At 70.1% G+C, this 107,794-nt stretch carries 87 protein-coding genes, 2 tRNA genes and 1 pseudogene (1 of these 90 running past the window's edge); 44 read left to right on the top strand and 46 right to left on the bottom strand.

Annotated elements, in window-relative coordinates:
* Nucleotides 1-530: cellulose-binding domain-containing protein (locus FYW99_RS24605; RefSeq protein WP_190394794.1), on the bottom strand; the 530-nt coding region annotated here is incomplete at its 3' end.
* A gap of 385 nt (nucleotides 531-915) precedes the next feature.
* The gene (locus tag FYW99_RS24600) at nucleotides 916-2,163 is read right to left on the bottom strand and encodes an MFS transporter (protein ID WP_223839483.1); all 1,248 of its coding nucleotides are present in this window, start codon (nucleotides 2,161-2,163) and stop codon (nucleotides 916-918) included.
* A gap of 419 nt (nucleotides 2,164-2,582) precedes the next feature.
* Between FYW99_RS24600 and FYW99_RS24595 the strand changes: the two genes are divergently transcribed.
* Nucleotides 2,583-3,281, top strand: a complete 699-nt coding sequence (locus FYW99_RS24595; RefSeq protein WP_150254403.1) for a lytic polysaccharide monooxygenase auxiliary activity family 9 protein — start codon at nucleotides 2,583-2,585, stop codon at nucleotides 3,279-3,281.
* Between the two features lie 149 nt (nucleotides 3,282-3,430).
* On the opposite strand, the gene FYW99_RS24590 is transcribed toward FYW99_RS24595, so the two are convergent.
* Together FYW99_RS24590 and FYW99_RS24585 are read right to left on the bottom strand one after the other, a co-directional pair.
* Nucleotides 3,431-4,075 (bottom strand): response regulator transcription factor, encoded by a 645-nt coding sequence (locus FYW99_RS24590; RefSeq protein ID WP_150254402.1) that lies wholly within the window; start codon nucleotides 4,073-4,075, stop codon nucleotides 3,431-3,433.
* On the bottom strand, nucleotides 4,066-5,232 hold the full coding sequence (locus FYW99_RS24585) for a sensor histidine kinase (RefSeq protein WP_150254401.1): 1,167 nt from the start codon (nucleotides 5,230-5,232) through the stop codon (nucleotides 4,066-4,068). The genes FYW99_RS24590 and FYW99_RS24585 overlap by 10 nt, the downstream gene beginning before the upstream one ends.
* Nucleotides 5,233-5,609: 377 nt before the next feature.
* On the opposite strand from FYW99_RS24585, the gene FYW99_RS31930 reads away from it, so the two are divergent.
* Nucleotides 5,610-5,774, top strand: coding sequence for a hypothetical protein (locus tag FYW99_RS31930; protein WP_190394793.1), 165 nt, complete (start codon nucleotides 5,610-5,612; stop codon nucleotides 5,772-5,774).
* A 15-nt stretch (nucleotides 5,775-5,789) separates the two neighbouring features.
* The gene (locus tag FYW99_RS24580; RefSeq protein ID WP_190394792.1) at nucleotides 5,790-6,065 is read left to right on the top strand and encodes a TetR family transcriptional regulator C-terminal domain-containing protein; all 276 of its coding nucleotides are present in this window, start codon (nucleotides 5,790-5,792) and stop codon (nucleotides 6,063-6,065) included.
* Nucleotides 6,066-6,164: 99 nt separating this feature from the next.
* On the opposite strand, the gene FYW99_RS24575 is transcribed toward FYW99_RS24580, so the two are convergent.
* The 3 genes from FYW99_RS24575 to FYW99_RS24565 form a co-directional block, all read right to left on the bottom strand.
* Nucleotides 6,165-6,488 (bottom strand): hypothetical protein, encoded by a 324-nt coding sequence (locus FYW99_RS24575; RefSeq protein ID WP_394350376.1) that lies wholly within the window; start codon nucleotides 6,486-6,488, stop codon nucleotides 6,165-6,167.
* A gap of 302 nt (nucleotides 6,489-6,790) precedes the next feature.
* Complete coding sequence (locus FYW99_RS24570) at nucleotides 6,791-7,297, bottom strand: SDR family NAD(P)-dependent oxidoreductase (RefSeq protein ID WP_150254398.1); 507 nt, start codon at nucleotides 7,295-7,297, stop codon at nucleotides 6,791-6,793.
* Between the two features lie 8 nt (nucleotides 7,298-7,305).
* Entirely contained in the window at nucleotides 7,306-7,638 is a 333-nt protein-coding gene (locus FYW99_RS24565; protein ID WP_190394791.1) for an SDR family NAD(P)-dependent oxidoreductase, read from the bottom strand.
* 92 nt (nucleotides 7,639-7,730) lie between these two features.
* Between FYW99_RS24565 and FYW99_RS24560 the strand changes: the two genes are divergently transcribed.
* A complete protein-coding gene (locus FYW99_RS24560) occupies nucleotides 7,731-8,318 on the top strand; it encodes a TetR/AcrR family transcriptional regulator (protein ID WP_150254396.1) in 588 nt (195 codons plus the stop codon).
* A 179-nt stretch (nucleotides 8,319-8,497) separates the two neighbouring features.
* A complete protein-coding gene (locus FYW99_RS24555; protein ID WP_150254395.1) occupies nucleotides 8,498-9,466 on the top strand; it encodes a helix-turn-helix transcriptional regulator in 969 nt (322 codons plus the stop codon).
* A 55-nt stretch (nucleotides 9,467-9,521) separates the two neighbouring features.
* On the opposite strand, the gene FYW99_RS24550 is transcribed toward FYW99_RS24555, so the two are convergent.
* Both FYW99_RS24550 and FYW99_RS24545 read right to left on the bottom strand, forming a co-directional pair.
* Entirely contained in the window at nucleotides 9,522-10,316 is a 795-nt protein-coding gene (locus tag FYW99_RS24550; RefSeq protein ID WP_150254394.1) for an SDR family NAD(P)-dependent oxidoreductase, read from the bottom strand.
* Between the two features lie 225 nt (nucleotides 10,317-10,541).
* Nucleotides 10,542-11,462 (bottom strand): carbohydrate kinase family protein, encoded by a 921-nt coding sequence (locus tag FYW99_RS24545; RefSeq protein ID WP_150254393.1) that lies wholly within the window; start codon nucleotides 11,460-11,462, stop codon nucleotides 10,542-10,544.
* A 362-nt stretch (nucleotides 11,463-11,824) separates the two neighbouring features.
* Here FYW99_RS24545 and FYW99_RS24540 point away from each other — a divergent pair, with 362 nt between their 5' ends.
* Both FYW99_RS24540 and FYW99_RS32875 read left to right on the top strand, forming a co-directional pair.
* Complete coding sequence (locus FYW99_RS24540) at nucleotides 11,825-12,592, top strand: ABC transporter ATP-binding protein (RefSeq protein WP_150254392.1); 768 nt, start codon at nucleotides 11,825-11,827, stop codon at nucleotides 12,590-12,592.
* Between the two features lie 175 nt (nucleotides 12,593-12,767).
* Entirely contained in the window at nucleotides 12,768-15,281 is a 2,514-nt protein-coding gene (locus FYW99_RS32875) for an ABC transporter permease (RefSeq protein WP_263364092.1), read from the top strand.
* Between the two features lie 289 nt (nucleotides 15,282-15,570).
* On the opposite strand, the gene FYW99_RS24530 is transcribed toward FYW99_RS32875, so the two are convergent.
* Together FYW99_RS24530 and FYW99_RS24525 are read right to left on the bottom strand one after the other, a co-directional pair.
* Nucleotides 15,571-18,006, bottom strand: a complete 2,436-nt coding sequence (locus tag FYW99_RS24530) for a GH92 family glycosyl hydrolase (RefSeq protein ID WP_150254390.1) — start codon at nucleotides 18,004-18,006, stop codon at nucleotides 15,571-15,573.
* 266 nt (nucleotides 18,007-18,272) lie between these two features.
* The gene (locus tag FYW99_RS24525; protein WP_150254389.1) at nucleotides 18,273-19,919 is read right to left on the bottom strand and encodes a glycoside hydrolase family 10-like protein; all 1,647 of its coding nucleotides are present in this window, start codon (nucleotides 19,917-19,919) and stop codon (nucleotides 18,273-18,275) included.
* Nucleotides 19,920-20,412: 493 nt separating this feature from the next.
* On the opposite strand from FYW99_RS24525, the gene FYW99_RS24520 reads away from it, so the two are divergent.
* The 8 genes from FYW99_RS24520 (at nucleotide 20,413) to FYW99_RS24485 (ending at nucleotide 36,271) form a co-directional block, all read left to right on the top strand.
* Entirely contained in the window at nucleotides 20,413-23,904 is a 3,492-nt protein-coding gene (locus tag FYW99_RS24520; RefSeq protein ID WP_150254388.1) for a LamG-like jellyroll fold domain-containing protein, read from the top strand.
* A gap of 78 nt (nucleotides 23,905-23,982) precedes the next feature.
* Complete coding sequence (locus FYW99_RS24515; RefSeq protein ID WP_150254387.1) at nucleotides 23,983-30,501, top strand: RHS repeat domain-containing protein; 6,519 nt, start codon at nucleotides 23,983-23,985, stop codon at nucleotides 30,499-30,501.
* 718 nt (nucleotides 30,502-31,219) lie between these two features.
* Nucleotides 31,220-31,723 (top strand): hypothetical protein, encoded by a 504-nt coding sequence (locus tag FYW99_RS24510; protein WP_150254386.1) that lies wholly within the window; start codon nucleotides 31,220-31,222, stop codon nucleotides 31,721-31,723.
* Between the two features lie 364 nt (nucleotides 31,724-32,087).
* On the top strand, nucleotides 32,088-33,254 hold the full coding sequence (locus FYW99_RS24505) for an RHS repeat-associated core domain-containing protein (RefSeq protein ID WP_150254385.1): 1,167 nt from the start codon (nucleotides 32,088-32,090) through the stop codon (nucleotides 33,252-33,254).
* Between the two features lie 14 nt (nucleotides 33,255-33,268).
* A complete protein-coding gene (locus tag FYW99_RS24500) occupies nucleotides 33,269-33,802 on the top strand; it encodes a hypothetical protein (RefSeq protein ID WP_150254384.1) in 534 nt (177 codons plus the stop codon).
* 13 nt (nucleotides 33,803-33,815) lie between these two features.
* Nucleotides 33,816-35,000, top strand: a complete 1,185-nt coding sequence (locus FYW99_RS24495; RefSeq protein WP_150254383.1) for an RHS repeat-associated core domain-containing protein — start codon at nucleotides 33,816-33,818, stop codon at nucleotides 34,998-35,000.
* A 12-nt stretch (nucleotides 35,001-35,012) separates the two neighbouring features.
* On the top strand, nucleotides 35,013-35,492 hold the full coding sequence (locus FYW99_RS24490) for a hypothetical protein (RefSeq protein ID WP_150254382.1): 480 nt from the start codon (nucleotides 35,013-35,015) through the stop codon (nucleotides 35,490-35,492).
* Nucleotides 35,493-35,719: 227 nt separating this feature from the next.
* Nucleotides 35,720-36,271 (top strand): hypothetical protein, encoded by a 552-nt coding sequence (locus FYW99_RS24485; RefSeq protein WP_190394790.1) that lies wholly within the window; start codon nucleotides 35,720-35,722, stop codon nucleotides 36,269-36,271.
* Between the two features lie 370 nt (nucleotides 36,272-36,641).
* Here FYW99_RS24485 and FYW99_RS24480 read toward each other — a convergent pair whose 3' ends face one another.
* Nucleotides 36,642-36,887 (bottom strand): DUF397 domain-containing protein, encoded by a 246-nt coding sequence (locus FYW99_RS24480; RefSeq protein WP_150254380.1) that lies wholly within the window; start codon nucleotides 36,885-36,887, stop codon nucleotides 36,642-36,644.
* The gene (locus tag FYW99_RS24475; RefSeq protein WP_150254379.1) at nucleotides 36,884-37,741 is read right to left on the bottom strand and encodes a helix-turn-helix domain-containing protein; all 858 of its coding nucleotides are present in this window, start codon (nucleotides 37,739-37,741) and stop codon (nucleotides 36,884-36,886) included. The genes FYW99_RS24480 and FYW99_RS24475 overlap by 4 nt, the downstream gene beginning before the upstream one ends.
* Nucleotides 37,742-37,949: 208 nt before the next feature.
* On the opposite strand from FYW99_RS24475, the gene FYW99_RS24470 reads away from it, so the two are divergent.
* The 3 genes from FYW99_RS24470 to FYW99_RS24460 all read left to right on the top strand — a co-directional run bounded on the left by FYW99_RS24470 (nucleotide 37,950) and on the right by FYW99_RS24460 (nucleotide 41,624).
* Entirely contained in the window at nucleotides 37,950-38,513 is a 564-nt protein-coding gene (locus tag FYW99_RS24470) for an ATP-binding protein (protein WP_150254378.1), read from the top strand.
* 103 nt (nucleotides 38,514-38,616) lie between these two features.
* Entirely contained in the window at nucleotides 38,617-39,015 is a 399-nt protein-coding gene (locus tag FYW99_RS24465; protein WP_150254377.1) for a hypothetical protein, read from the top strand.
* Between the two features lie 371 nt (nucleotides 39,016-39,386).
* A complete protein-coding gene (locus tag FYW99_RS24460) occupies nucleotides 39,387-41,624 on the top strand; it encodes a rhamnogalacturonan lyase (RefSeq protein WP_190394789.1) in 2,238 nt (745 codons plus the stop codon).
* Nucleotides 41,625-41,740: 116 nt separating this feature from the next.
* Here FYW99_RS24460 and FYW99_RS24455 read toward each other — a convergent pair whose 3' ends face one another.
* A complete protein-coding gene (locus FYW99_RS24455; RefSeq protein WP_150254375.1) occupies nucleotides 41,741-42,547 on the bottom strand; it encodes an IclR family transcriptional regulator in 807 nt (268 codons plus the stop codon).
* Nucleotides 42,548-42,657: 110 nt separating this feature from the next.
* On the bottom strand, nucleotides 42,658-44,268 hold the full coding sequence (locus FYW99_RS24450; RefSeq protein ID WP_190394788.1) for a long-chain-fatty-acid--CoA ligase: 1,611 nt from the start codon (nucleotides 44,266-44,268) through the stop codon (nucleotides 42,658-42,660).
* A 227-nt stretch (nucleotides 44,269-44,495) separates the two neighbouring features.
* Here FYW99_RS24450 and FYW99_RS24445 point away from each other — a divergent pair, with 227 nt between their 5' ends.
* The 5 genes from FYW99_RS24445 (at nucleotide 44,496) to FYW99_RS24425 (ending at nucleotide 49,129) form a co-directional block, all read left to right on the top strand.
* A complete protein-coding gene (locus tag FYW99_RS24445; RefSeq protein ID WP_150254373.1) occupies nucleotides 44,496-45,368 on the top strand; it encodes an isocitrate lyase/PEP mutase family protein in 873 nt (290 codons plus the stop codon).
* 2 nt (nucleotides 45,369-45,370) lie between these two features.
* Nucleotides 45,371-46,639, top strand: a complete 1,269-nt coding sequence (locus tag FYW99_RS24440) for a 3-isopropylmalate dehydratase large subunit (RefSeq protein WP_190394787.1) — start codon at nucleotides 45,371-45,373, stop codon at nucleotides 46,637-46,639.
* Nucleotides 46,636-47,169 (top strand): LeuD/DmdB family oxidoreductase small subunit, encoded by a 534-nt coding sequence (locus FYW99_RS24435; protein ID WP_150254372.1) that lies wholly within the window; start codon nucleotides 46,636-46,638, stop codon nucleotides 47,167-47,169. The genes FYW99_RS24440 and FYW99_RS24435 overlap by 4 nt, the downstream gene beginning before the upstream one ends.
* A gap of 142 nt (nucleotides 47,170-47,311) precedes the next feature.
* Nucleotides 47,312-48,646: an MFS transporter gene (locus tag FYW99_RS24430; RefSeq protein WP_223839481.1), complete on the top strand. Its 1,335-nt coding sequence runs from the start codon at nucleotides 47,312-47,314 to the stop codon at nucleotides 48,644-48,646.
* Nucleotides 48,647-48,781: 135 nt separating this feature from the next.
* Nucleotides 48,782-49,129 (top strand): DoxX family protein, encoded by a 348-nt coding sequence (locus FYW99_RS24425; RefSeq protein ID WP_150254371.1) that lies wholly within the window; start codon nucleotides 48,782-48,784, stop codon nucleotides 49,127-49,129.
* Nucleotides 49,130-49,271: 142 nt separating this feature from the next.
* Here FYW99_RS24425 and FYW99_RS24420 read toward each other — a convergent pair whose 3' ends face one another.
* Nucleotides 49,272-49,943: a TetR/AcrR family transcriptional regulator gene (locus FYW99_RS24420; RefSeq protein ID WP_150254410.1), complete on the bottom strand. Its 672-nt coding sequence runs from the start codon at nucleotides 49,941-49,943 to the stop codon at nucleotides 49,272-49,274.
* A gap of 214 nt (nucleotides 49,944-50,157) precedes the next feature.
* On the opposite strand from FYW99_RS24420, the gene FYW99_RS24415 reads away from it, so the two are divergent.
* The 4 genes from FYW99_RS24415 (at nucleotide 50,158) to FYW99_RS24400 (ending at nucleotide 53,181) form a co-directional block, all read left to right on the top strand.
* On the top strand, nucleotides 50,158-50,922 hold the full coding sequence (locus FYW99_RS24415) for an SDR family NAD(P)-dependent oxidoreductase (RefSeq protein ID WP_150254370.1): 765 nt from the start codon (nucleotides 50,158-50,160) through the stop codon (nucleotides 50,920-50,922).
* 155 nt (nucleotides 50,923-51,077) lie between these two features.
* Nucleotides 51,078-52,298, top strand: coding sequence for a cytochrome P450 (locus tag FYW99_RS24410; RefSeq protein ID WP_150254369.1), 1,221 nt, complete (start codon nucleotides 51,078-51,080; stop codon nucleotides 52,296-52,298).
* Complete coding sequence (locus tag FYW99_RS24405; RefSeq protein WP_150254368.1) at nucleotides 52,292-52,984, top strand: TetR/AcrR family transcriptional regulator; 693 nt, start codon at nucleotides 52,292-52,294, stop codon at nucleotides 52,982-52,984. Before FYW99_RS24410 ends, FYW99_RS24405 begins: the two co-directional genes overlap by 7 nt.
* Nucleotides 52,981-53,181 (top strand): ferredoxin, encoded by a 201-nt coding sequence (locus FYW99_RS24400; RefSeq protein WP_150254367.1) that lies wholly within the window; start codon nucleotides 52,981-52,983, stop codon nucleotides 53,179-53,181. Before FYW99_RS24405 ends, FYW99_RS24400 begins: the two co-directional genes overlap by 4 nt.
* 182 nt (nucleotides 53,182-53,363) lie before the next feature.
* Here FYW99_RS24400 and FYW99_RS24395 read toward each other — a convergent pair whose 3' ends face one another.
* Together FYW99_RS24395 and FYW99_RS24390 are read right to left on the bottom strand one after the other, a co-directional pair.
* Nucleotides 53,364-54,863 (bottom strand): SulP family inorganic anion transporter, encoded by a 1,500-nt coding sequence (locus FYW99_RS24395; RefSeq protein WP_150254366.1) that lies wholly within the window; start codon nucleotides 54,861-54,863, stop codon nucleotides 53,364-53,366.
* Nucleotides 54,864-55,375: 512 nt separating this feature from the next.
* A complete protein-coding gene (locus tag FYW99_RS24390; RefSeq protein ID WP_150254365.1) occupies nucleotides 55,376-55,783 on the bottom strand; it encodes a MerR family transcriptional regulator in 408 nt (135 codons plus the stop codon).
* A gap of 205 nt (nucleotides 55,784-55,988) precedes the next feature.
* Here FYW99_RS24390 and FYW99_RS24385 point away from each other — a divergent pair, with 205 nt between their 5' ends.
* On the top strand, nucleotides 55,989-57,068 hold the full coding sequence (locus FYW99_RS24385) for an RNA ligase (ATP) (RefSeq protein ID WP_150254364.1): 1,080 nt from the start codon (nucleotides 55,989-55,991) through the stop codon (nucleotides 57,066-57,068).
* 126 nt (nucleotides 57,069-57,194) lie between these two features.
* Here FYW99_RS24385 and FYW99_RS24380 read toward each other — a convergent pair whose 3' ends face one another.
* Nucleotides 57,195-57,935: a class I SAM-dependent DNA methyltransferase gene (locus tag FYW99_RS24380; RefSeq protein ID WP_150254363.1), complete on the bottom strand. Its 741-nt coding sequence runs from the start codon at nucleotides 57,933-57,935 to the stop codon at nucleotides 57,195-57,197.
* A gap of 367 nt (nucleotides 57,936-58,302) precedes the next feature.
* Between FYW99_RS24380 and argG the strand changes: the two genes are divergently transcribed.
* A complete protein-coding gene (gene argG / locus FYW99_RS24375) occupies nucleotides 58,303-59,751 on the top strand; it encodes an argininosuccinate synthase (RefSeq protein WP_150254362.1) in 1,449 nt (482 codons plus the stop codon).
* A gap of 283 nt (nucleotides 59,752-60,034) precedes the next feature.
* On the opposite strand, the gene FYW99_RS24370 is transcribed toward argG, so the two are convergent.
* From FYW99_RS24370 to FYW99_RS24315, 12 genes are all read right to left on the bottom strand, one after another.
* A complete protein-coding gene (locus tag FYW99_RS24370; protein WP_150254361.1) occupies nucleotides 60,035-60,670 on the bottom strand; it encodes a histidine phosphatase family protein in 636 nt (211 codons plus the stop codon).
* Complete coding sequence (locus FYW99_RS24365) at nucleotides 60,667-61,821, bottom strand: ABC transporter ATP-binding protein (protein WP_150254360.1); 1,155 nt, start codon at nucleotides 61,819-61,821, stop codon at nucleotides 60,667-60,669. Before FYW99_RS24365 ends, FYW99_RS24370 begins: the two co-directional genes overlap by 4 nt.
* Entirely contained in the window at nucleotides 61,818-63,596 is a 1,779-nt protein-coding gene (locus FYW99_RS24360; protein ID WP_150254359.1) for an ABC transporter permease, read from the bottom strand. Before FYW99_RS24360 ends, FYW99_RS24365 begins: the two co-directional genes overlap by 4 nt.
* A 40-nt stretch (nucleotides 63,597-63,636) precedes the next feature.
* Complete coding sequence (locus tag FYW99_RS24355) at nucleotides 63,637-64,803, bottom strand: type 2 periplasmic-binding domain-containing protein (protein ID WP_150254358.1); 1,167 nt, start codon at nucleotides 64,801-64,803, stop codon at nucleotides 63,637-63,639.
* 86 nt (nucleotides 64,804-64,889) lie between these two features.
* Entirely contained in the window at nucleotides 64,890-65,723 is an 834-nt protein-coding gene (locus tag FYW99_RS24350) for a MurR/RpiR family transcriptional regulator (protein WP_223839479.1), read from the bottom strand.
* Between the two features lie 324 nt (nucleotides 65,724-66,047).
* Nucleotides 66,048-67,025 (bottom strand): PfkB family carbohydrate kinase, encoded by a 978-nt coding sequence (locus tag FYW99_RS24345; RefSeq protein WP_150254356.1) that lies wholly within the window; start codon nucleotides 67,023-67,025, stop codon nucleotides 66,048-66,050.
* A 105-nt stretch (nucleotides 67,026-67,130) separates the two neighbouring features.
* Nucleotides 67,131-68,294 (bottom strand): oxygenase MpaB family protein, encoded by a 1,164-nt coding sequence (locus FYW99_RS24340; RefSeq protein ID WP_150254355.1) that lies wholly within the window; start codon nucleotides 68,292-68,294, stop codon nucleotides 67,131-67,133.
* Between the two features lie 16 nt (nucleotides 68,295-68,310).
* Nucleotides 68,311-69,363, bottom strand: coding sequence for a polyprenyl synthetase family protein (locus FYW99_RS24335; protein WP_150254354.1), 1,053 nt, complete (start codon nucleotides 69,361-69,363; stop codon nucleotides 68,311-68,313).
* Entirely contained in the window at nucleotides 69,356-69,649 is a 294-nt protein-coding gene (locus FYW99_RS24330) for a hypothetical protein (protein ID WP_150254353.1), read from the bottom strand. The genes FYW99_RS24335 and FYW99_RS24330 overlap by 8 nt, the downstream gene beginning before the upstream one ends.
* A gap of 627 nt (nucleotides 69,650-70,276) precedes the next feature.
* Nucleotides 70,277-72,586, bottom strand: coding sequence for an FtsX-like permease family protein (locus FYW99_RS24325; protein WP_150254352.1), 2,310 nt, complete (start codon nucleotides 72,584-72,586; stop codon nucleotides 70,277-70,279).
* Entirely contained in the window at nucleotides 72,583-73,299 is a 717-nt protein-coding gene (locus tag FYW99_RS24320) for an ABC transporter ATP-binding protein (RefSeq protein WP_150254351.1), read from the bottom strand. Before FYW99_RS24320 ends, FYW99_RS24325 begins: the two co-directional genes overlap by 4 nt.
* The gene (locus FYW99_RS24315) at nucleotides 73,296-73,820 is read right to left on the bottom strand and encodes a PadR family transcriptional regulator (RefSeq protein WP_150254350.1); all 525 of its coding nucleotides are present in this window, start codon (nucleotides 73,818-73,820) and stop codon (nucleotides 73,296-73,298) included. Before FYW99_RS24315 ends, FYW99_RS24320 begins: the two co-directional genes overlap by 4 nt.
* 1,292 nt (nucleotides 73,821-75,112) lie before the next feature.
* On the opposite strand from FYW99_RS24315, the gene FYW99_RS24305 reads away from it, so the two are divergent.
* Nucleotides 75,113-76,936, top strand: coding sequence for a calcineurin-like phosphoesterase C-terminal domain-containing protein (locus FYW99_RS24305; RefSeq protein ID WP_150254409.1), 1,824 nt, complete (start codon nucleotides 75,113-75,115; stop codon nucleotides 76,934-76,936).
* Between the two features lie 200 nt (nucleotides 76,937-77,136).
* Here FYW99_RS24305 and FYW99_RS24300 read toward each other — a convergent pair whose 3' ends face one another.
* The 7 genes from FYW99_RS24300 to FYW99_RS24270 all read right to left on the bottom strand — a co-directional run bounded on the left by FYW99_RS24300 (nucleotide 77,137) and on the right by FYW99_RS24270 (nucleotide 82,499).
* On the bottom strand, nucleotides 77,137-78,138 hold the full coding sequence (locus FYW99_RS24300) for an L-histidine N(alpha)-methyltransferase (protein WP_150254349.1): 1,002 nt from the start codon (nucleotides 78,136-78,138) through the stop codon (nucleotides 77,137-77,139).
* Complete coding sequence (locus tag FYW99_RS24295) at nucleotides 78,135-79,136, bottom strand: iron-containing redox enzyme family protein (protein WP_150254348.1); 1,002 nt, start codon at nucleotides 79,134-79,136, stop codon at nucleotides 78,135-78,137. Before FYW99_RS24295 ends, FYW99_RS24300 begins: the two co-directional genes overlap by 4 nt.
* Nucleotides 79,133-79,348: a CDGSH iron-sulfur domain-containing protein gene (locus FYW99_RS24290; protein ID WP_150254347.1), complete on the bottom strand. Its 216-nt coding sequence runs from the start codon at nucleotides 79,346-79,348 to the stop codon at nucleotides 79,133-79,135. Before FYW99_RS24290 ends, FYW99_RS24295 begins: the two co-directional genes overlap by 4 nt.
* Entirely contained in the window at nucleotides 79,341-79,985 is a 645-nt protein-coding gene (locus FYW99_RS24285) for a HemK2/MTQ2 family protein methyltransferase (RefSeq protein WP_150254408.1), read from the bottom strand. Before FYW99_RS24285 ends, FYW99_RS24290 begins: the two co-directional genes overlap by 8 nt.
* Nucleotides 79,986-80,350: 365 nt before the next feature.
* A complete protein-coding gene (locus tag FYW99_RS24280) occupies nucleotides 80,351-81,250 on the bottom strand; it encodes a Vgb family protein (protein ID WP_223839477.1) in 900 nt (299 codons plus the stop codon).
* A gap of 14 nt (nucleotides 81,251-81,264) precedes the next feature.
* Nucleotides 81,265-82,155 carry an alpha/beta fold hydrolase gene (locus tag FYW99_RS24275; RefSeq protein ID WP_150254345.1) on the bottom strand — a complete coding sequence of 297 codons (891 nt, stop codon included), beginning with the start codon at nucleotides 82,153-82,155 and terminating at the stop codon, nucleotides 81,265-81,267.
* 263 nt (nucleotides 82,156-82,418) lie between these two features.
* Nucleotides 82,419-82,499, bottom strand: a tRNA-Arg gene (locus tag FYW99_RS24270).
* Between the two features lie 270 nt (nucleotides 82,500-82,769).
* On the opposite strand from FYW99_RS24270, the gene FYW99_RS24265 reads away from it, so the two are divergent.
* Together FYW99_RS24265 and FYW99_RS24260 are read left to right on the top strand one after the other, a co-directional pair.
* Entirely contained in the window at nucleotides 82,770-83,183 is a 414-nt protein-coding gene (locus FYW99_RS24265) for a hypothetical protein (protein ID WP_150254344.1), read from the top strand.
* A gap of 324 nt (nucleotides 83,184-83,507) precedes the next feature.
* Nucleotides 83,508-84,164 carry an SMI1/KNR4 family protein gene (locus FYW99_RS24260; protein ID WP_150254343.1) on the top strand — a complete coding sequence of 219 codons (657 nt, stop codon included), beginning with the start codon at nucleotides 83,508-83,510 and terminating at the stop codon, nucleotides 84,162-84,164.
* A gap of 185 nt (nucleotides 84,165-84,349) precedes the next feature.
* Here FYW99_RS24260 and FYW99_RS24255 read toward each other — a convergent pair whose 3' ends face one another.
* Both FYW99_RS24255 and FYW99_RS24250 read right to left on the bottom strand, forming a co-directional pair.
* Nucleotides 84,350-84,532 (bottom strand): DUF397 domain-containing protein, encoded by a 183-nt coding sequence (locus FYW99_RS24255; protein WP_150254342.1) that lies wholly within the window; start codon nucleotides 84,530-84,532, stop codon nucleotides 84,350-84,352.
* Entirely contained in the window at nucleotides 84,495-85,334 is an 840-nt protein-coding gene (locus tag FYW99_RS24250) for a helix-turn-helix domain-containing protein (RefSeq protein WP_150254341.1), read from the bottom strand. Before FYW99_RS24250 ends, FYW99_RS24255 begins: the two co-directional genes overlap by 38 nt.
* Nucleotides 85,335-85,806: 472 nt before the next feature.
* On the opposite strand from FYW99_RS24250, the gene FYW99_RS24245 reads away from it, so the two are divergent.
* The 4 genes from FYW99_RS24245 to FYW99_RS24230 all read left to right on the top strand — a co-directional run bounded on the left by FYW99_RS24245 (nucleotide 85,807) and on the right by FYW99_RS24230 (nucleotide 91,858).
* Nucleotides 85,807-86,436: a hypothetical protein gene (locus tag FYW99_RS24245; protein WP_223839475.1), complete on the top strand. Its 630-nt coding sequence runs from the start codon at nucleotides 85,807-85,809 to the stop codon at nucleotides 86,434-86,436.
* 2,647 nt (nucleotides 86,437-89,083) lie between these two features.
* Nucleotides 89,084-90,562 carry a tyrosine-type recombinase/integrase gene (locus FYW99_RS24240; protein WP_150254339.1) on the top strand — a complete coding sequence of 493 codons (1,479 nt, stop codon included), beginning with the start codon at nucleotides 89,084-89,086 and terminating at the stop codon, nucleotides 90,560-90,562.
* A 367-nt stretch (nucleotides 90,563-90,929) separates the two neighbouring features.
* Nucleotides 90,930-91,484 carry a hypothetical protein gene (locus FYW99_RS24235; RefSeq protein ID WP_150254338.1) on the top strand — a complete coding sequence of 185 codons (555 nt, stop codon included), beginning with the start codon at nucleotides 90,930-90,932 and terminating at the stop codon, nucleotides 91,482-91,484.
* 14 nt (nucleotides 91,485-91,498) lie between these two features.
* On the top strand, nucleotides 91,499-91,858 hold the full coding sequence (locus FYW99_RS24230; RefSeq protein WP_150254337.1) for a hypothetical protein: 360 nt from the start codon (nucleotides 91,499-91,501) through the stop codon (nucleotides 91,856-91,858).
* Between the two features lie 738 nt (nucleotides 91,859-92,596).
* Here the strand turns inward: FYW99_RS24230 and FYW99_RS32520 are convergent.
* Nucleotides 92,597-92,968, bottom strand: a complete 372-nt coding sequence (locus FYW99_RS32520) for a hypothetical protein (RefSeq protein ID WP_223839473.1) — start codon at nucleotides 92,966-92,968, stop codon at nucleotides 92,597-92,599.
* Between the two features lie 93 nt (nucleotides 92,969-93,061).
* Entirely contained in the window at nucleotides 93,062-93,376 is a 315-nt protein-coding gene (locus FYW99_RS32515; protein ID WP_223839464.1) for a hypothetical protein, read from the bottom strand.
* A 416-nt stretch (nucleotides 93,377-93,792) separates the two neighbouring features.
* Between FYW99_RS32515 and FYW99_RS24220 the strand changes: the two genes are divergently transcribed.
* From FYW99_RS24220 to FYW99_RS24205, 4 genes and pseudogenes are all read left to right on the top strand, one after another.
* The gene (locus FYW99_RS24220; RefSeq protein ID WP_150254336.1) at nucleotides 93,793-94,926 is read left to right on the top strand and encodes a sensor histidine kinase; all 1,134 of its coding nucleotides are present in this window, start codon (nucleotides 93,793-93,795) and stop codon (nucleotides 94,924-94,926) included.
* Nucleotides 94,923-95,612 (top strand): response regulator transcription factor, encoded by a 690-nt coding sequence (locus FYW99_RS24215; protein ID WP_150254335.1) that lies wholly within the window; start codon nucleotides 94,923-94,925, stop codon nucleotides 95,610-95,612. Before FYW99_RS24220 ends, FYW99_RS24215 begins: the two co-directional genes overlap by 4 nt.
* Before the next feature lie 130 nt (nucleotides 95,613-95,742).
* A complete protein-coding gene (locus tag FYW99_RS24210; RefSeq protein ID WP_150254334.1) occupies nucleotides 95,743-96,600 on the top strand; it encodes a CPBP family intramembrane glutamic endopeptidase in 858 nt (285 codons plus the stop codon).
* A gap of 267 nt (nucleotides 96,601-96,867) precedes the next feature.
* Nucleotides 96,868-98,259 (top strand): annotated as a pseudogene (locus FYW99_RS24205) (tyrosine-type recombinase/integrase).
* Nucleotides 98,260-98,271: 12 nt separating this feature from the next.
* On the opposite strand, the gene FYW99_RS24200 reads toward FYW99_RS24205, so the two are convergent.
* A tRNA-Arg gene (locus tag FYW99_RS24200) sits at nucleotides 98,272-98,347 on the bottom strand.
* A gap of 543 nt (nucleotides 98,348-98,890) precedes the next feature.
* On the opposite strand from FYW99_RS24200, the gene FYW99_RS24195 reads away from it, so the two are divergent.
* A complete protein-coding gene (locus tag FYW99_RS24195) occupies nucleotides 98,891-99,778 on the top strand; it encodes a cobalamin biosynthesis protein (RefSeq protein ID WP_150254333.1) in 888 nt (295 codons plus the stop codon).
* A gap of 302 nt (nucleotides 99,779-100,080) precedes the next feature.
* Here FYW99_RS24195 and FYW99_RS24190 read toward each other — a convergent pair whose 3' ends face one another.
* Nucleotides 100,081-100,599 (bottom strand): hypothetical protein, encoded by a 519-nt coding sequence (locus FYW99_RS24190; RefSeq protein ID WP_150254332.1) that lies wholly within the window; start codon nucleotides 100,597-100,599, stop codon nucleotides 100,081-100,083.
* Nucleotides 100,600-101,026: 427 nt separating this feature from the next.
* Between FYW99_RS24190 and FYW99_RS24185 the strand changes: the two genes are divergently transcribed.
* The 3 genes from FYW99_RS24185 (at nucleotide 101,027) to FYW99_RS24175 (ending at nucleotide 105,689) form a co-directional block, all read left to right on the top strand.
* Nucleotides 101,027-103,954, top strand: a complete 2,928-nt coding sequence (locus FYW99_RS24185; RefSeq protein WP_150254331.1) for a penicillin acylase family protein — start codon at nucleotides 101,027-101,029, stop codon at nucleotides 103,952-103,954.
* Between the two features lie 164 nt (nucleotides 103,955-104,118).
* A complete protein-coding gene (locus FYW99_RS24180; RefSeq protein WP_150254330.1) occupies nucleotides 104,119-104,559 on the top strand; it encodes an NfeD family protein in 441 nt (146 codons plus the stop codon).
* A 44-nt stretch (nucleotides 104,560-104,603) separates the two neighbouring features.
* Nucleotides 104,604-105,689, top strand: coding sequence for an SPFH domain-containing protein (locus FYW99_RS24175; protein ID WP_150254329.1), 1,086 nt, complete (start codon nucleotides 104,604-104,606; stop codon nucleotides 105,687-105,689).
* A gap of 219 nt (nucleotides 105,690-105,908) precedes the next feature.
* Here the strand turns inward: FYW99_RS24175 and FYW99_RS24170 are convergent, their stop codons facing one another.
* Both FYW99_RS24170 and FYW99_RS24165 read right to left on the bottom strand, forming a co-directional pair.
* Complete coding sequence (locus tag FYW99_RS24170; RefSeq protein ID WP_150254328.1) at nucleotides 105,909-106,874, bottom strand: quinone oxidoreductase family protein; 966 nt, start codon at nucleotides 106,872-106,874, stop codon at nucleotides 105,909-105,911.
* Between the two features lie 78 nt (nucleotides 106,875-106,952).
* Nucleotides 106,953-107,794 carry the 3' end of a serine/threonine-protein kinase gene (locus tag FYW99_RS24165; RefSeq protein ID WP_150254327.1) on the bottom strand. The gene runs 1,459 nt beyond the window's last position, so the window shows 842 of its 2,301 coding nt (coding positions 1,460-2,301); its start codon lies off the right edge, out of view; it ends in the stop codon at nucleotides 106,953-106,955.

Genomic DNA, 107,794 nt, shown 5'->3' with positions numbered 1-107,794 from the left:
GCGCCCACGTAGGGGTTGTCCACCCGCTCGCCCGTGCCGGGGTCCGGGTCCGGATCGGGGTCGGGGTCGGGGTCGGGGTCGGGTCCGGGGTCGACCAGGCCCTCACAGGCCACACCGTTGAGTTCGAAGGCCGTGGGTGCCGCGTTGCTTCCGGTGTAGCTTCCCTGGAAGCCGAAGGTGGCGGTGCCGTTGGTGGAGAGTGAGGCGTTGTGCCCGGCGTTGGTGACCGAGACGCTCTGGCCGCTCTGGGAGACGGTGCCGTTCCAGGAGTTGGTGATCTGCTGGTTTCCGGCGAAGTCCCATTCCAGGGTCCAGCCGTTGACCGCGTCGCCGAGGTTGGTGATCTCCACGCTCGCGGTGAAGCCGGAGCCCCAGTCGTTGAGTTGGTAGTCGACCTCGCAACCGGCCGCGGCGCTGGCGGGTACGGAGGAGGCGACCGCCAGGGTGCTGCCGAGCACCAGGGCGGAGGTCGCGGCCAGGCCGCGTCGTGTCCACGAACGTAGGTTCATGGCACGGGGGGGTGTGCTCATCTCTTCTTTCCTTATGGAAGCGAGTTGCCAGAAGGAGCCTTCGGGAGTGCCGGGCCGAGGAGTTCGGGCCCGGCAGACGGGGGATGCGGGAATTCCCTGCGTTTATGGAGGTGAGCGCGGCATTCGCGTGCCTTAGATCCGGGGTAAAGCTGAGCGAAAAGGGACCGGAAGGTTGGGAGCGCTCCCAGTCGGGGTGAGCGGGGGTGTAGGGGGATGGATGTGAACAGTGTGTGCGAAGGCGTCACCGGTTTCCGTAGCTGAGTGTTACGGCTCCGGAACGCTTTCCTGAACGGTAGCCCGACAATGGTGATATGTAAACACCATATGACCGGAGTATTTCTGGTACGCGGTTCACAGAAGGGAAATGCGCAGGTGGTGACCTGCTTCACAACCGGTCAGTAATAACCAGTGGTCGCCATGCGGTCACGGCGAGCAGACCCACCGCGGCGGTCGCGACCCAGAACGGGACCAGCAGCCCCGCGTGCTCGGCGAGGAGGCCGCCCGCCACCGCGCCGAGGGCGGCTCCGCCCAGGTCGGCGAGCCGGTACACGCCCCCCACCCGGCCCAGCAGCCGGTCGGGGGTGAGCCGCTGGCGCACCGTCGTGGCGGCCGTGCCCCACACCACCGTGTGCACCCCGAACAGCACCATGACCGCACCCGCCACCAGGCCGGTCGAGGTCAGTGTCAGGGCCAGGTAGGTCGCCGCCTCCACCACCAGGCCCCACCGCAGCAGGAACGCCCGTCCCAGGCGGGCCTCCAGCCACCCGTACGCCTGCGACCCCAGGACGCCGCCCACCGCGCCCGCGGTGACGAACAGCCCGAACCCGGCCTCGGACAGCCCCAGGTGCTCGCGGGCGTAGAGCACCCAGACCGCGAACGCGCCCACCCCGGCCAGGTTCATCACCAGGATGCAGCCGCACAGCGTGCGCAGGCCCGGCGCTCCCCACACGAAGGCCAGCCCCCGGGCGACATCGGCGCGCAGCGTCGTCCGCGGCTCCGCCGGTCCGGGCCGCGCGGGCAGGTCCGGCCGCACCGGACGGATCCGCAGCACGAGCAGCACCGACATCAGGTAGGCCAGCGCGTCGAACCCGAACGGCAGTGCGGTCAGCGCCGCGAACATCAGCGCGCCCAGGGGCGGGCCCGCCAGCTGGTTGTTGAGCGAGAAGGTCAGTGCCAGCCGGGCGTTGGCCCGGCCCAGCGCGTCGCGGTGGACCACCGACGGCAGCAGTGAGCCGTACGCGGTGTCGGCCAGAGTCTCGCCCACGCCCAGCACGAACACCGACGTGTAGACCGGCCACAGGGCGGTACTGCCGGACAGGACCACGGCGGTGAGCAGCGCCAGGACCGTGCCGCGGGCCAGGTTGGCCGCGGCGAGCACGGCACGCCGCGGCAGGCGGTCGACGAGCGCGCCCGAGGTCAGGGAGAACAGCAGGTGGGGCAGCATCTGGAGCGCCGCCGCGGCGGAGACCGCCAGCGGGGAGGGGGAGAGGGAGGCGACGAGGAGCGGGCCCGCGGAGACCAGGGCCCCGTCGCCGAGGTTGGTCAGGGCCGAGGCGCCCCACAGGCGGGCGAAGTCGGGGCCGAGGGACGTGCGGGAAGGACGTGCGCCACGGGCACGACGGAACAGGGACACGGTGGGTCTCCCGGGAGGGCATGACGAAAGCGCCGTTCGGCGCGGGGACGAGAGGGCCGGAAGCCGTCCGTCCCGCCTCGACGGGAGTGAGCCGTGAACCCGCTGGTGCCGGGGAGGCGGCGCCCTGCGCCCGGTGCTGTCACCGCTTTCGGCGCTGTCCGCGGTCTCCCCGGAACCGCGTCACCCGGGGTGCGGTTCCCGTGCCGGAGCGGGGCGGGCGGTCGGGTGGGCGGCGGTGGCGCGCATCGGTGTCCTTCCTGGAGGGCGGTCGGGGGACACCGGGGACGGTAGCCGCCCGCTCCGGAGGTGCGCCAGGGATTTTTCCCGCGCTCTGTTTCGACTCGGCTCCAAGGGGTAACATGCGGTGTGGGAGCGCTCCCGTCGATCGGCTGGCCAAGCCGAGAACGATGGAGAACGCAATGGAAAGCACGACCCCCCAAGCCACCGAGACCACCGAGACCACCGGGGCCACCCCCCGGACCTGGGCCGCACGCGCGCTCGTCCTGGCCTCCGTGCCCCTGGTCGCACTGACCACGATGGCCGCCCCCGCCTCCGCGCACGGCTCGATCGTGGACCCCGCCAGCCGCAACTACGGTTGCTGGGAGCGCTGGGGCAGCGACCACCTCAACCCGGACATGGCGCAGGAAGACCCCATGTGCTGGCAGGCGTGGCAGGACAACCCCAACGCCATGTGGAACTGGAACGGCCTGTACCGCAACAACGTGGGCGGCAACCACCAGGGCCAGATCCCCGACGGGACCCTGTGCAGCGGTGGCAACACCGAGGGTGGCCGCTACGACTCGATGGACGCGGTCGGCCCGTGGCAGACCACCGACGTCGGCGACGACTTCACCCTCCACCTGTACGACCAGGCCCAGCACGGCGCGGACTACTTCCGCGTCTACGTCACCGAGCAGGGGTTCGACCCGGCCACCCAGGCCCTGGGCTGGGACGACCTCGAACTGGTCGAGGAGACCGGTCCCTACGCGCCCGCGCTGGACAGCTACATCGACGTCAGCACCTCGGGCAGGTCCGGCCACCACATCGTGTTCACGATCTGGCAGGCCTCCCACATGGACCAGGTCTACTACCTGTGCAGTGACGTGAACTTCACCTGATCCCCACGACCAACCGACCGGCCGTCCGGAACCCCTCCTCCGGACCGGGTCCGCCGGGACCTCCACCCCCGGCGGACCCGCGGCCGACGGCCGCGCGGTGGACACCGCTCACCGCCGCGCGGCGCCCCCGTGCCCCGCCCCGCCCGCGCTCAGGCTTCCATGTAGCGCAGCACCGCCAGCACGCGTCGGCTGTACCCCTTGGTGTCACCCAGCTCCAGCTTGTCGAAGATGGCGTTGGCGTGCTTCTCCACCGCGCTCTGCGACACGAACAGCCGCGCCGCGATCGCCGAGTTGATGTGCCCCTGCGCCATCAGGGCCATGACGTCGCGTTCACGCTCGGTCAGGCGCCCCAGCGGGTCCCTGCGACTGCTGCCCGCGAGCAGCTGGCGCACCACCTCCGGGTCGAAGGCCGCGCCTCCCGACCCCACCCTGACCAGGGCTTCGAGGAACTCGTCGACCTCCACCACCCGGTCCTTGAGCAGGTAGCCCACCCCGGTGGTGTTCTCACCGAACAGCCGGGTGGCGTACCGCTTCTCCACGTACTGGGACAGCACCAGCACACCCACCCCGGGCTGTTCCCGGCGGATCCGCAGCGCGGCGCGCAACCCCTCGTCGGTGTGCGTGGGCGGCATGCGCACGTCCACCACGGCCACGTCGGGCGCCTCCCCGCGGACGGCCGCCAGCAGGGCGTCGGCGTCCCCGACCGAGGCGAGCACCTGGTGCCCCTCATCCTCCAGGAGCCGCACCAGCCCCTCGCGCAGCAGTGCCGAGTCCTCGGCCAGCATCACCCGCACGGCAGCTCCGCCCTGACCGTCGTCGGCCCGCCCGCGGGGCTGTCCACCGACAGCCGGCCGTCGAGCGCCTCGACCCGGCTGGCCAGACCGGCCAGCCCCGTTCCCGCGGGGTCGGCCCCGCCCACCCCGTCGTCCCGTATCCGCACCACCACGGACCTCGCTCCCCCCTCGCCCCGCGCGCCGACCAGCACGCTGACCCGTTCGGCGCGCGCGTGCTTGACCGCGTTGGTCACCGACTCGGCGACCACGAAGTAGGCCGCCGTCTCCACGGTCGGCGGGCACGCGCCCTCCAGTCCGTACTCCAGGTCGATCGGCAGGTTCGACCGGCCGACCAGGTCGTGCAGCGCGGCCCGCAGTCCCGACCCGGCGAGCGCGGCCGGGTAGACCCGCCAGGCGACCTCCTTCAGGTCGCGCAGGGCGTCGCGGGACTCCTCGTAGGCCTGCTCGACCAGTGCGCGCCCCCGCTCCGAACCCGGGTCGCGGCGGGCCCGGCCCAGTGCCATCCCCAGCAGCACCAGGCGCTGCTGGACGCCGTCGTGCAGGTCGCGCTCGATGCGTCGGCGCTCCTCGTCGACGGCGGCGACCACCCCCGCGCGGGTCGCGACCAGGACCCCGATCCGCTCCTCCATGAGGTCCTGTCGGCTGGGGCCGAGGAACCGCCGGGCCAGCCAGCGTTCCGTTCCCACCAGGCCCACAGTCCCCTGCGCGCTCAGGTACATCAGGGCCAGGCCGATCGGCACGATCGCGGGGTCGTTGCCGTCGAGCACCTCCAGCGGTGACAGCGCCAGGTAGAGCCCGGCGGCGAAGAAGGCCAGCACCAGCCCGCCGAAGAGCCCCACCGGGCAGCGCACCGCGAGGTAGGCGAGCGGTCGGGCCGTCCCCGGGCGCACGGTGACGTCGACGCCGAACAGGGCGGACAGGCGGCCGCGCTCCAGGGAGACCAGCGGCCGGGCGGCCCCGTCCAGCGCCCGGCGCAGGGACGCGCGCGAGGCGGGACGGAGCAGGAGGGGCAGCGTGGGAACGGCGGCCACGAGGACCGCCGCGAGGAAGAGGGCCTCGGCCAGCGCGGTCACCGCTCCGGCGGCGGCGCCCGTCACGGCCCGGCCCCATGTGCGCGCCACCGCTGTCGCCGGATGCGCGTCCCCGTGCGTCGTCACGCCCGTCCTCTCCTCCGCTCCGATCGCCGCCGCCTCCGGCTGTCCGTGCCCGGCGCCCGCCCTCGGCTGTCCACGCGCGGACTCGTGCCCTCGGAGGCCCGTGCCTTCGGGGAATTCTGTGCCCTCGGGAAACCCTGTGCCCCAGGAAGACGGGGGAGGCCGTCGCGGTCGGCGTCAGCGTCGACACTAGCCACCCGCCAGGCGCGGGAGTACTGCGGAACACCGCATTCCGGGGTGGGGAGCCGCCTTCCGAACCGGGCGGAGTCCCCCGTGGGATCCGGAGCCGCCGCTCCCCGGCGCCGTGGTCGTGGGGACCGGCCGCCCCCGTGTTCCGGGCGCCCTCCTCGCCGCGCCTGAGCACGGCCCCGGATCTACCCGTGCGCGATGGAGAAACAGGTCGCGAGCACGAAGACGCAGCCCAGCGCCCCGAGTGGGACATGGCCGGGGTGCGGGATGCCCTCGCCGGACCGCCCGACCACCCGGAGCCCCGCGCCGTCGTCCGCACGGTCCTGGCCGTGCTGCTCGGCGGTGCTCCGGAGTAACTGGAGGCGCAGCGGGTGAGTGTCGCCTTCCAGGCGCGGGCGCTGGTCGAGCCGCGGTTGGCCGAGTCGCTGCTGCGGGGTTACACGGGCGTCCAGGCGCTCCTGGAGGACGTCGTCCGCCGGGGAGCCGCCAACGGCGCGGCGGCGGAGGGCACCGACCCCGAGACGGCGGCGACCGCGGTCCTCGCACCCGTGGACGGGCTCAGGGCGCAGACCCTGCTCGGGCACGGGACGCGGGAACGGGCACTGGCCGTCCTGGACGACCACCTGGACCGGCTGTTCCCCGGCTGACGGGACGCGACGGCTTCGCGGCGCGCGACTGGCCCGCCCGGGGCACGGGTGCTCCGGGCGGGCCGTACCCTCCCGGCCGGGGGCCGGGACGGCGGTAGGTCAGTTGTTGCCGAAGAAGTGGTCGGCGGCTGCGCCGCCCGGGTCCTCCGCGATACCGCTCACGGTGTCGGCCTGCTCCTGGAAGCCGCTGACCGCCTCGGTGGCGCTGTCCTGGAAACCGCCCACGGCCTCCTCGCCGTAGGCCTGGGCGCCCTCGGCGAAACCGCCGACGGCTTCCTCGCCGTAGGACTGCGCGGCCTCACCGGCGCCGCCCAGGGTCTCACCGATCCCGCCCACGGCCTCGCCGACTCCGCCCACGGCCTCGGACACTCCCTGGGCTGCTTCCTCGGCTGCTCCGCCGAAGAGATTGCTCAACCAGTCCATCACGTCGCGCACATCCTTATCTCAGGTCCGTGGGGGCCCATTCCGTCTATGTCTACCCGGTCTGGGTAAACTCTCAGTAAGGGGCGGGCGCGCAGAGTGATCTGGGAGAGTCGCAACGCGCCTCCTGTGCCGTTCCTTGTCCCGGGAACCGCTGGTCAGCGGACGAGGTATCCGCCCCATACCTCGGGAAACGACTCCACAAGAACACCGGCGGTGTCCACGATCACACCACCAGTGTCTTTCTGCCACCTCGGTGGCCGTGCGTAAAGCCGCGTTCCGGACCGCCGGAACACCCGGCCAGCTCAGGAACCGCGCCGCCCGGGGACCGCCGACAACAGGTCCACCGTGTGGGAGTGCAGCCGGTCGGCCGCCCCCGGGGCGAAGTCCGCTCCGGTCAGCCCCAACTCCGTGCCGCGCCGGAAGGCGGTGACAGCGGCCTCCGGGGGCGCGTCCAGGAACCGGGCGAGCGGCACGGCGGCCCTGCCCGCCGGGGTCGCGAACACCCGAGCCAGCGCCCTGGTCAGGACGCGCTGCGGCAGCGGCAGGGGGTCGGCCATCCCCGTGCGCACGAAACCCGGGTTGTAGAGCACGTACCGGACGCGCGCCCCGGGGTGGCGGACCGGGAAGTCCACGCCGAGCAGGTCGTTGCAGCGCGAGGACTGCATGGCGGCGCGCACGCCCGTGTAACCCTCGCGCAACTGGACGTCCTCCCAGCGGATCTTTCCGGGGAACCCGCCGGGACCGGCGATGTTGACGATGGCGGGGGAGTCCCCGCGTTCCAGGAGGTCCGCCAGTCCGTGCCCGAGCACGAAGCGGCTCAGGTAGGCCAGGGCGAAGTGGCCTCCAGCCCGTCCGCGGTCTCCTCCCTCCGGGGGCGGAACCGCTGGGCGCCCAGGACCAGGCCGTCCAGGCCGTCCGTCCTGGCGAGGACCTCCTCGACCACGCGGTCCGTGCCCGAGACGGTGCTCAGGTCCGCGCGCAGGAACTCGGCGCGCTCCCCAGCCCCGGCCGCCCGCGCCTCGGCCAGGAAGTCCTCCCCCTTGGCCCGTCCGCTGGCCACGGCGAGGACCCGGTCCCCGCGCCTCAGCAGGAGCGTTCCCAGCGCCCGGCCCATGCCGTCGGTGCCGCCGGTGATCACGTAGGTGCGCATCCGTCCGCCCATCCGCTCAAGTCATCAAGTGGTGACAAACACTAGGCGCATCCCCCCACTAAGTCAACGACTGATGACTTATGCTGACTTCCATGACCCCGACCAGACGCCGCGACAAGGCGGCCACCCGCGCGTCCCTGCTGGACGCCGCACGACTGCGCTTCGCCCGGCACGGCTACGACGGCACGGGGGTGAGGGACATCGCCGCCGACGCGGGCGTGGACCCCGCCCTCGTCTTCCGCTACTTCGGCTCCAAGAAGGAGCTGTACGCGCAGGCGGTGCGGCCGGAGGTCCCGCGTGGGGCGGAGGACCGCACCGACGGCTCCGTCGCCGACCTGGCCGACACGCTGCTCCAGGAGGTCGTCTTCGCCGACTGGGACGCCTACGGCGGAGAGCACCCGCTCCTGGTGATGCTGCGCTCCTCCGGCCGCAGCGACGTCCGTGAGCAGCTGCGCTCCCAGGTCTGCGACGGCTACCTGAACCGGTTCGCCGAGCGCCTTCCGGGCGACTCCCCCGAACTGCGGGCCGAGATGCTCGGCGCGCTCCTGCTCGGCCTGGGCGTCATGCGCTCCGTCGTGGGATCCCCGGCCCTGAACTCGGCCGCTCCCGAGCGCACGCGCGAGCTGTTCGCGCGCATGGTCGCCCCGCTGACGGGGGAGGACCCCGCCACACGGACCTGAGGGGCCCAACCCCGCGTTGACGGCCTGACCCTCCAGCTCCTCCCGGCTCCACGCATCCGAGAATGGAGCGCGCGGGCCGGGCCGGGGCCGACCGCCCGAGCGCCTCGGCGCCTTCCGCAGCGCCGCACCAGGGGGATCGCGGTCGGAATCCGGCCACAACCCCGACGAGAATGGGGCGTATGGCCGACACGAGTGCGCGGATGCTGCGCCTGCTCTCCCTGCTCCAGACCGGCAGGGCCTGGCCCGGCACGGACCTGGCCGAGGCCTTGGAGGTCAGCCCGCGGTCGCTGCGCCGCGACATCGACCGGCTGCGCGAACTGGGCTACGCGGTGGAGAGCCTCCGCGGCCCCGGAGGCCACTACCGGCTGGTCGCGGGCCGCGCGGTGCCGCCCCTGCTGCTGGAGGACGACGAGGTCGTGGCCGCCGCCCTGGGCCTGCGGATCGTCGCCGCCGGGCTCGGCGGGGTGGAGGGCGTGGAGGAGAGCGCGGAGCGCGCCCTGGCCCGGCTCGGCCGGGTGCTGCCCTCGCGCCTGGCACGCAGGGCGGGCGCCCTGTCCGCGGCGGTCGAACCGGAGCGGCGGGTGTGGCCGGGCGTGCGGACACGGGTCCTCACCGACCTGGGCGAGGCCGTCGCGGACGGGCACTGGGTCCGGATGCTCCACCGCGGCGGCGACGGCGGTGAACTCCGCCGCAAGGTGGACCCGTACCGGCTGGTCCTGTCCGGGCGGCGCTGGTACCTGTTCGCCTGGGACCGCGAGCGCGACGACTGGCGGACCTTCCGGCTCGACCGGATCACCGGGGTCACCCCCACGAGGGCGCCCTTCACCCGCCGGGAACTGCCCGGGGAACCGCTGGCCGACCACTTGGAGCGGGGCTTCGGGTCAGGGGACGCCCGGCACACGGTGTCGGTCCTGTTCGGCGCCTCGGCGGGCGAGGTGGCGGCGCGGATCTCCCGGATCGACGGTGACCTGGAGGCGGTCGGCCCCGACCGGGCGCGCTACACCGCCCGCGTGGACTCCCACGAGTGGCTCGCGGTCGTCCTCGCCCTCACCGGCCTGCCCTTCACGGTCGAGGGTCCGCCGGAGTTCGCGCGCCACACGGCGGCGCTCGCCGACCGGCTCCACCGGTCCGTGGACGGGACCGGTTGAGAGCGGCGCCGCGCCCGGACGCCGGGAACGGGCGCCCGGCGTCCGGCCGCGTTCGTCAGGGGAGGATGGAGTCGACGTACCCGCCGTCCACGCGCACGGCGGCCCCCGTGGTGGCCGAGGCCAGCGGCGAACTCAGGTAGGCGACCATGTTGGCGATCTCCTCGGGTTCGATCAGCCGTTGCAGGAGCGACTGCGGCCGGTGCAGGCGCATGAACTCCCGCTGCGCCTCCTCCCAGGGCAGGTTCCGGTCGACGAGCTGGTAGACGAAGTCCTCCACACCGCCGGTGCGGGTGGGTCCGGCGATCACCGAGTTGACGGTCACCCCCGTGCCCGCGGCCTCCTTGGCGAACCCCCGCGAGACCGCCAGCAGCGCCGTCTTGGACACGCCGTAGTGGATCATCTCGGCCGGGATCACCACCGCCGAGTCGCTGGCGATGTTGAGCACCCGGCCCCACCCGCGCTCCGTCATCCCGGGCAGGAACTCCCTGGTCAGGCGTATGGCGGAGAGAACGTTGACCTCGAAGTAGCGACGCCACTCCTCGTCGGGGATGTCGAGCGCGTCCTGCGCGCCGAAGACCCCGAGGTTGTTGACGAGCACGTCGATCCGGGGGAGCAGCTCCCGGAGCCGCCCGACGCCCTCCTCGGTGGTCACGTCGGCGACCGCGGCCACCGGTTCGGCCCCGGGCACCCGCTCCGTGATCGCCTCCACCGCGCGGGCGACCTTCTCCTCGCCGCGCCCGTTGACCGCCACCGTCGCCCCGGCGCGCGCCAGCGCCGTGGCGATCGCCAGGCCGATGCCCTGGGTCGAGCCGGTCACCAGGGCCGTACGTGTACGCAGATCGATGTCCATGACGTCACGTTACGCGCCGCGCCGCGCCGTGCCCGCCGCCCGACGCGACCCGGTGACCGGGGTCGTGCGGGGCGGCCGGGGCGACCGCGAGACGCGCGTGGATCCTGCGCGCGCCCGTTCGGAGGGCGGGCGCCGGGCGGGGACCGGCCCCGCCGCCGGTGCTGTGGCCGTCAAGGCCCACGGGCCCGCCCCGCACGCCCCACCGGCAGCACTTCCGGCCGCCCCTCAGGCGAGCTCGTACTCGGCGTCCTCGGACAGACGGCGCAGCGTGGGCAGGTCGATCAGTTCGGTGTGCGTTCCCGCGCTGCCGCAGGTGAAGGCCCCCGCCACCGCACCGGCCAGGACGCACCGCTCCACGGGCTCCCCGCCGAGCCAGGCGTGCAGGAAGGCGGCCACGAACGCGTCCCCCGCGCCGTTGCCGTCCACCACCGGTCGGTCCGGCCGCACCGCGGGAAAGCCGCGCGGCGCGTCCCAGCCCCGCTCCAGGACGTGGCAGCCCCGTTCACCGTCGGTGGCGACGGCGACCCGGGCCCGCCCCCGGCCGACCACGTCGCGCAGCACGTCCCCGACCCCGTCGCGGACGCTCGCCGCGCTCATGAACACCACGTCCGAACGCAGCGCGTAGTGCAGGTGGTGGGGGTTCGTCCCGTCCCAGTCGTGCAGGTCCGTGGACGTGGTGAGACCGTGGCGCTCCAGGTCCCCGTACATGTCCCGGTTGTGGCCGGTGATCGACAGGTGCGCGTGCCGGGCCCGTCGCACGAAGGGCAGGTAGAACTCCGGGGGCAGCCGCAGGTCGCCCGGGTGGCGCCCGTCGTAGAAGGAGAAGCGGCGCCCGCTCCGGTCCACGAGGTTGACGCCCCGGGGCGTGCCGTGCGGCGAGACGGTGTGGCTGAAGTCCAGCCCCCGCTCGGCGTAGGAGTCGAGCCCCATCCGGCCCTGGGCGTCGTCTCCCAGGTAGTCGATGAACTTGGTGGCCAGCCCCAGCGTGTGGCATCCCAGCGCCACCCCGTTGCCGGTGTGCCCCACGTAGTCGACCACCGGCGGGACGAACACCGAGTCCCCGCCGGGCAGGGTCAGCTCGTCCACCCGGACGATCGTGTCGACGCCCGAGCCCCCCACCACCAGCACGTCGTATCCGTCCGTCACGGACCCCCCTCATCTCTGTCCGCCTCCTGGAGACAGGCGGCCCCGGCAGAGCATAGGGACGCCCGGACACCGCGACCAGGGGACGCGGCCGTCGAGAGGGAGCGGGGCCGCGTGCCCCGCCCGCGGACCCTGCCCGCCGGTGCCGCCGGACCCGTCGGTGAGATCCGCGTCCGCACCGCTGACGAGGCCCGCCCGCGCAGCCCGTCCCCGTGCCCCGGTCGGTCTCCGGGGGTGGGGGCAGCCCCACCATCGAACCTCCGTCCAGGCCCCGTGACGCGGACCGGCCCCCGTGTTTGGCTCTTGCACGGGGGCGGGACACCGTGCCGACACCCCTCCACAGGACGAGACGAGCGGAGTTCGCCATGGGCGGATACGTCCGGGACCGGCCCGGAGCCGACGCCACCCCCCACGCGTTGCGGGCGTCCGGTCTGACCAGGACCCACAGGCGGGGAGGTGTTCCCGTGCACGCGCTGGCGGGGGTGGACGCCGCCTTTCCCAGGGGAGGCTTCACTGCGGTCATGGGCCCCTCCGGCTCGGGCAAGAGCACCCTGCTGCACTGCCTGGCGGGGCTGGAGCGCCCCGACGCGGGCACCGTGACGGTGGAGGGCCAGCCGATCACCGGACTCGCCGAACCGGCCCTGACCCGGCTGCGCGCGCGGGCGTTCGGATTCGTCTTCCAGTCGTTCAACCTCCTCCCGTCGCTGACCGCGGGGGAGAACATCACCATCGGCCAGCGCCTGTCCGGCCTTCCCCGGGACGAGGCGTGGCACGACCACCTCGTGGACTCGCTCGGCCTGGCCGACCGCCTCGGCCACCGGCCCTCCGAACTTTCCGGGGGCCAGCAGCAGCGCGTCGCCGTCGCCCGCGCCCTGGTGCACCGGCCGAGCGTGCTCCTGGCCGACGAACCCACCGGCAACCTCGACTCCCGCTCCGGGGCCGGTGTCCTGGACGCGCTGCGCCGGGCCGCCTCCGACCACGGGCAGACCGTCGTCATGGTCACCCACGACCCGGTCGCCGCCGCCCGCGCCGACCGCGTGCTCATGCTGCGCGACGGCCTCGTCCAGGGGGAGCTGGCCGACCCCACCGCGGACTCCGTCCTGGCCTGGATCCGGCGTCTGGAGGAACGGTGAACCACCCGAGGCACCACGGCGTGACCGTGGCGCTGCCCGCTGCGGTACCCGCGGGGCCGTGTACGGGCGCACCTGCGACGGCGCCCACCGCGTCACCCGGGGCGCTGACCGGTCGACCGCCGCATCCCCGCCACCACGAGGCGGCCCCGGGCGATGGGGGAGGCGGTGCCGCGTGATGCGGATGGTTCTGCGCGGCGCCGCCGACCGGGCGCGCCAGCTGGCCCTGGCGGTCCTGACCGTGGCCCTGGGCGCCGGGCTGGCCACGGCCGTCCTCGCCCTCCAGGACTCGGCCGAGCGGGTGGCCGCCGAGGGCGCCGGGGCGTCCTGGAGGCTGTCGCGGGCGCCGGTCGTGGTGACGGCCGTCCCCGGGGAGGCCGCGGCGGGGATCACCGCCTCCCCACTGGGGGAACCGCCTCGGCTGGACCCGGAGACCGTGGCGGAACTGGAGGGCCTCCCCGGCGTGCGCCGGACGGCGGCCGAGGCGCCCTTCTCCGCCTACGTGGTCACCGCCGACCGCACGCTCGGCGGCCACTCCGACCGCTCCTTCGGCCACTCCTGGGCGCTCGCCGAGGCCGAGGGGCTCACGCCCGCGACCGGACGGGCCCCCGAGAGCGGGGGCGAGGTGGTCCTCGACACCCGTACCGCCGCCGACGCAGGGCTCGGGCCCGGCGACCGCGCGCGGGTCCTGACCTCCGACGGGCTCGCCGACGCGCTGGTCACCGGAACCGTCGAGCGCGGCGGTGCCCCGGACCGGGCCCTGTTCTTCTCGCCCGCCGAGGCCGCGCGGCGGGGCGGCGACCCGGTTCTGGCCGCGCTCTGGCCGCAGGAGGGCACCGGCCCCGACCGGCTGGCCGGGGCGGTCGAGGAGGCCGCGCCCGGCACCCGGGCGCTCACCGGGGACGAACGCTCCACGGCGCTCGCGCTGGACGGGCAGAACCGGGACCTGGCCTCGGGCATGGGCCGGTTCCTGGGCACCATGGCCGCGCTGGCGCTGGCGGTGGCCGCGGTGACGGTCGCCAGCCTGCTCTCCCTGACCGTGCGCGACCGCGCCCGGGAGTTCGCCCTCCTGCGCCTGGCCGGGGCCCGGCCGGGGCTGGTGCGCCGACTCGTCGTCGGGGAGGCCCTGGTCCTGGGGTGCGTGGCCGCCGCGCTGTCCTGCGTCGTGGGTACGGTGCTGGCACTACTCCTGACCAGGCTCTTCACGACACTGGGGACGCTGCCGGACGGGTTCGAACCGGTCCTGGGCTGGCCCGCTCTCGCGGCGGGCGCGGCGCTGGCCCTGGCCGTGCCGCTGGCGGCCTCCTGGCGCCCCGCCCTCACCGCGGGCCGGATCGCGCCCGTGGAGGCGATGCGCGCGGCGCAGGTCGAACCCGCTCCCTTCTCCCGGGCCCGGCTGGTGCTCGGCGCCGTGGTCCTGTGCGGTGCCGCGGCCCTGTTCGCGACGGCCTGGGGCCTGGCCGGAACCGTGGTGGCGGTGACCGCAGCGGTCTCGGCCGCGCTGCTCCTCGTCGCCGCCGCGGTCCTGCTCTCTCCGGCGCTGGTCCACGCGGCTCTGCTCCTGCTGCGCCCGCTCACCCGCAGGAGGGCCGCCTCCCTGGCCGCCGACCGGGAGGCGCGCGCCGACGTCCGCCGGGTGGCGGGCGTCATGGCGCCCCTGCTGGTGACGACGGCGGTCGCGTGCCTGCTGCTCTTCCAGGAGACGACCACCACCGAGGCCCGTCTGCGCGCCTACGGGGAGCGCCTGGCCGCCGACCTGGTGGTGTCCGGGGCACTGGGCGTGGGCCTGCCCGCGTCCGCGGCGGAGGCCGCCGAGGACGTGCCCGGGGTCGCCACCGCCGGGGGCTACCGCCAGACGGTCACCTCCGCGGGCGGGCCGTACCTGACCACCCACCTGGTCGAACCCGGGACTGTGCCGCGGGTCTACGACCTGGCGGTGGAGGGCGGCGCGTGGGAGGACTTCGGCCCCGGCGGCGTCGCCGTGCGCGCCGACACCGCCCGGGGCCAAGGGTGGCGGGCGGGGCAGACCGTGGAGCTGCTCGGCCCCGACGGCACCGGGTTCACGGCCCGGGTGTCGGTCCTGTACCGGGCGGGGCTCGACTTCCCCGACGTCCTGCTGCCCGAGGCGGCCGTCGCGCCCCGGATGCTCGACACCCTGTACAACGGCCTGTACGTGGCGCTCGACCCCTCGGCCGACGCCCGGGAGACGGCCTCCCTGCTGGAGGAGGCGATCGACGCCGGGCCCGAACTCCGGGTCGCCGACCGCGCCGAGCACATCGCGACCCAGGCCCGGATCGGCCAGGAGGACGCGTGGATCACCCACCTCATGGTGGTCCTGGTGGCGGGCTTCGCCGGGGTGAGCGCGGTCAACGCCCTCGTGGTCTCCGTCTCGGCCCGCGCGCGGAGCTTCGCCCTGCTGCGCCTGGTGGGGGCCTCGCGGGCCCAGATCGCGGGCATGGTCGCGGGGGAGGCCCTGGCGGTGTCGTTGGCGGGGGTGGCGCTGGGCACCGCCACGGCGCTGGCGGGGGTGGCCGCCGCGGGCCACGCCCTCACCGGCGGCGGGGTGGTGCTCGCCGTCCCCCTGGACCAGTACCTGCCGCTGGCCGGTGCCGTCGTGGCCATCGGGCTGCTCGCGAGCCTGGTCCCGGCCGTCGCGGCCCTGCGCGCCCGCCCGCTGCACGCCGCCGGGTGAGCGGCCGCGGGGTCCGGCGCTCGCCGGGCCCCGCGACGGCCACGGGCGGTTCCCACGACCGTTCCGGAAACCGGTCGCGTGCGGGGCGGGGCGGGCGCCGCGCTCGCTCGGAATCCGATCACGGGCAGGCATCGCCCCCGTCCGGAGACGCGGGCGTGTGCGAGTCGGGACGGACACCACACCCGTCCGGAGACCCGGTCGTGTGCGGGCCAGGGCGGGCGCCGCCCCCGTCCGGAGACCCGGTCGCGGGCGGGCGCCGCACCCGAGAGCGCGGCGCCCGCCCGCGTCCTCAGTGGTCGACCGGCAGGTCCTCCGCAGCGGTCGCCCACGCGGTGTTGGGCTCGCTGACCAGCACGTGCGTGACGCGTCCGCCCTCGCTGAGGAAGGACTCCGGCAGCCAGGAGCGCGTGTGCTCCCGCCCGTCCAGGCGCACCGAACCGATGTAGGGCGTGTCCGGCCCGGCGTTCGGTGCGACGACGGTGATCGGCTCGCGTCCGCCCGGCGCGATCCTGGCGTAGGAGAACACCGGGGCCGACAACAGCAGCTCGCCGCGCCCCGGCGCCTGCGGGAACAGCCCCAGGGCCGAGAACACGTACCAGGCCGACATCGTGCCCAGGTCGTCGTTGCCGGGCAGGCCGCCCGGCCCCGTCCCGTACTGGGTGTCCACGATCTCGCGCACCGTCTCCTGGGTCTTCCACGGCTGCCCGAGCGCGTTGTACATCCACGGGGCGTGGATGCCCGGCTCGTTGGTGGGGTCGTAGCGCAGCGGGTCGCCGCCGCCCACCGACCACGCGCCGTCGGGGGTGCGGAAGAACCCGTCGAGGCGTCCGGCAGCGGTCTCCCGGCCGCCCATCGCCTCGGCCAGGCCGCCGACGTCGTGCGGCACCATCCACGTGTAGGTCGCGCTGGTGCCCTGCGCGAACCCGGTGTCGCGCCCCGGGTCGAAGGGGGTCACCCAGGACCCGTCGGCGTTACGCGCCTGCGCGTAGCCCGCCTCCGGCGTGGCCTCGGGGTTGTGGACGTTGCGCCAGTACCCGCCGCGCTCGGCGAACATCGCGGCGTCGTCCCCGCGCCCCAGGCGCTCCGCCCACTGGGCGAGCGCGTTGTCGGCCACGGAGGCCTCCAGCGTCTCCGCGGCCCCGCCCCAGCAGTGGCACTCGTCCTGCGGCGCGTAGTGGAGTTCGAGGTAGCGCTCCAGGTTCGGGCGCTGGCCCTCGCACTGGCCCGGGCATCCGGCGTCGGACAGCCCGTCGGGGTGCGGCTCGGTGGCCTGGGTCCGCAGGGACGCGTAGGCGGTCTCGGCGTCGAACCCGTCCACGCCCATCGCGGCGAACGTCGCCAGCGTCGCGGCGGAGGGATCGCCCGTCATCACGTGCGTGGGTCCGTTGACGTGCACCCAGCGGTCCCACACGCCGCCGTTCTGCTCGGAGAAGTTGAGCAGGGACTGGGCGAAGTCCCCGGCCACCTCGGGCTCCAGCAGCGCGAGCAGCTGGACCTGCGCGCGGTACTGGTCCCAGCCGGAGAAGTTCGTGTACTGGGCGCCCTGTCCGTCCGCCACGCGGTGCGCCTCTCCGTCCATGCCCGGGTAGCGGCCGTCGACGTCGCTCACCAGGTTGGGCTGGAGCAGGGAGTGGTAGAGCGCCGTGTAGAAGGCGGTGCGCTGGTCATCGGTGCCGCCGCCGATCCGGATCGTGCGCAGGCGCCGGTTCCAGGCCTCGCGCGCCGACGCGGCCACCGCGTCCACGCTCTGCCCGGGGGCGATCTCGGCGTCGAGGTTGGCCTCGGCGTTCTCCGCGCTGACGTAGGAGATGCCCACGCGCACGCCCACGTCGGAGCCCTCGGGGAAGGAGACGTAGCCGCCCGAGCCCCGGCCCCGCCGCTGGTCGCGGTCGTAGCCCTCACCGCCCGAGGCGGTGGTGGCGCCCGGGTTCAGCTCGTCGTCCTCCCACGTGCCCACCTCGGTGAAGGGGGTGTCGAAGTGGGCTGTGAAGTGCAGCCGGTAGTAGGAGTTGCGGTTGTTCTCGCCGCCGTTGGCGCGCTGTCCGCAGAAGGCGCCGGTGAGCACCGAACCGCTCACCGTGCGGGCCTCCTCGTCGATGCGGACGTCGGCGTCCTCGCTGCCGTTGAGCGAGTTGGAGGTGCGGAAGAGCAGGCTGGCGGGGGAGCCCTCGGGGAAGTCGAACTCCCCGGCACCGGCCCGGTCGGTGACGCTGAGGTCCGTGCGCACGCCGTTGTCCAGGGTCACGGTGTAGCGGCCGGGGGATGCGGACTCGTCGGCGTGGTCGAAGTCGCTCGCGTACACCTCGTCGCGGGTGTCGGCGCTGGGCGACGAGTCCACGGGCACCGTGACCGGCATGATCGGCACGTCCCCGGCGGCCCCGGGGTGGCACCCGGCGCCGTTGACGTGGGTGAGGGCGAAGCCCCGGACCCGCGTGACGTCGTAGGAGTAGCCGTTGGCCGCGCCGGTGTCGGTCTGGTCCCCGCGGGTGGTGGTCGGGCTCCAGGAGATCATCCCGAACGGCCGGACCGCGCCGGGGTAGGTGTTGCCGCCGTTGGTGGAGCCGATGAACGGGTCCACGTGGTCCACGGGGGAGGCCACGGCCGGGGCCGTCTCGGCCGGAAGCGGCGACGCGGAGGCCGCCGGGGCGGGGGAGAGCAGGGCGGCGCCGACGGCGAGGGCGAGCAGCGGGGACAGGAGTCGGGGGGAGCGTGGAGGGAGGGTCATCCTCTGCGGTCCTTAGCGGGGGAGCGAACGGTCCCGGCGAGTCTGGCCCAGCGGTGCGCGCCGTGGCCAGGTCCGGGCGGGGGAGTTGGCGCGTTCTTCGCCGGTCCGTCGCCGTGGTGTCACGGACCGACCACGGTGCGGACCAGGGCGGGGACGCGGGTCCGGGGCGCCGTCCGTCGTCCGGGCGGGGGACGGACGCGGACGTGGAGGGGGAAACGGCCGCGGGGCCCGGCGCATGCGCCGGGCCCCGCTCGCTCCGTCCGACGTCAGGGCACGTGCCGCGGGTTGCTCGGCGTGCTCTCGTGGTGCAGCCGGTCCAGGGCGGTCACGTAGTAGGTCACGTCACCGCCGCCGGGCGCGGTGAAGACCGTCTCGCCCCCGCCCTCGGCCGCGCGCACCGTGCCGACCATGGCGCGCGGGTCCTGCACGGCGCACGGGACTTCCTGCCGTCCGGGTGCGCCGTCCAGTGCGTAGACCGCGTAGTAGGTAGGCCTGCCGCCGCGACCGGGGCGGATGGTCAGCTCGGTGCCGCCGTCGGACCGTGCGGCTGCGGTGACCACGGGCTGCTCGGGAGCGGCCCCGCCCAGATCCTCCTTGAGCGGGATCAGGGCGGGGTGGGCGTAGTGCTGTTCGACCACGACGTCCATGGCGTCCCTGGCGTTGGTGCGCAGCGAGTTCGCGCTGAAGTAGACGTCCCCGTCCACGCCCGGGTACTCGCGGTTGAGGTCCAGGTGCCGGGAGAGTTCGTCCGGGTCGGACCAGGCGCCCGCGTTGCCGACCTTGTAGGCGGCCTGGCCGATGTAGAGGTGTACGCCGGTGCCCTCGGTGACCTGCTCCCACCAGGGGACGAGCACCGCGTAGTCGGCCACGGGCAGGCCGATCTCCCAGTAGACCTGCGGGTTGATGTAGTCCACCCAGCCCTCGCGCACCCACCTGCGGCTGTCGGCGTAGATCTGGCTGTAGGACTCGAAGCCGCCGGTGTCGGAGCCGTTCGGGTCGCTGGTGTCGTTGCGCCAGATCCCGAACGGGCTGATGCCGAACTTCACGTGCGGCTTGGCGGCGTGCACCGCCTCGTCCATCTCCGCCACCATGCGGTTGACGTTGTCGCGCCGCCAGTTCCCGATGTCGCCGAACCCGCCGCCGTACTCGGCGAACGTGTCCTGGTCGGGCACCGTCTCGCCCGCCACCGGGTAGGGGTAGAAGTAGTCGTCGAAGTGGACGCCGTCCAGGTCGTAGTTCTCGACCGCGTGCATCATCGCCTCGATGACGAACGCGCGCACCTCGGGGATGCCCGGGTCGTAGTAGAGCTTGCCGCCGTAGGCGAACACCCAGTCCGGGTTGACCCGCGCCGGGTGGTCGGCCACCAGGCGCGAGGGGTCGTCGTGCATGGCCACCCGGTAGGGGTTGAACCAGCCGTGGAACTCCAGGTTGCGCTCGTGGGCCTCCTCGACCGCGAACGCCAGCGGGTCGTACCCGGGGTCGGCGCCCTGCGTGCCGGTGAGCCACTCCGACCAGGGCTCGTGCGGGGACGGCCAGAACGCGTCGGCGGTCGGCCGGATCTGCACGAACACGGCGTTGAGCCCGTCCGCCTTGGCCCGGTCGTACAGGTCGATCAGCTCGGCCCGCTGGGCCTCGGGCGAGAGGCCCTGCTCGCTGGGCCAGTCGATGTTGACCACCGAGGCGATCCACTCGGCGCGCATCTGCCGCTTGGGCGGCGCCTGCGGATCGACCGCGCACGGCTCGGCGGAGGTGGTCGTCGCCGGGACGGCGGTCACCGCCGTCGCCGTGTGCGGCGCATGGAGCAGTGACGCGGTGAGCACCGCCGCGAGGGCGGCGCCCAGGGCGCCGACGCGGGGGATCAGGGCCGCGCCCCCGGCGGCCGGGAGCGCGGAACGGCTCGGGTCCGGGTTCACCAACGTGGGCTCCTTCCGGCTGCTGTCGTGCGGACAGGGGCAGCCGGAAGGGATGCGCTCCGGTGCGGTCACCGCGCGCGGCGTCCGGGTCTGCCCTAGGAGAAAACCTCCATGATGTGGCGGGCAGATGCAAGGCTCCTACGTCAGGTTGATACGCATGTGTCGCGGGAGCCGCGTGCGGACGCCTCGCCCGGAAACCGGTGAAGCGTCCGTCGGCGCAGGCTGAGCTGCCTGGTGGCGTACCTGTCAACCCTCCCGCGACGGCAGGAGGGCGAGAAAGGGTGTTGCTCCTTGCTCCGTGGCCGGACACGGCCACGGAGGTTCGAAGCCACTTTGTGTTCCTGGCCAGGGATCGGCTGTGGTGTGTGGGAAAACTACTATGTGTTACTTGTGTCGATATAGGTGTAACTAGTAGCTTTCTGTCCGGTTTGAATTAGCTGTGACTGAGTCCCTTTGGGGACTGTGCTCCACCACAACAAGACAGGCATCCCCCATGCTCTCCCCCTTGACCCGGGTGGCGGCGGTGACCACCGCTGCCACGCTGGCCCTGTCATTGCTGACCGCGCTTCCAGCGGCGGCCGATGAGGACACCTCCGCCCCTCCCACCAGTGAAGACGTGCAGGGCGGAGGCGAGGAGTTCGACGCGCTGGCGTTGGCCGCCGAGACCGGGGAACGGGTGGAGATCCCGTCCCTGACGGATGAGAAGACCCAGCACTTCGCCAACCCCGACGGCACGTTGACCGCCGAGATCTCCCCTCTCCCGGTCCGTGTGCGTTCCGAGGACGGGTGGGTGGATGTGGACACCACCCTGGTGGCCGCCGAGGACGGGCTCGTCCGGCCCCGGGCCACCAACACCGAACTGGCCTTCTCCGGCGGCGGCGACGCCCCGATGGTCACCCTCGGGCTGGGCACCAACAGCGTCACCCTGGACTGGGAGGGCGAGCTACCCACACCCACGTTGGACGGCGCCCAGGCCACCTACACCGACATCCTGCCCGACGTGGACCTGGTGTTGACCGCCGGGGTGGAGGGCTTCACCCAGGTCCTCGTCGTCCACACCCCTGAGGCCGCCGCCTCCCCAGAGCTTGCCGAGCTGGAACTGGCCCTGGACACCACCGGGGTCACCATGACCGAGGACGAGCACGGCAACCTCGACGCTCTGGGCGACGAGAGCGGGCAGAGTGTCTTCTCCGCCCAAGCCCCCGTCATGTGGGACTCCACAGGCCAGGAGCAGACGACCGAGGTCGAGGACCCGACCGTCGCACCCTTGACCACATCCCAGGTCGAACCGGTGGAGACCACGGTGGAGGTCGACGCCCTGCGCCTGGTCCCCGACCAGGCCATGCTCACCGACGAAACCACTGAGTACCCGGTCTATATCGACCCCTCGGTCACCGCCAGCCGCCCCAACTGGACCTTCGTTGACAAGGCCTTTCCCACCACCAGCTACTTCAACGACCCGGACGAGCCGAGCGTGGGCGTGGGTCGTATCGAGTGGGACCGTGTCTACACCCGCCGGGCGTTCTTCCAGTTCAGCGTGCCGGGCCGCATCAAGCAGGACACCACCACCATCCACTCGGCCACGATGCGCACCGAGGTGGACTGGGCCTACAGTTGCAACAGCAACTCCTACGTGCAGTTGCATCGCACCGACAGGTTCAACAGCAACACCACCTGGAACAACCAGCCCACCGTCCGCGACCACCTGGACACCCAGAACGTCACCGGAGGCTGGGCCACCTGCCCGTCCACCAGCGGTGTGGAGTTCGACGCCACCGACGCCTACCAGTGGGGCGCGGACAACGACGAGTCCTACGTCTACCTGCGGTTGAAGGAACGCGACGAGTCGGGCACCACCGCTTGGCGGCGCTTCGACGTCACCGACGACCCACCGGTGCTGGTGGTGGACTACAACAACAAGCCCTCCCAGGTGTCCACTGGCTCCATGTCCGACTCCCTGGGCGGGGTGTGCTCCACCGACAAGGACGACCCCCGCCTGATCAACGACACCACCACCACGTTCCGTGCCAAGATCCGCGACTACGACGCGCGCGCCGCCTGGGGCGGCCAGAAGCTCAAGCTGCGTGTGGAGTGGCGGATCAACGGCACCGAGCCGCGCGAGTACGCCGACTCCAGCTACGCCAACGTCGGGTACTGGCCCAATGGCTCCGAGCGGTCTGTGACCGCGACAGCACTGCCCGAGGGTGAGCTATTGGGGTATCGGGCGATCGCCCACGACCAGACCGAGTGGGGGTACCCGTGGTCGGACTGGTGCTGGATCAAGGTCGACACCTCCAAGCCCGAGGTCGGCCCCGAGGTGACCTCCACCGACTATCCGGTGGGGGACACCGCGCACGGCAGCCTGGGACGCACGGGCGAGTTCACCTTCGCCAACAACGGGGTGGAGAGCGCCACCTCCTACCACTACAGCCTCAACGACGCCTCCTGCTCCACCGAGGTCGAGCTGGCTTCCGCCGGGGCGAGCACCACGGTGCCCATTACCCCGCGCAACGTCGGTACGAACCTGCTCCACGCCCGCACGGTCGACGCGTTCGGCAACTCCTCCGAGTGTGCCCTGGTGTACACCTTCACGGTGGCACCGCCCTCGGACCCGGTGTCCTACTTCCCGCTGAACGAGGGGCAGGGCACCACGGCCACCGATGTGATGGACGCCGACCGTGCCGCCACGGCCTCCGGTGATCTGGAGTGGACGCGCGGCCGGGTCGGTGCACCCGACGGCCAGTCCTACCGGCTGGAGGGCACGGCGGTGGCTCCGACGGGAGATGCCCACCTGCGAACGGCGGAGCCGGTGGTGGACACCAGCGACGGTTTCTCGGTGTCGGCCTGGGTACGCCTGGATGAGGCCACGGCCAATCACACGGCGGTGTCCCAGGATGGTGACCGGCACAGCGGTTTCTACCTCGGTTACGACCACAACGCCGATGGCAAATGGGTGTTCAAGCAGGCTCCCTTCGATGGGGACGAGACCAGCATCGCCAACCGTGCGCATTCGATCGAACCCGCCGATGCGGGTGTGTGGACTCACCTGTTGGGAACCCATGACCCGGAAACCGGTGAGCTCGTCCTCTACGTCGACGGTGTGCGCCAGAGCGAGGCCATCCAGGAGTCGCCGTGGAACGCGCAAGGCCCCCTGGTGATCGGTGGCGCCAAGTACAGGGGACAGTTCCACGACGCGTGGCCCGGCGCGATTGACGACGTGCGGGTGTGGGACCGGGTGGTCATCGACGAACCTCTGGTCGAAGACCCCGAGGCACACTCTGAGGTGTGGGAGCTGGCCAACCATCCGGCCGCTCTGGAGGGCCGCTGGAAGCTGGACGAGACCGAGGGCACTGTGGTCACCGACTCCTCCGACCACGGTCTGGACGGCACCCTGCACGCCGACCCGCTCACCGCGTGGAACCACGCCATGAACGACGTCACCTTCGCCCCGGGGGTGACCTTCAACGGAGCGGGTGAACACATCCGGGCCGACTCGGCGATCCGCACCGACCGGTCCTGGAGCGTGGCCGCCTGGGTGCGCCTGGACGAGGCCTCGGGCAACGGCACGATGGTCTCCCAAGCGGGCGAGTACCAGTCCGGGTTTCTGCTGGGACACCAGTCCGGGTTCGACGACAAGTGGGTCCTGGAGACCACCGCCTCGGACGTGGCCGGATCGGACGCTGGACCGTGGTCGCGCGCGATCTCCGACCAGGCGGCCGAGTTCGGCCGGTGGACGCACCTGGCCGCCACCTACGACCACACCAGGCAGGAACTGATCCTGTTCGTGGACGGTGTACGCCAGGATGCCACGGGTACCTGGGACAGCTCCTGGCACGCGGCTCACGACGTGATCATCGGGCGGGCCTGGCGCATGGGTGAGGACGACCTGTTCGCCGGTCAGGTCAGCGACGTGCACATGTACCAGGGCGTGCTCACCGAAACCGACCTGGACCACGTCATGTGGGGGTACCTCCCCGTGGCCTGACCCCGCACCGAATCCCCTGCTTCCCCCTGACAAACACGATCTGCCCGGCGACCCTTCGCCGGGCAGGGAGGGTTCGCCGTGTCTGACATCCCCCAGGCCCCCGCTTCCCGGCGCGGGCGCAAACCCCTGGTCTCCTTCACAGCCCTGGTCCTGGTCGCGGGTCTGGCCTCGGCCATGCCCGCCTCGGCCCTGGCCTACAACATCCGTCCCGATGTGGCCGAAGCCGAGTCGGTGGACGGCCAGACCGCCGTCCAGGCCGCCATCGAGGCCGACAGTACGGTCGCCGACGCCGCCGTCACCGCGCTGGACCCAGCCGAGTGGCCGAAGGAGGGAACAGCCTCCTTCGGCCTCGGTGAGGCGGAAGCGCGCTCCTTCGGCGCTCCGACCGAGGACGAGAACGGCGTGGTGCGGCTCGACGCGGTCGGGGGCGAGGACTTCGAGGAATGGACCTCCCCCCTTCCCGAACACGAGAAGGAGGCCGCGGCGGAGGAGGCGGACGGCGCCCGCAACGAGCGGCGGCTCCCCTCCGAGCCCGAGGTGGACGGCGACACCCCGGCCACGGGGGAGACGTCTGGTCCCGAAGCGGAAGAGCCGCGGGATGAGAACCGTCCCAGCCCTCAGCCGGAAGAGCCGAGGCCGAGCGACGGGGGGACCGAGGCGGGCGAGGACGAGCCCTCAGAGGAGGCACCCCAACCCGAGCCGACCGAGGAAACCGAAGAGCCCGAGAACGTCGAGGTGGCCGGACCGGAGCCGGTGACCGCCGCCGAGGTGGAGGTCCTGGACCGGGAGGAGGCGTCCTCTCTGGGGCTCTCCGGTTTGGCGCTGCGGGTGACGCGCACCGACGGCTCCGACGCGGTCGGACCCGTGCGGGTGGAGGTCGACTACGCGGACTTCGCCACCGCCTACGGCGCCGACTACGGATCACGCCTGTCCCTGGTCGCCCTGTCCGAGTGCGAGGAGGGTGCGGAAGACACGTGCCTGGCCTCCCATGACCTGGACTCGGCCAACGACACCGAGGCCCAGACCCTCTCCGCGGTGGTTCCGGCCACCTCGTCGGGTGTCCTGGTCACCGCGGCGGCTGACGGTGCCAGTGAGGAGGGCACCGGTGACTACACCGCCACCTCGCTGAGCCCCTCCTCCACCTGGAACGTCGGACCCCAGACCGGCGACTTCTCCTGGAACTACCCCATGGCCGCCCCGAACACGGCCGGCGGCCTCCAGCCCGACATCAGCCTGTCCTACTCCTCGCAGTCCGTGGACGGACGCGTGTCGGACACCAACAACCAGACCTCCTGGATCGGCGAGGGCTTCGACTACCACCCCGGCTACATCGAACGCCGCTACATCACCTGCCAGGACGACGACACCGAAACCCCCGACCAGTGCTGGTCGCACCACAACGCCACCCTCAACCTGGGCGGCCGCTCCACCGAGTTGGTCTACGACGACGGTGAGTGGACCCCCCGCAACGACGACGGCTCCAAGGTCGAGCGGCTGACCGGTACCACCAACGGCGACAACGACGGCGAGCACTGGAAAGTCACCACCACCGACGGCACCCAGTACTTCTTCGGCCTCAACCGCCTGCCCGGCCACTCCTCCGGCGACGAGGAGACCGACTCGGCCTGGACGGTGCCGGTCTACGGCAACGACTCCGGCGAGCCCTGCCACAAGTCCTCCGACGAGGACGCCTGGTGCCAGCAGGCCTGGCGGTGGAACCTGGACTACGTGGTGGACGTGCAGGGCAACGCCCTGTCCCACTACTACGAGGCGGAGACCAACAACTACGGCCGCCACTTCGAGTCCGAGGCCACCCCCTACGACCGCGGCGGCTACCTCAAACGCACCGAGTACGGCCTGCGCGACGACGACCCCCACGCCACCGCCCCGGCACGGGTGACCTACTCCGTGTCCGAGCGCTGCCTGCCCGAGGACGGCTTCGACTGCGCCGAGGACGAGCGCACCGAGGACAACGCCGAGCACTGGCCCGACACCCCCCTGGACCAGGAGTGCGAGAGCGACTGCGCGGGGCAGCACTCGCCCACCTTCTGGACCACCAAGAAGCTCGACACCATCACCACCCAGGTCCATGACGGAGACGAGTACACCACCGTCGACACCTGGAAGCTCAAGCACACGTTCCCCGAGCCGGGTGACGGCACCGACCCGGCTCTGTGGCTGGACTCCATCACCCACACCGGACACGTCGGCGGGACTGAGGCCTACCCGTCCATCACCTTCGGCGGAACACCGATGCCCAACCGCGTCGACTCCACCACCGACGGCCTGGCACCCATGAACAAGTGGCGCGTCACCGCCGTGTACACCGAGACCGGTGGTCAGGTCGACGTCTCCTACGCCGCTCCCGCCTGCGTCGAGGGCGACACCCCCAAGCCGCACGAGAACACCAAGGCGTGCTTCCCGGTGATCCGCTCCCACAAGGCCGGTGCGGACGACATCACCGACTGGTTCGCCAAGTACCCGGTCAGCCAGCTCACGGAGATCGACCTGGTCGGCGGACAGCCCGACCAGATCACCAGCTACGACTACGTGGGCGACGGCGCCTGGCGGTACATGGACGACGACGGGTTCGTCGAGGAGGACAAGCGCACCTGGTCGCAGTGGCGCGGCTACGAGCGGGTCATCGTGCGCACCGGCCACCCCGACGAGGTGCGCACCGAGACCGAGTATCTCTTCTACCAGGGCATGGACGGCGACCACCTGCCCGACGGAACACGTTCGGCGGAGGTCACCGACTCCACCGGCACCAGCGTGACCGACGACCCGGTGTTCAACGGCCAGACCCGCGAGACGATCGTCCGCGACGGGGTGGACGGCGAGGTGGTCTCCAGGACCGTCACCACCCCGTGGAAGCGCGAGACCGCCACCAGCTCCCACTCCTGGGACGAGCGCGGCGCGCACATGACCAACACCAAGCGCACGGACGTCTACACCGCGCTGGCCGATGACTCGTTCCGCCAGACCAGCACGGTCAACACCTTCGACTCCTACGGCATGGTCGACAGCGTCCACGACCAGGGCGACGTGGCCGACGCGGGCGACGACCGGTGCACCTCCACGGCCTACGCCCGCAACACCGACAAGCACCTGCTGAGCCTGGTCTCCCACACCCGCACTGTCGCCGCCGACTGCGAGGGCGCCCCGTCCGCGGACGAGATCGTCAGCGACATCCGCACCCTCTACGACGGCCAAGGCTTCGGTGAGACCCCCACCCAGGGACGCCCGACCGAGACCCAGCGGGCCACCGACTACGGCGACGAGGGCGCCGTCTACCAGACGGTCACCACCTCGGAGTTCGACGAGTACGGCCGCGCTGTCTCCACCACCGACGCCGAGGGCAACACGACCACCACCGAGTACACCGCCGCCCACCCCGGCGGGCACGACGTGAAGGTGGAGACCACCAACGCCCTGGGGCACGTCACTGTCGAGGAGCTCGACGCCCGCTCGCAGCCCGTGGCCGAGATCGACGCAGACGGCAACCGCACCGAACTGGCCTACGACCCCCTGGGCCGGTTGACCGATGTGTGGCTGGCCGACCGCAAGCGCTCACTCGGGGCCAGTCCGTCCGCGCGGTTCGAGTACCACGTGCGCAAGGACGCGCCCACCACGGTCGTCAGCCACAGCCTCAACGCCGACGGCGACTACACCACCAGTTACCAGATTCTCGACGGCTTCCTGCGCCAACGCCAGAGTCAAGCTCCCGCTCCCGGCGGCGGACGTGTCATCACCGACACCTTCCTGGACTCGCGCGGCAACACCGTGATCGAGCGCGAGCCATACCACAACGAGGAGGACCCGGTCGGGGAGCTGTTCGTGGTCAACAACCACGACGAGGTCCCCCGCTGGACCCGCACCGTCTACGACGGCGCCGACCGGGCCACCGACGTCATCCAGATGTCCCGGGGCGTGGAGCAGTGGCGCACCACCACCGAACACCATGGCGACCGGGCCCTGGTCACCACGCCAGAGGGCGGCACCGGCACCACGTCCATCACCGATGCCCGCGGCAACGTGGTGGAGCTGCGCAAGCACCATGGCGAGGAGCCCGTCGGCGACTACGACTCCACTCTGTACACCTACACCGCACGCGGTGAGCTGGAGACCGTCACCGACCCGGGCGGCAACACCTGGAACTACACCTACGACCTGCTGGGCCGGAAGGTCTCCGAGTCCGACCCCGACACGGGGACGTCCACGTTCGGCTATGACGACCTCGACCGCCTGGAGTCGAGCACCGACGCGCGCGGCCGGACCCTGCACACCACCTACGACGCCCTGGGACGCAAGACCCACCTGCGCGAGGGCTCCGCGACCGGTTCCCTGCGGGCGTCCTGGACCTATGACACCGTGATGACGGGCGCACTGTCCTCAGCCACCCGGCACTCCGGCGGCGAGGCTTACACCACCAAGGTCCTGGGATACGACGAGCTGGGGCGCCCGAGGGCACAGCAGGTGGTCGTCCCGGCCTCCGAGGGGGCGCTGGGCGGTACGTACCTGTTCCGCACCCTGTACAACCCCGACGGCAGCGTCAGCTCCACAGCACTGCCACCGGCTGGTGACCTGCCCGGTGAGCCGGTTGTGTACGACTATGACGATCTGGGCAACGTCACCACTCTGACCGGTAACGACCGCATCATCACCGAGACCGTCTACTCCAAGGTTGGCAACCTGGTCCAACGCGAATTTCACCGCGGGGTCCTGGGTTCGGACCGCACCTGGCAGACCTTCGACTTCGACGAGAAGACCAACCGCCTGGACATGGCCAGCGTCGTGCCCCAGATCGGTGAGGGTTCGCTGTCCACGCAGACCTACGCCTACGACGACATCGGCAACCTGCTGCGGATCAACGACGAACCCACCGATCCGCAGCAAGCCAGCGACGTCCAGTGCTTTGACTACGACCACCTGCGCCGACTGAACCAGGTGTGGACACCCGACGCCACCGGCGAGACTGCCTGCGCGGCCGAGCCGGACGCGGACAACCTGGGTGGGGCCGCTCCGTACTGGCACTCCTACACCTACGACGCGACCGGTAACCGAGTCGAGGAGATCCAGTACGCGCCGGGCGGCGGACAGACGACGCGCTCGTACTCGTCCCCCGAGGAGGGGCAGGGCCCGGCCCACGCGGTCGCCGCGGTCGAGGAGCAGGGCGTCGGTGGGACCACCGAGCACTCCTACGACTACGACGCGTCCGGGAACATGGTCCGCCGCACCACAGGCGAGCGCGACCAGGTCCTGGAGTGGGGCCCCGAGGGCGAGCTGGCCAGTGTCACCGAGGGTGTGGACAGGACCGAGTACGTCTACGACGCCGGGGGTGAGCGGTTGCTGCGGCGTGCGCACGGGGCCACCACCCTGTACCTTCCGGGCATGGAGGTGACCTGGGACCCCGCCGCAGGGACCGAGGAGGCCACGCGCTACTTCGAGCACGCGGGCGAGACGGTCGCGGTGCGGGAGAACGACGGGGATCTGCACTGGGTGTTCTCAGACCACCACGGCACGGGTGAGATGGCGGTGGACGCGGTCTGGGGAGAGGTCGTTCAGCGGCGGATGACCGTGTTCGGTGAGAACCGTGAGGCCGCGGGGGACTGGCCGGGTGAGCGTGGGTTCGTGGACGGCACGGTGGATGAGTCCACGGGTCTGACCCAGCTCGGAGCGCGTGCCTATGATGCGGCGCTGGGTAGGTTCGTCTCGGTGGACCCGTTGCTGAACCTGGCAGACGCTCAGTCGATGAACGGGTATGCCTACGCTAACAATAGTCCGGCCACTTATTGGGACGGTAATGGTCTCGCTGCCTGGGACATTCAGCAGATGAAGGCCAGGGAGAATTATCTGCGCAACACCGGCTACTATGATTCTCCGGCGCCGAAGAAGAAATCGAAGAACAGTTCATCGGTTTCGATCACGGTCAGCATCACTGTGTATCCGGGTGGTGGAGTACGCACCAACTGGACTCGCATGAACTACGGGCCGAACGTAACGTCCCCCTATCTGATGTCCACCCCCACTTACAAGGCGCCGGCAAATTACTGGAACGGTCCTGTAAAAAGCCCTAAGGAAGAAGCCATTGAGGATGCCACATGGCTTTCGCGGGCTGGAGATGCTGTCGGCGGTTGGTTCTCAGACAGGTACACCACTGATGATGGTATGAACTGGTGGAATATTGCTGGTGATGCAGCGTTTGCGATGAGTTTTGTTCCAGGGCTGCAGTGGGCCGGGTTTCTTCTTGGTGCCGGTGTCGGAGCCGCCAAGTTGCTTAGTTCAAGTCAAAGCAACCTAGATGGCATTTGGGATATTGCAGGGGCCTTGCCATTTGGGATTGGCAGGGGTGCGAGGTTCTTGGCTAGATCATCTATCAGGAGCAATGCTTCGGATTTCTTTTCCTACAAATCGTCAAAAAAGAAGCCGAATAGCCAGGCGGTGAGAAATCGATTTAATGGCCTCAGGGGAGATATATCTTCGATCAGGTACTACGATAGTCTGGTGCAGGATACTGCGGGAATGATCGGAGGCGCACATGATTTTGTTACGGGAGCTAGGGCTGTCGAGGATCCAGGGTGGAGTTGGGCTGCCTAGCGAGTTCACCGGAAACGTTTGGCGGCTCCGTAACCCGTGTGAGGGTGGGGTGTGACAGCATTTCCCACCTTTGCCGGAAGGGACCCGGTGGTCAAACTCGTCCGAGCCCGCCGACTCGCCTCGCCCAAAGGTCAAAAACACTAGCGCATTGCCCACCGAGGCAGCCCCAAAACGGCAACCGTCCACCTACTGGCGCACTCATGGCATCACCTACTTCCACGGTTGCTAATCGGTGGGCGATGATATGCTGTGAGACGCCAACCCCTGCCACAAGGCGAGATGAGCAGGTTGACCGCGCTCAAGTCGATCTGGACTGCATACGCCGACGGCGTTCTGGCCTACGTGATTAATGGCCAACGTGTCCGTTTACAAGGCCCCACAGCTTTGTGCATGGGAACGCTGGCACAAGATCGAGTTGCGCTTCACTCCCACCTAAGCCTCTTGGGCCAACCTGATCGAGGCGTATTCCGGAGCGTTGCGCTAGGTCACCATCGCCAACGGTCCAGGCAAAGCAGTTGCATGCCTGTCTGAGGTGGCGCAATGCCAAGGCCAGCGACTCGGACGTGCTCGCCCCGAAACAGCGCAAGCGTGCCCTGGTACGCAAGCGAAAGGGTGCTCGATAAAAAGGCCCACCAGTGGAACTTGCATCCTGGTTACCGCCCCTGCGAAGGTTTCCGGTAAAATCGCTGGCGTGTTGGTGCTGAATTGATTTGATGTGATGGGAAATGAAAACTTGAGGAAGATTTTCTTTGAATATGGAATCTGGCGTCTTTCGGAGATTATTTACGTAAGGCTGTTTCCTGGCCTTGGTGGACTGGGTGCTCTCATAGTAAGGTTGCGTAGACGTGCTCGGGAGGAGGGGGTTTCTGTTCGGGAAGCGAAGGAGATTTTCTTCTTGGACATGGTGTTGACTTCGCTTTATGTGATGCCATTAGCACTACTTACAGAAGCGTTTTATCAGTTTTTTCAACTGACTTCTATATCAAATTTTGACAGAGATTATTATTATGCCTGGTGCTTCCTTTTTGCTGCCCCTGCTATAGGCGTGACCATCGTCAGGGGTGTTGAGTCGGCAAAGGCTGTTGTGGTTGGTTTCATGAAGGGAAACAGCGAAGTCATTTTCGCCTTGGGGAGAAATTCATATGCTGCAATTCATTTAGCTGCAACATCTGTCGTTTTGTATGGTTTTTTCCTGAATATGTTTCGAGCATTCGGGTATTGAAGTGATCTCGGTGGGATGGGGTCGCGGGGAGCGCGACAAAGAAGACGAGAAACACATGCAAGGATGGGTTTCCGTCCCCCTGGTGCAGACATGAAGCCCCAGGTGGGAGGCGAGGTGTCGAATCTTCGCAGGCCACGGTGAAAGTTTTCGCGTGATTCCCTGTGCTGTCGCCTTTAACGTGCCCCGAGAAATCTTTTTCCGCCTGTCCGCGCTCCTGGCCTCCGAACGCCGGGGGGACAGTTACTGCGAAGTGTGCACGGGTCCACCACCCTTTATCTTGCGGGCATAGCTGCGACCTGGGTGTTCGGCCGCAGGAGTCGAGGAGGCCACGCGCTACTTCGAGCACGCGGGCGAGACGGTCGCGGTGCGGGAGAACGACGGGGATCTGCACTGGGTGTTCTCAGACCACCACGGCACGGGTGAGATGGCGGTGGACGCGGTCTGGGGAGAGGTCGTTCAGCGGCGGATGACCGTGTTCGGTGAGAACCGTGAGGCCGCGGGGGACTGGCCGGGTGAGCGTGGGTTCGTGGACGGCACGGTGGATGAGTCCACGGGTCTGACCCAGCTCGGAGCGCGTGCCTATGATGCGGCGCTGGGTAGGTTCGTCTCGGTGGACCCGTTGCTGAACCTGGCAGACGCTCAGTCGATGAACGGGTATGCCTACGCTAACAATAGTCCGGCCACTTATTGGGACGGTAATGGTCTCGCTGCCTGGGACATTCAGCAGATGAAGGCCAGGGAGAATTATCTGCGCAACACCGGCTACTATGATTCTCCGGCGCCGAAGAAGAAATCGAAGAACAGTTCATCGGTTTCGATCACGGTCAGCATCACTGTGTATCCGGGTGGTGGAGTACGCACCAACTGGACTCGCATGAACTACGGGCCGAACGTAACGTCCCCCTATCTGATGTCCACCCCCACTTACAAGGCGCCGGCAAATTACTGGAACGGTCCTGTAAAAAGCCCTAAGGAAGAAGCCATTGAGGATGCCACATGGCTTTCCCAGGCCGGAGACTGGGTGAGCGGGGCGTGGAATAGCGCGGCAGACTGGACGACGGACAACTGGGGGACTATTTCGCAAGTCGCGAGTTGGGCTGCATTCGGGGCCTGTGTGTTCGTTTCTGCGGGCGCCTGTCTCGCGGCTGGTGGTGCGGTCCTTGCAGCAAATGTTTGGATGGACCATCAGATCGACGGTTCTGTCAATGTGAAGGAGCATGCGTGGAGTGCTCTGATGCTTGGCATGGGCAGAGGTGCTGCTCTCGGTGTCGGTAGGTTGGCTGCTGGTACGTGGCGAGGTGCTCTGAGCTCAATGCGATCGAGGCCTACCGTGCGGACCGGTACTCAAAGGTGGGATTACAACCCCAGGTCGGGCAACCCCCAGCGTAGAGAGGGGATCTTCCAAGGCTGGGACATGAACTCAGGCCCTGTTGACTGGGGCGCTTCATCCGCCAATTACGCAGTCAATATCGCCAGCGGTTCCACGTTCGGCGGTCCCGTGCCGTACAGCAATCCCTTTGCTGGCCGTTAGTTGATTGGTGAGGTATGGTCATTCGCAACAGGGGCATGCAAATTATTTCGTGCATTCTTGCATTCCTGGTATGGGTGCTGCCTGTGCTCTGGATGGGGTCTGGCGAGTTTCAGCTCAACGATGCTTTTTTTGCCTCTACCGTGATGGGCATGTCGATATGGTTGAGTGTAAAGATTGGCTTCTGGAGGAGCATTGAAATTGGTGATGGTTTTCTGATTGTTCGGGATTACCTGACTAAGACTTCGGTTCCGATGGCTCAGATTCGTGACATCGTAGCGCCAGGTGGCGCTTTGGTCATAGAGTTGAAGAACGGTGATTCCCTCAAGCCTGCGGCGTTTGAGGGGTCGCTTCTCACGGCTTTGTTTGGTAGTCCGAGTGCCAATCGTGCTGTGCGCATTCTCAACCAGGGTGTTAGCGAGAGCGCTGTTGGTGACGTGGCGGGGGATGCTGGAAATAAAATGAGTCCTCACCTGAACCTCCTCGCCTTTCCGGTGATATGGGTGCTTGTATTTTTCAGCTACCTTGGTTTGAGCTTTCTTGCTCCTTGAGGAATCAGGCGAGGTGACATGGGACCCGGCCGCGGGCACCGAGGAGGCCACGCGCTACTTCGAGCACGCGGGTGAGACGGTCGCGGTGAGGGAGAACGACGGGGACCTGCACTGGGTGTTCTCCGACCATGTCGGGACGGGTCAGATGACGGTGGACGCGGTCTGGGGCGAGGTCGTTCAGCGGCGGATGACCGTGTTCGATGAGAACCGTGAGGCCGCGGGGGAGTGGCCGGGTGAGCGGGGGTTCGTGGACGGCACGGTGGATGAGTCCACGGGGCTGACCCAGCTGGGTGCGCGAGCGTATGACGCGGCGCTGGGCCGGTTCATCTCGGTGGACCCCTTGATGGAATTGACCGATGCTCAGAAGATGAACGGGTACGTCTACTCGAACAACAACCCAGTCTCGTTCACTGACCCGAATGGCCTCAATTGGAAGGATCTCCTGTCCAACGGGTGGCACCCGTCGATGGGCGGCGCTCTGACGGAGAAATGGAAGAAGCAGGGGAACTGGCACGGCCCGCCTCGCCGACCCAAGACCCCTACTGGATGGCACCCGTCGATGGGCGGCGGTTACGCGGAGCAGTGGCGCCGCACTACTGGGTTCCAGACTGTGTCTAGGGCTCCAGTGAGCAGACCCGCACCTGTCAGTTACACCAACTCTCTGGAGACCGAAGCGCAGAACGATGCCAGTTGGCTTTCACAGGCCGGAGGCTGGTTCTCCAACCGATACACGACTGATGATGGCATGAACTGGGGGAATATCCTTGGATATGCCGGTTTGGTCCTAGGCGTTGCTGGTATGTTTGCTTGTCCTGTATGTGGTGCTCTTGGTGTGGCGGGTGCTGCCCTTTCGGTTGGAGGCGGTCTATGGAACTTCCAACAAGGGAATGTGGGAGCTGGCATGTGGGGAGTCGCAGGAGGGATTCCTGTGGTTGGTGCCGCAGGCGTCCGGGTTGCGACTGCAGTGCGGGGAGCGAACGCGCAGAGAAAATGGTGGTCCAGTATCACCACTAGCAACGGTGTCATCAGAAAGAGGCCTAAAGTGCACAAGTGGGCCAATAGAACTCTCGATGCTGCCGAGTCTTCTATTTCCAGCTTTGCAAGTAATGCAACTGACGTGCTGGGAAATATTGGGACCCACATAACGATCGGTGGAGTGGCTTACAATGAAGCCAGGGCCTTCCGTAGGAGAGATTAGGATCCTTCTGAAGTGATGCGTGTTGCAGATGCGGCGTTCGTTCGACTTATTGGCGTCAGGCGCGTCGTTCCCTTGCTGGTTGGCTTTGCCTCTAGTGGGTTGAGAGAATTTTTTTCCGAAGTAGAAGCAGCAAGACTTTCGGGAAGAGATGGTGATCTGGACCTAGAGGAGAATCGAAATCTGTGTGTATTGGATGGTGTCCTCGCGGTAGGTTACGCCATCATCCTAAGCCTTCTTGGTATGGGTTTTTATTATGTGGCTTTCGATCTCTTAGGGATTCCGGGGGGAGAAGAGTACTCTAATCTGCTGGTCCTTGGCGTGATTCTCTTTCTGGTCACAGCGGCAGTGGAGACTATCGATTTTATAAGGGTTTCTCTAATTTTCCGGATATTTGGTGCCTCGCGCAGGCTCCGGCTGATGGGTCCTCTTGCCTATCTGGGCTCCTTCGTTCTTGTCTTCGGCCTCATTTTCTGCTTCTATTTTGTTTGGTAGGATTTTCTGGGGTGGAGTGTCAGTTCGCCTTTTGATAAAAATGATCACCCTTTAGGTGATGGTTCGTCTGTGGGGTGCGCTCCGGGTGGCGCTGCTGCAATGAGTGCGTTGCCTTTACGCCACAAACGCCACTCAGCTTTAGTCTCTGGTGTGGATGGTTATCCGAACTAACCTCGTAGGACGAGCGGATTTGGGAGGTTCGTTTGGGTCTTGATATGAATGGAAGAGTGGTGTTCAAGAGATGGTCGTCTTTCGTAGTCTCTTGGCTCCTTTTCCTCTTTTTTGGCCTCGGGATTTTTGCAATCGGCGCAGTGTGGCCGGGGGTTCAAGGGCTTACATTTGAGAGTGTAATCACCCTCCTGATTCTTCTCCCATTAAGTTCTCTGCTTGTTTGGTTTGTTTTCAATCTTGGCGTGTTCCCTGGAATTGAAGTCAAGAAGGATAGGGTTGTTGTGAAGGAGTTCTTGGGAGAGGTTGAAATCTCACTTGGGGGTGTTTCTGGAGTAGAGTACGTCGGAGGCGTGCAGGTCAGGCTGAAGAGCGGAAAGGGGATCAAATGCACCGCTTTCCCTGATTCCCTGTACTCGCTCTTGATTGGATACAGAAACTTCAGGGGTGTTGCCGCCTCTGTGGAAAAATTGGTGAATGAAAGGGTTGGGGAGGGTGGCGGGGAAAGTGAAATGTGGGCGTTTGAGAGAACCTGCTGGAATGCGAAGGCTCTTCTTTCTATCTCGGCTTTCTACTTTTTTGCCTTCCTCGTGGCTTACCTAATATCCTAGGAGGACGAGCACGCCACGCTCGGTTCTTCTTTGTTGGCTGTGTGTTTGAGATTGGCTCGCCCTGAAGATGCGGCCGGAGACGCCCGTACTGGGGCGGGGCAAGCGGGGTAGGGGATCGGCAACCGTGCTCAGTCCTTCGGGAGTGGCTGAGAGTGGAGGGAGTGCCGTGTTCGTCTTCTTCAGCAACCGTCTGGGCTGTGTCATGTCGCTGGTGGTCTCGGTAGCGCTGACCGCCCTGCTTCTGTTCATCCTCAACTCCCTGGGGTGAGACGGGAGACGGACGAGGCGGCCGGGACACCTGCTCCCTGGGAACAGCGACGCCCGGCCGTGGTCCTCGGGGGAGGCGGCCGGGCGTGGGTGGTTCCAGGGATCAGCGAGAGAGGGCGGTTCTCAGGAAGCCGCTCCACTCGGTGGCGGGAAAGGGGAGGTGTCCGGCGCCGGGGTGCTTGGAGTCGCGGACGGCAGCGCCGCAGGGGAGACCGGTTACCTCGACGCAGTCTTCACTGGCGCCTCTGTGCGTGCTCTTCCGGAAGCCCGTGGGGATGTGGGCCACCTCGACGCAGTTCTGGTTCCGGCCACTGTAGCTGCTCTTACGGAACTCAAGTTGTTGACTCATGTCTGTTTCTCCAGTGACTTGACGGTACTGCTGATGAACTTGGCTGATTGAGATGTAGACAGAGCTATGCCCTGAAGGTTCCCAAATACGACGTTATATTCCTCGATCTCTTCGGGACGCTCCAAGAAGAGGCTGGTGGTGGCGGTTTCCACATAGATGATCGGTGTGTCTTTGGGTTCTGGGAAGTCGAGGATCGTGAAAGAACCCTCCATGCCCAGGTGCTCGCCCGCTTCGTAGGGCAGTACCTGCACGTCGATGTTGTGCCGTATGGCAAGGTGTCCCAGGTGTTCGAGTTGCTCGTGCATCACCTCACGACCGCCAACTAGGCGATGGAGGGCGGCTTCGTCGAGCACAGCGGTCATGCGTGGCGGTTTGACCCTGTTGAGAATGTGCTGGCGATTGATGCGTGCCTCGACTGGTCGGGCAATCTCATCCTCGGTAATCGCTCGTCCGCCTCGGAAGACCGCAGCCGCGTACTGCGGAGTCTGAAACAGGCCGGGGATCAGCTGAGTTTCGAACGTGCGGATTGTGGCGGCCTCAGCTTCCCAGTCGGGGAGTGCACGCTCACCGAAGACGTCCTTGTACTGCGACCACCAGCCGCTTTGCTTGGCCTGTTGAGCCAGCTCATGTATCCCGTCGCGTGTCTCCGCGTCCACCTCGTAGAAGTCAGCGAGGGCGTCCAGGTCGGTGCGGCGCAGACGTCGTGCCTCGGCTGTCTCCATGCGGCCGAGGGTGGCCCGAGGTACACCCGATCCCTTCGCGGCGGCTTCGAGGGTGAGTTTGGCTTCTACACGCAGACTTCGGAGCACGTGACCGAGGCGACGACGCCGGATGTTCGGACTCTGCTGGCTCATGGGGGCATCCTATCGGGGCAAAATGGGAGTCTTGCTAGAACCGCTTGACTTACGAGATTCCCATTCTAAGCTAGGGGGTGACCGGTCGATCACGGATCGTGTTTCGGTCTGAACGCTACGCCCTGCCCGTTCCGCGCATCACGGCATCCGTGAGACTCCTCCAACGGGCACCACGAAACCCCTGCTCACGCCAAGGAGTGTGTTCGTCATGCCCACGAAAGCCCCCGCCCCGATGCCCATGCCCGCGTTGGGTGAGGCCACGGTCCCGCTGGCCAGCTTCATTCGGCCGGTCCACCGCCACTACTTCACCCGGCAGCCCGAACGCCCCAACTACCGCACGCGACGTTACGACTTCGCCGGAACCCCGGCGGTGATGCCGCTGGTCCGCGCGTTCCTGGACACCTGCGCCGCCGCCCAGGACACCGACTACCGCTACCTCTTCACGCTGCTCGGCAGCGAACTCGCCAACAACTCGATCCACCACAGCCTCTCCGGCCGACCCGGCGGCAGCTACACCCTCCTCGTCCACCGCCACCGCACCGGTCTGCACCTGGCCTGCCGCGACCGGGGCGGCCTGCGCGACAGGGACTCCCGCTTGGAACCCCAGCAGAACGGCCTGGACCTGGACGCCGAATCGGGTCGGGGCCTGGCCATGGTCAACGCCTTCGCCACCGCCTGGGGCGACAACGGCAACGCCCACTACCGCACGGTGTGGTTCTCACTGGCTTACGACCTCACCGGAAGCCGCTGGAACACCCACACCGACCTCTGACATGTCGACGACATGAGACGGGCCCAGGAAAGCGTTGCAGCGCTTCTCCCGGGCCCTGAACCCCCAGAAACCAACCCAGACATAGGCAAGAAAAGAGGATCTGATGCAGAACCCTATCCCCTCGCCCCGCCGTTCGGACGACGTTCGACCGATGCCTCGGCCCATCCCGCCGCTCCCGCGCCGCACCCCGCTCGTCGGCCCGGTCTGCCTGGACTGCGAGCACCCCTCCTGCCGCGTCCGCCGCGCCCAGCGCCTGCCCCGCCTGGGCGGTCACCGCTCCGAGTTCTCCCGCGAACACGCCCAGGCCGCCGTGATCCAGGCCCGCCACCGCCACCTGATCGTCTACTACGGCGAGGCCACGCAGTCCTTCTGGGCGGTCACCCCCAGCGGACTCCTCGAAGCCGCGAGTGTGGACGCCCTCCTCCTGGCCCTGTGGCCGCACGCGGCTCCGCTCATGCCGCCCGCCCTGGCCGCCGAGGCCGCCACTCCCGTACCGGCCTGACCGGTGACCCGACCGTTGCGGTGCCATCGGAGCGCACAACAGGGATGATCTTGCTCCCAGGGGCACGGTCGGCGCCGAGAGTGGCACCAGGAGCAAGATCATCGAAGGGGAGCGTCTCACGCGCCACACCAGCAGCGCTTCCGGGCAGTCCGGCACCGCGCACGGGCCGGGGCCGCCACCAGCGGCCCCGGCACACCCGTGTTCTCCTCCCGCCCGTCGCTCCCGCCTTTCTCGCTCTGGGGGCCTTGGTCGGAAAGCGCTTGCCTTGTAACGTGGGTCACCCCGCTGTACAAGGAGGCGTGCCCATGGGGATCCCCCCGCGTTCCGTCCGAAGAACGAGTCCGCTGTTCGCAGGCGTATGTGCCCTGGTGATGGCCGGAAGTTCCACCGCCCTGGCCGAGCCCGGAGGAGACTCCGGCATCCAGTTGGAACGGCTGGATCGCGGCCTGGTCGCCGTCGACACCCCGGAAGGCGTTTTCCTGAGCTGGCGCCTGCTGGCCTCCGAGGTCGGCGGGCACACCGACTCCGGGCTCCGGGGCCCGCAGTTCCGGGTGTACCGGGACGGCCGGGTCGTCGGGATGGTGCGCGACAGCACCAACTTCCTGGACGGGGAGGGCGGCGCGGACTCCGAGTACCGGGTCGTCCCCGTCCCCCGGGGAAGGCCCGGCGTCGGCCCCGAGGGCGAGGCCGCCGTGTGGGCCGAGGGGCACCACGACCTGCCGCTCCAGCCGCCCGAGGGCGGCACCACTCCGGCGGGGGAGGAGTACGGCTACACCGCCAACGACGTCAGCGTCGGCGACGTGGACGGCGACGGGCGGTACGAGTTCGTCGTCAAGTGGGACCCCACCAACTCCAAGGACGTCTCGCAGCGGGGCTACACCGGCCCGACCTACGTGGACACCTACACCCTGGACGGCGAGCTGCTGCACCGGATCGACCTGGGCGTCAACATCCGGTCGGGCGCGCACTACACGCAGTTCGTCGTCTACGACCTCGACGGCGACGGCCGCTCGGAGATCATGCTCAAGACGGCTCCGGGCACGCGGACACTGACCTTCGGCGAGGGCGGTGAGGCGGTCGAGGACCACATCACCCTGCCGGAGGCGGACGTCGAGGCCGGGGTCGAGCACGGCGACGACTACCGGATGAGCGCCGGGGACTACCGCGAGCACGTCGTGGAGGTGTTCCTGGGCTGGCACGAGCACCCCGAGGTCGTGGCCGGGAACTGGCCCGCCACCCTGGAGGAGGCCTTCGGTGAGGAGCCCCGGTACGACTACCCCCTGAGCGAGGCGGACGCCGGGGCGCTCGCGGACTTCTTCCTCGACGAGTACGCGCCCTCGCGCAGCGCGCGCAACGAGCTGCGCGAGTTCGAGGGCTTCGTCGTGCACGGCCCCGAGTACCTGACGGTGTTCGACGGCGGGACCGGCGCGGAACTGGACACCGTCCGCTACGAGCCGGGTCGGGGCGACGACGGCCTCCTGTGGGGCGACTACGCGATGTCGCGCATCGAGCCGGGCAACCGGGTGGACCGGCTGCTGTCCGGCGTGGCCTACCTGGACGGCCGGACCCCGTCGGCGGTGTTCGCCCGGGGCTACTACACGCGCGCGGCCGTGGCCGCCTACGACTTCGACGGGCAGGACATCAGCACGCGCTGGATCGCGGACAGCGGGCACGTGCCCATGGACAACCCGTTCAACGCCTCCCCGCACGGCGGCGACGGCTCCGATCCCGACATGGGCGCGCTGGCCGGTCAGGGCTTCCACTCCTTCGGCGTGGCCGACGTGGACGCCGACGGACGCCAGGAGATCGTCTACGGCTCCGCGACCCTGGACGACGACGGGTCGCTGCTGTACTCCTCACACGCCGAGGGTCCGCCCGGGAGCGCCATCGAGGGCCAGATGACCAAGCTCGGGCACGGCGACGCGATGCACGTGGGCGATCTCGACCCCGAGCGCGAGGGCCTGGAGGTCTGGACCGTGCACGAGGGCGGCAGGTACGCGCCGTACGGGTTCGCGATGCGCGACGCCGCCACCGGCGAGGTGCTGTTCGGCGGGTACACGGGCACCGACACCGGCCGGGGCATGGTCGGTGACATCGACCCCGACGTCCCCGGCCTGGAGGCCTGGTCCTCGATGCCGCCCGGCGGTGAGGCCGAGGCGGGCCTGTGGAGCGCCAGCGGCGAGTTCCTGGGCGAGGAGACCCCGGGTACGAACATGAGCATCCGCTGGTCCGCCGACATGACCACGCAGACCATCGAGGGCACTCAGCCCCCCAGGGTCGAGGACTGGCGGCGCGGCACGCTGCTCACCGCCGGGGGCACGCTCACCAACAACGGCACGAAGGGCAACCCCGCCCTGGTCGCGGACGTGCTCGGCGACTGGCGCGAGGAACTGGTCCTGCGCACGGAGGACAGCGGCGCGCTGCGGATCCTCACCAGCACCGAGGTGAGCGGACACCGGCTGCACACCCTCATGCACGACCCGCAGTACCGGGTGGACGTGGCCCGGCAGCAGACCGGCTACAACCAGCCCGCGTACCCGTCCTTCCACCTGGGCGCGGACACCGACTGGGCCCGGGTGGAGGTTCCCGACGCCCTCTACCCGGAGTAGCGCACGGTCTCCCCGGCCCCCTTTCCCGGTGATCTTGCTACCAGCGTCACTATGGGCGTCGACAGCGGCGCTGGTAGCAAGATCATCCCCGAGGGGCGGCCCGCGGGCTGGGCCGTCTACCCGGAGTGGGGAAAGCCGCCCCGGGCGCCCAGCTGGACCGACAGCTCGGCCGCCGCCTCGCGGACGGCCGCGATGAGGCCGACCAGGCCCGACCCCCGGAAGTGCGTGGCGGGTCCGCCCAGGCTCACCGTGGCGGCGAGCTCCCCGGAGGAGTCGAAGACGGGGGCCGCCACGGCGCCCACGTCGTCCAGGAAGTCCTCGTCGCTGACGGTGTAGCCCTCGGACGCGATCCGTTCCAGGTGCGTCCGCAGGGAGTGCTCGTCGGTCAGGGTGTGCGCGGTGAAGCTCCGCAGCGGCCGGGCCAACCACCGTTCCCGCAGCTCGGTGGAGAAGGCCAGCATCGTCATCGGCCCCGCCGCGGCGTGGAAGGGTAGCACGCTGCCGACGGCGATCTCCTTGATCGTCAGCGGCCCCGAGCCCTCGACGAGGTCGATGCAGACCGCGCCGTCCTCCGAGGGCACCATCAGGTAGGCCGTGTGGCCCGAACGCGCGGCCAGGCCGCGCATCAGGGGAGCGGCCTCGTCGCGCAGGTTGAGCTCCGCGAGCGCGGTCGATCCCACGGTGAACAGCCGCATGTTGACCTTGTAGGCGCCGTCCGCGCGCTGGCTGACCCAGCCGACCTGGACCAGCGTGGCCAGCAGGCGGTGCACCGTGGTCTTGTTCAGCCCGGTCTCCTCGGCCAGGTCGCCGAGGGTGAGGGCGTGCCGCTCATGGGTGAAGCACTCCAGGAGCCGACAGGCGCGGAGCACCGAGTTGACCACGCTCTTGGGTCCAACGGCCGATTCACCGTCGATCGTCGCCACCGAAGGGGACCTCCTCGCACGTTCGGCCGTCGGTGCCAGGGTAGCGGCCGGACCGCGGCCCTTCCGACGCCGTGGATCCGGCTCCGGCGGGCGCGGCCCCGCCGTCCGCCTCAGCTCTCACGGCCGTACACCGCGCGCATCCTCTTCTTGTCGAACTTGCCCACGCTGGTCTTGGGGACCTCCTCCACCAGCACGAACCGGTCGGGGAGCTGCCAGCGCGCGAACCCCTCCCCCAGGAAGCCCCGCAGCTCGTCCGGGGGGATCTCCCCGCCGTCCGTGCTGGACAGGACCGCGACGGGCCGCTCGCCCCAGGTCTGGTCGGGGACCGCGATGACGGCCGCCTCCCGCACCCGGGGGTGGGCGGTCAACCTGTTCTCCAGGTCCACCGAGGAGATCCACTCCCCGCCGGACTTGACCATGTCCTTGGCGCGGTCGACCAGGGTCACGTACCCCCGCGCGTCGACGGTGACCATGTCCCCGGTGCGCAGCCAGCGGCGCCCGTCGGGGGAGGAGTCGAAGGAGGCGCCGTCGTCCTTCTCCGGGGCGTGGTACCGGTCGACGACGAAGGGTCCGCTGATCTCCAACTCCCCCACGGAGGAGCCGTCCCAGGGGACCTCGCGTCCCCCGGCCATGGACCGGACCGCCAGGCCGGGCAGGGGGCGGCCCTGCGTGCGGCGGGCCGCCGCACGCGCCGCCTCGTCGGAAACGCACGGTTCCACGGCGACCAGTCCGACCGGTGAGCACTCGGTCATGCCCCACGCGTGGACGGGGCGGATCCCGAGGCCGGTGAGCGCGTCGAGCAGGCTCTCGGAGGCGGAGGAGCCGCCGATGACGACCCGGTCCAGGGTCGCCATCGCGTCGGCGGGCACCCGGTCCTCCTCCACCGCGCGGACCAGGGAGGACCACACGGTGGGCACGCCGGCGGCGAACGTCGCCCGGGCGTCGCGCACGAATCCGGCGAGGCTGAGCGGGTCCAGGTGGCGGCCGGGAAGGGCCAGACCGGCGCCCGACACCAGGGCCGCGTAGGGCAGGTTCCACGAGTTCGCGTGGAACATCGGCACGACCGGCAGCACCACGTCGTGGTGGCCGATGGCGAACGCGTCGGTCGTGCACAGGGTGAGCGCGTGCAGGTAGACCGACCGGTGGCTGTAGACCACCGCCTTGGGGCGGCCGGTGGTGCCCGACGTGTAACACACGCCCGCCGCCTCGTTCTCGTCACGGGGACGCCACCAGCTCCGCGGGCCGGGGGCCGCGGGGAGTTCCAGTCGGCGCACGCGCGCTCCGCCCTGGGCGGAGGGGAGTTCGGGGGAGTCGCCCATGACGAGGACGTGCTCGACGGTGTCGGGGAGTTCGACGGCGGACCAGGTCTCCCACAGGGACCCGTCCACGAGCACCACGCGGTCGCCGGCGTGGCCGAGCGTGTAGGCGATCTCGTCGGCGCTCAGACGGACGTTCACGGTGTGCATGACCATGCCCGAGCCGGGGATCGCGACGTAGGCGCGCATGTGGTCCGGGGTGTTCCAGGCGTAGGTCGCCACCCGGTCCCCGGGACGGAGCCCGAGGTCGGTGAGGACCTGCGCGAGTCCGCGGGCCCCGGCGAACAGCGCGGCGTAGTCCAGCGTGCGGACGCCGTCCGCTTCCCGGCCGGTGATCCCGCGGTCGGCGAAGGTCGTCTCGGCCCGGTCGAAGACCTGGTGCAGTCCCAGCGGTTCGGTCTGCATCACGGAGATCATCGCGGTTCACTCTCCCGTTCTGTACGAAACGTGTTCCGTGTGGTGTGGACACGGAGCCACCCGTGCACGGACCGCCCGGTCGGTATGTCGCCGTTCCGGCACGTAGGACCGTCGCGTGTCGACTGAGTTACGTACCGAAGTGATCCTTGACACAGGATCATACGCCTCTTTAGCCTCATTTCGAAACGCGTTCCGCTATACGAAAGGCAGGTGGCATGGAATCCCAGCGACTACGCGAGCTGATGGACGCCGGAGTGGTCTACGCGCCGGGGGTCTGGGACGGGCTCACCGCGCGCCTGGCCGAACAAGCCGGGTTCTCGGCCCTGTGCGCCTCGGGCTTCGCTGTCTCCGCCTCCCTCGGCTACCCGGACGCCGAGCTCTACACGATGTCGGAGAACCTCGACGCGACCCGCCGCATCCGCGAGGCGAGCGGCCTTCCGCTGATCGCCGACATCGACACCGGGTACGGCAACGCGGTCAACGCCGCGCGGGCGGGCCGCCGTTTCCGCGACGCCGGAGTCGCCGCGGTCTTCATGGAGGACCAGGAGTCGCCCAAGCGCTGTCCCCTCTGCGTCGGCGACCCGGTGCCCCTGCTCCCGGCGCAGGAGGCGGCGGGGAAGGTGCGCGCCGTCAAGGACGCCGTCGGCGACGACGTCCTCCTCATCGCGCGCACCGACGCCTCGGGCGAGGAGGCGCTGCGCCGCGCGCAGGCCTACGTCGGGGCCGGAGCCGACATGATCATGCCGGTCACCAGGACCTTCTCCACCGTCGACGAATGGGCGAGGTGCCGGGAGGAGGCGGGGGTCCCCCTCGTCGCCACGCTCACCGCCTCCACCTGGACCGAGCGCGAGTTCACCCCCCGGGTCCTGGAGGAGGTCGGTGTCGCGCTCGCCCTCCTGCCCACCCAGGTGCTGATGGCGGCGACGGGCGCCATGCGCCAGACCCTGGGCAGGCTGGCCGGGGGAGAGCCCCCCGCCCAGGTGAGCGCCGACGCGCTCCAGCACCACGAGTTCGTCGACCTGATCGGCTTCGCCGAGGTCGAGGCCGCGCAGCGGGACTACCTGCCCGCGGCGCGGGAGGGGGAGTGAGCATGGGCCTGACCATCACCGAGAAGATCCTCGGCCGGGCCGCCGGGGGGACCGCTGTCCGCGCCCGCGACAACCGCGCGTTCCGGCCCGACCACATGATCGCCTACGACTTCCCCGGCTACACCGACGTGATGTTCCGCCAGATGCACGACGACTTCGGCATCAGGGAACTGGCCGACCCCGAGCGCTACCTGGTCTTCATCGACCACATGCTCACGCGGGGCAGCGCCAAGGAGGAGGAGGTCCACAAGGTCACCCGCGACTGGTGCGACTTCTACGGGATCACCCTGCACGAGGCCGAGGGGATCGGCCACCAGGTCGCCGCCGAACTCGGTTACGCCCTTCCGGGCCGGTTCCTCATCCACTTCGACGGCCACATCAGCGGCCTGGGGGCCTTCGGGGCGCTCGGGTGGGGGGTGCGGCGCGACCTCCTGGAGGCGTGGGTCACCGGTCGGATCTTCCTGGACGTGCCGGAGTCGGTGCGCTTCGAACTCACCGGGGCCTTCCCCGAGGGCGTGGACAACCGCGACCTCATCCACGCCATCATCTCCCGGCTCGGCGCCGACGGCTGCGCCCACCAGGTCATGGAGTTCACCGGCCCCGGAGCGCGCTCGATGAGCATCGACCGCAGGCAGGGCCTGTGCGGGATGGCGATGTTCACCGGCGCGGTGTCGGCGATCTTCAACCCGGACGAGCTCTCGCTGGAGTACGCCCGCACGGTGTCCGACACCGTTCCCGAGCCGCTGTACAGCGACCCCGACGCGGTCTACGCCGGTGTGCACGAGATCGACCTCTCGGAGCTGGAGCCGCAGGTCGTGCTGCCCGGGTCGGCCCGGGGCCAGAACACGCGGGGGGTCTCGGAGCTGGAGGGCACCCCCGTCACCAAGGCGTTCATCGGCTCCTGCGCCAGCGGGAGGCTGGAGGACATCCGGGCCGCCGCCGGGGTGCTGCGGGGCCGCAGTGTCGCCGACGGCGTGCAGCTCAACGTCGTCCCGACCTCGGCGGCGATCCACCGCCAGGCCGAGGCGGAGGGGCTGCTGGACGTGCTGCGCGAGGCCGGAGCGGCCGTGGCCGAGTCCAGCTGCGACTTCTGCTTCGGTTACCAGAAGCCCCTGGAGGCCGGGGAGAACTGCGTGTCCACGGGCGTGCTCAACATCTCCGGGCGCATGGGCAGCACCGACGCCAACATCTACATGGGCTCCGCCTACACCGTCGCCGCCAGCGCCGTGACCGGGAGGATCTGCGACGTGCGGGAGGTGACCGGGTCATGAGTCCGCTGCCGCCGCCCGACGTCATCAGCGGCCGCGTCGCCTGGATCTTCGGGGACGACTTCGACGTCGACCTCATCATCGGCGTGGAGAACATCAAGTACTACGACCCCGACGTGCTGCGGAGCGTGTGCATGCGGCACTACGACCCCGCGTTCGTCGACGAGGTGCGCCCCGGCGACGTCGTCGTCGGGGGCCGCAACTTCGGCTACGGGCACCCGCACTACCCGCCGCTCGTCGCGCTGCGCAACCTGGGGGTGGCGGCCGTGATCGCCGAGTCCTTCTCACCAGGCTTCTGGCGCGGGGAGACCTACAACGGCATGCCGCTGCTGACCGTCCCGGGCATCAGCCGCGCCGTCCGGCGGTGGGACCGCGTCGAGGTCGACTGGAGGCGCCCGTCCGTACGCCTCCCCGACCGGGACGCCGAGCTGACCGGAAACCCGCTCACCGAGCGCGTGGTCAAGGTCATCGAGGCCGGGGGGAGCCTCAACCTGCTCCTCTCCGAGCACCGCTCGACACACGCCGCGGGCTGACCGGCCGGGTCAGGACCGCCCCACCGACACGCGGGAGCGCCGGACCGGCGTCCCGTCCCGCCGCCCCGGCCCACGGGGAGGCGTCCTTCCCCGTGGACCCCCGACGGGCGCCCACGTTCCGTCCTCACCAGGAGGCATCGCCTTGTCCTCTCCAGACAGCGCCGGGAGCTCCCCGGCACCGACCCCCGTCGGCGCGCCCGTGCGCGACCGGCGCACCGCGCTGCGAGCCGCGGTCGCCGGCGGGGTGGGGACCCTGATCGAGTACTACGCGTTCAGCGTCTACGGGTTCCTGACCGTGGTCATCGCCCCGCTGTTCTTCCCCAGCTCCAACCCCGCCACCTCGGTGCTGGCCACCCTGGCCGTGTTCGGGTCCGGCTACCTCATGCGGCCGCTCGGCGGGATCTTCTTCGGCCGCCTCGGCGACCGGACCGGACGCAAGGTCGCGCTGGTCTCCACCGTCGTCAGCATGGGCGTGTGCTGCGCCCTGATGGGCATGCTGCCCACCTACCCGCAGGCCGGGATCATCGCCCCGATCCTGCTGGTGGTCGTGCGCATGGCCGAGGGCTTCTCCGCCGGAGGCGAGGTGGGCGGGTCGGCCACCTACATCGCGGAGTCCTCCCCGGCCGGCATGCGCGGCTTCTTCGGCGCGTTCACCCCGACCGGCTCCACGCTCGGCTTCGCGGTCGCGGCCGCCGTGACCGGCGCGGTCGTCGGGCTCCTCGCCCCCGAGCAGATGACGGCCTGGGGGTGGCGCGTCCCGTTCCTGCTGTGCGTCCCGCTGACCCTGCTGTGCCTGTGGGCGCGGCTGAAGCTGGAGGACACCCCCGACTTCAGGGAGATGGAGACCAAGGCGGAGGTGGCCCGCAGCCCCTTCACCGACGTGCTGCGGCGCAACCCGCGCTCCGTCCTCAAGGTCATCGGCCTGGCCATCGCCACCAACGGCACGGGGTACGTCGGGCTGACGTACATGAACGTGTACCTGATCAACGACCTGGGCCACGACTCCCAGGACGTGTACTGGCTCTCGGCCGCGGTCATCGCCGCGGCCTGCGCGTGCATGCCGTTCCTGGGCCTGCTCACCGACCGCTTCGGACGCCTGAGAGTGCTCACCGCGGGGTGCGTCGGCTACGTCCTCCTGGCCTACCCCATCCTGCTGGTCATGTCCCAGGCGTCGGGGCTGCTGGTCATCGGCCTGATGTACCTGGTGTTCATGGTCCTCAACGCCGCGCTCCAGGTCCCGGCGTTCCCGCTGTTCACCGAACTCTTCCCGAGGGCCGTGCGCTACACCGGAGTCGCCCTGGGCTTCAACATCGGGACCATCGTCGCCGGTGGGACCGCCCCCTACATCGCGGCCCAGCTGGTCGCGTCGACGGGTGACCCGGTGTCCCCGGCGTACTGGGTGATGGGGGTGGCGTTGGTCGGTCTGGTCACGGCGTTCACCGTCCGCTCCACCCGCGCCGGAGAGCTCCCCGCCTGACTCCGGCTCCGGTCCGGGCGGCCCCTCCGAGGGGCGGCCCGGACCGGAGCGCGCGGGCCCCATGTCACCTTTTCCGGTCGCGAACCGTCGAGGAGAGGACTCCTACGATTCCCGACCCGAAGAGGGAGCAGTGGCATGAACGCCGTCTACGTCCTGGTGACCGTGCTCGCCGTCCTGGCCAACGGCGGCATGGCCGTCGCCGACCTGCTGCGCGCGCGGTTCGTCCTGGCCAACTCCGCCGCCGTGGGCGTTCCCGAGTCGTGGCTGACCGCCCTCGGCCTCCTCAAGGGCGCGGGCGCGCTGGGCCTGCTCCTGGGCCTGCTCGGCGTCCCGGTGGTCGGGGCCGCGGCGGCGCTGGGGCTGACGCTGTTCTTCGTGGGGGCGGTGGTCACGCACCTGCGGGCCCGGAACTACGCGCTGGCCTACCCGCTCGCCTACCTGGCGCTGGCCCTGGGCTCGCTGGTCCTGTACTTCGCGAGGTGAGGCCCCGTCATGCCGGACTCCGCCAGGCCGGACCCCGGCGGGGCGGCCCCGCCGGGAGAGGCCGCGGCGGGTGGGCGTGACCACCGCGCCACCGAAGGCATAGCCGCCGCCGTGCCGGAGACGGCTCCGAACCGAGGCGGCCTCAGCCCGAGAACGCGTCCCCGCTGCCGTCCCCGCTGCCGTCCCCGCTGCCGTGCCCGCTGCCGTGCCCGCTGCCGTGCCCGAAGGCGGGCAGGCCGCGGGCCGCGGTGGTCAGCGCGGTGCGCAGCAGCGGTCCCACGCCCTCCGGCGGAGAACCGGGCCCGTCGCCCCCCAGGCGCGCCCGCTCCTCGGCGGCCAGGCGCAGCGCCGAGTTGAGGGTGGCCGCCTGGACGCGGACTGCCAGGCTGTCGGCGGGCTCCCCGGTGCGGTCGGCGATGATCCGGGCGAAGACGGACTCGGCCGCGTGGTGGACCTCCAGCCACACCGCCATGAGCGCCGGTTCACTGTGGGTCATCCGGATGAGGTCGGCGACCGGCCCCTCCACGACCTGCGGCTCGCCGTCGAAGAACCGCTCCCGCTCCAGGTACTCCAGGAGGGAGACCCCGGGCGGGCAGGCGCGCAGGCGTTCGGCCATGTGCTCCAGGCCCGTCGTCAGCAGCGGCCGGACGCAGCTCTCCTTGCTGGGGAAGTACCGCCACAGCGTTCTGGTGGAGATGCCGAGCGCGTGCGCGATGTCGTCGCCCGTGGTGCCCGACACCCCGTTCTCGGTGAACAGCCGTACGGCCGCCTGCGCGATCTCCGTGCGGACGATCTCCCTGCGCCGCTCGGTCATGGGCGGGCGGCCCCGCCCCGAGGGTGCGCGGGTCGCCTCCGTGGGTGGTGTTCCTGGCACGACCGTCCCCCTCCCGTGTCCGCGGCGCCTGGGCGGGTCCACTCTACTGACGCCCGGACCAGGCACAAGAATATTTGTCACTTAGCGACAAAAAGTCCTACAGTGACAACAGCGGCCGCCGTGGTCGCCATCAGCGGCAACGAGAGGGCTTCCCATGACCGGCCTGGGCCTGAAGGACAAGAACGTCATCGTGACCGGGGGCGGCTCCGGCATCGGCCGCGCGAGCGCGCTGCGCTTCGCCGCGGAGGGCGCCAGGGTCCTGGTCGCCGACCTCAACGCCGACACAGCGCGGGAGGCGGCCGAGGAGATCCGCGCGGCCGGTGGTACCGCCGAGACCGTGGTCGGCGACCTCAGCCGCCAGGAGGTCGTGGACGAGGTCGTCGCCACGGCCGTCGAACGCCTCGGCGGTGTCGACGTCCTGGTCAACAACGCCGGGATCATGGACGACATGTCCGCCACCGCCGACGTCACCGACGCGGTCTGGGAGCGGCTCCTGCGGGTGAACCTCACCGCGCCCTTCCTGCTCACCCGCGCCGTCCTGCCCCTCATGGCGGAGCAGGGCCGGGGCTCGGTCGTCTTCACCGCCTCGGAGGCCTCCCTGCGCGGCAGCGCCGCCGGGGCCGCCTACACCGCCTCCAAGCACGGCGTGGTCGGCCTGGTCAAGTCCACCGCGGTCATGTACCGCGACAAGGGGATCAGGGTCAACGCCGTCGCCCCCGGCGGCACCGCCACCTCGATCACCGTCGACGTCGCGTCCGCACCCCACGGTCCGACCACTCTCGGCACCTTCATGTCCAACATGGGCCGCGTGGCCCGGGCCGAGGAGCTGGCCGCCGCCGTCGTCTTCCTGGCCTCCGACGCGGCGAGCAGCATCAACGGAGCGGTCCTGCCGGTGGACAACGGCTGGTCGGCGGTCTGAGGAGGCGCCCGCGCGCGGACCCGGCCACGGGTCCGCGACGGCGGGCACGGCGGGCGCGCACACGCGTACCCATTTTTAAGTCAGTCGCTTGACTCAACGCCGTGGCGGACGTTCACTGTACGTGTACGTACCGCTGACGCAGAGGAGTGACGGCTGTGGGTGCCGACGAGACCGAACGGCTGATGGACTACCCGATCCCCAGCCCGGAGGCGCTGGAGCCGCCCGCGGAGTGGGCGGAGCTGAGGCAGCGGTGTCCCGTCGCCGGGGTGCGGCTGCCCAGCGGCGACCGGGCGGAGGTGGTCACCCGCTACGAGGACGTCAGGCGGGTGCTCTCCGACCCGCGCTTCACCCGGAGGCTCGACGCCGAGGACGCGGCCCGGGTCTCGGCCAGCGCCACGGGCGGCGTGTTCAACAGCGACCTGGCGGCGGCGGTCCCCGACAGCGGGGAGGAGCACCGGCAGTGGCGTCGGCTGGTCGGCAAGTGGTTCACCGCCAGGCGCATGAACGCGCTGCGGCCCGGGATCGAGGCCATGGCCGACGAGCTCGTCGACGGCATGGTGGAGCGCGGCCATCCGGCGGACCTCAGGGCGGACCTGGGCTTCCCCCTGCCGGTGTGGGTCATCTGCGACATGCTCGGCGTGCCCGACTCCGACCGCGACCGCTTCTCCCACTGGTCGGACGCGCTGCTCAACCTCACCCGCTACTCCCAGGAGGAGATGGACCGGGCCCAGGCCGAGTTCCTCGCGTACATGGGCGGCCACGTCGAGGCCAAGCGGGCGGAGCCGCGCGAGGACCTGATCAGCTCCCTGATCACCGAGACCGCCGAGGCCGGGGTCGACCTGCCCACCTCCGCACTGGTCGCCACCAGCATGGGCCTGCTGGTCGCCGGGCACGAGACCACCGCCAACATGATCGGCAAGATGGTGGCGATGCTGCTGGACGACCGGAGCCGCTGGGAGAGGCTGCTGGACGACCGGACGCTGGTGCGCTCCGCCGTGGAGGAGGCCCTGCGCTTCGACGCCAACGCCGGGCTCGGCCTGCCGCGCTACATCACCGAGGAGACCGAGATCAGCGGTTCCGTCGTCCCGGCCGGGACCACCGTCATGTGCAGCATGGGCGCCGCCAACCGGGACGAGAGCGCCTTCGAGAACGCGGACGAGATGGACCTGGGGCGCGTGCCCAACCCGCACCTGGGCTTCGGCGCCGGGGCGCACTCGTGCCTGGGGCAGGCGCTGGCCCGCACCGAGCTCCAGGCCGTGCTCGACGTGCTGCTGCGCAGGCTTCCCACACTGGAGCTGACCGTCCCCGCGGCGGAGCTGCGGCGTCTCGACGGCCTGGTCGTGGGCGGACTGAGCGAGGTCCCGGTCCGGTGGTGACCGTGTCGCAGACGCAGCCCGAACGTGCTGGCGCCACCCGGGAGCTGATCCTGTCCACCGCCGAGCGCCTGTTCGCCGAACACGGCCTGTTCGCGGTGTCCAACCGGGGCATCAGCGTGGCGGCGGGCCAGGGCAACAACACGGCGGTCGGCTACCACTTCGGCACCAAGGCCGAGCTCGTACGCGCGATCGTGCGCACGCACACCGAGCCCATGGAACTGCTGTGGGCGCGGATGGCCCGGGAGACGGGGGAGTCCCCGAGCGTGCGGGACTGGATCGCCTGCCTGGTCCGGCCGGTGACCCGGCACCTGGCCGACCTCGGTCCCCCGTCGTGGTTCGCCCGCTTCGCCGCGCAGGTCATGACCGATCCGGGCTTTCGCGTGATCATGACCGAGGAGACGCTGACCGCGCCCCAGCTCAGGCGGATCCTCACCGGTCTGCGCGGTAGTCTGCCGGACCTGCCGCCGGAGGTGCGCGCCGAACGCGAGGACATGACCCGCCATCTGATCGTGCACACGTGCGCCGAACGCGAGCGCGCGCTCGCCGAGGAGACGGCGACGCCCCGGTGCAGCTGGGAGGACACGGCGATCGGGCTGGTCGACGCCCTCACGGGGATCTGGCTCGCCCCCGTCACCCCGGCCGCCGGGCACGACCACGCCGCGACGACGAAGGAGGAACGACGATGAGGGTGACCGTCGACCAGGACTGGTGCTGCGGTGCGGGGCAGTGCGTGCTGCTCGTCCCGGAGGTGTTCGACCAGCGGGAGGAGGACGGCATCGTCGAGCTGCTCAACGAACGGCCGCCGGAGAAGCTGTACCCGGCCGTGCGCGAGGCGGGGCAGGTGTGCCCCACCGGCGCGATCCACGTGGACGGGGACGCCTGACCGCGCCGGGCGGGGAGGGTGAGCGCCTCACGACCGGTTCCGCCCGTCCGGGCACGTTCCGGCACACCCAGGACGGGGCGTCCGCGTCCGTCCCTCCCCTGCCCGGACGAGGTTGAGGGACAGTCCGAGGAACGCGGGAGCGGCCCGCCGGAGCCCCGGCGGGCCGCTCCCCATCGCTCGGGTCAGTGGCCGCCGGTGAGGGTTCCGGACAGCTCCTTGTGCAGGGTCGCACTGGGCCCGTTGAGGCCGGTGATCTCCACCTTCACGTCGTGCCGGCGGAAGTGCTCGGTGACCTGGTCCAGGGCGGCCACGGCCGAGGAGTCCCACACGTGCGCGTTGGACATGTCGACCACCACCTTCTCCAGGCCCTGCTCGGTGTAGTCGAACCGGTTGACCAGCTCGCCGGTGGAGGCGAAGAACACCTCGCCGTTGACCGAGTACACGCGGGTGCCGCCCTCGGGGTCGAGCACGCTGGTGACGTCGGCCTGCGCGGCGGCCCGGCGGGCGAAGAGCACCATGGACACCACGACGCCGACGATCACGCCCAGGGCCAGGTTGTGGGTGGCCACGACCACGGCGACGGTGACGACCATGACCAGGGTCTCGGTCCAGGGCATCCGCCTCAGGGTGGCCGGGGCGACGCTGTGCCAGTCGAAGGTCACGATGGCCACGAAGAACATCACCGCGACCAGAGCCGCGACCGGGATCATGCCCACCAGGTCACCCAGGGCCACGCACAGGATGATCAGGAACACACCGGCGAGGAAGGTCGAGACGCGGGTGCGGGCCCCGGACTTGACGTTGATCATGGTCTGGCCGATCATCGCGCACCCGGCCATGCCGCCGAAGAACCCGACCAGGACGTTGGCGAATCCCTGGCCGCGGGCCTCACGGCCGTGGTTCGAGGTGGTCTCGGTCTGGTCGTCGACGACCTTGGCGGTCATCAGCGACTCCATCAGCCCCACCAGGGCCAGGGTCAGCGAGTAGGGGGCGATCAGGACCAGCGTGTCCAGCGTGTAGGGCACGTCCGGGATCAGCGGTACGGGCAGGGTACCGGGCAGTTCGCCCATGTCCCCGACCGTCTGCGCCGGGATGCCCAGGGTCAGTGCGGCGACGGTGAGCACGACGATGGCCACCAGCGGTGCGGGGACCGCCTTGGTCAGGCGGGGCAGGCCGAAGACGATGACCAGGCCCACGGCCACCATGACGTAGATCGGCACGCCCACGCCCTCCAGGTAGGGCAGTTGGGCCGTGAAGATGAGGATGGCCAGGGCGTTGATGAACCCGGTCATGACGCTGGGCGGCACGAACCGCATCAGCCTGGCCACCCCGAGCAGGCCCAGGGCGACCTGGATGAGCCCGGCCAGGATGGTGGCGGCGATCAGGTGGTCGACGCCGTACTCCATCGACAGCGGCGCCGCGACCAGGGCCATCGCGCCGGTGGCGGCGGAGATCATCGCGGGCCGCCCGCCCAGGAAGGCGATGGACACGGCCATCACGAAGGAGGCGTACAGGCCCACGCGGGGGTCGACCCCGGCGATGAGGGAGAAGGCGATGGCCTCGGGGATCAGGGCCAGGGCCACGACCAGTCCGGCCAGCACGTCGGCGCGCAGCTGCGCTGCGGCGGGGATCCGGGCCTTGAGGGACCGGGGGGTCTTCACGGGCAGTTTCATGGCACCCATCGGGTTTCGGGCAGCCCACAACGAGGACCGCGGTGTTCGGGTCAGGCGTTCGTGCGCGGCGCGGACACGCGCCGGGTGGGGCGGGGGTGCGCCGGTGCGCACGGGGATCCGGGGCGATGTCGGTGACGCCCCGGTGCGGCTTCGTCGCCGCGGGCCCGGCCGTGCCCCTGGGCCGGGCCGGAAGAGAGTGCGGTGGCCCTCCGCTCGTGCGCGGGTGACGACCCGGAAAGACTCTACTCTTACGTGAGAGTCTGAGTCACTCCCGGCGACTGAGACAACCCTCACACGACGGAAGGGTGCGAGGATTCCGCCAGGCGAGGGCGGGCGGCTCCGTCCGGCGGACGTGTTCCCCGGCGATGACACACCGTGACCACAACGGTTGGCCGGAACCCGCTCCCCTCCGCGGTGATCTTGTACTTATGGCGAGGTTGGGCGGTCGAACCTCGCCATAAGTACAAGATCACCACAGGTCAGGCCACTCCTGGCACACCGGCAACGTTTCGGTCAGCCCATCAGGCGGTGGCGTTGTCGCGGGCGCGCTGCTCGCGCAGCCGCTCGGCGAACTCCTCGGCCATGGCCAGCTGGTCGCGCAGGGCCTGGCAGCGGGCGACGATGGCCGCCTCGAAGGCGTCGAGCCTCTCGCTCAGGGCCCGCCGCTCGTCGGGCCCGGTCCCGGCCGAACTCAGCCGGTCGACGGCCTCCAGCAGCTCGCGGGTCTCCTCCAGGCTGAACTCCAGCGGCTTCATCCGCTTGATGAGGTTCAGGCGGTCCACGTCCGTCTCGGTGTAGAGCCGGAAGCCGCCGCGGGAGCGCGCGGAGGGCTCGACCAGGCCGACCTCGCCGTAGTAGCGGATCGTGCGCAGGGACAGGCCGGTCCGCTCGGCGACCTCGCCGATCTGCATGTGTTGCGCCCCGGACATCGCGGCACCCCCTCTCGTCCACTCGACTCTAACGTCGGTTCCGGCGGGGCGCGGCCCTTCGCCGGGTGCGGTGCCCCCGCACGAGGCGGAACCCCGTGAGGCGTCCCCTCCGTAAAGCCGTTGTCGGCCCGGCGGACGCTCAGACATAGTGGACCGGCCCCCCGAGGCGCGGTCCGAACGCGCCTCCCCACACGGAGGAACCACCATGTCCACCCTTCGGGTCACCGCCGAGCGGCTGACGGTCCACCCGCACCCCAACGCGGACGCGCTGGAGCTGGCGCAGGTCGGGCTGTTCCGCGCGGTCGTGGCCAAGGGGGCCTACCGCACCGGCGACTGGGCCGTCTACGTCCCCGAGAGCGCGCTGCTGCCCGAGGACCTCATCGGGGAACTCGGCCTGACGGGCAGGCTCGCGGGCTCCCGGCGCAACCGGGTCAAGGCCGTCCGGCTGCGCGGAGAGCTCTCGCAGGGCATCGTCTGCCGTCCGAAGCTGCTGGCCGACCGCGACCTGGCGGCGGAGCACCGCGACGGCACCGACTTCGCGGGGGAGCTCGGGATCACCAAGTGGGTTCCCCCGGTCCCGGTGCACATGGGCGGTGACCTGGTCGACGCGCCGGACCTGCTGCGGTGGATCGAGGTGGAGAACGCCAAGCGCTACCCCGACGCCTTCGAGCCGGGTGAGCCGGTCGTGGCCACGGAGAAGATCCACGGCACGGCCTGCCTGTTCACCCTGGTCGCCGCGACGGGGGAGGAGTTCGCCTCGTCCAAGGGCCACGGGTCCCGGTGCCAGGCGCTGGCGTTCACGGAGAAGAACCTGTACTGGCGGGCGCTGACCGCCCACGGGGTGCCCGAGGCCGCGCGCAGGCTGGCGGAGCGGTTCGGCGCCGCCCGGGTGGGTGTGTTCGGCGAGGTGTTCGGTGCGGGCGTGCAGGACCTGGAGTACGGCGAGACCGGCCGCAGCGAGAGGCCCGGTTACGCGGTCTTCGACGTCTCCCTGGACGTGGACGGCGTCCTGAGCTGGATCGACGCCGCCGACCTGCCCGGGGTGCTGGAGTCGGTCGGGCTGCCCTCGGTGCCGCTGCTCCACGACGGCCCCTACGACGAGGCGGCGCTGCTCGCACTGGCGCAGGGGGAGGAGACCTGGAGCGGCGGCGGCCTGCACCTGCGCGAGGGGGTCGTGGTCCGGCCCCGGCGCGAGCGCTACTCCCCGGTCCTGGGCGGGCGCGCGATCGCCAAGTTCGTGTCCGACGCCTACCTCACCCGCAGGGGCGGCACAGAGTACGAGTAGGCCCACCGCGCGGGCGCACCGGCAGGGAAACCGGTGCGCCCGCGGGGCCCCGGTGCGCCCGCGGGGCCGTCGCCGCGTGCGCCCACGGCCGGGCCGGTGCCGGGGAGACACCGCCGTGCCCCGGGCTCAGCCGACGGGCTTCTCCCAGACCGAGACGTGCTGGCGGCTGGCGCTGGTGAACGGCTCCCGGGTCCACCCGTCCCACCGGTCGCGCAGGCGCATCCCGGCGAGCCTGGCCATCAGGTCGAGTTCGGCGGGCCACACGTACCGGAAGGGGACCGTCCAGTACGTGCCGCGCCCGTCCGCGACCGTGACGTGGTGCGAGCTCATCGCCTGCGTGGCGACGTCGTAGACGTCGAACCCCAGCCTGTTCGAACCCACGTGGAACGGCACGGCGTCCTGGCCCTCCGGCAGCCTGCGCAGGTCGGGGACGCCGACCTCGACGACGAAGCGGCCCCCGGGCGCGAGGTGGTCGGCGGCGTTGCGGAAGCAGGCCACCTGCTCGTCCTGCGTGGTCAGGTTCATGACCGTGTTGAAGACCAGGTAGGCGAGGGAGAACGACCCCTCCACCCGGGTCGTGGCGAAGTCGCCGACCGTCACCCCGAGCGCGTCGCCGCCGGGTTTGGCCCTGAGCCGGTCGAGCATCGCCTCGGACAGGTCGATGCCGTGCACCGGCACCCCGCGGCGTGCCAGCGGCAGCGCTACGCGTCCCGTCCCGATCCCCAGTTCCAGGGCCCGGCCCCCGCCGGCCAGCTCCTCCAGGACGTCGACCGCCGGATCCAGGACGGCGGGCTCGAACATCTCCGCCGACGACTCGTCGTAGGTCGCCGCGACGCTCTCCGCGAAGTGGTTCTCCCGTGCGCTCATCCCGGAACGCTAACCCGCGGCCCCCGCGGGCCGCACGCGGTTTTCCCGAGGCCCCGGCGAGCGCCACGTGCGGCCCCGCAGGCGCCGGGTACGACAGCCCGGCGGCGTCCGGCGCGTCTCCGGTGGAGCGGCCCCGATCCCGGGCAGGGTGGGGAAAGCCGGTCTCCGGCCCGGGTACGCCCTGCGCTGCGGGGGTGTCCCGTGCGGCGCTGTGTCCCGCACGGCCTCGCCACCCCGCGCGACCCCACAGCAGTGCCCCGCACGACCCCGGCCCCGGCATTTCGCACGGCAGGTCAGGGATCTATCCCACACCGACATGCCGCCCCCCAGATTGCATGCTCATTCATAAGGGCGCATACTTATTTCCATGTCCAAGGTACTCACTTCCCTCCCCGTCGGCGAGCGCGTCGGGATCGCCTTCTCCGGTGGCCTCGACACCTCGGTGGCGGTCGCGTGGATGCGCGACAAGGGCGCCGTCCCGTACGCCTACACCGCCGACATCGGCCAGTACGACGAACCCGACATCGCCTCGGTCCCCGGCCGCGCCACCGCCTACGGCGCCGAGGGCGCCCGCCTGGTCGACTGCCGCGAGGCCCTGGTGGAGGAGGGGTTCGCGGCGCTGGCCTGCGGAGCCTTCCACATCCGTTCCGGCGGCCGCACCTACTTCAACACCACCCCCCTCGGGCGGGCCGTCACCGGCACCCTGCTGGTGCGCGCGATGCTCGAGGACGGCGTGCAGATCTGGGGCGACGGGTCCACCTTCAAGGGCAACGACATCGAGCGGTTCTACCGCTACGGCCTGCTCGCCAACCCCTCCCTGCGGATCTACAAGCCGTGGCTGGACGCCGACTTCGTCAACGAGCTCGGCGGCCGCAAGGAGATGTCGGAGTGGCTGCTGGCCCACGGCCTGCCCTACCGGGACAGCACCGAGAAGGCCTACTCCACCGACGCCAACATCTGGGGTGCCACGCACGAGGCCAAGGCGCTCGAACACCTCGACACCGGCATCGAGATCGTCGAGCCCATCATGGGCGTGCGGTTCTGGGACCCCGAGGTGGAGATCACCGCCGAGGACGTCACGATCGGCTTCGAGCAGGGCCGCCCGGTCACCGTCAACGGCAAGACGTTCGCCACCGCCGTCGACCTGGTCAACGAGGTCAACGCCATCGGCGGCCGACACGGCCTGGGCATGTCGGACCAGATCGAGAACCGGGTCATCGAGGCCAAGAGCCGCGGCATCTACGAGGCCCCGGGCATGGCGCTGCTGCACGCGGCCTACGAGCGGCTGGTCAACGCGGTCCACAACGAGGACACCCTCGCCAGCTACCACAACGACGGCCGACGGCTCGGCAGGCTGCTCTACGAGGGCCGCTGGCTGGAGCCCCAGGCGCTGATGCTGCGCGAGGCCCTCCAGCGCTGGGTGGGCACGGCGGTCACCGGCGAGGTGACCCTGCGGCTCCGGCGCGGTGAGGACTACTCCCTCATGGACACCACGGGGGCGGCGTTCAGCTACCACCCGGACAAGCTGTCCATGGAGCGGACCGAGGACTCCGCGTTCGGCCCGGTCGACCGCATCGGCCAGCTGACCATGCGCAACCTCGACATCGCCGACTCCCGCGCCAAGCTGGAGGAGTACTCCAGGGTCGGCATGGTCGGCACCTCGCACCCGACGTCGATCGGCGCCGCCCAGGCGGCCTCGACCGGGCTGATCGGCGCGATGCCCGAGGGCGGCGCCGAGGCGATCGCCTCCCGGGGCCAGTCCTCCGAGAGCGACGGCCTGCTCGACCACGCCGCCATGGAGTCCGGGAACGACTGAGGCCCGGATCCGGCCCGCGCTCCGGCGCGTGGGGGCCGGTCGGGCTTCGCCCCGGAGCTGATTCGAGCCTCCGGCCCGCGATCCGGCGCGTACGGGCCCGTAGGACCGATCCGCCGCCGGGGTGGGAACGCCCGCGCGGGCGTCCCCGCCCCGGCGGCGATCCCTGTGGGGGCCGGCCCAGGACGGGGATCCGGCCCCGGGCGCCCGCGCGGGCGGTCCCACCCGGCCAGGCCCGCTGGGCCGTGTCGCCGTGGGTCCGGCACCCCCGCCCCGGCACCGCCCGTCAGTCCGGCGGGTCCAGCGGCGACATCGCCGGGGAGTAGTTGAACAGCCGGAGCCTGGCCGCACCCGGTTCGGTGAGGGAGGCGGCCCCGGGGTCGACGTCGACGATGCTCAGACTGGCCGGATGGCTGGGCACCGTGCGCGCCGGGTCGAGCCCGACGACGGCCACGAGGAAGGCCCGCACCGGTCCTCCGTGGGTGACGGCCAGAACCGTCCGGTGGCCCCCGTCGTGCGCCCGCCGTACGGCGGCGCCGATCCCGTCGACCACCCGGTCGGTGAGTTCGCCGAAGCTCTCCGCGCCCGGGGGGTGGAACCGCCCCGCGCGCCACGCGGCGTACACGCCGCCGTCCTCCTCCTTGATCTGTGCCGAGTACCGCCCCTCCCACCCGGCCAGGTAGGCCTCGTTGAGCCGGGGGTCGCGCGTGTCCGGGCTGACCCCGAGGACCTCGGCGGTCTCCTGCGTGCGGCACAGCCCGGAGGTGACGACGTAGCCGGGGTCCAGGTACCGGACCGTCTCCGCCAGCGCGGCGACCTGACCGCGCCCGGCCTCCGACAGTCCGATGTCCTGCTGTCCCTGGAGGCGGCGCTCGCCGTTCCACGCGGTCTCGCCGTGGCGGACCAGGATCAGTCGCATCATCGGACCGCCTCGGTGTCCAGGCGGTCGCCCGCGGCGTCGAAGTAGGCGTCCGGCGCCTCGGGCAGGCGCAGACCGGCCGCGTCGCCGGGCAGCAGGTCGACCGGCGTGTCCCGGGAGACGTTCACCCGGGTGCCGTCGGCGAGGTCCACGCCCACGACCCACCTGTCGGCCATCGGCACCTGGTCGGCGAAGACCGCCTCCAGGCACCCGGGCGCGGACGCCTCGCGCTCGATCCCGAGCGAGCCCGCCCGGTACATCGCCCTGACGACCCCGTCCGGGACCGACGCCGGAGCCGCGCCGCAGTCCACGCCGAAGGCCGACAGCCGCCCGCCCCCGGCCCGGCACCCGACGATGTTCGCCGGGGGAGTGCCGACGAACGTCGCGGCGAACGCGGTGCGCGGCGACTCCAGCAGCTCCCGCGGCGTGCCGAACTGCTCTATCCGGCCGTCCTTCATGAGCGCGATGTGCGTGGCCATGGTCATCGCCTCCACCTGGTCGTGCGTGACGTAGACGCTCGTGGCACCGGTCGACCGGTGGACGCGCATGAGCTCACCCCGGGTGTCCACCCGCAGTTTCGCGTCGAGGTTGGACAGCGGTTCGTCGAAGAGCAGCACCTTGGGCTGCGGGGCGATCATGCGGGCGATCGCCACGCGCTGCTGCTGGCCGCCGCTGATCTCCCCCGGGTACCGGTCGGCCAGGTCCTCGATCGACAGCATCGCCAGCACCTGCTCGCTCCGGGCCCACCGGTCGGCCTTGGACCACTTGGCCACGGTCAGCGGCCAGGCGATGTTCTGGCGCACGGTCTTGTGCGGCCACAGCGCGTAGGACTGGAAGACCAGTCCGGCCTCGCGCTCGGCGGGCGGCACGATCTCGGTCCCGTCGCCGCGGGCGATGACGCGGTCGCCGAACCGGATCTCGCCCCCGGTGGGGTTCTCCAGCCCGGCGAGCATCCGCAGGGTCGTCGTCTTCCCGCAGCCGGACGGGCCGAGCAGCACGAGGAAGGAGCCCGCCGGAACGTCGATCGAGACGCCGTCGACGGCGGCGGTGTCGCCGAAGTCCTTGCGCAGGTCGGTGATGGTCAGGGAGGCCGAGGAGGCTCCGGAGCGCATGTCGGTCCTTTCGGCCTGCCGGGTGCGCGGCGTTGGGGTCATGAGTTCGAGTTCCAGGGCTGGGCGGCGCCTTCGAAGCGCCGCGCGATGACGGTTGCCGCGACCGAGATCACCGCGATGACCACGGTGACCGCGTTGGCCAGCTGGGTGAAGTTCTCCGAGGAGTACTGGTAGGTGAGGACGGCCAGGACCGGCATCGCCGGGGTCGCCAGCAGCACGACCAGGGACAGGTCGCGCACCATCTGGACGAACACCAGGACCCCGCCGGTGAACAGGCCGCGGGCGGTCAGCGGTGCGATGACCGCGCCGATCCTGCGCAGCAGCCCTGCCCCCGCCATCACCGCGGACTCCTCGACGTCCCTGGACACCTGGCTCAGGGCCGAGGTGCCCGACCGGACGGAGAAGGGGATCGTCGCCGCGATCCCGGCCAGCACGAGGATCGCGAACGTCCCGTACAGGCTCGGGAGCGGGCCGATGGGCGCCCCGAACTGCGCGATGAAGGCCGCGCCCAGCGCGATGCCGGGGATGAGGAAGGGCACGAACGAGGTGACGCTCATGGTCCCCACCAGCCACCTCGGGCCGTTGGATCGGGTGATGACGTAGGAGATGAGCAGCCCGAGCACACCGGCGCCGACCGCCACGCACACCCCGAGCAGGACGGTGTTCCAGGTGGCCTCCAGGATCTGCGGGTTGTTCAGGACGCCCCGCTGCCCCTGGGCGAGAGCGGGGTCGGAACCGCCGGTCCAGTAGTGCAGGGTCAGCCCGGAGGCGAAGTCGTTCGTGCGCAGGGTCAGCGAGCTCAGGACGAGCACGAGGCCGGGCACGACCGTGGTGCACGTGACCAGCAGCCAGGCGAGCCCGGCCACCGGCCACCCCCAGGGCCCGAGGTCCACGCCCCGGCGGCGGCCGCCCTTGCCGGTGATCGTCGCGAAGCTGCGCCTGCCCCCGGTGATGCGCGTCGAGGCGTACATGATCATCGCGGCGACGAGGATGAGCACGATCGAGAGCACGTACCCGCGTGCGACGTCGCCGGTCGAGATCGCCCCGTACAACCGGGTGGAGAGCGTGTGGAAGCGCACCGGCAGGCCGAGCAGGGCCGGTGAGACGAAGTTGGAGACCCCCTCGGCGAAGGCGAGCAGTGCGCCGGAGACCATTGCCGGGGCCACGACCGGCAGGGCGATGTCCCTGGCCACCCGCAGCGTGGAGGCCCCGGTCATCTCGGCGGCCTCCATGAGGTCGCCGTTGACGCTGGCCAGCGCGGCGGCGACGAGCATGAAGGACAGCGAGAAGTAGTGGGCCGTCAGGGTCGCGGCGATCGGCACGGGCCCCCAGGCCAGCCAGTCCGGGACGTGGAGGCCCAGGTTCATCAGGATCCCGGTGGACCCGCCGATCAGGTCGTTGCGAAAGACCGACTCCCACGCCAGCGCCAGGGCGAAGCTCGGCAGCGCGAACGGGATCGTCGCCAGCAGGCCGAGGGTCCTGCGCCCCGGGATGCGGGTCATCACGACCACCCAGGCGAGGAACCCGCCCACCACCGTGGAGCACACGGCGGTGGCGGTCCCCACGAGGATCGAGTTGCCCATCGGCCGCCACAGGAGGTTCTCCGACATCGGGCTGGCGAACACGTCCGCCCACGCCTCGCGGTTGCCGCTCTGGAGGGTCGTGCTGACCAGCCCGCTGAGCGGCGCCACCACGAGGACGAGCAGTACGAGCAGGGTGCCGGTTCCCAGCACCACGGAGGGCTGCCTCAGTGCCGTGCGCGCACGGGCCACCGTGGTGCCGACCGCGGTGCGGCGGGGGGCGGGTGCCGTCGTCATGGTGTCCTTTCGCCGGCGTGGGAGCCGGGGGAGGGGTCTCTCACAGGGTGAGCAGGAAGTCGGCCACGTCGTCGCGGACCTGGGCGGTCTCCTCGGGATCGATGTCCCAGGCGCCCAGTTCGTCCAGGGGCGCGGCGCCCTCGGGCATCTCCATGTCCGTGCGGACCGGGTAGTCGCCGGGGACGTAGAAGGGCTCGTATCCGGGACCGCCGGTCGCGGAGTCGTCGCCCATGAGGAAGTCGGCGACCAGGCGCGCGGCGGCCGGGCTGTCGGAGCCCTGCACCATGCCGATGTAGGCCGGGAAGGTGATGCCCAGCGACGGGGCGGTCCCCAGGGAGGCCTGGAGCGCCCAGCCCTCCTCCTCGTTGTCCCGGCGGTCGGAGTAGGAGGTGATGCCCACCGGCGGGTCCTCCTGCCCGGTCGCGCCCACGGCCTCGTTGACGTTGTCGGTGTCGTCGACCAGGACCAGTCCGTTGGCGTAGAGGTCCTTGACGAACTGCTGCCCGGCGTTCTCGACGCCCTCGTCGAGTTCGACCTCGGACCCGAAGTGCTCCTGGTGGGCCTGCGCCATCTCGTCGGAGCGGCGGACGATCTCCGTCACGAGGTCGAGGTAGTCGCCGCGCACGCCCGGGTCGACCATGACGACCCTGCCGTTCCACTCCTCCTCGGTCAGCTGCCACAGGTTCTCGATCGGGCTGCCGTCGGGGTGGGCCTCCTCGTTGTACATGAGGATCTTGGTCGACAGCCGGTTGGCCAGCAGCGGCTGCTGGTACTCCTCGGGCACGGTCTCGGCGACGCGCTGGGGCACGTGGTTCTGGAGGATGCCGCCCGCGATGAGTTCGGTGATGACCACCGGGGCGTCGGAGATGTAGGCGACGTCCGCCGAGGGCGTTCCGGCCTGCGCCTCGGAGTGCAGGCGGGTGACCTGCTCGGAGGAGGCGATGTCGTGGCCGATGAGGTCGATGCCCGGGTACTCCGCCTCGAAGGCCTCCTCGACGGAGGCGATGCGCGAGGTGAAGGAGTAGACGGTGACCTCCCCCTCCTCCTGCGCCAGCTCGACGAGTTCCTCGTGGGTGGCGTCGTCGAGTTCGTGGGGCTGGGCGGGCCCGCCGGTGTCGGCGGTCTCGGGGGTGCCGCCGCCGCAGGCGGCGAGCGTCACGGCGAGAGGGAGGGCGACGGAGGCGGAGAGCAGTCTCGAAGTGCGCATGAGCAGGTCCTTTGCGTCGGTTTTCGCGCAGGCGGGAGCTAGGCCGGGGGGATCCGGCCGTCGCGGGGATGAGGGGACCGGCGGCGTCAGTCGAACGCGGTGAGCAGGTCGTCCAGGTGGTCGAGGGCGGGCAGGATGGTCTCGGGGTGGCGCTGGGCGACGGTGAGCACGATGGCGTTCGCGATCATCATCGGGACGCTCAGGGAGGAGAAGCCCTCCTGGTGTCCGCGCGGGGCCGAGAGCACGGTGGTCGGAGCCGGGTCGAGGGTGTGCAGGGTGTCCGTGACCAGAACGGAACGGGCTCCGACCCCGGAGGCGTGGGCGTACAGCTGTGTGAGGTTGCGCGGAGCGCGGCGGAACGCGAACGACACGACGACGTCGGAGTCCGACATCGCCAGGACGCGTTCGGCGACCTCGCGGCCGGGGCCGACGAGGTTGACCGGGCGCATCCCGAACCGCCGCAGCCGGCTGTCGAGGAGTTCGGCCAGGACCCCGGAGTTGCCGCGCGCGAAGAGGTAGACCACCCGCGCGCCGACGAGGAGGTCGGCCACCTCGTCGATCTGTGCCTGGCTCACGTGTTTGCCGACCGCCGCGAGGGAGTCGAGTTCGGTGGCCAGGAGGGTGTCCAGGACGCTGGCCCGCCCCTGGCCCCGGAGTTCGGCCCGGAACCGGTCGCCCGCACCGTTGAGGCGTGCCTCGTGGGCCTCGCGCAGGTCCTCGCGCAGCTCCAGGTAGCCCTGGTAGCCCAGCCGCTGCGCCAGCCGGGTGGCTGCGGCCGGGTGGACCCCCGCTCGCTGGGCGACCTCTCCGCCCCGCCACAGGGGAGCCTCGGCGGGGTTGGAGAGCAGCTCGTCGAGGAGGATCCGGTCCGACTTCGTCAGCCGGTCGCGGTACTCGCTCATACGTTCCTGGAGGTTCACAGCGCCCACGATACAAGCAAGTTTTCTTGCAGAGACTGTTTTTCCTGCAACTTTATTTTTGGTTCATGGGGACTTCACCCTCTCCCCGGATACCGGCCGGGTGTTCACCCGTGGATCGCTCGGCGGCAAGGCGGGGGACAGGGCGCGTCCCGAAAGCCGCCGGTGCGTCCGATGGTTGCTTCCGGCAGGTGAAGGCGCGTACGGTACCGCCCGCTCCCTCGCGGTGGTCTTGTACCTGTAGCGAGGTTGGAGCGCCGACATCGGCTACAGGTACAGGAACAGCGCAGGTCACAACCCCATGCTCCGCACCAGTCACACTTCTGGTCAGCTCGCCGGCTCCGGTCGGGGGTTTCCGCCGTCCCCGGCCTCCGCCAGGAAGGCGTCCGTCTCCTTCGCGGTGGGGCAGGTGGCCGGGCCGCGGCGGGTGACGGCCAGGGCGGCGGCCGCGTTGGCCCGGCGTGCGGCCGACAGCGGGCCCAGGCCGCTGGCCACGGCGGCGGTGAAGACGCCCACGTGCGCGTCACCGGCTCCGTTGGTGTCCACGGCGCGCACGGGAAAACCGGGCATCCGCCGGGGAGCCGCGTCCCCGGCCCCGTCTCCCGCTCCGGCCACCACGCAGCCCCGCGCGGAGTCGCGCACGACCACCACGCCGCCGGGACGGATCCGGGGGAGGAGGAGCGCGGAGGCCTCCTCGGGGACGGCGTGCCCGGTCACGGTGGCGGCCTCGGCGGCGCTGAGGCTGAGCAGGTCCACGCGGGCCAGGGCCCGGTCCAGGGCCCGCCGGGGGATGTCGCCCACGACCGGCGCCGGGTCCAGGACCAGCCGCACCCCCTCGGGGAGGTCACCGATCCAGGCGAGCAGGTCGTCGGCGCTCGGGCCGGGCAGCAGCGAGTACCCCACGGTGTAGACGAAGTCCCTCGGCCCGGGCCGCAGGGTGCGCAGCCGGTCCAGGGACAGGTCCATCTCGGCGCCCAGCCGGGTGACGAAGGTGCGTTCGGCGTCGCCGTCCACCAGGGCCACGCAGAAGCCGGTGTCCGCGTCGGGGGAGGGGGCGTGCGCCACCGCCACCCCCTCCGAGCGCAGCGCGGCACGGGCCAGGTCCCCGTGGGGCCCGGTTCCGTGCGCTCCCGCGTAGACCACCTCCATGCCCGCGCGCGCCGCGGCGGCGACGACGTTGAAACCGCCTCCGGCCACGGTCCGGGCGGAGGAGGCGAACACGCCCTCCCCGGCCCGGGGAAGGGCGTCGACCGCCATCACGACGTCGATGATCACCGGTCCCACGTGCAGGAGGCGTCCGGGCACGGCAGGGGCTCCCCTCGTCTGCGCCGACCGCGGCGGCCGACCCCGCGATCATCCCAGCGGCGGTCGGAGGAGGGGCCCACCGGGGTCGGGGCCGACCGCCGGCGCTCAGGCCCCGGGCGCCGGGGGCGGCGGGGTCCAGCGCCGGGCGCGGGGGGCGTGGGAGGGGACGCCGTACTCGTCCTTGAGCCGTTCGGGGATGGCGTACTGCATGACCCGGCCGCGGGTGAGGGAGCTCAGCTCCAGGTGGGTGGTGACGTGGCCGAGGCGGTCCAGGGCCCACGCGCCCAGCGGGGAGCCGTCCTCTACCCGTTCGAGGATCCCGAGCAGGGCGGGGGAGGCCCTGACGGCCGTGTCCCAGCCGCTGCGCGGAACCCGGAGCCAGTCGGCGCAGGTGTCGCCGATGAGGTAGCGGACGAGGGCGGCGACCACCGGGTCGAGGAGGGTCCCGGGCACGACCTCCTCGTAGAGGTCGATGAGCTGGCGGGTCAGGTGCGCCCCCTCCTCGGAGGGGCCCATGTACCGGGTCATGTACAGGTCGGAGAACTCGCGGGCGCTGGCCACGTCGGGCGGCGCGTGCTCGGTGCTGATCCCGAGCATGGCGCCGACGATGCGCCAGGCGTAGTAGTAGGACTCCGCGCCCTCGACCGACATGTGCACGCCCAGCCGGTGCAGGGCGTCCAGGACCTGGATGGAGAAGATCATCTGGCCGCCGATCATGTCCTCCTGGCAGATCGGCGTGCCGAGCGCGTCCACGTCCCAGCGGTCCTCACGGCGCATGTGGTAGCGGATGGAGGCGTGCAGCAGGCGCACCTTCTGGGCAGCGGGGACGAACCGGCTCCCCGCCTCGAACGCGTCGGGCTGCATGAGGTAGACGGTGAACTGCCCGGTCTCGGCCATGCGCCGCGAGGGGTACTCCAGGGCGTGGGTGGCGCTGAGCAGTCTGGCCACGTGCGGGATGACGTAGCAGGCGGGCATCGCCGAGAAGGCCAGGGCGGTGGAGATGTGCACGTTGTTGTCGATGAAGAACAGACGGGCCCTCTCCATCTCACCCCAGTCGACCCAGGAGGGCGGCGCGGCCGTGGCGTGCAGGTACTCGCGGGCGACGTCGGGCAACCCGTCGGGCAGCTCCTGTCCGGTGGTGGAGAAGTAGCGCATGAGGGTGTTGAACTTGCCGACCTCCCCGCGCTCGAAGAGCGTCTCCACCGTCGCGTCGGCGAGTTCGTCCCCCATGAGCCGCAGCGCGTTCATGGACTCCGGTGTGTAGGACATGGGTCCCTTCCTGGGATCAGGAGCGGCGGTCCGAGGCCGAGGCCACCATCTGGGACAGGGCGGCGGCGGCTTCGCCTGGTAGGTCGGCGCGGGCGAGGGCGGAGGTCGCGGCCCGGACGCGCTGGTCGATCATCTCCTCGACGCGCTCGGGGGCCCCGGTGCGCCGCATGATCGACCGCACCCTGGACAGGCCCTCGCCGTCCAGGCCGCGGCGGCCGAGCAGACCGCGCAGCTCCCGGCGTTCGGCCGGGGCGGCGGCCGCCCAGGTCTCGGCGAGCAGGACGGTGGGCCGGTTGCCCCGGACGTCGTCCAGGTTCGACTTGCCCGTGCGCTCCGGGTCGCCGAACAGCCCCAGCAGGTCGTCCCGCAGCTGGAAGGCCTCGCCCAGGGGAAGTCCGTAGGCGGTGAAGGCCTCCATCATCGAACCCGGTGCGCCGGCCAGCGCACCGCCGATGCGCAGGGGGTGCTCGACCGTGTACTTGGCCGTCTTGTACCGGATCACCTGGAGCGAGCGGCCGGTGTCGGGCGGGGAACCGGTGCGCAGGACCTCCAGGCACTCACCGGCGATCAGTTCCCGGGCCATGACCAGCCACAGCTCACGGGCGCGGGACAGGTAGGCCGAGGGCAGGCCGCAGCACAGGAACAGCTCCGCGGCCCACGACATGAGCAGGTCCCCGGTCAGCAGGGCCAGGGCGCGGCTCCCGGCGTGGGGTCTGGCCCTGCCGGCGAACGCCGTGCGCAGGGCGACGTGGGCGCTCGGCACGCCGTGCCGCGTCGGGCTCTCGTCGATGAGGTCGTCGTGGACGACGGCCGCGGCGTGCACCAGTTCCATCGCGGCGGCGGCCCTGACCAGCGCGTCGCTGTCCGGCTGCCCGGCCGCGCGCCACCCCCAGTAGCAGAACGACGCGCGCAGGCGCTTGCCCCCGGTCACCGCCACGTCCAGCTGTTCGGCCACCGGCAGCAGGTCGGCGTCGATGGCGACGAGCCGGTCCGTCTCCCGGCGCGCGAACTCCCGGAGCTCCGTGTCCACCCGGGCCCGGAGCAGGAGCTGCTCCCCGGTCTCAGCCATCGCTCTGACCGGGGCGGGAGGACGACGCGGAGGCGGCTCGCCGGGCGAGCAGTTCCATGTGGGACTCGGCCGTCGGAGCGTACCGTCGCAGCGCCAGTTCGCCGCGCTGCCTCAGTTCCTGTCGGCCGTCCCGGGCCAGTTCGGCCAGGTCCGACCGGCCCAGCAGCGACCGCGCTCCCCGAAGGGCCGCGCCGATCCCGCTGTAGGCCAGGTCGGCCACCCCGGCCGCGAGCAGCAACGGCTCGCTCACGCGGTCGGTGTCGGCACCGTCACCGGTGTGCGCCACGGCGTGTCCCCCATTCCCGGTTGGCACGAAAAGGACCGCGGTCGGAAACGGACGGCGCTTCCGGAAGTCCGGTCCGGTCGGCCGGAGATGCGCTGCGGTCCCCTGTGGAGTGATCATCTTCGGTCATCGACGTTTTTGTCAACGCAATGGTGTGATCTGGTTCGGTTTGGTGAGAGTCGAAGAGGGGAGGGAGGAGGAGTAAACGGACAAGGCGGAGGAAAATTTGCTACCTGTGGGGGGATTTTCTCTGTTCTCGCAGGTGAAGTGTGTCCTTCTGTCCGGAGTTCGGGTCGGTTCGAATGCCGCAGGGGGAAAGCCCGGAACGCCGTAAGCCGTTGCTTTCGGGGTGGGTCTCCCCGGATTTCGGGGGCGGTCGGGACTTGGTGGGGATTTCCGTGGATTAGTGCCCAAGGGGTTTCATAACTCGCATACGCTTCCATGTCAGACAAAGGTGATATGGACGGATTGGATTTTCTGTGGCCGCCGTGCTCCTCCCGAGGCGGAGCCCCGACGTGACCCGTGACCCGTGTGTGTGGAGCGGCCGCCGCTCCTCCGGCGAGACCACCCCCGCGAACGGACGGCGGGGCCGCGGGCCCGGCGCCCACGACCCCACCACGCGCCCCGGCCTCACTCGGTGCGCAGGCCCTCAGGGCTCGTCATCCGCCACAGGTAGGGCAGGCTCGCCAGCGTCACCAGCGCGATCACGCCGAGCCCGGCGCCCACGAGCGGGAGGAAGCCCAGCCAGTCGGTGACCGGGAGGTCGGCCAGCCGCAGCAGGAGGAGGCCGAGCCCGGTCCCGCCTCCGACGGCGATCGCCAGACCGAGCACCACCGGGATCGCGGTCTGCCACAGCACCGACGCGGCGAGCGTGGAGCGGCTGGTCCCGAAGGCGATCAGCACCGAGAGCTGCCGCCTGCGCTCCCGCAGCTGCTCGACCGTGGAGATGACCATGCTCGCCCCGATCACCAGCATGGTGAGGAGGGCACCGGCCTGGAGCGCGTCGCCGATGGACGTCAACATGTTGCCACCGCTCTCCCCGTGCAGGGTGCGCAGGTCGGTCCCGGGGCTGTCGACGCCGATGTGGTTGCGCACGTGCTCGACGGCGTCCGGGTCGCTCCCGTCGAGGGTGATGAACACCGTGGACCGGAGGTGCTCCAGCTCCTCGACCGGAAGGGCCGACGGGGTGAGGAACAGGCCCTGGTACTCCTGCTCGACCAGGGGGTCCGCGGCCTGGGCCTCGCGCACCGGCGGGACCGTCCAGGGGCGGGGCTCGGCGGCGGAGCCGCCCGGAAGGGCGTTGTTGAGGTCCAACCGGTCCCCCGGCCGCACGGAGGACGCCTCCTCACCCGCGACGAAGGCGTCACCCTCGGCACAGGAGGAGAACGTGATCAGCCCGCCCAGGGCCGCGCAGTCGGCGACGACCACCGTCCGCCACGGGTCGTCGGCGCCAGACGGGGCGTCCGCCGGGGGAAGGTGGGCCAGGAGGAAGGGGGAGGAGGACTCCACACCCCTGGCGCCGTCGACGCCGCGGGCGAACTCCGCGCCCTCGGCGCGGCTCTCCACCGTGGCCGAGGCGATCATCCCCACCTGGTCCGGCTCCTGGTCGCCGCCGGAGGGGACCTGGGCGTTGACCGCGGAGAACAGCATCTGGAGCGCGATCGCCCCGGCCACGGCGAGGGTGACGCCGCTGACGGTGCGGGCCGCGAGCCCGCTGTTCAGCTGGAGGCGCCGCGTGGCCATCTGCCACGACAGCGGACCGCCGCGCAGGCGGCCCACCACGGCCTCGACGGCCCACGGCAGCAGCAGGGTGAACCCCGTCAGGGCCACCGAAACACCGACGGCGATGGCCCACTCCGTGCCCTCGGAGCCCTCACCCCGCCCGAGCACGACCAGGACGGCGCAGCCGACGGCCAGGACCAGCACGCGCCACCACAGCCGCCGTCCCCGGTCGGAGCCCTCCCGGAAGACGCCCAGCGGACTGACCTCGACCCTGCGCAGCGCCAGGAGCGTCACCAGGACGGCGCTGGCCGGGACGAGCACCACGACGAGGGCGGCGATCAGCGGCACCGGTGTGAGGTCCGCGGGCAGCACCCCCGAGCCCGGGAGCCGCACGTCGTCGGCGAACGTCCGGACCACCAGGAAGAACCCGGCGCCCAGGACCAGGCCCAGGACCGCGCCGACGAGGGACTCGCCCGCGGCGATCCTGCGCGTCATCGCCCTGTCCGCGCCCACCAGCCGCAGCGCGGCCAGGCGCTGGTCGCGCCGCTCGGCACCGAAGCGCAACGCGGTGAGGATGAACGCGGCGATCGGCAGCAGCAGCACCACGATGATGACGACGATGAGCAGTACGAGGATCGCGGCCATACCGCCGCCCCGCTGGTCCGCGCCGAAGCCGGAGACGGCGTACCGTGCCGGGTCCTGGGAGAGGGTGTCCGTGCCCAGGTAGAAGTAGAGCTCGTGCGGCCCCCGCAGGCCTTCGGAGCCGATCAGGCCGGTGACGGAGACGCCCTCGAACCGCTCGGCGAGCAGGGCGTTCTCCGGTGAGCCCAGGAGGTCGCGCAGGGCAGGGGAGACGTAGAGCTCGCCCGCCTCCGGCAGCCGGTCGATCCCCGGAGGGAGCACGTCCGTCCCCGGGTCCCCGGGCGCTTCGAGCAGCATGCCCGTGAACATGTCGCCCCGGTAGTCGACGATCTCCGGGGCCGCGAGGACCGCGGCGTCGCCGGTCGGCGCCCCCTGCTCCAGGAACACCGGCGCCCGCGCGTCCATCCGGTCCTGGCCCGCCGTGCGCACCGAGGGTGCCGCGGCGGCCAGCAGGAGCACCATCACCCCCAGGCCCACGCCCAGCGCGGTGAGCAGCGTCCCCGTCCAACCCGCCCGTCCTCCGTTCAGGGTGAGCCTGGCACCCATGGCCAGGTCGCGGTACCACCGGCCGATCATGTCGCCCCCGTGATCCCGGCGGTGGCGCCGAGGGCCTGGCCGTCGCGGACGACGACCTCGCGGTCGGAGTAGGCCGCGACCCGGACGTCGTGGGTGACCAGGACGACCGCGGCCCCGCTGTCGCGGGCCGCACCCGTGAGCAGTTCCATGGCGCGCTCTCCGTTGAGCGAGTCCAGCGCACCGGTGGGCTCGTCGGCGAAGAGCAGCCGCGGTTTCGCCACCAGCGCCCGCGCGATGGCCACCCGCTGCCTCTGTCCGCCGGACACCTGGCCGGGGCGCTTGTCGCGGACGTCGTCCACCTCCAGGCGGGCCATCCACTCCACCGCGGAGGCCTCCGCCCTCCTGCGGGCGACGCCGGTCAGGCGCAGGGACAGCGCGACGTTCTCCACGCAGGTCAGCTCGGGGACGAGTTGGCCGAACTGGAAGACGAAGCCGAAGTCGCTGCGCCTGAGCCTGCTGCGCTCGGCGTCGGACAGGGCCGACAGCTCGCGACCGCCGTAGTGCACGGTGCCGCCGTCGAGGTCGAGGATGCCCGCCAGGCAGTGCAGCAGTGTGGACTTGCCGGATCCGGACGGGCCCATGACGGCGACGACCTCGCCGGAGTCGATGCTGAAGTCCGCTCCGTTCAGTGCGGCGGTCGACCCGAAGTACTTGCGGAGTCTGGTGGCGGTGAGCAGGGCACCCGTGCCCTCCGCCGCTGTGGTGCCGCTCACGCGCCGACCTCCCCGGCGAGTCGGTCGAGGCGGCTGGCGGTCAGCTCCAGCCACCGGATGTCGGCCTCCAGGTGGAACAGGGCGTGGTCGCAGACGAGCTGGTCCGCCAGGTCGCCGCCCGTCTTGCGACGGGTGAGCTCACGCATGAGGCGCAGGTGCTCGGCCCGCTGGACGTCCAGCAGCCCGGCGGCGTCACGGCCGGTCAGCAGCGCCAGCACGACCTTGGCGTACAGGGTGCTCTGGAGGTAGGGCTCCGGCCTCTCCGGCGTGGCGAGCCAGCGGCCGACGTCGGTGACACCGGCGTCGGTGATGGCGTAGCGCTTGCGCTCGGGGCCGCTGCCCACCTCCACGCCGTCCACCTCGACCAGGCCGTTCCTCAGCAGGCGCGACATCGTCGAGTAGACCTGTCCGTAGTGCAGCGGCCGGTCGTGCCCGAACCGTTCGTCGAAGAGGCGTTTGAGGTCGTACCCGTGGCGGGGGCCCGATTCGAGCAGACCGAGCAGCGTGTTGCCGATAGACATGGCGGCGACTATACACAATGTGTATAGATGGGGTGAAGAGGGGTGAAGCGGCCCGATTCCGGCGCGGGTTCCCGTGTCTGGGCGGATCCCTCAGGTGCGACCGTTCCCCGACGGCTCGGCGGTCGTCGTCCCCGGGCGCTCCCGCGGGGTCGCGGACCCGTGGTGGTGGATGTGGAGCTGGACCGTGTGCCCGGCCTGGACGACGACGCCCCGTGCGTCGCCGTGGACCTCGTTGCGGGTGTTCGCCGGCCCCGGAACGGGCCGCTCGGTTCCGACCGAACCGCGGCGGGGCTTTTCCGGCACCAGGCCGGGCCACCGTTGTGCGGCCTTGTGCCTGAGGATTCTCACGAGTAGATCAGCGGCGCCCATGGCTACTTTGCAGGTGAACAAGCCCGCGGCGATGGCGAGAAGGAACTGGAGGAGTGCCGCGGGGCCGAGTTGGAGCGCGAGTTTGTGGGCAGGCTCCGCCAGATGTAATGGCCCCGGAAAGACGAAGCCAGAGTGCTGAGAGCCAGTGCCTTGATCTTCTCCTGTGCCTTCCCGCTTATCCGAAAAGCGACCACGACGAGGGTACAGGAAAGGGTCGCGGCGCGCGAGGGTGGCACCGCTCGTGGTGTCGTCGCGGGGGGACGGACTCGCCGGGGGCGCGGGCAAGGGCCGGGGAGCCGTCGACGGGGCCGGATTCCACGCCGGGACACGTGCCGATCGATCTGGGAGTACGCCGCACGGTGTCGGTGGCGTCGCCGAGGGTCGTGCGGCGCCCGAGGCGGCCTCGGGGCGCTGTCCGGCGGCGCGTCGACGAGGTTTTTCGGCGTGGGCGGAGTTGCGCCTTGCTTCCCGGGCCGACGTGCGTAGACATTAGCTGGCGTGCGCGGACATTTGTCAGCGACGTCCTGGGCCCGGCCGTGGGGCTTTCTCGGCGACAAGTGCGCCGGGAGGGCGGACGAATCCCGCGACAGTCCGAGAAATCGGAACCCGAGTCAGTCCGGGCCGGATCGGAGAGAACGTCCGAACGGCCCCGGCCATTCGCAACGTATGGGGATGGAACTGGCTGAGAATAATCAGTGTGCCGCGTCAGTGGTCACCGGCCGGTGGTCGACTGTTGGTCGGCGACTGGGCCTTTGTTCAGCCATATCTAGAAAGGTTGCTTCCCGCCGGTCCCCCTGGCCGGTTCTGCTCCCCCTCCCCCGCATACCGGAGGCAACTGCATGCCAACGACACATCCACGACGTGCGCAAACGCCGAGTGCTCTGCGGGCACGCCGTTACTTTCGCGCCGCGATGGCGGCCTCGATGGCCGCCGTCATCGCCGGTTCCGTGACCGCGCTGCCCGCCCCGGCCGCGGCGTCGCCGTCGGAGAGCTTCGATGACACCGCCTACCGCGGCGAGGTCGAGGTCGTCCGCACCCCGACCGGCGCCGCCGACGACGCGGTGTTGACCGGTCAGGTGTTCGTCGACGCGAACCGCGACAGCGTCAGCGACGGCGACGAGACCGGTCTGTCCGGCGTCATGGTCACCAACGGCCGCGACGTGGTGCTGACCGACGGCGAGGGCCGTTACGAACTGCCCGCGTTCGACAACATGACGGTGTCCATCACGCAGCCCTCGGGTTACCAGGCGCCGATGGACGAGCACAACATCCCGCAGTTCCACTACAACCACCTGCCCGAGGGGTCCCCGGAACTGCGCTACGGCGGCATCGAGCCGACCGGCCCCCTGCCGTCCGCGGTCAACTTCCCGCTGGTGGAGAGCGAGCAGACCGCCAACGCCGCCCAGAGCTGCATCATCGCCGGAGACCTCCAGACCTACGACAGGCAGGAGATCGAGTACGCGCGCGCCGGCGCCATCGCGGACCTGGCCGAGCGCCACGACTACGCCAGCTGCGGCACGCTGTTCGTCGGTGACGTCGTCGGCGACGACCTGTCGCTCTACCCCGACGTCAAGGACCTGGTCGGCGAGACCAACGGTCCGGTCCGCTTCCTGCCGGGCAACCACGACCTCGACTTCGACGCCCCGAACGCCGAGCACTCCTTCGACACCTACCGCGCGCAGCTGGGACCGGAGTACTACTCCTACGACATCGGCGACGTGCACTTCATCGCGCTGAACACCGTCGACTACCCGTGCACCGCGGCCGCCGACAGCCCCGAAGGCATCGAGGCGCACTGCGCCGACCCGGAGGGCGACCCGTCCTACAACGGCCGCCTCGACGAGGACCAGCTCGCCTGGCTCGAGCGCGACCTGGCCAACGTCGACCCCGACAAGCTGGTGGTCGTCGCCAGCCACATCAGCCTGCTCAACTACGCCGACTCGACCTCCCCGGTGCACCAGGTCGACCAGGTCAAGCGGGTGCACGAGCTGCTGGAGGGCCGCAGCGCCGTGGCGGTGTCCGGCCACAGCCACAGCATCGAGAACCTCAAGACCGGTGACAGCGCCGAGGGCTGGCGGGACGTCCTCGGTGTCGAGGGCCTGCCGTTCCCGCACATCACCGCGGGCGCGATCTCGGGTGACTGGTACTCCGGCGCCATCGGTGACGAGGGCTACCCGACCGCGATCGGCCGCGACGGCGGACGCCCCGGCGTGGTGACGCTGGACGTCGAGGGCAACGAGTTCCAGGAGCGCTACACCGTCACCGGCGAGTCCGACGACGTGCAGACGCAGCTGGGCATCAACAGCCCGACCTACCGCGAGTGGGTCGAGGAGCGCCAGGAGTGGAACGGCAACCCCGTCGGTGAGGCCCCCGAGTTGGAGGAGCCCCTGGTGGTCGACCGCGCGGACCTGGCCTACGGCAGCTGGCTGACGACGAACTTCTTCTTCGGCTCCACCGGTTCGACGGTCGAGGTCAGCATCGACGGCGGACCGGCCGAGGAGGCCACGCGCACCCAGCAGATGGAGGGTGAGGCCGTCAACGTCGGCGTCGAGTACTCCGACCCGTACGCGGTCTCGCAGCAGCTGGTCCACGGCGGCAGCCTCGCCAACCGGACGATGCACCTGTGGCGGTTCGACCTGCCCAGGAACCTGCACACCGGTGAGCACACCGCCGAGGTGACCGCGACCGACTCCTACGGCCGCGAGTTCACCGACGTCCTCGAGTTCGAGGTCATCGGCCGGAGGTAGCCGCACTTCTCCACCAGGAGGGCCGCCACCCGCACCGGTGGCGGCCCTTCGCCGCGGCCGCGCCAGCCGGTGTCCTCCGGACGCGGCCGGGGCGGCGGCCGAGACGAGCGCGCGACCGCCCGCGGGGCGTCGACCTCTGTGTCGGCTGACGGGGCGTTCGTTGGCGGTGTTCGTTCACGGAGTCCGTTGGCGGAGTCCGTTCAGGCCCCGTCGCGGCGGAAGAGGAAGAGCCCGTACCGCGCCTCGGGGTCCAGCCACCGGGCCCGCAGGCCGAAACCGTGCGCTCCCACCTCGTCGGCCAGCCGTTGAACGTCGAACTTCACCGAGTAGCCGACGTTGAGGAACCGCCCGCGCGGTACGCGCACGGTGAGCCCCAGCCCCGGCACGGGCACCGTCCGGTCGGCCCTGGCGCGAAGACGTCCCTCCACGGTGGAGGTGTCCGCGTCGTAACACGCCTCCGGGACGAAGTCGTCGAGCACGAAGTCGGCGCCGTAGCGACGGTTCAGCTGGGTGAGGTAGTTGAGCCGGAAGTCGGCGAAGGCCGAGTGTCCGGCGGGATCGTTGTAGCAGGTCTCCAGGGCCTCGCGGCCCTTGTCCAGGTCGGCGGAGACCAGGAAGCCCTCGCCCGGGCCCAGGGTCCGGGCGATCTCACCCAGCAACGCGTCGCGTTCCTCACGGGTGGCGTTGGCGAAGCTGCTGCCGAGGAAGACGACCGCGAGCGGCTCGCCGGGGTGGGTGCGCAGCCAGTCCAGACCGGCTTCGTAACGTCCCCACAGGCCCGTGACCTCCAGCTGGTCCAGCTCCGCGCACAACGCGGCGCCGCTGGACTCCAGCATGCTCCGGTCCACGTCGATCGGAAGGTAGGTGGTCCCGCGCAGGCGCACGCAGCTCTCCAGCAGCAGCCGTGTCTTCTTCGCGCTTCCGCTGCCCAGTTCCGCGATCCGCCCGCAGTCGAGCAGCTCGGCTATCTCCTCGGAGTGGCGCTCCAACAGGTCGCGCTCCACGCGGGTCAGGTAGTACGTGGGCAGTTCGGTGATCTGCTCGAACAGCTCGGACCCGACCGCGTCGTAGCCGAGCCAGGGCGGCAGCCGGGGCGGTGTCTGCTGAAGGCAGTCGCGCACCACCGTGTCCTCCGGCACCGCGTCGCCCCTGTCGGCGAGCGGAAGGACGCGGGCTCGCACCGCCGGTCCAGGTGGTCTCATGGTCTCCTCACGTCCGCCCCGTCGCGGAAGCTCGACTCGCCGCGACTCCAGTGCTGTAGGAGGTACTCCTCCAACCGGGTGGCCAGAAGAGTGCTGCCGCGGATACCGAACACGATGTCGGAGGCCAGTTCGGGTTCGGCGCTCAGCAGCGGCGCGACCACCTCGCGCCGCAGGAGCTGCTCGTGCACCGCGTCGGCCTCGACGTGCTCGGCGTAGAACCGAACAGCGGCCGGACCGCAGCCCAGCCTCCGCATGGCCTTGACCAGACGGTCCGAGCCCGGGGAGGAGGTGAGTTCGACGGTGGCGAACTGTCCGACCAGTGCCCCGCGCAGACCGCGGTGCAGACCGCACAGCGACATGAAGTTGACCTCGGCCAGCATCTCGGCGGGGGCGGAGTCGAGATAGGCGCCGTAGTCCGCGCGCAGGCCCAGCTCGGTCATCATGTCGGCGAAGAGCTTGGAGTGCGCCCGTTCGGGGTCTCCCGCACCGTACTCGTCGTGCTGCACGGTCACGAGGGCGGCCTTCGCGGGGCCGTTCAGGCGCGGGATGACGAAGGTCTGCGGGTCGGCCTCCTTCAGGTGGTAGAGCGAGCGGTGGGCGACGTACTCGCGCAGCTGCCACAGTTCTCCGTGACGGCGCAGGTGGTGGGAGGTGCCGAACGCGTCGACGTGTTCGACGAGGAGCGCGCCGAGTTCGCTCTCGACGTCCGTGTCGACGGTCACCTCGTCCCTGAGCGCGCCGAGGAAGACCCTCTCCAGCTCGGCGCGGACCGTCAGCAACGCCGGGTCCCACTCGCGCTCGGCGTCGACCCCCCGGAACCCGCGGTAGTGGAGTTCGTAGCAGCAGTAGAGGGCGAGCTGAAGGTCCTCGCCGTAGGGCGGGGACCCGTCCACGGCGGGAAACCCGGGCCGGTCCCCGCGCAGTGCGCCCAGAACCGCCTCGGAGACCGGGCCGCGAGGGGCGGGAAGCGTCGGCGCCTCCGGCATCGTCATGGTCATGAGTCGTGCTCCTTCCCCTCGCCACCGCGTACACGTCGACGGTGGCTGGTGTCGCAGAACGGGCGGCGCCTGCTGCGGCCGCACGCGCACAGCGCGGTGACCGCCCGATCGCTGTGCACGCGCGTCCCGTCGGGCGTCTCCACGTCGACCGGTCCGTAGACGAGGATGGGGCCCTCGCCGGTGACGACGACCCGGCGGCGGTCCTCAGCCATGGCGCGCCTCGATGACCACGAGCTCCTCCTCCACCTGGTCGGGGCCGAGCAGCCCGCGGGCGCGCAGTGCCGGAGCACGCGCCCGCAGCACCGGCCCGAACGGGATGCGGGCCCTCGCGAGGACCTCGGGCACCAACCCGGCCTTCTTGAGCTGGTCCAGCGTGGCCCGCTCGTCGGCGAGCTCGGACTGCACGAGCAGGAGCGCGCCGTCCTCGTTGAGTACCGAGGACGCCCCCGCGCAGATGCGGTCCAGCAGGATCCGCCCGTCCGGTCCCGCGTCCCAGCACCTCGCCATCCGGTGGCGGGACGGCAGCTGACCGGCGGCGGGCATGTAGGGCGGGTTGGCGAGCACGAGGTCGAAGCGGTGCGGGGCCACGGGAGCGAACAGGTCACCCCGCCGGACCGTCGCCGGGATCCCGCGCAGTCGGCTGTTGAGCCAGCTCGCCAGTACCGAGCGCCGCGACAGGTCGATCGAGGTGAGGCTGGCCGCGCCGGCGCGGAAGGCCTCGATACCCAGCGCCCCGGTACCCGAGCCGACGTCGAGGACTGAGCGGCCTGCGACCTGGCCGCGCTCGCGCAGCACGGCACGGAGCAAGGAGGTGTCCTCCTGAGCTCGGTAAACACCAGGTGGCCTCATGAGCAGCATGGGGCAACCACTACCCGGCACCGAACCGTCCAACCGCCGCACCGGGCCCTCCGCGTGATGGTTGGGCGGTCGCGGGGGGTCGGTGTTCCCGGATGCAGCGAAGGCGGCGGCCGAGGCCACCGCCGCGCTCCTGCGAGGCCCGGCTCCGGTGAGGGCCGGGTAGCCGAACCGGCGAGCACACCAGGAGCCACACGGCGCCACCAACCCCAGGCCAGCCCACGGGTTCACCCCGGCTGGCCTGGGGTTTCCTCATGCCCGGGGCCGGTAACCGATCGGATCAAAGGTCCCATCGCGTCGTGGGAATTCTGGGTCGGCGGAGTTCGCGAGTCGTTGGTCAAAGCCTGTTTTGCCGGACCTTACGGGGCCAGGAAGGCGATGCTTCCTATCTCCAACGCGGTCCAAACCGTTCCGTCGGCGGTGGTTGCTATCCCGTGGGGCTCGCTGGAGGGCGTGGGCAGGTCGAACAAGTCGATGTCGCCCTCCTCCGTGATGTGTCCGATTCTGTTCGCTCCCCATTCAGTGAACCAGCAACCGCCTTCGGAGTCGGCGATGATCGCATGGGGGCGAGAGTCGCGCTGGGGGAGAGGGAATTCCTGGATGCGTCCGTCCGTGGTAAGGCGACCGACCTGGCCTGCGGCGATCTCCACGAACCACAGCGCGCCGTCGGATCCCCTGGTGATACCAACCGGGCCTGCGGCGTTGGTTGGGAGGGGATGGAGGGTGACCTTCCCACTGGTGGTGATACGACCGATGGCGTTGGCCTGGTTGAGGGTGAAGTACAGGGCCTCGTCGGGTCCGGAGGTGATGAATGACGGGAATGCTCCCCGCGTTGGCAGGGGGAATTCGGTGATGTGCCCGTCCGTGGTGATGCGGCCGATACGGTCGGTGTTCATCTCGGTGAACCACAGGGCTTCGTCGGATCCGGACGTCACCCCGAAGGGCCGGGCGTCCGGGGTCGGTAGTGCGAAGGAGTCGGTCTTCCCCTCAGCGGTGATGCGGCCGATCCTGTTGTCCTGGGACCGGGTGAACCAGATTGCGTGGTCCGAACCCGTGGTGATGAGCGAGGGCGCGCACGTGCCGGAGTCCAGTGGGTACAGGGTCGCGGATCCATCCGGTGCCATGTGGGCGATCTGTCCGTGGTGGAGGAGGGTAGCCCACAGGGAGCCGTCGGTGTCGACGGTGATGCCGTAGGGGCCGGCCCCCTGCACGCCCAGCGGGTACTCGCGTACGGAACGCTGTTGTGGTTGGTGTGTCACGGGTGTTCTCCGGGTCATGTGGTGGGCCGGGTGTGCAGGAGATCCAGGATGATGCGGGCCAGTTCCTCCGGTCGGGCCATGGGCACGTTGTGGTGAGTGTGTATCTCCACGAGTACCCGCTCAGGGCGCGCGGCGGCGATGGCTTGCACCTCGTCTCGACGTGCCGCGTAGAACCCCTGGTCGGGAAGCACGATCGTGAGAGGACAAGTGAGGTGTTCGTAGACGTCCACGCTCGGATAGACGGTGGCCTCTGGTGCGGGTGCGCTGATCACCGCGATCTGTTCGGGTGTGGGACGCCGTAGCCATGTGCGCTGCTCCTGGGTGAAGGAGCGCTCCAGCACACTGCGCACCAGGCCAGGGCGGCAGTCCCTGTTGAGCCCATCGTCCGGTGCTTCCCTTACACACCGCTCGACGTACGTGCGAGCCTGTTCGGGTGTGGCGGACCATCCGTAGCGGAACTGGGAACGGACCTGCTCTCTCGCTTCAGGCGTGGTCCACCGCTCTTGGTCCGCCATGGCCTTCTCACGGTTGTTCAGGACAAGTCCGTCGACGACGCACACCGCGGTGGGCCGGACCAGGCCGCTGGCGGTCACAGCGGTGACGGCGTAACCACCCAGGGAGTGCCCGACCAGGACGGGGTTCTCCCAGCCGAGGGCGTGGACCACACCAGCAAGATCCTGCCAGTACTGTTCCGCGTTGTGGGAGTCGACTCTGGTCTGACCGTGTCCGCGCAGGTCGACGGCGACAACGCGGCAGTGGTCGGTCAGGTGGGCCGCGACGTCGGTCCATGCAGCAGCGTTGTGCCCGCTGCCGTGAACGAGAAGGACTGGGGTACCCGCGCCACCGAAGTCCAGTCCAGCTAGGGTTCCGTGGTCGAGGTCGAATCTGATCTCTCGGGTCTGCACCGGACCATCCTGGGCTCGGTGTATCTTCCGCGCAACGGTATTTTCCGTGTCGCGATGTGGGCGGCTGTGGGGTGCTGGCGGGCGGACGCGGGGCCGCCCAGCGGGGCCCGCCCAGGGTCACGGGAGGGCAAAGTGCTCCGCGAGGTGGGTGCCCACCTGTACTGACTTCGTACTGGGGAGCACACCAGGAGCATTTGAAGGCCGAAAACGCGACGAGGACCTCCTTCGAGGTCCTCATGCGCCCCATCTGACCTGGGGTTTTGTGGCGCACCCGGCAGGATTCGAACCTGCGACCATCGGATGAGAAGTCCGGCGCTTTCGTGTCTCTACGTGCCACAGGGTGCCGTTTCATCCCTATACATCCGATCACCACCATCGTTTCGTGTCAAGAGGTGCCGCCCGGTGTCGTGCCAGTCCGGAACTGCGGAGCACAAACGGAGCACACACCGGCCCCTGGCGGCGTCCGATGGCACCTCGCGATGTCCTCGTCGGCCGCTCGTTCGTGGGGACCATGTCGGGTGCCGTCCCGACGTAGCTCTTGCGCCCGGGCCCCTGCATCCTCGCTCCGGTCACGGCTGTGCGCGGCGAAGTGTCTCCGCGGTATCGCACAGTTGGTGAACATGGTGACCGAACCCGTGCTCCACTGTGTACGCGACTACTACTGGGGCTGCATCTTGTGCGAGGACTTCGAAGGCTACGAGGGAGACTACGACCACCTCGCCGGTGACGGCCCCTTCTTCGCTGCGGATGACCAGGTCACCGTTCAGGTGGTCAACAGCCGCATGGTGGACTCCCAGGACGCCACCGTCGAAATGAACGTGTACGTCCATGCTGCTCCCATGTCCTTGTCCGACCACGCGTCCGTAATCGTCCTACGCTCGGGAGTTCTTTCACTTGGCGACGCCGATCGTTTCGACGAGGTATCTCTGCGTCCTGGCCGCTGGCTGATGCAGGTCGACCTAGACCCTCGCCGGTCGGACGAGGCCCGGTGGGTGGACATCCACCTGTCTCCTGCGGAGCCACGCTAGATGCGTATTTCAACTCGGGCGCCGGTACGCGCGGGGGCCGCTTCCTGCCACTCCTGGGGGTGTTCTCCTCTCCTGGCGCAGGCTGGCAGGCGGCCGCCCTTGCGAGAGAGGAACGTGTCGCTGTGGTCACGTCGGATGCCTGCGCCGGGATGGTGGAGCGTTTCGGGCGGGCGGCGCGATGTCTTGACCGCTGTTGCGGGGAGCGACAAGTACTGAGAGGGGGTGGCGCCGGGTCGCCGGTTCGGTGCCGGGGTTCGGCCGCCAATGGTGGTTCGAGGAAACCAGGGGAACAGGTTCGTCACGGGTGGCGGGCACACTGGGCGCGTGACACATGATGACGACGCGGTGTTCGAGGCCGTACGCGCACGCGTGCTCTCCGGTGAGTACCTGGACCACCGGCTCGGCTCGCCGGAGGACGACAGCGACGGTGCGGTCCGGCGCTGTGCCGAACAGGGGTCGTGGCGAACGGTCTATTTCAGGGGCACACCGGAGTACGACACCGCGCTCGCCGCGGGGCGGCTCGACCAACTGCCGCCGTTGAGGCCTGTGGCAGAGGAGGCGGTCAGTGAGTGCGAGGAGCTTCTCGGTCGCCCCTTGCCGTCGTTGCTGCGGCGCTGCTACCTCGAACTCGGCGACGGGGGCTTCGGTCCGGGCTACGGTTTGTTGCCGCTGTGGAATTCGGAGAACGGTACCTCTGTCATGGACGCCTTCCGGCGGCGGGAGGAGTGGCCCCGGAGGTGGCGACCGATGGTGAACTCATTCCTGACGCTATGCGACTGGGGTTGTGGCACCGAGTCGCTGGTCGACTGCCAGAACCCGTCCGGCGGGATGTGGGCCATCGACCCCAATCCGGCGCCCGGGGACGGCTTGGACGTCATGCTGTTCCCCCAGGAGTTCACCTTCGCCGAGTGGATGCGTCGGTGGGTGGACGGAACACTCCGACAACCACAGTTGCTCCTGGGCAAGAACACAGGAGATTAGCGAGTCTGTTTTGTGCCAGGCGTGGTGGAAGCTGAGAGGAGTGCCGGGATCGCCTCCCGTCACTCGTCTCGGCGGACAGCACCCACGATCGGGGTGCCAACGTGCTGACGGCCGAGGGAACCGGAGGCAGGAGACACGAAACGCCTCTGAAGATGTCGTCTTCAGAGGCGGAAAATCGATGGATGTCAGAGGGTTTGGTGCTTGAACTGGGCCAAGAAGCCACGCCACTCCGAAACGGGGAAGGTCAGTTCGGCGTCGTCCCGGTGCTGCGTGTCACGAACATCGGCCCCGCTCGCATGCTCTCGCACCTCCACGCAGTTCGAGCCGCCGTCACTGAAGCTGCTCTTGTGCCACCTGGGCCTGTTCATCGTCCAACCTTCTGATCTCGTCCTGCAATCTGGACAGCGCCACCTCCGGGCTGGTCGCCGCGGCCTGCAGAGCTGCGAACTGTCCTCGGAACTGCGCCACTTCCACCGTGTCGGTGACAAGTTGACCTTCACGAGCGGACTCCGCGAACAGCACATCCGGTGCGTTGTCCGTCGTGATCAGCTTAAAGGCCCCCGAGTTACCGGGATGTTTGGAAGCCCCCAAGGGCACGAGCTGCATCGTGATCCGCTCCCGTTCGGCCAGGTCCGCGACGAACGCCAACTGACCCCGCATGATCTGCGGCGATCCGTAGCGGCGCAGCAGGATCGTCTCATCCAGCACCACCCACAACTTGGGGCGCAGACTCTGGGCCATGCGTGTGGCCCGCTTGAACCGCTCGCTCGCGCGTGCCGTTCGCTCCTCCTCGGACAACCACTGGGCTCCGTAACGGATCAGAGTGTGGGCATAGGCCTCGGTCTGCAGATGAGCGGGCCATACCAACACCTGGTACTCGTACACCGCGCTCGCCCCGTCCACCAGGGCCGCCACCTCGTACTTCCACGCCTCACGGCCTGATCCGGTCAACTCAGCCCACACACGTTCCAGCCGCCCTGATCCCAGGACCGCGTCCAGGTCGGTGCGCAGTTGGGGCGTGGGTGCGGTCCTGCCGCGTTCGATGTCGGAGATCGTGCTCTTGCTGACGGAGACCCGCCGGGCCAGAGCGGTCTGGGTCAGTCCTGCTTCATCGCGCAGAGCACGCAACTCACGGCCGTAGCGGGCCAGCGCTTTCTTATCAGGGGGCATGGCACCCATGAGACCACAAGAGCCCGGACCACACCGGTCTTTTCCAGAATTTTCCAGCCTCCTAGGGCTGACTCCAGGAAAGACACAACAGCCTTCACCTGTGAGTTTCCGGTTACGACACTGGTTTCCGTCACGCACCACGTGAGGGAGAACCCTGATGCCCCCTTCGACCGGACCATGCCGAAAGCACCGGCGACCGAACTCCACCGCTATGGGAAGAACTCCCACTCCTTATCGGGAGGAAACAGCCCCTTCTGGTGAGCGCACCGCACCAGACAGGCCCTCGGCACCCTTCAAGGAGCACCGTTCCTCCGCGGCTGCATCCGGCGGCACTGCCCCGCGTGGGTCGAGTGAGTTCGGTCCGTTGCTGCCCCCTCCCCGGGCCGATGACCCGGTGGGGCACGGATACACCGCTGTGCAGGTGGTGCGGTTGGCGGTGTGGGCGGCCCGGGAATGCCGATGGGTGGACGCCATGGACCCCGCACACCGCGCGGAGACCGCATGGGAGGCCATCACCGAACATCTCCAACTCGCCCCCCAACGCCCGCAGGAGACCGAGCTGATCGCCCTGGGCTGGAAGGCGATGAAGGCCCAGCACTACCAGGACCTCAAAGCCCGCGGCCTGGGCGGCAAGGACAAGACCCTGCTCTCCCGGGCGTTCGTGCGCTACTGGACCAGCGCCTCGGCCCCCGCCCACTCCCACGAGGACCGCATCGTCGACCGCCTGGCCCTGGCCCAGATCTGGACCGCACTGAAACCAGCCCACCGCCAGGTCCTCACCGCCCTGGCCGAACACGAGGACCGACGCCGCGCCGAACGTTCGCTGAACATGGACCCGCCTGCCTTCACCCGCGCGCTGGGGAAGGCCCGCCGCGCGTTCCTGGCCTTGTGGCACGAGGGCGAAACCCCCTCCCATCTGTGGGGTTACGACCGCCCCGGGGCCCGGCACCAGAACGTGATGTACCTGGTCCGGTTGCGTAAACGCCGAGCCCTGCAACGCAAAGCCCAAGGAGAGGTCCTCTCCCGCCGACATCGCCCGCTCCAGGACTTGGGGGTCAACGACGTTTTCGACCGGTCCGGACGCACGCGTAGCCAGCAGTGACGGACGCCCAGCGGACAGGGGCGGGCTGTATTTCGTGGCTGGGGTTGCAGGTGCTCGCCCACCCAAGGGAACATCGACCACCCCGACGGGCAAGGAAACCCTTTTCATGGGGTTAGGGCTGTTTTGCGCCTCATTGTGTGGCGGTGTGGGTGAGAAGCGCAGTTTGGGGGGCGTATGACCTCGGGGCCATTGACACTCACCCGCGGCCGCACAGGAAGAACTGGCCTCGTTCACGAGGCCGCTGACAAACATGACGAAGGGTGCCCCGAGCTGGTGCTGCGAACACCGACCCGGGGCGTGATTCCCACCTGAGTACACCAGGAGGAAACCGTGGAGAAGCATAGCGGGCGGCACCGCAGGCGCCGCCAGGGTTGGGGCGAACAGGTGCGCTGGGTTCTCGGGGTGGTGCTCGCCGCACTGTTCTGCGGCCCCACCGGCACGAGTACACGACCGGCGGCCGAGGTCTGCTCACCGCTGTCCTCGCAGGGTGTGCGGGGAGACCGCGAACCAGCCTCGGTACGGGCTGTGGCCAAGGGGCGTACGGATGTTCCTCGGCCCCGGCCTGGAGAGGAACAGCCGCGGGAGGCTCCGGTGCGGGTGCCGCCACAGCGGACTCCGTACACGGGACCACGTGGGTGGTGTGAGGACGACGACGGGGTGCGCGGGGTGCGCCCTTACCTCGCTCGGCACGAGGACCGCGTCGTCCGTGCCCACAGCAGGGGAGACGTGCAGGCGAACCGAGGCAGGGAAACGGCGGGTGGTCGAGGCCCGGCGACATCATCGCCTTCTGGCCCTGGGGGCGGTGGCAAGGGTGAGTTCGCTGAGCTGGCCCACCTGGTGCGGCGCTGGCAGGCAATCGCGACCTGAGGGGTAAGAGCCCACGCTGGGGTGGTGCTGACCGTGATCACGGGTTGGCGCCGCCCCGGCCTCACGTGGCGGAGGCCAGAAGAACCCTGTGTCAGGGCAAGGGCCGTTGGCGGGCCTGTGACTCCGCCGGTGACGGGGCCTTTCCGGGGGCCTGTGACTCCGCCTGTGCCTCCGCCTGTAGGTGGGCCGCTTTGATCGGCCCACCTCACGGGCGTTATCAGTGCAGGTCAAAGGCCCTGTGGGTGGGCCGTTGGAAAGCCAGACTTATACCCAGTGGGTAGTCCCCTTCACGTAGGCGGGCGGGCCCGCCCCGACAAGCGGGGGCGGACCCGCCCGCCTCCAGGTACCTTGACCTCGATCACCCGTGGCTGCCTTCCCCCCTTCCGCCGGAACTTCTCCCTGACGGCCTGGTCTGCCCTCTCTTCCTCTCACCAGACCAGGGGCACGCGAGTTCTGCCACCTGCCACGCGCAGGCTTCCCCTGGCCAAGAAGCCATGGAAAAAGGATCTTCTCCTCTCAGATGGCATTCGCGATCCCTTCCCATGAAGAGTCGCTCTGGTGCGATCGAGGTGGCCGGAGCGCTCTCACCTGCCGTGTGACAAAGCGCGATTTCCTGTGCCTGTGAGAATTGTATGGGCGCTTTTCCTCCGGCTTCCTTGGAAGCGGGAAGGTGGGGTGTGAACCTCCACTGAACCCGAAGTGAACCCCTGGCCAGCGCATGGGCCACCGACTGGGCCATCGGGTGGGCCACTCTTAGCTGGCCCACCCCTACTCGTGCTTCTGTGCAGGTCAACGCCCCTTTGGGTGGGCCAACGGGCGTCCAGACTTATACCCCAGTGGGTAGTTCTCTTCACGTAGGTGGGCGGGGCGCCCTCGCTCGCGGGCGAGCGCGCCCCGCCCCGCCCGCCTCCACGGGTGCTCTACTCGTGCGGTATCCCTTCTTTCTTCGCCTCTTTCCCGATGAAAGTTTTTCGGCTTCATTGTGAGAGATAAAGCTGATCCCTTGTTCCTGTGTAGAGCCCAAGATCGCCCAGCTCCGGGCGCTGCATCGCATCGTTCCCTGTTGATTCCTGCCACGTGTTTTTTGTTGTCTCACGTCGTGTTTCGCGCGGCCTCGTCTGCCAGCGGTACGCGGTGGCGGAGGCCGAGCCGCGGGAGGTTCTGAGGTCGGGTGTCGCATCTGCATCGGGTGCGTCTTCATAGGGGTTCATCAGGGCGAAGAGGCCCACGGCAACGACGGGGAAGGGTCGAGGCGCGGTGGCGAGGAGAAGCACTGTTCGGGAACGGGACGGTTCGCTGCGGCTTCGAAGCCCATGGTGTGGCCCCGGGACGTGGGCGGGCGGTGTGGGGCTGTCAGCGCCCCGACGTCGGCCCGACCGCGCGGCGGGGCCCCGGGGCGTCCTGGGGCGGGCCGGTCGGCGCGGATGGGCCGTGTGGCGGGCTCGGTGGGGCCCGCGTCGCTGACCCCTGGACCGGCCCTGGTCAGAGCGGTGGCAGGAACAGGGTCAAATCGGGCGTATCGGATGGGCGGGCGGGGGGGTGTGCCCATCGGACGGGGGTTGTGTCGAATCCGCTTGACCACCTCTACGAGGTCGAGCGTGGATGCGTGGTGCCCCGCAACACGCGGGGCCGTACGCCGTATCCGCGCAGCTCAGATGTGGTAGCGAGGTGGGTCGTGTGGGTGTGAGTACTCCGGTCATCGTGGCCGAGGTCGGCTTGCTGTCGATGGTGGTTGGCGGATGTGGTGTGCGTGGGAAGCGAGACGAAGGTGAGGCCGTGTATGGCCGCGCGTGAGGGGTCCACGTTCAAACGGTGCGGATGCCGCGACGAGAACACTGGCAGGGCGTTGGGGGCAAGGTGTCCGCAGCTCAAGCGCCGGACCGGGGGCTGGACTCCGGCTCATGGGGCGTGGGCGTTCCAGTACGAACTTCCGCCAACCGGTCAGGGTGGGCGCCGCCAAGCCCGACGGGTTGGCCTGGCCTCCCAGGAACGGGCCCGTGCGGGGTTGGAGCACGTCAAGGCGTTGATTGCCCTGGCGGAGAAGGACCCCACGGTCGAAGTACAGATCGCTGACCTGGTCCAGGCGGCGTTGAAGCAGCGTCGCCCACTCCCCGGCCTGGAGGAGGTGCGTAGGCGGGTGGCGATGGCGGTGGATGTGCGCGCCGAACCACCCACCCTTGCAGCGTGGTTGGGGGAGTGGTTGTCGGGTAAGCCCGATCTGGCGGCGGGAACCCGGGCCTCTTATGCCGGGCACATCCGCACCTACCTCGTCCCGCACCTGGGTCGGCTGCGGGTGGACAAGCTCCAGGCCCGTCACGTCGAGGCCATGTTCGCGGCGGTTGAGGAGGCCAACGCTCACATCCTGGAGTGTCGCGAGTCCGACGACCCCCAGGTGCGGGCCTCGGTCAGGGGGCGGCGGGTGATCTCGCTGTCCACCAAGCACCGCATCCGCGCGACTCTTCGGAGCGCGTTGTCCGAAGCCGTCAGGCGTCCGGACCTACCGGTGTCGGTGAACATCGCCTCGCATGTGCGGTTGCCCTCCTGCCCGAGGAAGCGTCCGCTGGTGTGGACTCCGGACCGGGTGCGCCAGTGGAAGAAGGACGAGACCGTGCCGGGGGAGGTGATGGTGTGGACGCCAGAGCAGACTCGAGTCTTCTTGGTGCACGCGAGGAAGTATCCGTGGCTGTATCCGATGTTCCACCTGATCGCGGTCAAGGGCCTGCGGCGAGGAGAAGCGGTCGGCTTGCCCTGGGCCAACACCCGACTGACGGACGGGCAGATCGATATCCGCGTCCAGGTGGTGCAGTTGGTGTGGGAGAGGATCACCTCCACCCCGAAGAGCGCGGCCGGGCAGCGCACCATCACTCTGGACGCCGACACCATCAAAGTGTTGCGGGCCTGGAGGAGGTTCCAGAACGAAGCCCGTCTCAAGACCGGTACGGGTTGGGCGGACAGCGGTTTGGCCTTCACCCGTCAGGACGGTTCGGGGTGGCATCCGGGGCAGGTCAGTGACTGGTTCCTACGCATCATCAGGGCCGCTGGACTGCCGCCGATCACGTTGCATGGGCTCCGCCACGGGGCCGCCTCGCTGGCGTTGGCCGCAGGAACGGACGTGAAGATCGTCTCGGCCGAACTCGGGCACGCGACCACGCACTTCACCCAGGACACCTACCAGTCGGTGTTCCCGGACGTGGCCAAAGCGGCGGCCGAGGCCACCGCAGCTCTGCTGCGCGGCCCGGCTCCGGTGAGGGCCGGGTAGCCGAACCGGCGAGCACACCAGGAGCCACACTGCGTCACCAACCCCAGGCCAGTTCACGGGTTCACCCCCACTGGCCTGGGGTTTCCTCGCGCTCGGGGCCGGTAACCGATCGGATCAAAGGTCCCCTGGGCTGTTCCGTGTTCTGCAGCCACCACCACTCCGTTTTCTTCTGAAATCGGTGGCGAGATCGCCTTTCAGGTGGTCTGGTCATGTCTCTCTGGGGTGGGAATAAACCCTATGGAGGAAAAATGCTGTCATGTGCGCAAGGTTGCACGTCTCGCGAAGTTGGTTTTCTTGTTGTCGGATTGTGGAATGAAATTGGTGTGCTTTCGTTGGTCGGATGTGGGATATGAGGAGTTCGTCCGAAATGCTCAAGAAGGTTCCCGGTGTGCTTACTGCCCTGATGGCACTCATTCTCCTTGGCCCAATGCCGCAGGCTCATGCCGAACATGTTCTGCCACTGGTCGCGACCGAGGGCTACTATGCGGAGATCAACGGGGTCGAGTACCGGCCATCGCAGGAGCGTTCTCAGACATGGGCGGCCTGTGGGATGCGGGACGACAACCACAAGCTTGTCCGTACTTTCACTAAAAACGGTGGCCCCTCCGGGCAAAGCGCTTATCTCAAGTGCGGGTCGTCGGGTTGGGGTTATCGACACATTCAGGACAGGCATATGGGTGACTGGAACAACATCGCCGTTCAGATAGGCGACAACTGGAGGTCGTTCGCTGACTTCGCGATCGAGCAAATTCTGATCGCGCCTGAATCCGCTACCTACAAGTCCGGGAACGACACCTATGCTTTCACGGCGCCAGTGCAGATCCGAGACAGTGACGGAAACGTTGTCAGTACTTACCGGCCTTTGGTCTCCATTGCCAACGAGTCACGCAACATCATCACTGCCTACCCCCGGCGCGGGTAGGCGCTGGAGGGCTTATGGACGACACATACCTGTTCACCGAACTCGTGCACCGTCTCAACCTGGATGACGGCTCAGCCGACGAGGCCACCCACCGGAGAGGTGTTCTGCTTCGCCGGTGGCAGGGCCGTGACCTGAACCCGCCGTACATGCTGCATGTGGACCCGCCGACGCTGGGAGAGCACCTGCGGTCCATGGAGGGCATCAGTGAACTATTCCCCGGCACTGCTCCTGAGATCGGTGCGCTGCGGCTGTTTCTCGTCCACATCGAGGAGGCTGTCGAGACCGCTCCGCAGGGCCACCAACACTTGGTGATCGGTCCGGCCGGGGTGTACGCGCAGCCAGATGCTCCCCCGCGGACCGATCGCGGCGTTTAACGCAGGGCTGGCATCTTCCGTTCTGTGTTACGGCGGTGTCTCGCGCTGGCCGCGGAGCCGGGCGTGAAGGTGGTGCGAACGAGTTGATGCACACGACCATGCTTTCAGGACACCTACAGGCCGATGTTCCCTGAGGTGACAGAAGCGGTGGTGTGAGCGACCGCAAGTTATGTCCGGAGCGGTGCTCAGGCCGGGGCCCTTGAAGCCGCTCACGCTTGGGAGGCCCTTGATGTGTGGTGTTTGGGGCGGACATGGCCGGTGGGCTATGTTCGCCCCCGTGCGGTGTCAGGGCCCTACCGGGGTGCTGGTGGGCGAATACGGGGCCGCCCCGGCCCGGGCCCGAAGGGTCACGGGATGGCAAAGTGCTCCGCGAGGTGGGCGCCCACCTGTACTGGACCCTGCACTGCGGAGCACACGGGGAGCATGTCAGGCCCCGATCCAGACCCGGCGCCTCGTCTGTTCGACTCGCGCACCCCGTCTGACCTGGGGTTTTGTGGCGCACCCGGCAGGATTCGAACCTGCGACCATCGGATTAGAAGTTCGCTGGTTTCGTGTCGCCGCGTGTTACAGGGTGCCGTTTTGTCCCCATCCGCCCGACCACCGCCGTCGTTTCGTGTCAAAAGATGCCGTCCGGTGCCGTGCCAGTCCGGAACTGCGGAGCATAATCGGAGCACACACGGCCTGTCGGCGGCGTCCGATGGCACTTCGCGAGGTTCTCGGAGCGACCGCTCGTTTGCTTCAGGGCGCGCGCCTGGAGCGTTTGGTTCGGGTCTGTCCCAGGCGCGGGACCCAGCCTTCGGGACGACCGTTTCCGGCGGGCTTGGCCTTGGCCGTGGAGCCCTTGCCCAGGCCGGTCGCCCGTGCCACCGTCAGAGCGAGAACCACGTCGAACTCGTCCTTCCCACGGCTCACGTACTGCGAGTCCTGATGTGCAGCGAAGGTCAGGACCGCGTCCAGGTCCTCGCGCCACTCTTCCTCGGTGGCGATACCGCTCTTGGCCAGTTCCAGCACCCGGTGCACGAGGGGGGCCCTATCTTCCCACTCGTCCGTGGAAGAGCGCAGGTCGAGAGAGTCCAGAACCTTCTTGACCGCCTTCTCCGCAGTGGACACGTGGGGCAACAGCAGGTTCAGGCCGTCGTTGTCGATGAGGTCGGGGTAGTCGGTGCGGCTCCAAGCGGCCTCGTCCCACCAGTAAGCGAATCCCTATTCACGGTCGTTCTCCAACGCGGTGAACCAGGACCAAGGCAGCCAGCCGGGGCCGGCGTAGGAGTCGTAGCCCTCGACGTCCATGTGATCGTCGCACTCGTGGTCGGCACCGACGAGCACCCCGCGTCCGCCCTCGATCCGAGCGAGCCGCCACTCGTTGCCGCCCCCGTCGTCGTGGTGCACGACCGCGTCGGCGTAGCTGTGCTGGTTCTCGCTGCCGCCCGCCTCCAGGACGGCCAGCGCGGCGGCCCGGGCCCAGAGGGTGTCGAACGGGGGCAGGTCCTCGGGACGTCCTGGGACGTGGAGCTCCATGCTCGGGCCCTTCATACAGATGCGTGGAGAAGCTACTCCGTAGCTCCGACAGCCCGAGTACGGTTTCCGGCCAGGGGCAGAACCCTGTGCCGGAACTCAGCCGGGTATCCACGCTGCCTCATGCTGCCTCTTGGAGGTCACGTGGTCTCGGTGCCCAGGAACCCGACTCCGAACAACGCGGAACTTACCGGAGCCTTCATCACATCCGGCACGAGGCACTTCCCGGTCCCGGGCCTGTCCGTCTCCGGCTGGGGGGTGGTGCCTGGACCGGGGCAGCGGGTCCCACAGTGCGCGGCCGCCGCCCGGCACCGGTTCGCGACCACTGAGCGACGCGCTCCGTCCGCCACCGCGGCGGCGCGGGATAGTCTGCTCGGGTGTTCGAGACAACAGCGTGGGCGGAGCGCATGCTCCGCCCCATGCGAAGAGCGGGAGCCACCGACGCCCTGCTCCCCGCGGCCCTCGTGGCCCTTTCCTTCGTCCCAGGAATCGCTCAGCAGGGAGTCGACCTCGCGGAGCTGCCGGACGGCCGGCCCTTGGACGGACTGGGCCTGGTCCTCGTCGGTGCCCAGGCTGCGCCTCTCGCCCTGCGGCGTCGGTTCCCCGTCACCTGCCTGACCGTGGTCGCCGCCGCGTTCACGGCATTCCAACTGCTGCGCTACCCCAACGTTTTCGCCTCCCTTGCACTGATCGTGGCCCTGTACACCGTCGGTACACACCCGCCGCGCCGTCCCGCGCCGGTGGTCGCGGGGGCGATCACCACCTACGCGCTCGTCTGCTACTCCCTGCACCTCGCGGGCTCCCGTGCCACCGTGGCCGACTATTTCTCCTTCGGCCTCGTCCTGGTCGCGTTCTGCGCCCTCGGCGGGTGGGTGCGCGCCCGCGCCCTGGACGCCGAGGAGCGCCGCCGCCGCGCGGAGGCGGACGCCGCTGCCGCCGAACGCGCCCGTCTCGCCCGCGACCTGCACGACGTCGTCACCCACCACGTCACCTCGATGGTGGTGCAGGCTGACACGGCGGGTTATCTGCTGGAGCGGTCCGGCCGAGTGGGAACCACCCTGACCAGTATCGGGGAGACCGGTCGGCGCGCCTTGGACGACCTCAGACACCTGCTCGGCGTCCTGGACGGACGCGAGGACCGAACCGGTCCCTCGCTCAGCGAACTCGCCAGCCTCATCGAGCGCTCCCGCAACGCTGGGCAGAGCGTGGAACTGGTCGAGGACGGCGAGCCCCGACTGATGCGCCCCCAGGAGGAGGAAGCCCTATACCGCGTCGTGCAGGAGTCCGTCACGAACGCGCTCAAGCACGCGCCCGGCGGACACGTCGTCGTCCGCATCGACCACGGGGACGAGGTGGTCGGCGCCCGAATCACCACCGGGAACGGCACCTCCACGGCCGAGGGGGCCGGCTCGCCCCGGCTCCGCCCCGGTGCCGGGCGCGGCCTGACGGGCCTGCGGGAGAGGGTCGGCGCCCTCGGCGGGGAGCTGCGCGCAGGTCCCTCCGATGACGGGGGCTTCACCGTGTACGCCGGCATCCCCAGGGGGAAGACGTGAACGGTTCGCCCAACGGTTCGCACATACGCGTCGTGGTCTGCGAGGACGACGATCTGGTGCGCGCCGGATACGCCGCGGTGCTCGACGCCCAACCGGACATGGTCGTGGTGGGGCAGGCCCGCGATGGGGCCGAGGCGATGAGCGTCATCCGGGACCTACGCCCCGACGTCGCGGTGATGGACATCCACATGCCCCACATGAGCGGTATCGAGGTGACCACCGCTCTGGCGGAGCCGCCGGACCCCCACCCGGTACGGGTTCTGATGGTGACGACCTTCAACCTGGACGAATACGTCTACGAGGCGCTGCGGGCCGGCGCGAGCGGGTTCCTTCTGAAGGGCGCCCCGTTGCCCGAGTTGATCGCGGGCGTGCGCACGGTCGCCAAGGGCGAGGCCCTACTGGCACCCTCGGTGACCCGGCGGCTCATCGGCGAATACGCCCTGCGGATCCGCCCCGCCGACCCCGCCCCTCCCGTGGTGCGCCACGAGCCGCTCACCGAGCGCGAGCACGAGGTGCTGCTCCTCATGGCGGAGGGGCTGTCCAACGGAGAGATCGCCGAGCGGATGACGATCGCGCATGAGACCGTCAAGACCCACGTGTCGCGGATCCTCACCAAACTTCGACTGCGCGACCGGGTCCAGGCCGTCGTGTTCGCCTACCGCTCGGGACTGGTGCGGCAGGGCTGAGGGCCGAATCCCCCTGGAGAGCTACCGAAGCGCGCTCGCGCGGGTGATGTGGCCGGCGGGTCCCCTTCCCTAGCCTTGGGGGCAGGTCAGAGCGCCCCCGCGCCCCCACGTTTTTGGAAGTGATCCCGACATGTCCCATGACATCGCACCCGTGTCCACCCCTCGCAGGATCCTGCGAAGGGCCTCGCGCCTGGTACTCGTCCTGCTCCTCGTCGGCGCCCTGGCCGCGCTCCTCCCGACCGTGACGGGCGCGGCGGGCACGTCGGTGTGGGCCCTGCCCCTCGGCGTCGCGATGTCGGTCTTCGGTCTGTGGGCCTACCGGATCGTGATCCGCCGGGTCGACAGGAGGGAGCCGCTCGAACTCTCCCGAGAGGGGGCGGCCGGGATCGGGTGGGGGACAGCGGCCGGGATCGGCCTGTTCACCGCGACCATCGCGGCCATCACCGTCTTCGGGGGCTACCGGATCCTTGGCTGGGGGTCGTTCGAGGCCTTTCTCGCCGTGTTCGGACTGATGTGCGCGGTCGGTGTCGCGGAGGAGCTGCTGTTCCGCGGAGTGATCTTCCGCTTCCTGGAGGAGACCACCGGGACCTGGGGCGCGCTCGCCGTCAGCTCCGTGCTCTTCGGCGGAGCGCACATGATGAACCCGAACGCGACACTGTGGGGCGGGTTGGCCATCGCTCTGGAGGCCGGTCTCATGCTCGGCGCCGCCTACGTGGCCACGCGCAGCCTGTGGCTGCCGATCGGCATTCACATCGGCTGGAACGCGGCGCAGGCCGGGATTTTCGGCACCGCCGTCTCCGGCAGTGAGGGCGCGTTCGCCGGGCTGTTGCTCGGGGAGACGAGGGGGCTCACCATGATCGGTGGGGGCGCCTTCGGCCCCGAGGGCAGTATCTTGGCGGTGCTGTTCTGCGGCGCGGTCACGGTGTATCTGCTGCGCGTGGCCCACCGCAGGGGCCACATCGTTCCCCGGGCCGCCCGTCGGGCCTGAGCAGGGTGCCGGTCGGGGCGCACGATGGTCTGGCACGCCGGATGCCGCCGCCCGCACAGCCGCTACCAGCTGACTGTTCCTGGCCTTCGCCGATATCGCTTGTACAGTGGTCCGCTACCGCGAACTCACCGCATGAAATGAGCTCTTGGTCGATACGGTTCTGGCGCCGCCAGGTGTAGATCGTCTCGGCGGGAGGTATTGAGGTCCTGAGCGTGTAGCGCCCAACCCCATGGGAACCCGCTGAGGGGCTTGTCCCTGGGCTCGGAGGTGGTGATCGTGTCCGGGTCTGGTTCGGTGTTCAAGCGGTGTGGGTGTCGTTTGCCTGGTACCTCGAGGAAGGTCGGGGGCAATTGTCCGCGGTTGCGTTCTCGCGGGCATGGGAGCTGGTACTTCTCGGTCGAGTTGGAGCATGTTGCGGGGCGGCGATGCCGGGTGCGTCGTGGTGGGTTCGCTTCCCGGGAGGCAGCGCGCGCGGCGCTGCGCAGGGCCCAGGGCGTGGAGACAGATGCGACAGGCCCGGTGGTGTGGACGGTAGGGGAGTGGCTCCAGCGCTGGTTGGACACTCGGACCCGGTTGCGGCCGCGCACCAGGGTCGGCTACGGCGAGCACATCGACCGCTACCTCAAGCCCTCGCTGGGCGCAGTGCTGTTGGAGGAGTTGTCACCTGCCCAGGTGCAGGAGGCGTTCGATGCGATCTCGTGCCACACCACATCGATGGGGGATCGACTTTCCCCGGCGACGGTGCAGCGGATCCGCGCCACGTTGCGGGCGGCGTTGAACGCCGCGGTGCGTGAGCGGTTGCTGCCCTCCAACCCCGCTCGAGGCCTGCGGTTGGAGCCGGGGGTGGGTACGCGGCCGGTGGTGTGGACCGACCAGGCGGTGGCCGAGTGGACCCATAGCCGGATGCGGCCGGCGGTGGCGGTGTGGACGGTCGAGCAAACCCGCGCTTTCCTGGACTTCGTGTCCGATCACCGGCTGTATGCGTTGTTCCACCTACTGGTGATGACCGGGCTGCGGCGGGGCGAGGTGGTGGGGTTGAGGTGGGAGGACCTCGACCTGGCCCGGGGCACGGTGCGCATCACCCGGCAGCTCCAGACGGGCCAGGGCGGGTTGGTGGAGCTTGCGCCCAAGAGCGCGGCGAGTCGCCGCATGCTGACGTTGGACCATGCCACGGTCGGGGTGTTGCGCCGTCACCAGTGGCGCCAGCAGCACGAAGCAGCCGAGCGCGGGCACGACTGGATCCCATAGGGGTATGTGTTCACCGCCTTGCGCGGTGGCCCGCTGGCACCTGAGCGTTTGTCGCGTCTGTTTCGGAAGCTGAGCGACGAGAGCGCCTTGCCGCCGGTGCGGTTGCACGATCTGCGCCATGGGGCGGCGACGTTGGCGTTGGCGGCGGGGGTGGAGTTGAAGGTGGTGCAGGCGATGTTGGGGCACGCGAGCATCGTGTTGACCGCGGACACCTATGCCAGTGTCCTCCCGGAGGTGGCACAGGAGGCGGCGGAGCGGACGGCATGGCTGGTGTTGCGGGATGCCGGGAGGACTGGTCGGCATACGAAGAGGCGGCGTGGTCGACGTGGTTTGGTGTTGGTCCCACCTGGGTCCCACCCTGGACCCACCGGCAGGACTACTCCCTCAGGCTCTGGCCAGACAAGACTGTGAACTGGGGTTTTGTGGCGCACCCGGCAGGATTCGAACCTGCGACCATCGGATTAGAAGTCCGGTGCTCTATCCACTGAGCTACGGGTGCTCGATTCAATTGTCGCCCGCCAGGGCGGGTCTTGATCACGCTGTGACCCGTGGTTGCGGGAGGGTGCTGCGCGCCGGAGGCGGGGTGGGGGGCGGTCGGCGGACCTACGGTCGGGAGGACCCGTGTCGTGGTGCCGGTGGCGCCCCGGGCAGACATTCTAGGGTATTCGTCCGATGTCGCCCACAGGCGGGCAAAGCCTCATCAACTACGGTGATTCGTAGTTGCCTCTCGTTACCACGCGCGCTCCACCAAATCGGTCGCTATGGGCCTCGCGCACCACGTTACCGGTGATTAACTCCTGGTGCGGTGCTGTACCCCGGGCGTTTCGCGAAGTCCCGACGCCCAAGGTGGGACGGGGAGTCAGAACATCCACCACTGACCTGCGAAGACCATCAGCGCGGCCAACGCGGTCAGCATGTGGGGGCTCCTTACGGTCAGCTGCTTATCGCTCTTTGTGTATGTGTTATTACTCAGAGGGACAAACATGGTTTGCCGTGGTTTGGGAGTTGTGAGGGACTTCCTTGACGCGGCTACCGTGGTCGGGTGCGATCTCTGGGACTGGTGGCGGGTTTCCTGCTCGACAAGGCGGTGCCCGACCCGCGTAGGGGGCATCCGGTCGCCCTGTACGGGCGTGCCGCGGGATGGTGGGAACGGCGCGTCTACGGGGACTCACGGGCGCGCGGCGCCCTGTTCGCGGCCGGGGCCGTGCTTCCCGTGGTGGCCGCGGGTTCCGTGGTACGGGGTGGCGCGGCGACGGCGGCGACGACGTGGGCCGTGCTCGGCGGGAGCATGCTGTGCCGGGAGGCCGAGCGGATCGCCGGGGCCCTGGAGGCCGGCGACCTCGCCCGGGCCAGAGGACTCCTGCCGAACCTGTGCGGCAGGGACCCCTCCCGACTCGACGAGGCGGGAGTCGCCCGGGCGGTGGTCGAGTCGGTCGCCGAGAACACCTCCGACGCCGTGGTCGGCCCCCTGGTCTGGGGAGCCCTGGGCGGGGTGGCGGGTCTGGCGGGCTTCCGCGCTGTCAACACCCTCGACGCCATGGTCGGCCACCGAGACGAGCGCTACGAACGGTTCGGTTCCGCCTCGGCGCGGCTGGACGACCTCGCCGGGTGGGGCCCGGCCCGGCTGACCGCGGTCCTGGCGGTCCTGGCCGCGCCCGTGGTCGGCGGCGACGTGCGCGGGGCGTGGCGCGTGTGGCGGCGCGACGGCGACCGGCACCCCAGTCCGAACGCAGGGCAGTGCGAGGCCGCGTTCGCGGGCGCGCTCGGCAGGACCCTGGGCGGAGCCAACGTCTACGCGGGGCGTGAGGAGCGCCGCCCCGCGATGGGCGACGGGCCCCGAGCCGGGGTCGACGACATCCGCCGCGCGGTCCGCCTCGCCCGGGCGGTCCACCTGGGTGCCCTGGCCGTGGCCGCGGCGGTGGCCCGGTAGCGCGCACCGTGAGCGTCGGTGAACACCTCGGCTGCGGGCGGGGTGCCTCGCGTGTGGCCAGGGGGCACCTCCGACGGGAGGCCGTGCAACGTGGCGGACGGCCGTGCGCGGTGACGGGACGCTCGCCGACAGCTGCCGCGCGACCCGTCTTCCCGACAGCTGCCGCGGCCCCGCTCCCCAACGACGGCCGCTCGGATCCGCTTTCCGACGGCCGTCACACGGGGAGACCCGGGAACCACGGGCGCCGCCCCCGGGAACCGGCGGTCGGCCGGTCCCGGGGCGGCGCCGGGTGAGGACCCGGCTCAGGCCAGGTTGCGCGCGTAGTTCACCTGCTGGTGGATCTGGCCCACCATGCCCGGGTGGGTCACCATGATCGTCGTGCTGTAGTGCTTGTCGTGCCCTTGGACGGTGACCTGCACGTGTCCGGTGGTCCTCTGCTCCTTGATGAGGAGGAAGAGCAGTCCGAGCAGGCAGGTCCACCAGAAGACCAGGATGGCCACGATGACCGCCCAGGTGGGTGTGTTCCGGTCGGTGCGGCTCATGTCGTTCACCGTCCACACCGTCCCCCTGATCGGGAAGCGCCCGACGGGGGTCATCACGGTGTGCTGGGAGAACGCGATCTCGCCGATGGTGCCGAGGGGGACGTCGCCCCCGGGCTGGGGCTGGGGCTGGGGGACGGCGGGCTGGTAGCCCCCGGTGGGGGAGCCGTAGGGCTCCAGGGCCCCGCCGTGCTGCTGCGGGGGAAGGCCCCAGCCGGGGGTCTCACCGTGGGGCTCGTGCCACCACGGTTCCCCCGGACGGGGATTGGGGTACTCGCTCATGCCGCGATTGTGTCAAAGGGCGGGGAGACCGAGAACCACTTCTCCGGTACCGGTACCAACTCGCCTCCATGCCCGTTCCAGCCGTACCGCCTCGCTTCCGGACCCGTCCCAGCTGTGCCGTCCCGTTCGCGTTCCTGTTCCGGCTGTGCCGCCCCGTCCCCGCACCCTCACGGCCGTGCCGGTGGCCCCGGAAGGGCCCCGGCCCAAGGACGTGGCCGGATGTGGCCACGTCCCGGCTCCCGTGCCGGACCCCCTCCGGTCCGCACTCCGGAATCCGGGCTGCTTGTGGCGCGGGTCACTCCAAACCGGCCGGTTTTCTGGTACGGGGTCCTTCTCATCCGTCAAAATATGAAACTCTTTCGCGATTTCCCTACCCGTGCGTAGCATGCGCTCACCCATCGCCCGCACCCCCAGGTGGTGACAGCTCTTGTTCCCCTCGCTCAGACGACGGCTACGCACCGGCGCCTCGGGTACCGCCCTCGCGGTGGCCGCGGCCACGGTCGCCGTCCTGCCCGCGGCCCCCCGGGCCCTCGCCGAACCGGAACCCGACTACTGCGCTCCCGAGGGATGCCACGACATCCTTCCCCCCGGCCAGAACGGCAGCGCCACGCTCGTCGAGATCCTCGGCCACCAGGTCTTCGGCACCCGGCCCCAGCACGCCTCCAGCCAGCTGGACATGTACGACAACCTCGTCCACCACTACGACGGCCTCACGGAGGAGGGTCTGGACGACTTCTTCCTCGACGCCGGATTCGGGGTCGCCCCCGACGACGTGGGGCGCCGGTACCAGCCGCGCGACGACGTCACCATCACCCGTGACGCCGACCACGGCATCCCGCACGTCGAGGGCACCACCCGCGAGGGCACCATGTTCGGCGCCGGGTACGCCGCCGCCGAGGACCGCCTCTTCCTCATGGACGTGCTGCGCCGGGTCGGCCGCGGCGAACTCACCTCCTTCGCCGGAGGGGCCGAGGGCAACCGCGGGCTGGAGCAGGACCTGTGGCGCAGCGCCCCCTACACCGAGGAGGACAAGCAGGCGCAGATCGACCGGGTCGCCGCCAGCGGGGAGCGCGGTGAGCAGGCCCTCGTCGACGTCGACGCCTACCTGGAGGGCGTCAACGCCTACATCGAGGAGGCCGACGACGACCGCGACTTCCCCGGTGAGTACGTCCTGACCGGGCACAAGGACGCCATCACCAACGCCGGGGAGATCGAGCCCTTCACCCCCACCGACGTCGTCGGCATCGCGGCCATGGTCGGCGGCATCTTCGGCGGCGGTGGCGGCGGCGAGGTCCAGGCGGCCGTCGTGCTCGCCAACTTCCGGGACCGCTACGGAGCCGAGGAGGGCGCCGAGCTGTACCGCGCCTGGCGGATGGAGAACGACCCCGAGGCCCTGGTCAGCGTCGGGGGCGAGTTCCCCTACAGCGGCACCCCCGAGGACCCGGTCGGAGAGGCCGTGCCCGACCCCGGTTCCGTAGAGCCCTACGACATCGTCCACGACGAGCACGGTTCCGCGCTCAGCGGTGAGACCGCCGAGCAGCCCGCCCCGCTGGCGAGCACGGTGGAGGAGCCCGAGGCGGGAGCCGAGGCGCCCGCGGTCGAGGACCTGTCCCAGGAACAGCGCGACGAGCTGGAACGGATGGTCGAGGAGGGGGACCTGTCCGCGGTGGAGGGCGTGTTCAACGACGGCGTCCTGCCCGAGGGCTTCACCGACCCCCGCGGCATGTCCAACGCCCTGCTCGTCTCGGGCGAGCACACCGAGAGCGGCAACCCCGTCGCCGTGATGGGCCCCCAGACCGGCTACTTCTCCCCGCAGCTGCTCATGCTCCAGGAACTCCAGGGCCCGGGCGTCAGCGCGCGCGGCGCGTCCTTCGCGGGCGTGAGCTTCTACGTCCAGATGGGGCGCGGCGTCGACTACGCCTGGAGCGCCACCTCGGCGGGCCAGGACGTCACCGACACCTTCGCCGTCGAGCTGTGCGAGACCGACGGGTCCGCGCCCACCACCGGGTCGCGCTCCTACGTGGACACCGCCGGCGACTGCGTGCCCTTCGAGGAGCTGAGCGTCACCAACGAGTGGTCGCCCACCATCGCCGACGGCACGCCGGAGGGCGGCTACACGCTGACCTCCCTGCGCTCGGAGTTCGGCCTGGTGCACTCCTTCGCGACCGTGGACGGCGAGCCCGTGGCGTTCACGACGCGGCGCTCCACCTACATGCGCGAGGTCGACTCCATCATCGGCTTCCAGCGCTTCAACGACCCCGGCGAGATCACCTCGGCGGAGTCCTTCACGGACGCGGCCGAGGACATCGGCTACGCCTTCAACTGGCACTACGTCGACGACGAGGACATCGCCTTCGTCAACTCCGGGGCCAACCCGGTCCGGACCGAGGGCACCAACCCCAACCTGCCCGTCGACGCCTACTCCGACGCGGGCTGGTCCGGCTGGGACTCCGACACCAACGGCGCCGACTACCACCCGCAGGAGGACCACCCGCAGGCGATCAACCCCGACTACATCGTCAACTGGAACAACAAGCCCGCCCAGGGCTACACCTCCGGATGGGCCACCGGATCGGTGCACCGCGGCGACCTGCTCGACGGCCGCGTCTCCGCGCTGGTCGCCGACGGGCACGCGTTCACCACCGCCAGCCTGACCCGGGTGATGATGGAGGCCGGGGTCGCCGACCTGCGCGCCCAGGAGGTCCTTCCGCTCCTGCTGGAGGTGATCGGCACCGAGGCCGTGGACGACCCCGAACTGGCCGCGGCCGTGGAGGAGCTGCGACTCTGGCACGAGTCCGGATCCCTGCGCCGCGAGCCCTTCCGCGACGCCGGGTACTACTCCCACGCCGACGCCATCCGCACGCTGGACGCCTGGTGGCCGCTGCTGGTCCGCGCCCAGTTCGAGCCGGGGCTGGGCGGAGACCTCTACACCCAGCTCACCAGGGCCGTGCAGACCGACGAGTCGCCCTCGGGTTCCATCGGAGGAGGCGAGCCCGGAAGCGTCAACCAGGCACAGCCCCACCGGGGCTCGGCGTTCCAGTACGGCTGGTGGTCCTACGTGGACAAGGACCTGCGCACGGTGCTCGGCCAGGAGGTGGACGGCGGACTGGGCGAGGCCTACTGCGGTGGCGGCGACCCGGACGCCTGCCGTACGGTGCTGCTGGACACCCTGGCCCAGGCCGCGGACACCCCCGCGGCGGAGGTCTACCCCGGTGACGGGCACTGCGACCCGGGCGACCAGCTGTGCGCGGACACGGTGATCCACCAGGCGGTCGGGGGCATCAACATGTGGCCGATCGCGTGGCAGAACCGGCCCACGTACCAGCTCGTCTACCAGTTCTCCGGCGGACGGTAGGACGGGCGGAGCGGACGCGGCCCACGGTGGCCCTGAGCGGGTGCCAGCGGGGGCCGCGTCCGTGTGTCACGGCCGGGGAACACTGGAGCCGGATCGCGTGCTTCGCCGGGTCTGCGTGGGTAGCGTAGGGAATACCCGAACATGAACGGGAGGGCCGCAGGAACATGGAAGCCTGGTTGATCTGGCTCATCCTCGCCGTGGGCCTGGGAGTCGTCGAGGTCTTCACCCTCACGTTCGTACTGGGCCTCCTGGCGGTCGCGGCGCTGGTCGCCGCCCTCCTGGGCGCCATCGGGCTTCCGGTGGCCGTGCAGATCATCGGGTTCACCGCCACCGCGGCGGCCGGGATCTACCTCGTGCGGCCGATCATGCGACGCCAGCTCAGGGGCGGCCCCGTCGTCAGGTCGGGCGCCCAGGCGCTCGTCGGACGCTCTGCGGTCGTCCTCCAGGAGGTGGACGCCGACCGGGGCAGGATCAAGCTCTCCGGGGAGGAGTGGTCCGCGCGCTGCATCGACGAGGACCTCGTCATCCCGGTGGGCACACGCGTCGACGTCATGGAGATCGACGGGGCCACCGCCGTGGTCTACCCGCGTGAAGCACTGCCCTGAACCCCGCCACAGCCACGTCCCAGACCTAGGCCAGGTGCCAGCACATGGAACCCACCATCGCCCTCATCATCCTCGCGGTCGTCGTCGTTGCCGTCGCCTTGGCGGCGATCCGCATCGTCCCGCAGGCCAGGGCGTACAACATCGAGCGCTTCGGCCGCTACATCCGCACCCTCAACCCCGGCCTGAACTTCCTCATCCCGGGCGTGGACCGCGTCAACTCCAAGTTCGACCTGCGCGAGCAGGTGTTCACCTCGCGCCCGCAGCCGGTGATCACCGAGGACAACCTGGTCGTCAACATCGACACCGTGCTGTACTACCAGGTCACCGATCCCAGGGCCGCGGCCTACGAGGTCGCCAACTACATCCAGGCCATCGACCAGCTCACCGTCACCACGCTGCGCAACGTCATCGGCTCCATGGACCTGGAGAAGACCCTCACCTCCCGCGAGGAGATCAACACCCGCCTGCGCGGGGTCCTGGACGAGACCACCGGCAAGTGGGGCATCCGCGTCAACCGCGTGGAGATCAAGGCCATCGACCCGCCGCCCACCATCAAGGAGGCGATGGAGAAGCAGATGCGGGCCGACCGCGACAAGCGCGCGGCCATCCTCCATGCCGAGGGCGAGCGCCAGGCGCGCATCCTCAAGGCGGAGGGCGCCCGCCAGCAGGCCATCCTGGAGGCCCAGGGCGACCAGCAGGCGGCCATCCTGCGCGCCGACGGCGAGGCCAAGGCGATCGAGCGCGTCTTCCAGGCGGTGCACGCCAACAACGCCGACGCCAAGGTGCTCGCCTACAAGTACCTGGAGACCCTGCCGTCCCTGGCCGAGGGCGACGGCAACACCTTCTGGGTGATCCCCGGTGAGCTCACCGAGGCCGTCAAGAACGTCAGCCACGCCTTCGCGGGCAACGCCTCGACGGTTCCCTCCACGGAGAAGGAGGACGGGGACGCCCAGGCCCAGGGGCCCGCGCAGCTCACGGCGCCCGATCCCACCCGGTCCTCTTCGGCGCAGGCGGCCATGGACGCGGCCGAGGCCGCCGAACGCGCGGTGGCCGACGCCCGCGACGACGTCCGGCGGGCCGGGTCGGCCCTCGGCGGCTCCCGGCCGCCCGGGCCGCGCGAGGAGGACTAGGGCCTGTTCGGGGACCAGCCACACCGCGCCGGGGACCAGGGTGCTTCCGCCACGGAGGCGGCCCGGGCAGCCGCCTCGGGGCGGCGGGAACGGCCACCCCTCCACGACGCGTCGCCGCCTGCGGGGCGCAGCCGCCTCGCGCGGGTGGGACCCGCGGAGGGGGGAGGGAGGGGCCGACCTCCCTCCCCCCATCGTGTGTTCGGCCCGCGGCCGTCCGGCTCAGACCAGAAGGAGCTTGCCGGTGGTCCGGCGCGAGGCCAGGTCGCTCTGGGCGCGCCCCGCGTCGGACAGCGGGTAGCGGCCGCCGATCCGCACGTCCAGACGGCCGTCGCCCACCAGCGTGAACAGGTCGCCGGCCCGGCCCAGGAGCTCCTCGCGGTCGGCCACGAAGTAGGCCAGCGAGGGCCTGGTCAGGTACACCGAACCGGCGGAGTTGAGCCGCTGCGGGTCCACCGGGGCCACCTCTCCTGAGGACTGCCCGAACAGCGCCAGCACGCCGCGCGGGCGCAGCGAGGCCAGGCTGGCGTCGAAGGTGTCCCGGCCGACGCCGTCGTAGACCGCGGACACCCCCTCGCCGCCGGTGAGGTCGCGCACCGCCTCGGCCACGGGGGTCTCGGTGTAGCGGACCACCTCGTCCGCGCCCGCCTCCCGGGCGATGCGCTCCTTCTCCTCGGTGGACACGGTGCCGATGACGCGCGCGCCGCGCTCCTTGGCCAGCTGGGTCACCAGCAGGCCGGTGCCGCCCGCGGCCGCGTGCACCAGCACGGTGTCGCCCTCGGCCACCGGGTACACCGAGCGGACGAGGTAGTGGGCGGTCATGCCCTGGAGCAGCAGGGCGGCGGCCTGCTCGGCGGAGACCGCGTCCGGAACGGGGACGACCAGCGACGCCTTGACCACGGCCCGTTCGGCGTACGCGCCGGGGGCCATCGCCCAGCCGACCCGCTGCCCCGCGGACAGGTCGGTGACGCCGTCGCCGACGGCGGCCACCACGCCCGCGCCCTCCATGCCAGGGACGTAGGGGAGGGGCACGTCGTACAGGCCGCTGCGCTGGTAGATGTCGATGAAGTTGACCCCGCGGGCCTCGACGTCGATCAGGACCTCTCCGGGGCCGGGCGCCGGGTCGTCCCTCTCGGCCAGCCGCAGTACCTCGGGCCCGCCGTTCTCCTCGATCACGATGGCACGCATGGGTCCACTGCTCCTTCCGTGTCGGTTCCCGGCATCATGTCAGCCCGGAGCCGGAACGGCCACGGAGGGTCGGCCCGCCTACTCCGACCTGCCCTCCTCGATGATCCGGTGCAGGGAGAAGTCGGTGAAGAACGCCGCGAACGGCTGGTTGCTCGGTCCCTGCCGGGTCACGAGGCCGACCCCGCGGCGGTCCTCCGGCTCCTCGGCGTCCTGGGGGAGGGGATTGTCGTCCACCGTGGTCAGGACGTGCTCCTCGTTGACCCACATGGACAGCTCCATGGTGTCCTCGGCCTCGTCGAAGCGGCAGGACAGCGTGACGGTGTTGGTGGGGATGTCGTCGTGGTCGAAGTTGAAGGGGTTGCCCGTGTCGTAGCCGTGCTCCTCGCGCAACGACTCGTCGTAGAGCGGGTAGGGCGCGTACCCGGGCACGTCGGTGGTCTCCGTCAGGATCTCGTCGCCCTCCGTTTCGCTCATCCGGCGGATCGACGCGCCCTGGCCGTCGTAGCGCAGCAGGGCCTCGTACTTGCTGACGCCGTCCTCGCCGTCGTTGTTCCAGCAGCGCACGCCGAACATGGACTGCTCGGGGCCCGTGACCGCGTACACGCCGCTGCTGACCAGGACGCTGGCGGGCAGTTCCTGCTCCTGCTCCAGGCTCACGATCTCGCCGCGGCTGGGCTGGCTGCCGGGTTCGAGCGCGAGCAGGACGCCCTCCTTCGCGGCCCAGTAGCCGTCGGACTCCCCGGCCTCGTAGGTGTTGCTGACCCAGCCGGGGTCGGAGCTGAAGTCGGGGTTGTGGATCGAGACGGTGTTCTCCGGGATCGCCTGGCCGCCGTTGAGCAGGACCGTCGCACCCACGGCGGCCACCAGGACGACCGCGCCCGCGGCCGCGCCGATCACCACCATCCGCCTGCGGTCGCGCG

Source organism: Nocardiopsis deserti (assembly GCF_008638355.1).
Taxonomy (GTDB): Bacteria; Actinomycetota; Actinomycetes; order Streptosporangiales; family Streptosporangiaceae; genus Nocardiopsis; species Nocardiopsis alborubida.
Note: the sequence above shows the minus strand (reverse complement) of the source record. Positions and strands in the feature narration are given on the sequence as shown.

Bases quoted from the DNA above. Each gene is read 5' to 3' on its own strand.
- FYW99_RS24565 (WP_190394791.1), bottom strand. From the start codon at position 7,638: ATGCGCACCTACGTGATCACCGGCGGCACCGACGGCATGGGCCGGGCG.
- FYW99_RS24285 (WP_150254408.1), bottom strand. From the start codon at position 79,985: ATGAGGCCACCTGGTGTTTACCGAGCTCAGGAGGACACCTCCTTGCTC.
- FYW99_RS24355 (WP_150254358.1), bottom strand. From the start codon at position 64,803: ATGCGCACTTCGAGACTGCTCTCCGCCTCCGTCGCCCTCCCTCTCGCC.
- FYW99_RS24235 (WP_150254338.1), top strand. From the start codon at position 90,930: ATGCTCAAGAAGGTTCCCGGTGTGCTTACTGCCCTGATGGCACTCATT.
- FYW99_RS24440 (WP_190394787.1), top strand. From the start codon at position 45,371: ATGGGCCTGACCATCACCGAGAAGATCCTCGGCCGGGCCGCCGGGGGG.
- FYW99_RS24175 (WP_150254329.1), top strand. From the start codon at position 104,604: ATGGAACCCACCATCGCCCTCATCATCCTCGCGGTCGTCGTCGTTGCC.
- FYW99_RS24250 (WP_150254341.1), bottom strand. From the start codon at position 85,334: ATGCCCCCTGATAAGAAAGCGCTGGCCCGCTACGGCCGTGAGTTGCGT.
- FYW99_RS24550 (WP_150254394.1), bottom strand. From the start codon at position 10,316: ATGGACATCGATCTGCGTACACGTACGGCCCTGGTGACCGGCTCGACC.
- FYW99_RS24335 (WP_150254354.1), bottom strand. From the start codon at position 69,363: ATGGCTGAGACCGGGGAGCAGCTCCTGCTCCGGGCCCGGGTGGACACG.
- FYW99_RS24390 (WP_150254365.1), bottom strand. From the start codon at position 55,783: ATGTCCGGGGCGCAACACATGCAGATCGGCGAGGTCGCCGAGCGGACC.
- FYW99_RS24380 (WP_150254363.1), bottom strand. From the start codon at position 57,935: ATGAGCGCACGGGAGAACCACTTCGCGGAGAGCGTCGCGGCGACCTAC.
- FYW99_RS24300 (WP_150254349.1), bottom strand. From the start codon at position 78,138: ATGAGACCACCTGGACCGGCGGTGCGAGCCCGCGTCCTTCCGCTCGCC.
- FYW99_RS24555 (WP_150254395.1), top strand. From the start codon at position 8,498: ATGGCCGACACGAGTGCGCGGATGCTGCGCCTGCTCTCCCTGCTCCAG.
- FYW99_RS24295 (WP_150254348.1), bottom strand. From the start codon at position 79,136: ATGACCATGACGATGCCGGAGGCGCCGACGCTTCCCGCCCCTCGCGGC.
- FYW99_RS24255 (WP_150254342.1), bottom strand. From the start codon at position 84,532: ATGAACAGGCCCAGGTGGCACAAGAGCAGCTTCAGTGACGGCGGCTCG.
- FYW99_RS24415 (WP_150254370.1), top strand. From the start codon at position 50,158: ATGACCGGCCTGGGCCTGAAGGACAAGAACGTCATCGTGACCGGGGGC.
- FYW99_RS24325 (WP_150254352.1), bottom strand. From the start codon at position 72,586: ATGATCGGCCGGTGGTACCGCGACCTGGCCATGGGTGCCAGGCTCACC.
- FYW99_RS24385 (WP_150254364.1), top strand. From the start codon at position 55,989: ATGTCCACCCTTCGGGTCACCGCCGAGCGGCTGACGGTCCACCCGCAC.
- FYW99_RS24365 (WP_150254360.1), bottom strand. From the start codon at position 61,821: ATGACCCCAACGCCGCGCACCCGGCAGGCCGAAAGGACCGACATGCGC.
- FYW99_RS24480 (WP_150254380.1), bottom strand. From the start codon at position 36,887: ATGAGTCAACAACTTGAGTTCCGTAAGAGCAGCTACAGTGGCCGGAAC.
- FYW99_RS24240 (WP_150254339.1), top strand. From the start codon at position 89,084: ATGGCCGCGCGTGAGGGGTCCACGTTCAAACGGTGCGGATGCCGCGAC.
- FYW99_RS24530 (WP_150254390.1), bottom strand. From the start codon at position 18,006: ATGACCCTCCCTCCACGCTCCCCCCGACTCCTGTCCCCGCTGCTCGCC.
- FYW99_RS24360 (WP_150254359.1), bottom strand. From the start codon at position 63,596: ATGACGACGGCACCCGCCCCCCGCCGCACCGCGGTCGGCACCACGGTG.
- FYW99_RS24450 (WP_190394788.1), bottom strand. From the start codon at position 44,268: ATGCAGACCGAACCGCTGGGACTGCACCAGGTCTTCGACCGGGCCGAG.
- FYW99_RS24470 (WP_150254378.1), top strand. From the start codon at position 37,950: ATGCCCACGAAAGCCCCCGCCCCGATGCCCATGCCCGCGTTGGGTGAG.
- FYW99_RS24460 (WP_190394789.1), top strand. From the start codon at position 39,387: ATGGCCGGAAGTTCCACCGCCCTGGCCGAGCCCGGAGGAGACTCCGGC.
- FYW99_RS24315 (WP_150254350.1), bottom strand. From the start codon at position 73,820: ATGTCTATCGGCAACACGCTGCTCGGTCTGCTCGAATCGGGCCCCCGC.
- FYW99_RS24395 (WP_150254366.1), bottom strand. From the start codon at position 54,863: ATGGGTGCCATGAAACTGCCCGTGAAGACCCCCCGGTCCCTCAAGGCC.
- FYW99_RS24575 (WP_394350376.1), bottom strand. From the start codon at position 6,488: ATGGACTGGTTGAGCAATCTCTTCGGCGGAGCAGCCGAGGAAGCAGCC.
- FYW99_RS24180 (WP_150254330.1), top strand. From the start codon at position 104,119: ATGGAAGCCTGGTTGATCTGGCTCATCCTCGCCGTGGGCCTGGGAGTC.
- FYW99_RS24595 (WP_150254403.1), top strand. From the start codon at position 2,583: ATGGAAAGCACGACCCCCCAAGCCACCGAGACCACCGAGACCACCGGG.
- FYW99_RS24445 (WP_150254373.1), top strand. From the start codon at position 44,496: ATGGAATCCCAGCGACTACGCGAGCTGATGGACGCCGGAGTGGTCTAC.
- FYW99_RS24465 (WP_150254377.1), top strand. From the start codon at position 38,617: ATGCAGAACCCTATCCCCTCGCCCCGCCGTTCGGACGACGTTCGACCG.
- FYW99_RS24245 (WP_223839475.1), top strand. From the start codon at position 85,807: ATGGACCCCGCACACCGCGCGGAGACCGCATGGGAGGCCATCACCGAA.
- FYW99_RS24340 (WP_150254355.1), bottom strand. From the start codon at position 68,294: ATGTCCTACACACCGGAGTCCATGAACGCGCTGCGGCTCATGGGGGAC.
- FYW99_RS24520 (WP_150254388.1), top strand. From the start codon at position 20,413: ATGCTCTCCCCCTTGACCCGGGTGGCGGCGGTGACCACCGCTGCCACG.
- FYW99_RS24290 (WP_150254347.1), bottom strand. From the start codon at position 79,348: ATGGCTGAGGACCGCCGCCGGGTCGTCGTCACCGGCGAGGGCCCCATC.
- FYW99_RS24305 (WP_150254409.1), top strand. From the start codon at position 75,113: ATGGCCGCCGTCATCGCCGGTTCCGTGACCGCGCTGCCCGCCCCGGCC.
- FYW99_RS24510 (WP_150254386.1), top strand. From the start codon at position 31,220: ATGGGAAATGAAAACTTGAGGAAGATTTTCTTTGAATATGGAATCTGG.
- FYW99_RS24370 (WP_150254361.1), bottom strand. From the start codon at position 60,670: ATGATGCGACTGATCCTGGTCCGCCACGGCGAGACCGCGTGGAACGGC.
- FYW99_RS24435 (WP_150254372.1), top strand. From the start codon at position 46,636: ATGAGTCCGCTGCCGCCGCCCGACGTCATCAGCGGCCGCGTCGCCTGG.
- FYW99_RS24475 (WP_150254379.1), bottom strand. From the start codon at position 37,741: ATGAGCCAGCAGAGTCCGAACATCCGGCGTCGTCGCCTCGGTCACGTG.
- FYW99_RS24230 (WP_150254337.1), top strand. From the start codon at position 91,499: ATGGACGACACATACCTGTTCACCGAACTCGTGCACCGTCTCAACCTG.
- FYW99_RS24560 (WP_150254396.1), top strand. From the start codon at position 7,731: ATGACCCCGACCAGACGCCGCGACAAGGCGGCCACCCGCGCGTCCCTG.
- FYW99_RS32875 (WP_263364092.1), top strand. From the start codon at position 12,768: ATGCGGATGGTTCTGCGCGGCGCCGCCGACCGGGCGCGCCAGCTGGCC.
- argG (WP_150254362.1), top strand. From the start codon at position 58,303: ATGTCCAAGGTACTCACTTCCCTCCCCGTCGGCGAGCGCGTCGGGATC.
- FYW99_RS32515 (WP_223839464.1), bottom strand. From the start codon at position 93,376: ATGGAGCTCCACGTCCCAGGACGTCCCGAGGACCTGCCCCCGTTCGAC.
- FYW99_RS24220 (WP_150254336.1), top strand. From the start codon at position 93,793: ATGCGAAGAGCGGGAGCCACCGACGCCCTGCTCCCCGCGGCCCTCGTG.
- FYW99_RS24425 (WP_150254371.1), top strand. From the start codon at position 48,782: ATGAACGCCGTCTACGTCCTGGTGACCGTGCTCGCCGTCCTGGCCAAC.
- FYW99_RS24400 (WP_150254367.1), top strand. From the start codon at position 52,981: ATGAGGGTGACCGTCGACCAGGACTGGTGCTGCGGTGCGGGGCAGTGC.
- FYW99_RS24190 (WP_150254332.1), bottom strand. From the start codon at position 100,599: ATGAGCGAGTACCCCAATCCCCGTCCGGGGGAACCGTGGTGGCACGAG.
- FYW99_RS24170 (WP_150254328.1), bottom strand. From the start codon at position 106,874: ATGCGTGCCATCGTGATCGAGGAGAACGGCGGGCCCGAGGTACTGCGG.
- FYW99_RS24500 (WP_150254384.1), top strand. From the start codon at position 33,269: ATGGTCATTCGCAACAGGGGCATGCAAATTATTTCGTGCATTCTTGCA.
- FYW99_RS24210 (WP_150254334.1), top strand. From the start codon at position 95,743: ATGTCCCATGACATCGCACCCGTGTCCACCCCTCGCAGGATCCTGCGA.
- FYW99_RS24420 (WP_150254410.1), bottom strand. From the start codon at position 49,943: ATGACCGAGCGGCGCAGGGAGATCGTCCGCACGGAGATCGCGCAGGCG.
- FYW99_RS24540 (WP_150254392.1), top strand. From the start codon at position 11,825: ATGGGCGGATACGTCCGGGACCGGCCCGGAGCCGACGCCACCCCCCAC.